Annotated in this window: 115 protein-coding genes, 2 tRNA genes and 1 pseudogene (2 of these 118 only partly in view); 52 read left to right on the top strand and 66 right to left on the bottom strand. The window is 65.3% G+C overall.

Going from position 1 to position 109,283, the window contains the following annotated elements; genetic code table 11:
- Positions 1-721: the 3' portion of an inorganic phosphate transporter gene (locus ACAH01_RS01180; protein ID WP_170092996.1), read on the top strand. Its footprint begins 464 nt before the window's first position; the window shows 721 of its 1,185 coding nt (coding positions 465-1,185); its start codon lies off the left edge, out of view; its stop codon occupies positions 719-721.
- 382 nt (positions 722-1,103) lie between these two features.
- On the opposite strand, the gene ACAH01_RS01175 is transcribed toward ACAH01_RS01180, so the two are convergent.
- On the bottom strand, positions 1,104-2,516 hold the full coding sequence (locus ACAH01_RS01175; RefSeq protein ID WP_170092997.1) for a hemolysin family protein: 1,413 nt from the start codon (positions 2,514-2,516) through the stop codon (positions 1,104-1,106).
- A 118-nt stretch (positions 2,517-2,634) separates the two neighbouring features.
- Here ACAH01_RS01175 and ACAH01_RS01170 point away from each other — a divergent pair, with 118 nt between their 5' ends.
- The 3 genes from ACAH01_RS01170 to ACAH01_RS01160 are packed head-to-tail and all read left to right on the top strand — an operon-like array spanning position 2,635 to position 4,038.
- Positions 2,635-2,898, top strand: coding sequence for a glutathione S-transferase N-terminal domain-containing protein (locus ACAH01_RS01170; RefSeq protein ID WP_015761863.1), 264 nt, complete (start codon positions 2,635-2,637; stop codon positions 2,896-2,898).
- Positions 2,898-3,413, top strand: coding sequence for a redoxin domain-containing protein (locus tag ACAH01_RS01165; protein WP_170092998.1), 516 nt, complete (start codon positions 2,898-2,900; stop codon positions 3,411-3,413). Before ACAH01_RS01170 ends, ACAH01_RS01165 begins: the two co-directional genes overlap by 1 nt.
- Positions 3,414-3,456: 43 nt before the next feature.
- A complete protein-coding gene (locus tag ACAH01_RS01160) occupies positions 3,457-4,038 on the top strand; it encodes an L-threonylcarbamoyladenylate synthase (protein ID WP_170092999.1) in 582 nt (193 codons plus the stop codon).
- Between the two features lie 58 nt (positions 4,039-4,096).
- On the opposite strand, the gene ACAH01_RS01155 is transcribed toward ACAH01_RS01160, so the two are convergent.
- Positions 4,097-4,747 (bottom strand): hypothetical protein, encoded by a 651-nt coding sequence (locus ACAH01_RS01155; RefSeq protein ID WP_372479974.1) that lies wholly within the window; start codon positions 4,745-4,747, stop codon positions 4,097-4,099.
- 57 nt (positions 4,748-4,804) lie between these two features.
- Entirely contained in the window at positions 4,805-5,440 is a 636-nt protein-coding gene (locus ACAH01_RS01150; protein WP_372479081.1) for an IS6 family transposase, read from the bottom strand.
- Between the two features lie 101 nt (positions 5,441-5,541).
- Here ACAH01_RS01150 and ACAH01_RS01145 point away from each other — a divergent pair, with 101 nt between their 5' ends.
- Positions 5,542-6,399 (top strand): polysaccharide deacetylase family protein, encoded by an 858-nt coding sequence (locus ACAH01_RS01145; RefSeq protein WP_372479973.1) that lies wholly within the window; start codon positions 5,542-5,544, stop codon positions 6,397-6,399.
- Here ACAH01_RS01145 and hjc read toward each other — a convergent pair.
- Entirely contained in the window at positions 6,396-6,914 is a 519-nt protein-coding gene (hjc, locus tag ACAH01_RS01140; RefSeq protein WP_153552089.1) for a Holliday junction resolvase Hjc, read from the bottom strand. The genes ACAH01_RS01145 and hjc overlap by 4 nt on opposite strands.
- Positions 6,915-7,028: 114 nt before the next feature.
- Here hjc and ACAH01_RS01135 point away from each other — a divergent pair, with 114 nt between their 5' ends.
- Positions 7,029-7,649: a TetR/AcrR family transcriptional regulator gene (locus ACAH01_RS01135; protein ID WP_372479972.1), complete on the top strand. Its 621-nt coding sequence runs from the start codon at positions 7,029-7,031 to the stop codon at positions 7,647-7,649.
- Between the two features lie 81 nt (positions 7,650-7,730).
- Here the strand turns inward: ACAH01_RS01135 and ACAH01_RS01130 are convergent, their stop codons facing one another.
- Positions 7,731-8,120 (bottom strand): DUF2237 family protein, encoded by a 390-nt coding sequence (locus tag ACAH01_RS01130; protein ID WP_372479971.1) that lies wholly within the window; start codon positions 8,118-8,120, stop codon positions 7,731-7,733.
- Positions 8,117-8,572, bottom strand: a complete 456-nt coding sequence (locus tag ACAH01_RS01125; protein ID WP_372479970.1) for a trans-aconitate 2-methyltransferase — start codon at positions 8,570-8,572, stop codon at positions 8,117-8,119. Before ACAH01_RS01125 ends, ACAH01_RS01130 begins: the two co-directional genes overlap by 4 nt.
- A gap of 87 nt (positions 8,573-8,659) precedes the next feature.
- Between ACAH01_RS01125 and ACAH01_RS01120 the strand changes: the two genes are divergently transcribed.
- Complete coding sequence (locus ACAH01_RS01120) at positions 8,660-8,953, top strand: hypothetical protein (RefSeq protein ID WP_372479969.1); 294 nt, start codon at positions 8,660-8,662, stop codon at positions 8,951-8,953.
- Positions 8,950-9,381 (top strand): DUF123 domain-containing protein, encoded by a 432-nt coding sequence (locus ACAH01_RS01115; protein ID WP_372479968.1) that lies wholly within the window; start codon positions 8,950-8,952, stop codon positions 9,379-9,381. Before ACAH01_RS01120 ends, ACAH01_RS01115 begins: the two co-directional genes overlap by 4 nt.
- Positions 9,382-9,474: 93 nt before the next feature.
- On the opposite strand, the gene ACAH01_RS01110 is transcribed toward ACAH01_RS01115, so the two are convergent.
- The 3 genes from ACAH01_RS01110 to leuS all read right to left on the bottom strand — a co-directional run bounded on the left by ACAH01_RS01110 (position 9,475) and on the right by leuS (position 13,155).
- Positions 9,475-9,927 carry an acyl-CoA thioesterase gene (locus tag ACAH01_RS01110; RefSeq protein WP_170093008.1) on the bottom strand — a complete coding sequence of 151 codons (453 nt, stop codon included), beginning with the start codon at positions 9,925-9,927 and terminating at the stop codon, positions 9,475-9,477.
- Positions 9,928-10,050: 123 nt separating this feature from the next.
- Positions 10,051-10,329, bottom strand: coding sequence for a hypothetical protein (locus ACAH01_RS01105; protein WP_372479967.1), 279 nt, complete (start codon positions 10,327-10,329; stop codon positions 10,051-10,053).
- 66 nt (positions 10,330-10,395) lie between these two features.
- Positions 10,396-13,155: a leucine--tRNA ligase gene (gene leuS / locus ACAH01_RS01100; RefSeq protein ID WP_372479966.1), complete on the bottom strand. Its 2,760-nt coding sequence runs from the start codon at positions 13,153-13,155 to the stop codon at positions 10,396-10,398.
- 203 nt (positions 13,156-13,358) lie between these two features.
- Here leuS and ACAH01_RS01095 point away from each other — a divergent pair, with 203 nt between their 5' ends.
- Positions 13,359-14,414 (top strand): phytoene/squalene synthase family protein, encoded by a 1,056-nt coding sequence (locus tag ACAH01_RS01095; RefSeq protein ID WP_372479965.1) that lies wholly within the window; start codon positions 13,359-13,361, stop codon positions 14,412-14,414.
- A gap of 67 nt (positions 14,415-14,481) precedes the next feature.
- Positions 14,482-15,690 (top strand): anion permease, encoded by a 1,209-nt coding sequence (locus tag ACAH01_RS01090; RefSeq protein WP_372479964.1) that lies wholly within the window; start codon positions 14,482-14,484, stop codon positions 15,688-15,690.
- Positions 15,691-15,896: 206 nt separating this feature from the next.
- On the opposite strand, the gene ACAH01_RS01085 is transcribed toward ACAH01_RS01090, so the two are convergent.
- From ACAH01_RS01085 to ACAH01_RS01075, 3 genes are all read right to left on the bottom strand, one after another.
- The gene (locus ACAH01_RS01085) at positions 15,897-16,325 is read right to left on the bottom strand and encodes a universal stress protein (RefSeq protein WP_372479962.1); all 429 of its coding nucleotides are present in this window, start codon (positions 16,323-16,325) and stop codon (positions 15,897-15,899) included.
- Positions 16,326-16,602: 277 nt separating this feature from the next.
- A tRNA-Gln gene (locus tag ACAH01_RS01080) sits at positions 16,603-16,675 on the bottom strand.
- A 91-nt stretch (positions 16,676-16,766) separates the two neighbouring features.
- Positions 16,767-17,486 carry a hypothetical protein gene (locus ACAH01_RS01075; protein ID WP_208627470.1) on the bottom strand — a complete coding sequence of 240 codons (720 nt, stop codon included), beginning with the start codon at positions 17,484-17,486 and terminating at the stop codon, positions 16,767-16,769.
- Between the two features lie 148 nt (positions 17,487-17,634).
- On the opposite strand from ACAH01_RS01075, the gene ACAH01_RS01070 reads away from it, so the two are divergent.
- The 4 genes from ACAH01_RS01070 (at position 17,635) to ACAH01_RS01055 (ending at position 20,101) form a co-directional block, all read left to right on the top strand.
- Entirely contained in the window at positions 17,635-18,090 is a 456-nt protein-coding gene (locus tag ACAH01_RS01070) for a hypothetical protein (protein WP_372479961.1), read from the top strand.
- 46 nt (positions 18,091-18,136) lie between these two features.
- A complete protein-coding gene (locus ACAH01_RS01065; RefSeq protein ID WP_372479960.1) occupies positions 18,137-18,739 on the top strand; it encodes an IMP cyclohydrolase in 603 nt (200 codons plus the stop codon).
- 93 nt (positions 18,740-18,832) lie between these two features.
- A complete protein-coding gene (locus ACAH01_RS01060; RefSeq protein ID WP_372479959.1) occupies positions 18,833-19,198 on the top strand; it encodes a NifU family protein in 366 nt (121 codons plus the stop codon).
- A 96-nt stretch (positions 19,199-19,294) separates the two neighbouring features.
- Positions 19,295-20,101 carry a hypothetical protein gene (locus ACAH01_RS01055; RefSeq protein ID WP_372479958.1) on the top strand — a complete coding sequence of 269 codons (807 nt, stop codon included), beginning with the start codon at positions 19,295-19,297 and terminating at the stop codon, positions 20,099-20,101.
- An 84-nt stretch (positions 20,102-20,185) separates the two neighbouring features.
- Here ACAH01_RS01055 and prs read toward each other — a convergent pair whose 3' ends face one another.
- Both prs and ACAH01_RS01045 read right to left on the bottom strand, forming a co-directional pair.
- Positions 20,186-21,034: a ribose-phosphate diphosphokinase gene (gene prs / locus ACAH01_RS01050; protein ID WP_372479957.1), complete on the bottom strand. Its 849-nt coding sequence runs from the start codon at positions 21,032-21,034 to the stop codon at positions 20,186-20,188.
- A gap of 63 nt (positions 21,035-21,097) precedes the next feature.
- Positions 21,098-21,904 (bottom strand): hypothetical protein, encoded by an 807-nt coding sequence (locus ACAH01_RS01045; protein ID WP_372479956.1) that lies wholly within the window; start codon positions 21,902-21,904, stop codon positions 21,098-21,100.
- Between the two features lie 191 nt (positions 21,905-22,095).
- Between ACAH01_RS01045 and ACAH01_RS01040 the strand changes: the two genes are divergently transcribed.
- Positions 22,096-23,085, top strand: a complete 990-nt coding sequence (locus ACAH01_RS01040; protein WP_372479955.1) for a DUF4349 domain-containing protein — start codon at positions 22,096-22,098, stop codon at positions 23,083-23,085.
- On the opposite strand, the gene ACAH01_RS01035 is transcribed toward ACAH01_RS01040, so the two are convergent.
- The 4 genes from ACAH01_RS01035 to moaC all read right to left on the bottom strand — a co-directional run bounded on the left by ACAH01_RS01035 (position 23,086) and on the right by moaC (position 26,263).
- Positions 23,086-24,426, bottom strand: a complete 1,341-nt coding sequence (locus ACAH01_RS01035; RefSeq protein WP_372479954.1) for a glutamate-1-semialdehyde 2,1-aminomutase — start codon at positions 24,424-24,426, stop codon at positions 23,086-23,088.
- 71 nt (positions 24,427-24,497) lie between these two features.
- Positions 24,498-25,130, bottom strand: a complete 633-nt coding sequence (locus ACAH01_RS01030; protein WP_170093021.1) for a hypothetical protein — start codon at positions 25,128-25,130, stop codon at positions 24,498-24,500.
- A gap of 66 nt (positions 25,131-25,196) precedes the next feature.
- Entirely contained in the window at positions 25,197-25,793 is a 597-nt protein-coding gene (locus tag ACAH01_RS01025; protein ID WP_372479953.1) for a molybdenum cofactor biosynthesis protein B, read from the bottom strand.
- Positions 25,790-26,263 carry a cyclic pyranopterin monophosphate synthase MoaC gene (gene moaC, locus ACAH01_RS01020; protein WP_170093023.1) on the bottom strand — a complete coding sequence of 158 codons (474 nt, stop codon included), beginning with the start codon at positions 26,261-26,263 and terminating at the stop codon, positions 25,790-25,792. Before moaC ends, ACAH01_RS01025 begins: the two co-directional genes overlap by 4 nt.
- Positions 26,264-26,759: 496 nt before the next feature.
- Between moaC and ACAH01_RS01015 the strand changes: the two genes are divergently transcribed.
- Entirely contained in the window at positions 26,760-27,584 is an 825-nt protein-coding gene (locus ACAH01_RS01015) for a molybdopterin synthase (RefSeq protein ID WP_372479952.1), read from the top strand.
- A 2-nt stretch (positions 27,585-27,586) separates the two neighbouring features.
- On the opposite strand, the gene ACAH01_RS01010 is transcribed toward ACAH01_RS01015, so the two are convergent.
- The 6 genes from ACAH01_RS01010 to hemB form a co-directional block, all read right to left on the bottom strand.
- A complete protein-coding gene (locus ACAH01_RS01010; protein ID WP_153552064.1) occupies positions 27,587-28,222 on the bottom strand; it encodes a chemotaxis protein CheC in 636 nt (211 codons plus the stop codon).
- 127 nt (positions 28,223-28,349) lie between these two features.
- A complete protein-coding gene (locus ACAH01_RS01005) occupies positions 28,350-28,805 on the bottom strand; it encodes an Lrp/AsnC family transcriptional regulator (protein WP_170093025.1) in 456 nt (151 codons plus the stop codon).
- Positions 28,806-28,812: 7 nt separating this feature from the next.
- Complete coding sequence (locus ACAH01_RS01000) at positions 28,813-29,163, bottom strand: P-II family nitrogen regulator (RefSeq protein ID WP_015761898.1); 351 nt, start codon at positions 29,161-29,163, stop codon at positions 28,813-28,815.
- Complete coding sequence (locus tag ACAH01_RS00995) at positions 29,156-30,481, bottom strand: ammonium transporter (protein WP_170093026.1); 1,326 nt, start codon at positions 30,479-30,481, stop codon at positions 29,156-29,158. The genes ACAH01_RS01000 and ACAH01_RS00995 overlap by 8 nt, the downstream gene beginning before the upstream one ends.
- Before the next feature lie 368 nt (positions 30,482-30,849).
- The gene (locus ACAH01_RS00990; RefSeq protein WP_372479951.1) at positions 30,850-32,124 is read right to left on the bottom strand and encodes a DUF6498-containing protein; all 1,275 of its coding nucleotides are present in this window, start codon (positions 32,122-32,124) and stop codon (positions 30,850-30,852) included.
- Positions 32,125-32,247: 123 nt separating this feature from the next.
- Positions 32,248-33,228 carry a porphobilinogen synthase gene (hemB, locus tag ACAH01_RS00985; protein WP_372479950.1) on the bottom strand — a complete coding sequence of 327 codons (981 nt, stop codon included), beginning with the start codon at positions 33,226-33,228 and terminating at the stop codon, positions 32,248-32,250.
- A gap of 113 nt (positions 33,229-33,341) precedes the next feature.
- On the opposite strand from hemB, the gene ACAH01_RS00980 reads away from it, so the two are divergent.
- The 3 genes from ACAH01_RS00980 to ACAH01_RS00970 all read left to right on the top strand — a co-directional run bounded on the left by ACAH01_RS00980 (position 33,342) and on the right by ACAH01_RS00970 (position 34,868).
- Complete coding sequence (locus ACAH01_RS00980; protein WP_372479949.1) at positions 33,342-33,644, top strand: hypothetical protein; 303 nt, start codon at positions 33,342-33,344, stop codon at positions 33,642-33,644.
- A gap of 39 nt (positions 33,645-33,683) precedes the next feature.
- A complete protein-coding gene (locus ACAH01_RS00975; protein ID WP_153552041.1) occupies positions 33,684-34,331 on the top strand; it encodes a DedA family protein in 648 nt (215 codons plus the stop codon).
- A 66-nt stretch (positions 34,332-34,397) separates the two neighbouring features.
- A complete protein-coding gene (locus tag ACAH01_RS00970) occupies positions 34,398-34,868 on the top strand; it encodes an Lrp/AsnC family transcriptional regulator (protein WP_170093031.1) in 471 nt (156 codons plus the stop codon).
- Here the strand turns inward: ACAH01_RS00970 and ACAH01_RS00965 are convergent.
- Positions 34,865-35,881, bottom strand: coding sequence for an amidohydrolase family protein (locus ACAH01_RS00965; protein ID WP_208627487.1), 1,017 nt, complete (start codon positions 35,879-35,881; stop codon positions 34,865-34,867). The genes ACAH01_RS00970 and ACAH01_RS00965 overlap by 4 nt on opposite strands.
- Before the next feature lie 134 nt (positions 35,882-36,015).
- Between ACAH01_RS00965 and ACAH01_RS00960 the strand changes: the two genes are divergently transcribed.
- The 3 genes from ACAH01_RS00960 to ACAH01_RS00950 all read left to right on the top strand — a co-directional run bounded on the left by ACAH01_RS00960 (position 36,016) and on the right by ACAH01_RS00950 (position 40,221).
- Positions 36,016-36,153 carry a hypothetical protein gene (locus tag ACAH01_RS00960; RefSeq protein WP_372479948.1) on the top strand — a complete coding sequence of 46 codons (138 nt, stop codon included), beginning with the start codon at positions 36,016-36,018 and terminating at the stop codon, positions 36,151-36,153.
- A gap of 167 nt (positions 36,154-36,320) precedes the next feature.
- Complete coding sequence (locus ACAH01_RS00955) at positions 36,321-37,808, top strand: proton-conducting transporter membrane subunit (protein WP_372479947.1); 1,488 nt, start codon at positions 36,321-36,323, stop codon at positions 37,806-37,808.
- Entirely contained in the window at positions 37,798-40,221 is a 2,424-nt protein-coding gene (locus ACAH01_RS00950) for a DUF2309 domain-containing protein (RefSeq protein ID WP_372479946.1), read from the top strand. Before ACAH01_RS00955 ends, ACAH01_RS00950 begins: the two co-directional genes overlap by 11 nt.
- 16 nt (positions 40,222-40,237) lie before the next feature.
- On the opposite strand, the gene ACAH01_RS00945 is transcribed toward ACAH01_RS00950, so the two are convergent.
- Both ACAH01_RS00945 and ACAH01_RS00940 read right to left on the bottom strand, forming a co-directional pair.
- Positions 40,238-40,969, bottom strand: a complete 732-nt coding sequence (locus ACAH01_RS00945) for a competence/damage-inducible protein A (protein ID WP_372479945.1) — start codon at positions 40,967-40,969, stop codon at positions 40,238-40,240.
- Between the two features lie 43 nt (positions 40,970-41,012).
- Positions 41,013-43,100, bottom strand: a complete 2,088-nt coding sequence (locus ACAH01_RS00940; RefSeq protein WP_372479944.1) for a heterodisulfide reductase-related iron-sulfur binding cluster — start codon at positions 43,098-43,100, stop codon at positions 41,013-41,015.
- Between the two features lie 158 nt (positions 43,101-43,258).
- Here ACAH01_RS00940 and ACAH01_RS00935 point away from each other — a divergent pair, with 158 nt between their 5' ends.
- Positions 43,259-43,861: a conditioned medium-induced protein 4 gene (locus ACAH01_RS00935; RefSeq protein WP_372479943.1), complete on the top strand. Its 603-nt coding sequence runs from the start codon at positions 43,259-43,261 to the stop codon at positions 43,859-43,861.
- 54 nt (positions 43,862-43,915) lie between these two features.
- Here ACAH01_RS00935 and ACAH01_RS00930 read toward each other — a convergent pair whose 3' ends face one another.
- The 3 genes from ACAH01_RS00930 to ACAH01_RS00920 all read right to left on the bottom strand — a co-directional run bounded on the left by ACAH01_RS00930 (position 43,916) and on the right by ACAH01_RS00920 (position 45,561).
- Complete coding sequence (locus ACAH01_RS00930) at positions 43,916-44,173, bottom strand: HalOD1 output domain-containing protein (protein ID WP_372479942.1); 258 nt, start codon at positions 44,171-44,173, stop codon at positions 43,916-43,918.
- 119 nt (positions 44,174-44,292) lie between these two features.
- The gene (locus ACAH01_RS00925; RefSeq protein WP_372479941.1) at positions 44,293-44,433 is read right to left on the bottom strand and encodes a hypothetical protein; all 141 of its coding nucleotides are present in this window, start codon (positions 44,431-44,433) and stop codon (positions 44,293-44,295) included.
- A gap of 96 nt (positions 44,434-44,529) precedes the next feature.
- Complete coding sequence (locus ACAH01_RS00920) at positions 44,530-45,561, bottom strand: radical SAM protein (RefSeq protein ID WP_170093039.1); 1,032 nt, start codon at positions 45,559-45,561, stop codon at positions 44,530-44,532.
- Between the two features lie 105 nt (positions 45,562-45,666).
- On the opposite strand from ACAH01_RS00920, the gene ACAH01_RS00915 reads away from it, so the two are divergent.
- Entirely contained in the window at positions 45,667-46,986 is a 1,320-nt protein-coding gene (locus tag ACAH01_RS00915) for an MFS transporter (RefSeq protein ID WP_170093040.1), read from the top strand.
- 279 nt (positions 46,987-47,265) lie between these two features.
- Here the strand turns inward: ACAH01_RS00915 and ACAH01_RS00910 are convergent, their stop codons facing one another.
- From ACAH01_RS00910 to ACAH01_RS00875, 8 genes are all read right to left on the bottom strand, one after another.
- On the bottom strand, positions 47,266-47,643 hold the full coding sequence (locus ACAH01_RS00910; protein ID WP_153552028.1) for a Rid family detoxifying hydrolase: 378 nt from the start codon (positions 47,641-47,643) through the stop codon (positions 47,266-47,268).
- Positions 47,644-47,674: 31 nt separating this feature from the next.
- On the bottom strand, positions 47,675-48,523 hold the full coding sequence (locus tag ACAH01_RS00905; RefSeq protein ID WP_153552027.1) for an SDR family NAD(P)-dependent oxidoreductase: 849 nt from the start codon (positions 48,521-48,523) through the stop codon (positions 47,675-47,677).
- Positions 48,524-48,619: 96 nt separating this feature from the next.
- Entirely contained in the window at positions 48,620-49,789 is a 1,170-nt protein-coding gene (locus ACAH01_RS00900; RefSeq protein WP_170093041.1) for a mandelate racemase/muconate lactonizing enzyme family protein, read from the bottom strand.
- Between the two features lie 68 nt (positions 49,790-49,857).
- Positions 49,858-50,700 carry a carbohydrate ABC transporter permease gene (locus tag ACAH01_RS00895; RefSeq protein WP_372479940.1) on the bottom strand — a complete coding sequence of 281 codons (843 nt, stop codon included), beginning with the start codon at positions 50,698-50,700 and terminating at the stop codon, positions 49,858-49,860.
- A complete protein-coding gene (locus ACAH01_RS00890) occupies positions 50,697-51,635 on the bottom strand; it encodes a carbohydrate ABC transporter permease (RefSeq protein ID WP_372479939.1) in 939 nt (312 codons plus the stop codon). Before ACAH01_RS00890 ends, ACAH01_RS00895 begins: the two co-directional genes overlap by 4 nt.
- A 3-nt stretch (positions 51,636-51,638) precedes the next feature.
- Entirely contained in the window at positions 51,639-52,943 is a 1,305-nt protein-coding gene (locus tag ACAH01_RS00885; protein ID WP_372479938.1) for a sugar ABC transporter substrate-binding protein, read from the bottom strand.
- 135 nt (positions 52,944-53,078) lie between these two features.
- Positions 53,079-53,882 (bottom strand): creatininase family protein, encoded by an 804-nt coding sequence (locus tag ACAH01_RS00880; RefSeq protein WP_208627508.1) that lies wholly within the window; start codon positions 53,880-53,882, stop codon positions 53,079-53,081.
- 2 nt (positions 53,883-53,884) lie between these two features.
- Positions 53,885-54,985, bottom strand: coding sequence for an ABC transporter ATP-binding protein (locus tag ACAH01_RS00875; RefSeq protein WP_372479937.1), 1,101 nt, complete (start codon positions 54,983-54,985; stop codon positions 53,885-53,887).
- A gap of 194 nt (positions 54,986-55,179) precedes the next feature.
- On the opposite strand from ACAH01_RS00875, the gene ACAH01_RS00870 reads away from it, so the two are divergent.
- The 4 genes from ACAH01_RS00870 (at position 55,180) to ACAH01_RS00855 (ending at position 58,189) form a co-directional block, all read left to right on the top strand.
- Positions 55,180-55,956, top strand: coding sequence for an IclR family transcriptional regulator (locus ACAH01_RS00870; protein WP_170093046.1), 777 nt, complete (start codon positions 55,180-55,182; stop codon positions 55,954-55,956).
- Positions 55,957-56,594: 638 nt separating this feature from the next.
- On the top strand, positions 56,595-57,662 hold the full coding sequence (locus ACAH01_RS00865) for a DUF373 family protein (protein ID WP_372479935.1): 1,068 nt from the start codon (positions 56,595-56,597) through the stop codon (positions 57,660-57,662).
- A 29-nt stretch (positions 57,663-57,691) separates the two neighbouring features.
- Positions 57,692-57,985: a hypothetical protein gene (locus tag ACAH01_RS00860; protein ID WP_153552019.1), complete on the top strand. Its 294-nt coding sequence runs from the start codon at positions 57,692-57,694 to the stop codon at positions 57,983-57,985.
- 100 nt (positions 57,986-58,085) lie between these two features.
- A tRNA-Arg gene (locus tag ACAH01_RS00855) sits at positions 58,086-58,189 on the top strand.
- Positions 58,190-58,726: 537 nt separating this feature from the next.
- Here ACAH01_RS00855 and ACAH01_RS00850 read toward each other — a convergent pair.
- From ACAH01_RS00850 to ACAH01_RS00840, 3 genes are all read right to left on the bottom strand, one after another.
- Positions 58,727-59,749: a hypothetical protein gene (locus ACAH01_RS00850; protein ID WP_372480817.1), complete on the bottom strand. Its 1,023-nt coding sequence runs from the start codon at positions 59,747-59,749 to the stop codon at positions 58,727-58,729.
- Between the two features lie 194 nt (positions 59,750-59,943).
- Positions 59,944-61,041 carry an aminopeptidase gene (locus ACAH01_RS00845; RefSeq protein WP_372479934.1) on the bottom strand — a complete coding sequence of 366 codons (1,098 nt, stop codon included), beginning with the start codon at positions 61,039-61,041 and terminating at the stop codon, positions 59,944-59,946.
- 38 nt (positions 61,042-61,079) lie between these two features.
- On the bottom strand, positions 61,080-61,205 hold the full coding sequence (locus ACAH01_RS00840; protein ID WP_015761806.1) for a hypothetical protein: 126 nt from the start codon (positions 61,203-61,205) through the stop codon (positions 61,080-61,082).
- A 139-nt stretch (positions 61,206-61,344) separates the two neighbouring features.
- Between ACAH01_RS00840 and ACAH01_RS00835 the strand changes: the two genes are divergently transcribed.
- Entirely contained in the window at positions 61,345-62,019 is a 675-nt protein-coding gene (locus tag ACAH01_RS00835) for an ArsR/SmtB family transcription factor (protein ID WP_372479933.1), read from the top strand.
- 152 nt (positions 62,020-62,171) lie between these two features.
- On the opposite strand, the gene ACAH01_RS00830 is transcribed toward ACAH01_RS00835, so the two are convergent.
- On the bottom strand, positions 62,172-62,675 hold the full coding sequence (locus ACAH01_RS00830) for a metallophosphoesterase (RefSeq protein WP_170093056.1): 504 nt from the start codon (positions 62,673-62,675) through the stop codon (positions 62,172-62,174).
- A gap of 52 nt (positions 62,676-62,727) precedes the next feature.
- Between ACAH01_RS00830 and ACAH01_RS00825 the strand changes: the two genes are divergently transcribed.
- From ACAH01_RS00825 to ACAH01_RS00805, 5 genes are all read left to right on the top strand, one after another.
- The gene (locus ACAH01_RS00825) at positions 62,728-63,699 is read left to right on the top strand and encodes a cation diffusion facilitator family transporter (RefSeq protein WP_372479932.1); all 972 of its coding nucleotides are present in this window, start codon (positions 62,728-62,730) and stop codon (positions 63,697-63,699) included.
- 219 nt (positions 63,700-63,918) lie between these two features.
- The gene (locus tag ACAH01_RS00820; RefSeq protein ID WP_372479931.1) at positions 63,919-64,233 is read left to right on the top strand and encodes a hypothetical protein; all 315 of its coding nucleotides are present in this window, start codon (positions 63,919-63,921) and stop codon (positions 64,231-64,233) included.
- A gap of 149 nt (positions 64,234-64,382) precedes the next feature.
- Positions 64,383-66,581 carry an ATP-dependent DNA helicase gene (locus ACAH01_RS00815; RefSeq protein ID WP_372479930.1) on the top strand — a complete coding sequence of 733 codons (2,199 nt, stop codon included), beginning with the start codon at positions 64,383-64,385 and terminating at the stop codon, positions 66,579-66,581.
- A 524-nt stretch (positions 66,582-67,105) separates the two neighbouring features.
- Positions 67,106-67,906, top strand: a complete 801-nt coding sequence (locus tag ACAH01_RS00810) for a transposase (protein WP_372479929.1) — start codon at positions 67,106-67,108, stop codon at positions 67,904-67,906.
- Between the two features lie 217 nt (positions 67,907-68,123).
- A complete protein-coding gene (locus tag ACAH01_RS00805; RefSeq protein ID WP_372479928.1) occupies positions 68,124-68,783 on the top strand; it encodes a hypothetical protein in 660 nt (219 codons plus the stop codon).
- Between the two features lie 179 nt (positions 68,784-68,962).
- Here the strand turns inward: ACAH01_RS00805 and ACAH01_RS00800 are convergent.
- Positions 68,963-69,597, bottom strand: a pseudogene (locus ACAH01_RS00800) (IS6 family transposase).
- A 196-nt stretch (positions 69,598-69,793) separates the two neighbouring features.
- Here ACAH01_RS00800 and serB point away from each other — a divergent pair.
- Both serB and ACAH01_RS00790 read left to right on the top strand, forming a co-directional pair.
- Positions 69,794-70,426: a phosphoserine phosphatase SerB gene (gene serB, locus ACAH01_RS00795; RefSeq protein WP_372479927.1), complete on the top strand. Its 633-nt coding sequence runs from the start codon at positions 69,794-69,796 to the stop codon at positions 70,424-70,426.
- A gap of 49 nt (positions 70,427-70,475) precedes the next feature.
- Entirely contained in the window at positions 70,476-70,952 is a 477-nt protein-coding gene (locus ACAH01_RS00790; RefSeq protein ID WP_372479926.1) for a hypothetical protein, read from the top strand.
- Between the two features lie 733 nt (positions 70,953-71,685).
- Here the strand turns inward: ACAH01_RS00790 and ACAH01_RS00785 are convergent.
- On the bottom strand, positions 71,686-72,981 hold the full coding sequence (locus tag ACAH01_RS00785) for an O-acetylhomoserine aminocarboxypropyltransferase/cysteine synthase family protein (RefSeq protein ID WP_372479925.1): 1,296 nt from the start codon (positions 72,979-72,981) through the stop codon (positions 71,686-71,688).
- Between the two features lie 306 nt (positions 72,982-73,287).
- On the opposite strand from ACAH01_RS00785, the gene ACAH01_RS00780 reads away from it, so the two are divergent.
- Together ACAH01_RS00780 and ACAH01_RS00775 are read left to right on the top strand one after the other, a co-directional pair.
- Entirely contained in the window at positions 73,288-74,259 is a 972-nt protein-coding gene (locus tag ACAH01_RS00780) for an ATP-binding cassette domain-containing protein (protein ID WP_372479924.1), read from the top strand.
- Between the two features lie 80 nt (positions 74,260-74,339).
- On the top strand, positions 74,340-75,059 hold the full coding sequence (locus ACAH01_RS00775; protein ID WP_372479923.1) for an ABC transporter permease subunit: 720 nt from the start codon (positions 74,340-74,342) through the stop codon (positions 75,057-75,059).
- 55 nt (positions 75,060-75,114) lie between these two features.
- On the opposite strand, the gene ACAH01_RS00770 is transcribed toward ACAH01_RS00775, so the two are convergent.
- Entirely contained in the window at positions 75,115-76,689 is a 1,575-nt protein-coding gene (locus ACAH01_RS00770; RefSeq protein WP_170093068.1) for a DNA-directed DNA polymerase II small subunit, read from the bottom strand.
- Positions 76,690-76,773: 84 nt separating this feature from the next.
- Here ACAH01_RS00770 and ACAH01_RS00765 point away from each other — a divergent pair, with 84 nt between their 5' ends.
- The gene (locus ACAH01_RS00765) at positions 76,774-77,421 is read left to right on the top strand and encodes a S26 family signal peptidase (RefSeq protein ID WP_170093069.1); all 648 of its coding nucleotides are present in this window, start codon (positions 76,774-76,776) and stop codon (positions 77,419-77,421) included.
- A 115-nt stretch (positions 77,422-77,536) separates the two neighbouring features.
- Here ACAH01_RS00765 and ACAH01_RS00760 read toward each other — a convergent pair whose 3' ends face one another.
- Positions 77,537-79,087, bottom strand: coding sequence for a Cdc6/Cdc18 family protein (locus ACAH01_RS00760; protein ID WP_372479922.1), 1,551 nt, complete (start codon positions 79,085-79,087; stop codon positions 77,537-77,539).
- A gap of 1,047 nt (positions 79,088-80,134) precedes the next feature.
- Between ACAH01_RS00760 and ACAH01_RS00755 the strand changes: the two genes are divergently transcribed.
- The 9 genes from ACAH01_RS00755 to ACAH01_RS00715 all read left to right on the top strand — a co-directional run bounded on the left by ACAH01_RS00755 (position 80,135) and on the right by ACAH01_RS00715 (position 85,588).
- Positions 80,135-80,776, top strand: a complete 642-nt coding sequence (locus tag ACAH01_RS00755; RefSeq protein ID WP_015761793.1) for an Era-like GTP-binding protein — start codon at positions 80,135-80,137, stop codon at positions 80,774-80,776.
- A gap of 6 nt (positions 80,777-80,782) precedes the next feature.
- Positions 80,783-81,163, top strand: coding sequence for a DUF2073 domain-containing protein (locus ACAH01_RS00750; protein ID WP_015761792.1), 381 nt, complete (start codon positions 80,783-80,785; stop codon positions 81,161-81,163).
- Complete coding sequence (locus ACAH01_RS00745) at positions 81,163-81,882, top strand: Zn-ribbon containing protein (RefSeq protein WP_372479921.1); 720 nt, start codon at positions 81,163-81,165, stop codon at positions 81,880-81,882. Before ACAH01_RS00750 ends, ACAH01_RS00745 begins: the two co-directional genes overlap by 1 nt.
- A gap of 84 nt (positions 81,883-81,966) precedes the next feature.
- Entirely contained in the window at positions 81,967-82,368 is a 402-nt protein-coding gene (locus ACAH01_RS00740; RefSeq protein WP_372479920.1) for a hypothetical protein, read from the top strand.
- Positions 82,369-82,625: 257 nt separating this feature from the next.
- A complete protein-coding gene (locus tag ACAH01_RS00735; protein WP_372479919.1) occupies positions 82,626-83,618 on the top strand; it encodes a hypothetical protein in 993 nt (330 codons plus the stop codon).
- A 116-nt stretch (positions 83,619-83,734) separates the two neighbouring features.
- Positions 83,735-84,133, top strand: coding sequence for a hypothetical protein (locus ACAH01_RS00730; protein WP_372479918.1), 399 nt, complete (start codon positions 83,735-83,737; stop codon positions 84,131-84,133).
- 16 nt (positions 84,134-84,149) lie between these two features.
- Positions 84,150-84,557 (top strand): hypothetical protein, encoded by a 408-nt coding sequence (locus ACAH01_RS00725; RefSeq protein WP_170093076.1) that lies wholly within the window; start codon positions 84,150-84,152, stop codon positions 84,555-84,557.
- Positions 84,558-84,583: 26 nt separating this feature from the next.
- The gene (locus ACAH01_RS00720) at positions 84,584-84,859 is read left to right on the top strand and encodes a hypothetical protein (RefSeq protein ID WP_372479917.1); all 276 of its coding nucleotides are present in this window, start codon (positions 84,584-84,586) and stop codon (positions 84,857-84,859) included.
- Between the two features lie 312 nt (positions 84,860-85,171).
- Entirely contained in the window at positions 85,172-85,588 is a 417-nt protein-coding gene (locus tag ACAH01_RS00715) for a hypothetical protein (protein ID WP_372479916.1), read from the top strand.
- 97 nt (positions 85,589-85,685) lie between these two features.
- On the opposite strand, the gene mdh is transcribed toward ACAH01_RS00715, so the two are convergent.
- Positions 85,686-86,600 (bottom strand): malate dehydrogenase, encoded by a 915-nt coding sequence (gene mdh, locus ACAH01_RS00710; protein WP_208627532.1) that lies wholly within the window; start codon positions 86,598-86,600, stop codon positions 85,686-85,688.
- Positions 86,601-86,731: 131 nt separating this feature from the next.
- Between mdh and ACAH01_RS00705 the strand changes: the two genes are divergently transcribed.
- Positions 86,732-87,520, top strand: coding sequence for an Sjogren's syndrome/scleroderma autoantigen 1 family protein (locus ACAH01_RS00705; protein WP_372479914.1), 789 nt, complete (start codon positions 86,732-86,734; stop codon positions 87,518-87,520).
- Between the two features lie 48 nt (positions 87,521-87,568).
- On the opposite strand, the gene ACAH01_RS00700 is transcribed toward ACAH01_RS00705, so the two are convergent.
- The 5 genes from ACAH01_RS00700 to ACAH01_RS00680 all read right to left on the bottom strand — a co-directional run bounded on the left by ACAH01_RS00700 (position 87,569) and on the right by ACAH01_RS00680 (position 94,201).
- Entirely contained in the window at positions 87,569-88,051 is a 483-nt protein-coding gene (locus ACAH01_RS00700) for a redoxin domain-containing protein (RefSeq protein WP_372479913.1), read from the bottom strand.
- A gap of 338 nt (positions 88,052-88,389) precedes the next feature.
- Positions 88,390-90,945 carry a DEAD/DEAH box helicase gene (locus ACAH01_RS00695; protein WP_372479912.1) on the bottom strand — a complete coding sequence of 852 codons (2,556 nt, stop codon included), beginning with the start codon at positions 90,943-90,945 and terminating at the stop codon, positions 88,390-88,392.
- A 71-nt stretch (positions 90,946-91,016) separates the two neighbouring features.
- On the bottom strand, positions 91,017-91,589 hold the full coding sequence (locus ACAH01_RS00690; protein WP_372479911.1) for a dolichol kinase: 573 nt from the start codon (positions 91,587-91,589) through the stop codon (positions 91,017-91,019).
- Positions 91,590-93,359: a glycine--tRNA ligase gene (gene glyS, locus ACAH01_RS00685; RefSeq protein ID WP_372479910.1), complete on the bottom strand. Its 1,770-nt coding sequence runs from the start codon at positions 93,357-93,359 to the stop codon at positions 91,590-91,592.
- Positions 93,356-94,201 carry a CBS domain-containing protein gene (locus tag ACAH01_RS00680; protein WP_372479908.1) on the bottom strand — a complete coding sequence of 282 codons (846 nt, stop codon included), beginning with the start codon at positions 94,199-94,201 and terminating at the stop codon, positions 93,356-93,358. The genes glyS and ACAH01_RS00680 overlap by 4 nt, the downstream gene beginning before the upstream one ends.
- 245 nt (positions 94,202-94,446) lie before the next feature.
- On the opposite strand from ACAH01_RS00680, the gene ACAH01_RS00675 reads away from it, so the two are divergent.
- The gene (locus ACAH01_RS00675; protein WP_015761773.1) at positions 94,447-94,614 is read left to right on the top strand and encodes a hypothetical protein; all 168 of its coding nucleotides are present in this window, start codon (positions 94,447-94,449) and stop codon (positions 94,612-94,614) included.
- A 184-nt stretch (positions 94,615-94,798) separates the two neighbouring features.
- Positions 94,799-96,388, top strand: a complete 1,590-nt coding sequence (serA, locus tag ACAH01_RS00670; RefSeq protein ID WP_170093084.1) for a phosphoglycerate dehydrogenase — start codon at positions 94,799-94,801, stop codon at positions 96,386-96,388.
- Here serA and ACAH01_RS00665 read toward each other — a convergent pair.
- From ACAH01_RS00665 to ACAH01_RS00645, 5 genes are all read right to left on the bottom strand, one after another.
- Positions 96,385-96,624, bottom strand: coding sequence for a hypothetical protein (locus ACAH01_RS00665; protein WP_372479907.1), 240 nt, complete (start codon positions 96,622-96,624; stop codon positions 96,385-96,387). The genes serA and ACAH01_RS00665 overlap by 4 nt on opposite strands.
- A gap of 102 nt (positions 96,625-96,726) precedes the next feature.
- Positions 96,727-98,106, bottom strand: a complete 1,380-nt coding sequence (thrC, locus tag ACAH01_RS00660) for a threonine synthase (protein WP_372479906.1) — start codon at positions 98,104-98,106, stop codon at positions 96,727-96,729.
- Positions 98,107-98,336: 230 nt separating this feature from the next.
- On the bottom strand, positions 98,337-98,708 hold the full coding sequence (locus ACAH01_RS00655) for a helix-turn-helix domain-containing protein (protein ID WP_153554850.1): 372 nt from the start codon (positions 98,706-98,708) through the stop codon (positions 98,337-98,339).
- Positions 98,709-98,756: 48 nt separating this feature from the next.
- Positions 98,757-98,993 (bottom strand): hypothetical protein, encoded by a 237-nt coding sequence (locus tag ACAH01_RS00650; protein WP_372479905.1) that lies wholly within the window; start codon positions 98,991-98,993, stop codon positions 98,757-98,759.
- Positions 98,994-99,101: 108 nt separating this feature from the next.
- A complete protein-coding gene (locus ACAH01_RS00645; protein WP_372479904.1) occupies positions 99,102-99,953 on the bottom strand; it encodes a fructosamine kinase family protein in 852 nt (283 codons plus the stop codon).
- A gap of 246 nt (positions 99,954-100,199) precedes the next feature.
- On the opposite strand from ACAH01_RS00645, the gene ACAH01_RS00640 reads away from it, so the two are divergent.
- Entirely contained in the window at positions 100,200-100,376 is a 177-nt protein-coding gene (locus ACAH01_RS00640) for a hypothetical protein (protein ID WP_372479903.1), read from the top strand.
- A 46-nt stretch (positions 100,377-100,422) separates the two neighbouring features.
- On the opposite strand, the gene argF is transcribed toward ACAH01_RS00640, so the two are convergent.
- From argF to ACAH01_RS00595, 9 genes are all read right to left on the bottom strand, one after another.
- Positions 100,423-101,313: an ornithine carbamoyltransferase gene (gene argF, locus ACAH01_RS00635; RefSeq protein WP_153554847.1), complete on the bottom strand. Its 891-nt coding sequence runs from the start codon at positions 101,311-101,313 to the stop codon at positions 100,423-100,425.
- Positions 101,314-101,315: 2 nt separating this feature from the next.
- Positions 101,316-102,371: a [LysW]-lysine hydrolase gene (locus tag ACAH01_RS00630; RefSeq protein WP_372479902.1), complete on the bottom strand. Its 1,056-nt coding sequence runs from the start codon at positions 102,369-102,371 to the stop codon at positions 101,316-101,318.
- Positions 102,372-102,456: 85 nt separating this feature from the next.
- Positions 102,457-103,587 carry an aspartate aminotransferase family protein gene (locus ACAH01_RS00625; protein ID WP_372479901.1) on the bottom strand — a complete coding sequence of 377 codons (1,131 nt, stop codon included), beginning with the start codon at positions 103,585-103,587 and terminating at the stop codon, positions 102,457-102,459.
- Positions 103,584-104,576 (bottom strand): acetylglutamate/acetylaminoadipate kinase, encoded by a 993-nt coding sequence (locus tag ACAH01_RS00620; protein ID WP_372479900.1) that lies wholly within the window; start codon positions 104,574-104,576, stop codon positions 103,584-103,586. The genes ACAH01_RS00625 and ACAH01_RS00620 overlap by 4 nt, the downstream gene beginning before the upstream one ends.
- Positions 104,577-104,592: 16 nt before the next feature.
- Positions 104,593-105,630 (bottom strand): N-acetyl-gamma-glutamyl-phosphate reductase, encoded by a 1,038-nt coding sequence (gene argC, locus ACAH01_RS00615; RefSeq protein WP_372479899.1) that lies wholly within the window; start codon positions 105,628-105,630, stop codon positions 104,593-104,595.
- Positions 105,627-106,511, bottom strand: a complete 885-nt coding sequence (gene lysX / locus ACAH01_RS00610; RefSeq protein WP_170093094.1) for a lysine biosynthesis protein LysX — start codon at positions 106,509-106,511, stop codon at positions 105,627-105,629. The genes argC and lysX overlap by 4 nt, the downstream gene beginning before the upstream one ends.
- 33 nt (positions 106,512-106,544) lie before the next feature.
- Positions 106,545-106,709: a lysine biosynthesis protein LysW gene (gene lysW / locus ACAH01_RS00605; RefSeq protein WP_372479898.1), complete on the bottom strand. Its 165-nt coding sequence runs from the start codon at positions 106,707-106,709 to the stop codon at positions 106,545-106,547.
- 259 nt (positions 106,710-106,968) lie between these two features.
- On the bottom strand, positions 106,969-108,462 hold the full coding sequence (gene argH / locus ACAH01_RS00600; protein ID WP_372479897.1) for an argininosuccinate lyase: 1,494 nt from the start codon (positions 108,460-108,462) through the stop codon (positions 106,969-106,971).
- 3 nt (positions 108,463-108,465) lie between these two features.
- On the bottom strand, positions 108,466-109,283 hold the 3' portion of the coding sequence (locus ACAH01_RS00595) for an argininosuccinate synthase (protein ID WP_170093096.1). The gene runs 457 nt beyond the window's last position; only the last 818 of its 1,275 coding nucleotides appear in the window; its start codon lies beyond the right edge, outside the window; its stop codon occupies positions 108,466-108,468.

Here is a 109,283-nt window from a genome sequence, read left to right as displayed (position 1 = left end):
CCTGACGGCGAAACTGCTGCGCGCAGACCGGATCGCGGAGCGGTTCTCGATCGCCGGGCTCGCGGGCCTGGTCGGCGTGTTACTGGCGAACGTCGAGTTCACGGGGCTCGGACCCGACGGCGGCCCGGGTGCCCTCTCGGTCGCCCTCGCGCGCACCTTCGAGGGCGGAACCGGCGGCCGGGCGCTGGTCTCGCTCGTGCTCGGGCTCCTGATCGCGGCGGCGGTGTGGTACGACATCCACGAACACGGCGAGCGAGCACAGCGGCGGTTCCTGCTGGTGATGGGCGGGCTCGTCGCCTTCTCGGCCGGCGGCAGTCAGGTCGGGCTGGCGATCGGGCCACTACTCCCGCTGCTCGATACGTTCACGGTGCCGATCACGGCCGTGTTGCTCGGCGGCGGGATCGGCCTGCTCGCTGGCTCCTGGACCGGCGCACCACGGATGATCAAGGCGCTCTCGCAGGACTACTCGTCGCTGGGACCACGCCGCTCGATCGCGGCGCTGATCCCCTCGTTTATGATCGCACAGACGGCCGTCTACGTCGGGCTCCCAGTGTCGTTCAACGAGATCATCGTCTTCTCGATCATCGGAAGCGGCGCGGCCGCTGGCGGCGGGTCGGTCAGCGGCGAGAAGATGGGCAAGACGGTGCTGGCGTGGGTCGCCTCGCTGGCGCTGGCGCTCGGGCTCGGCTACGGCGTCTTCACGGCCGTGTCCATCCTGTAGTCGACGACGAAACGGCAGACTCGGCGCTGATCCGCCGACTATCTTGGCACCCGGGTGTGGGGAACGATCGGCGTCGCATCGCGCTCCGTCGCGCCAGCCGAGTCGTCCGAAGCACGGTCAGTGTCGCTCACACCGTCGTCTACCGCTCGCGTTCGCGTGCCGATCGGGACAGTATCGTCGTGCCGATCTGGGGAGTGAACCATCGTAACCGAACGTTCGTGAACCCAGTACATGATACTTCGGCCATACAGCAACATATTCCTTATTTCTACTAGAACAGACCCAAATACGAGCCGCAGGACCGAAGACGTGGCAACTTTTCTGTCGACAGAGTGTGTCGGTGTCGTGTGACCGATCTGGTGAATGGCGACACCGTCGCGTATCACTCGGTCGCCGTTTGTGTGGACGTGTCGCCGTCACTCTCGGCCTCGCCGTCCTCGCCGTCCTCGGGATCGATCCGTAACAGCCGCGCCTTCATGATGCGGGTGTTCTCGACTCGCTCGACGACGATCGCGACGCTGTCGAACTCGATGCGCTCGCCCTCTTCGACGAGGCGGCCCGCGCGGTTGAAGATGAAGCCGGCGATCGTCTCGAACTCCTCGCCCTCGGGCAGTTCGAGGTCCATCGCCTCGTTGACCTCCTCGATGTTGACCTCGCCTTTGACGACGACTTCGCCGTCGCCGACGAACTCGATGGGTTCCTCCTCCTCGCCTTCGAGGATCTCGCCGACGATCTCTTCGGTGAGGTCTTCCATCGTCACCAGTCCCTCGGTGGTCCCGAACTCGTCGATGACGATGACCATGTGGAGTCGTTCGCGGCGCATCTCCGTCAGGAGGTCGTCGACGTTCTTGGACTCGGGGACGTGCAGCGTCGGTTCGATGAGGTCCGCGAGCTCGGTCTCGGCGTCGCTGTAGTCGCGGTCCCGAACCAGATCTCGCAGGTGTGCGATGCCGATGACGTTGTCGAGACTCCCCTCGTACACCGGCACGCGGGCGTGGCCGCTCTGGACACACTGCTGGATCGCCTCCTCGACGGTGGCGTCCTTCGAGATGGCTTCCATGTCCAGTCGCGGCGTCATCACTTCCTTGGCGATCGTGTTGTTGAACCGTAGCGTCCGCTGGAGCATCTCGCGTTCCTCCTCGTCGAGGACACCCTCGCGCTCGCCGGTCTCGATGATGTCCTGGATCTCCTCGCGGGTGACGTAGGACGTCTCGATGGCCGAGCGGCCGCCAGTGACCTTGTTGACGATCCGGGTGAGGTAGTCGAACAGGACGATCAGGGGCAAGAGGACACGCTCGGAGAACTTCAGTGGCTTGGCGATCCGCAGCGCCCACGACTCCGTGTTCTCGACGGCGTAGCTCTTGGGCGCGCTCTCGCCGAACAGCAGGACGATCGCGGTGATCCCGAACGTCGAGAGCGCGACCGCGAGTCCCTGCTGGCCGCTCCCGAGGACGTAGGTCAACAGCCCCGTCGCGATCGAGGACATCGCGATGTTGACGAGGTTGTTCCCCACCAGAATCGTCACCAGCAGCCGGTGTGGATCCTCTTTGAGGCCTTTGAGCGTCTTCGAGCCGGGGACGGCGTCCTCGACGAGGGCCTCGACGCGGTGGCTCGGTAGCGAGAACATGGCGATCTCCGACGAGGAGAAGAACGCCGAGAGCCCGATCAAGAGGAGAATGATCCCCGCACCGATCCCGAGAAACACGTTCTCGGGCAGCTGGACGGGACCGTAGATGTCGACCTGTAGTGGCAAGGCTACCAGTGAATCGACTCCGACAGGGGGGTCAAGAGCCATCAACGTCTGAGTTTGCAGAGGGTGTGAATTAAACGTTGCCATGGGGCACCCGTCTAACGCGACACGGAACGGACACACCCGACAGAATTACCGGTCGCTCGCTCCTACGGGGAGGTGTATGAGCGACACCGCCATCACACTCTACCGGCTCCAGGCCTGCCCGTTCTGTGAGCGGGTCGTCCGTCGGCTCCAGGAGTACGGCCTCGACTACGAATCCCGGTTCGTCGAACCGCTCCACTCGGAGCGCGACGCGGTCAAGCGCCTGTGTGGGAAGCGAACCGTTCCGGCGATCGTCGACGAGCAGACGGGCGTGACGATGGCAGAGAGTGCGAACATCGTCGACTACCTCGACCGAACCTACGGCGAGGGAGGGGACGACTGATGGAGCTCGATTTCGACGTGGTCGATCTCGGTCCCGCAGACCACCCCGAGGTCGGCGAGCGAGCGCCGGATTTCACCCGCCCGCTGGTCACCGACGAGTACTGGGCCGATGTGGCGCTGTCAGAGCTGGTCGCCGAGGACGACGACCCGACGGTGCTGGTCTTTCACTCCATGGACGGGGCCTTCCCGGCGACGTACGCCTGGAACGAGATCCGCGACCGCGAGTGGCACACCGACGCCACCGTCGTCGGCCTGTCGATCTCGACGCCGTACGCCCACAAGCGCCTGCTCGACGAGCGGGATCTGGGCGAGGCGTATCGGCTCTACTCCGACCCTGCCAACGGCGTCGCCGAGGCGTACGGCATCGTCAACGATCTCGACGGGATGAGCGGCGTGGCCGAGCCCCGGCCGGCCGTGTTCGTCCTCGATAGCGACCGGACGATCGAGTACGCCTGGGTCGCCACGGAGTGGCCCGACTTCCCGGACTACGACGCCGTCGAGGCGGTCATCCGATAGCGGTTCCAGCACGCTTTTTCGCGGCCCGGCCCACGCTCGGGTAATGAGTGATCTCGACCGCGCGGCCGACGCGATCGGCGACGGCGAGCTGGTGATCTACCCCACCGAGACAGTGTACGGACTGGCCGGCGACGCGCTCGACCCCGACGCCGTCCAGCGCGTGTTCGACGTGAAGGGGCGAGACCGTTCGAAACCGGTCTCGCTCGCGGTGCCAAGCGTCGACGCGGCGACCGACTACACCGAACCCAGCGAGCGCGAGCTGGCGTTCATGCGAGCCTTCCTCCCCGGCCCGGTGACGGTACTGGCCCAACGGCGGTCGTCGGTGCCTGACGTGCTGACCGCCGGGCGTGACCGCGTGGGCATTCGCGTGCCCGACCACGAGCTGGCGCTGGCGCTGCTGGAGCGAGTCGCGCCGATCACGTCGACCAGCGCCAACGTCAGCGGGGAGCCGAGCGCCCGGACCGTCGAGGAGATCGGGGAGTCCGTCAGGGCGGACGCGGCAGTGGTCCTCGACGGCGGTCGGACGCCCGGCACGGAGTCGACGGTGGTCGACGTGGCCGCCGACGAGATCGTCCGGGAGGGGGCAGACTGCGAGGCGATCCGGGCGTGGCTGGCCGATCATTAAGTGCCACGCCGTCGTCGCTTTCCGCTCGACCGTCGTCGCGTCTGCCGACGCCCGACTCCTACGAGAGCATGCTCGCCAGCGAGCGGGTCGTCGTGCCACACGTCTCGCGGTACTCGCAGGGGGCACACTTCGCGTCGCTGTCGACACGTGAGGGCGGGCCGTCGATCGTCTCCGCCGTCCTGACGGCCTTCCGGTAGGCCGCTTTCCGCCTGACCGTCAGGTCGATCTCGCGGACGACGCCGTAGGCCGGATACTCGGCGACGGCCCGTTCGACCGTCGTCTCGTGCTCCCAGGCGAGGGCCTTGGCCGCGGCCACGAGCCGGACGGTCTGGGGCTCCCAGACCCCCTCGTCGGGCGGCTCACCGGCGAAGACCAGCGACGGGACGAGCGGCGCTTCGAGCACCTTGTGGGCGATCCCACGACAGTCTCGGCCGGTCAGGAGAGCGTCCCGTCGCGGCGGATCGACGAGTCCGTCCCAGTAGTCGAGCCGCCGCGCGAGCCGCCCGAGCCGCTCGCGGTAGGTGCCGGGCGAGACCTCGATGGGGGCGGCGAGCAGCGCCGCGTCGACCGACCGGAGTGTGTCGTAGTCGAAGGCCAGCTGTCGCACGTCCTCGACGCCGTCGGGGATCGTCGGCTCGCCGTCGCGCCGTCGGTAGTAGAGCTTTCGCGGACAGTACGCCGCCGTCGCCAGGTCACGGAAGGTGTGCACGGACGCCCCTGGCCCCGTCACGGGTCATAAACGTGTGGCGCTCTCGCTCGGTGGTGTTTAGTTTGGAGCATTGTGCCAGCTGGCGAAGGCTTGGAGCCAATTTTCGGCTGTCTCCGGTTCGACGTGACTGAAGCAGTTCGAAAACGACGAGGTTCGGCGCTTCAGTTCGCGGAAAATCCGTTCGACAGCATTCCGATTTCCGTGGCGAGATATTTGAAATCGCAGTCCTGCTCGTTGTAGCGCAGTTTGGAGGTGTTGAGCGCCATCAACGAGAAATTCGGCAGTTTCGACATCATGTTTCTGCCGAAGTTCGCGCAGGAAGATTTCGGTGAGGGAAGTCGTGGTAGTCGAAAAGAGACGAACGTGAAGCAGATCGTTTGTGGCGGGATCTGCGGCGGCGTACAGCCAAAATTGCTCGTCGTTGATCCGAATCACTGTTTCATCCACCGCAACTTGATTCGGAGATCGGCCAGAGTCTGGCTGTAGATCGGCTTTCTGAACCCAATCGTGGATCGCCTTCCGACTGCGTTGGACACCCAGTGCTTCGAGCAAATCGACGGTATTCGACAGCGAGAGTCCCGCAAGATGGGACTGAATACCCAGCGCCATCGCCGGTTCGGGTGTCCGCTCACGCTCCATAAAATCCAAATCAATCCACTCTCTACTCCCACTGAGGCGGGTGATTTCTGGCATAGAGCACCAAGAAGTTCTCCCGCCTCACTTTTCACGCTTAACTAAACACGACCTCTCGCTCGCGAGCAACACTTATCCCCGGCAGTTCGAAACGAAAGGGCATGCCCGACGGCCAGCTCGTTCTCGTCTTCGACGACGGCTACGCGACGGACTACGAACAGCTCTTGCCCGTGTTGCGCGCTCACGACGCGCCCGCGGCGGTGGCGGTCGTGCCCGAGTGGCTGGGCGACGACGACCACCTCACCACCGAACAGCTCGCCGCGCTGGCCGAGGCCGGCTGTGAGATCTGCTCGCACGGGAGCCGTCACCGCTACCTGCAGGCCCACCACCTCGCGGCCGACGTGACCAGCGGCGACGAACGGCTCACCGTCGCCGCCGGGCACGTGTTCCCCGGCGAGGAACACGGCGTTCTCGCGGGCGATCGCTACGAGCTGACCGACGGCGACCGGACGACGACGGTGACGCTGGGGGAGTCACTCGCCGTCGGCGAGGCGGCGGTCACCCTCGGCGTCGAGGGCGAGATCGACGCCGCGTTCGACGGGGACGAGGCGGTGGTGCGCCCGACCGAAGCGACGCTCAGAGACGAGATCGTCGGCGTTCGCTCGGCGTTCGACCAGCTGGGGTACGATCCCGACGGCTTCGTGTTCCCCTACGACGCGGCCGACCCGCGAGCGTGGGCGCTGGCCGCCGAGACCTACGACGTGGTCCCCAACGCCGCCGTGCGGTCACTGCCGAACCGGCCGGGCACCCCGCCGACGAGCTACCAGCGGTACTACCTCGAACGGAGTCACCTCCGGCGGGCCGAGATCGAGACGTACCTCGACAGCGTCGCGGCTCGGGGCGGGCTGGGCATCCTGGCGGGCCACACCGCCTGGGAGACGGTCCCGCCCGAGCGGGTCGCGTTCGTCATCGAGGCCGCACGCGAACGCGGGATCGAGTTGACGACGTTCTCCAGTTAAAGCATCTCCGCCGCGTCTTCGACGCTTAGATCGCCCCGGTCGAGTGCCGCCAGAACGTCCAGCGTCGCCTGATCCGGGCCGTCGTCGTCGCCGATCTCGGCCAGCGTGACCTTCTCGCTGTGGCCCACGAACTCGTCGAAGTCGGTGCCCTCGGCCAGCGCCGTCTCCTTCTTGACGCGGTAGTTCCCGCCGTCGGTGACGTAGAGGTCGCCGGGGTGGAAGAAAAACCAGTCCTCGCGGTCGAATCGCACGCCGATCCGTGGCTTCGCGCCGAAGTTCCGGGCGAAAAAGAGCAGCGCCTCGACCTCCTCGCCGTCGAGGTAGATCGGGTCACCCGCGCTCGACTTCGCCTCGACGGCGTAGAACTGCTCGCCGTCGCCGGCCAGCACGTCCGGCAGTTCCCGTTCGGTCGCCGAGCCACTGGCCGGCGCGCGCATCACCGCGAAACCAGCCTCGTCCAAGGCGTTGACGAGTTCGCGCTCGCGGCGGTCCCCTTTGGCGTTCGAGCCTACCATTACTCGGTCGGTCGGTCTCGACGTATTTAAGCGCACGCCGACGGAGCAGCGGTTAATTTCACGCGACTTCGGGAGCGACAGTTTCTTGCCCCCTGACTGGATAGTCAGTCAACAATGACCACCGACGACGACATCATGGAGGCCACGTTTGCGGCTCTCTGCAAGCACGGCTATGCGGATCTGACGATGCAGTCGATCGCCGACGAGTTCGAGAAGAGCAAGTCACTGCTGCACTACCACTACGACTCGAAGGAGGACCTGATCGTCTCGTTCATGGAGCACCTGCTGGAGAACTTCCTGCAGGAGTTCGACGAGGACAGCGAGGCCGACCCGATGGAACAGCTGTTGCGGATGACCGAGATCGTCGTCGAGGGAGACGACAGCGAGGGGCCCGACGACGTACACATGGCGCTGCTGGGGCTGCGCGCACAGGCCCCCTACGACGAGGCGCTGCGTGCCCAGCAGGTCCACAACGACCGACACATCCGCGATCTGATCGCCGACATCGTCCGGGAGGGCATCGAGCAGGGCCAGTTCCGCGACGACGTGAACCCCGAGCGGTTCGCCGCGGTGTTCCGGTCGGCCATCGAGGGAGCCCAGTCCCACGACGTGATCCTCGGCGAGGACGCGCCGACCGAGATCGCACTCGCGGGCATCGAAGAGTACCTCCTCGAACGGCTCCTGGTCGAGGGCGAGAGCCTCGTCGACGACGAGATGGCCGCGAGTGACGACTGAGGCTGCCGTCTGCGACTCTTTTCTCGCCGATAGGACTCTGTGTCACAGTCGGACGGCGGTGCGACGGGGCCACCACAGCGCTCACCGATCGTACGCGTGGGCTTCCAGCGTCTCCAGGTCGACAGTGTCCAGGACGGCCTCGTTAGTCGCGTCGAGGACCACCGGCGGCACCGTCGTCTCGGGCAGTTGCTCGCGGCGCGTCGCCTGGAGGGCTTCGACCCACCGGCCCAGACAGAGACACCAGCGGTCGCCCGGCTCCAGCCCGGGGAAGTTCAGTTGCGGGCGCGGCGTCACGAGGTCGTTGCCCTGCCGTTTGCTGAACTGGAGGAACTCGTCGGTCATCACCGCACACAGTTCGTGGCGGCCGCGGTCCTGTGAGTGCTCGCCACAGCAGCCGTCTCGCTCGAAGCCAGTCTCCGGGTCGGTGCTGCACGGTTCGAGTGGCTCGCCCAGCACGTTCGTCTCGGTCATACCGACAGATGGGCGAGCGACGGGTTAGGTCTGGCGAGAGGCGGACTCGTCTCGCACCGCGACGAACCGGAGCCGCCGGGAGCGAGCGCCGCGGCGACGCGTTCGGCGACGGCGTCCTGGTCGTCGACCCAGTGCAGCGCCGCGTTGGAGAACACTGCGTCGAACGCCTCGTCTGCCTGGAAGGCCGTCGCGTCGACGCAGTCGAACCGCAGATCGGGGTGGGCCGCGCGTGCCTCCGCGATCATCTCGCTCGACGCGTCGATCCCCAGTGTATCGCCCTCGCTGCCGACCGCGTCGGCGACGGTCGCCGTGAGGTGGCCGGTCCCACAGCCCAGATCGAGGATGCGCTCGCCGGGTCGCGGGTCGAGCAGGTCGACGACGCTGTCGCCGTAGTCGGTCACGAAGCCGGCCGCGTCGTCGTATCGCGGCCCATCCCACTCGTTGTCTGTCATGGATCCGATTCGATCGTCCCCGTACAAAAGGTGTCGGTGCGGGCCAGAAGCAGAACGCATACGGGGCCAGGCGGCCACCGTTCGGACATGAGCGAGTTTGCCGACGACGTGCAGGCAGTGTTCGAAGCGGCAGGGGCAGACGAAGCGACCGCGGCGACCGCCGCCGAGAAGCTCGCGGCCTTCCGCAAGGACTACGACGAGGAACTGACCGCCGACGCCGTCGAGCAGCAGTTCGCCGACGCGCCCGACGAGGCGTTCGTCCACGCCTACGACTGGCTGGTGGGCCACCTCGCGGCGGAGAACGACGACTGCACCGACTCCCGGGAGTACCGCCTCGAAGGGTTCGACAGCTTCGCGGCGGACCCAGCGATCGGCGCGTGACCGGCGGGCAAGAGACCGACGCGGGCGGCACCTACACCCTCCTGATCGACCGGACCGAGGGCGGCCCCCTCGAAGTGGGGGCGCTCGGGTCGCTGTCGTTCCCGTCGGGGTGGTACGCCTACACCGGGAGCGCACTGGGCAGCGGCGGCTTCAGCCGCGTCGACCGTCACGAACGCGTCGCGGCGGGCGAACACGACGTGCGTCACTGGCACGTCGACTACCTGCTGGGCGCGCCCGGGACCCAGCTCGATCACGTCGTCCGCTCGGCGGGCGTCGACATCGAGTGTGCGGTCGCCGACGCCGTCGCCGGCAGCCGCGTCCCCGAGTTCGGGAGTTCCGACTGCGACTGTGAGTCGCACCTCGCCTTCCACCCCGACCGGGCGGCGCTTCTGGACTCAGTCGATCGAGCACACCGGGCGAACCGGTAGCGCGGGGACCGGTCATGCTGCCGGCTGTCCGTCCGTAACGAACGTTGCGACCCCGTGGTCGCGAATGTCTCGAAACAGTGACAGCCGGCAGTATCAGGAACCGTTCCCGTCGGTCTCGGCGTCGGCGAGCGCCGCGTCCCGCAGTTCGCGTTCGGCGTCGGTCTCGGCCGTGAGTTCGGGGACACCGGTCGGCTCGCCGTCGTCGAGCGCGACGAAGACGAAGTGACCTTCGGTCGTGACCTCCGTCTCGCCGGTCGTCGGATTCTCGCGTTCGGCTCGCACGCGGACGCGGACGCTCGTCCGCCCGGAGTCGTAGACGTACGCCTCCGTGAGCGCGGTGTCGCCGACGGGGATCGGGCGACGGAAGTTCAGCCCGTCCATCCTGGCGGTCACGCAGGGGTGGCCGGCAAAGCGCATCGCCGACATCGCGCCGATCTCGTCGAGCCACTTCATCACGATCCCACCGTGGGCGGTGTCGTAGTTGTTGGCGTGGTTGGGCTGGACGCGGTAGCGGTTCGTCAGATGGGTCGAAGCCAGCGTCGGCATGCGAGGCGCTTCGAGAGAAGCGGGGAAAAAGGCGCGGCTGTCCTCGGGCTGTCGGCTGTGTATTGACCGACAGTTCCGCCGCCCGTAGCGGCGAAGCACTCCGAGAGGTGACGGCCGGCAGTGTCAGACCGCGACGCGCTCGACGCCGGGCTCGATCTCCTCGGTCTCGTAGTCGGCCTCGGCCTCGCTCCGGCGCTGGCGGAGCCAGCGGACCGCCAGCCCGACCGTCGCGACAGCGGCGACGAGCCCGAGGAGCCGCAGCCAGAGATTGCCGCCCGTGTCCGCCGTCGCCGAGTCGGCGGCCGGTTCGTCCGGCTCGCTCGCGGGTCCGGCGTCGGTCGGCTCGTCTCCCAGGGGGTCCGCGACGTTGATCTCGAACAGCGTGACGTTGTCGAAGGCCATACGAGAACCGTGGGGTGCCAGCGTCTTATAGCTACACCAACAGGACCGAGACCCACTGTGGACCGATCACGTGATGTGGATCGCGGGCTTGTTCGGCCGGGCTCTGTGGGCCTGCTCGCCGTCGGGGTCGGCCCGCCTGACGACCACGTCCGCGTCGAACTCCTCGGCGAACAGCCACGACGCCTGTTCCAGCACCGTCAGCTCCCGGTCTGGAGCCAGCACCGGCTCGAACCCGCCAGAACGGTCGGCCAGCTCGGCCGCGTAGTCGGCCGCCGCCTCGGTACCGGGCACGGCGTCGGCGTCCATGATACGACCGACGACTGCCCCGTCTGCCGGCTGTCCCGCGGGTGTACTGCCGTCCCGAGAGCTGGGACCACCCTCGCTCGCGGTCGACTCTGGCTCCTGGCTCACCGCGCGAGCGATCTCGTAGGCGCGATAGCTCCAGTCGGGCGCGACGACGAGTTCGATCTCGTCGGGATCGGTGATCTCGACCACGTCGGTGATCTCGCGCACGTCCGCGAGCGTCGTCCGGACGAGTTCGCGCTCGGTGCGATAGTCGGGACTGTCGTGCAGCGGCGTGGGCCAGTCGGCACCGGCGATCAGCCCCTCGCCGTCCAGCGCGGACCACAGCTCCTCTGCCAGATAGGGAGCGAGCGGCGCGAGCAGTTTCGCCAGCACGCGCAGCCCCCGGCTGTACGCGAAGCGGTACGGCGTCTCGTACTCGCGATAGCGTCGCAGCAACTGGGCGAACTGCTGGAGTTCGGTGACGACCCGGTGGAAGCGAAAGCGGTCGTACTCGTCGGTGACGGCGGCGATCGTTCGGTCGATCTCCCGTTCGAGGTAGGCGTCGTGCGGTCTGCTCTCGGTCCGACCGCCGGCACCGTCGGTGAACGACAGCACCATCCGGTACACGTCCTGCTGGAACTCGTAGGCGTTGCTCACGTCCGTCGCCGTCCACTCGAAGTCCTGGCCGGGGTGTGCCGCCGAGAGGACGAACAGCCGCGTCGTCTCTGCGCCGTACTCGTGGGGGGCTACGTCGTTGCCCTTCGACTTGGACATCTTCTCGCCGCCGTGCAACACCGTCCCCTGGTTGACCAGCCGGTCGACGGGTTCGCGCCGATCGAGCAGGCCCAGATCCGCCAGCGCGCGGGTGAAAAAGCGAATGTACAGCAGGTGGAGCACCGCGTGCTCGTCGCCGCCGACGTACACGTCGACCGGGAGCCAGTCGTCGGCAACCTCGTTCTCGAAGGGGGCCGTCGAGAGGTCGGGGTTCAGGTACCGCAGGAAGTACCAGGAGGAGTCGACGAAGGTGTCCATGGTGTCGGTCTCGCGTTGGGCGGGGCCGCCACAGTCGGGACAGGTCGTCTGGACGAACTCGTCGCTCGCGGCCAGTGGGTTCCCCGTGGTCTGGACGAACTCGGGGAGTTCGACGGGGAGGTCTTCGTCGGGCACCGGCACCGCGCCACAGTCCTCGCAGTGGACCATCGGGATCGGCGTCCCCCAGTAGCGCTGCCGAGAGATGAGCCAGTCCCGGAGCCGGTAGGTCGTCGCCGCCGTCACGGCGTCGTGATCGAGCAATCGCTCGCGGGCGGCCGCACTCGCCAGCCCCTCGTAGGCCCCGTCGGCGACGATCATCCCCTCGTCGGTGTACGGGAGGTCGTCGCCGTTGCGCGCTCCGCGTTCGGCGTCGTTGGGCGCGACGACTCGCTCGACCGGGAGGTCGTGTGCCGTGGCGAAGGCGTGGTCGCGCTCGTTGTGGGCCGGCACGCCCATCACCGCACCCGTCCCCACGTCAGAGAGGACGTAGCTGGCGACGTAGACGGGAATCTCCTCGCCGGTGACCGGGTTCGTCGCGGTGAGCCCGGTGTCGACGCCGGCCGTTCCCTCGGCCCGGCCGTCTGCGGCCCGGTCGTGGAAGTCGGCGACCGCATCGCTCGCTCCCGAGGACGCGTGCTGGGCGAGTTCGCGGGCGACCTCGTGGCCCGGCGCGAGCGCCAGATACGTCGCTCCGAAGACGGTGTCGGGCCGGGTCGTGAACACGTCGATCGGCTCGCCGTCGATCTCGAAGGTGATCTCGGCACCCTCGCGGCGGCCGATCCAGTTGCGCTGGATCTCGCGGACGCTGTCGGGCCACCCGTCGAGGTCGTCCAGGCCGTCCGCGAGTTCGTCCGCGTAGTCGGTGATCGTGAAGAACCACTGGTCGAGTTCGCGTGTCTCGACCGCGGTGCCACAGCGCCAGCAGACCCCCTCGCCGTCGGCGTGTCCCGGCGTGTCGTCGCGCACGTCGGCCGGACCGTCGCCCTCGTCGACCTGTGCGTCGGCCAGGACGGTCTCGCAGTCCGGGCACCAGTTGACCGCTGCGCCGGTGTACTCGACGAGGTCGTTCTCGTAGAAGCGGGTAAAGAGCCACTGGTTCCACCGGTAGTACTCCGGATCGCAGGTGGTGATCTCGCGAGACCAGTCGTAGCCAAACCCCATCCGTTCGAGTTCGTCGCGCATCTGCTCGATGCACGTTCGCGTCCACGACTCCGGGTCGGTGTCGCGCTCGTAGGCGGCGTTCTCCGCCGGGAGCCCGAAGGCGTCCCACCCCATCGGGTGGAGCACGTCCGCACCGTTCATCCGCCGGTAGCGGGCGACGGCGTCGGTGATCGCGTAGTTGCGGATGTGGCCCATGTGCAGCGAGCCCGACGTGTAGGGGAACATCCCCAGCACGTAGGTCCCCTCGCCGCGGTCGATCGCCGCGTCGTCGAGTTCGTACACGCCCTCGCGGTCCCAGACGTGTTGCCAGTACTCCTGGACGCGGGCGTGGTTGTAGCGGTTCGCCATCCTTGCCCGGAAGGTGGGAGGGTGGCACCATCACTGTTCTGCCAGCGAGGGCGTGACATCGAGGGGTGGGAATCGACGAGGGGTAATCCAGACCATCTTTCGTGATGAATAAGACAGCACAACGCCGTCGGTGACGGCGAACGCGAGGTTGGCTCCATCTGTTGGGCGGCCTTTTTTGTACACCGAGCCGGAGTATACTCACAATGACCGGAGTGCCGCAGCAGGCGACGCTGGCTGACGATCGGACCTGGGCGTTCGAGGCCGTCCAGTCGGTCTCCCGGACGTTCGCGCTGAGTGTCGAGTTGCTGGACGAGCCGATGACGGAGTGGGTCTGTACCGGCTATCTCCTCTGCCGGACCGCGGACACGATCGAGGACGAACCGACGATTCCGATGCAGCGCCGCGCCGAGCTCTTAGAGACCTTCGACGCGATGCTGGCCGAAGACGACGAGACGACCGTCGAGGACTTTCTGGCGGCCGTCGAGCCGGAGACGCCGGCCGACGGAGGCGACGACTGGGCCGTCCTCGGCCAGACCGACCGCATCGTCCGCCTCTGGCGGTCGTTTCCCGACCCGGTCCAGGACGGGATGCGCTCGATCACCCGCGAGATGGCAACCGGGATGGCGGACATCCTGCGCCGCCACGAAGACAGCAGCGGCCTCCGTCTGGAGACGCTGGACGAACTCGAAGAGTACTGCTGGTACGTCGCCGGCACCGTCGGCCAGCTGTTCATGAACCTCCAGGCCGCCCGAGCCGATCCCGACGACCCCACGCCAGACCCCGAAGACGCCCGCGCGTTCGCACTCCTGCTCCAGCTGGTCAACATCGCCAAGGACGTCCGCGCCGACTGGGACGAGGAGAACAACGTCTACCTCCCCGGCGAGTGGCTCGCCGAGGAAGAACTCGACCACGAGGCCGTCGCCGAGCCCGAGCACTCGACCGCGGTCGCCCGCGTCGTCGGCCGCGTCGTCGATCAGGCCGCCGACTACGCACACGGTGCCCAGCGGTACCTCTCGACGGTCCCGGAAGGAGACAACGGCGGCCTCCTGGAGGCGACGGCGCTGCCCTACCTGCTGGCACTCGGAACGATCCGCGAACTCCGCGAACGGACCGTCGACGCCGTCGAACAGCCCGACGCGGTCAAGCTCGAACGCGAGGAGGTCGAGGCGCTGTTCGCCGAGGCCGAGGACGGCTTCACCCGCGACCAGGTCCGCGATCTCGCAGCCACGGTGCGAGCCGGCCCGTACCACGAGCAGTAGCGAGCGACGATCCCGGCGCGAACGCTTTTGAGAGTGCCCGTCGAACGGCCGGCATGGACCGGAATCGATGACCGGGATCGCGTTCTGGTCGCTGGTCGGACTCGCCTCGCTGACGAGCCTCGTGACCGCGTGGGCTCTCGGTGCGAACAGCAACTCGCCGCCGTTCGCGCCCGCGATCGGTGCGAACGCCATCTCGACGATGCGAGCGGCCTTCCTCATCGGCATCCTCGCCGCCCTCGGAGCGTTGACACAGGGTGGCGCGATCTCAGAGACCGTCGGTTCGGGGCTCATCGACGGCGTCGAGATCTCCTCGCTTGCGGCGACGGCGGGGCTACTCACTGCGAGTGCGTTCATGGCCTTCGGCGTCTACTCGGGCTATCCCGTCCCCGCCGCCTTCGCGACGACCGGCGCGATGGTCGGCGTCGGCCTCTCGCTTGAGGGTGACCCCGCGATGGCCACCTACCGACGGATCGGGACGTTCTGGCTCCTCGTACCGCCCGTCTCGGGCGGCCTGGCGTATCTCACGGCGACGATCCTGCGCCGTGACGACATCCCCGAGACGGTCGGGGTCCCGCTGCTCGCGGCCATCGTCGGCGGGATCGTCGCGAACGTCCAGCTCAGTATCGTCCCGACACCGCCCGGCGTCCAGCAGGGTTCCGTCGCCGGATTTCTGGCGCGACAGGTGCCCACGCCGATCGTCGGCGGTCTCGATCTCGGCGTCGTCGCGTTCACGCTGGTGGTGGCGGCGGCGAGCTTCCAGTGGATCCGCCGCCGCACCCAGGCCTCGGTCGACCGCGGGATCAAGACCTTCCTCGTCGTGCTTGGCAGCGTCGTCGCCTTCTCCAGTGGCGGCAGTCAGGTCGGACTGGCGACCGGGCCACTGGAGAACCTCTACGGCGTCGAACTCGGACTGCCGGGGATCCTCCTGCTGGGACTCGGAGCCGCCGGTATCCTCGGCGGGGCGTGGATGGGCGCGCCGCGGCTGCTACAGGCGACTTCGCGCGAGTACGCCCAGCTCGGTGTCCGCCGGTCGATCGCCGCGCTCGTCCCCGGTTTCATCATCGCACAGGCCGCCATCGCACTCGGCATTCCGATTTCCTTCAACAACATCATCATCTCCGGCGTGATCGGCGGGGGGTTGGCCGGCGGCTCGGCGGGCGTTTCCAGGCGAAAGATCGGCGTCACGCTGGCGTTCTGGGTGATCACGCTCGTCACGAGCATCGCCATCGGTTTCGGCCTCTATCGACTGCTCTCGACGGTGCTCGGGATCAGGTGAGGGAGTCCGCAGAGATGCGACCGACGGTATCAAGCCGAAGACAGTGAAAGGCCGAGCGTCGTTCGATCCGTCCCGGGCGACGTAAGCACCAGGCCGAAGGCCAGGGCGCGAAGCGAGCCCCAGACGGTCGAACGATGCGAGGGCTTTCGATGATTCGCCTCTGTGTCTGAAGAAGCGTTACAGACTCACAAAGAGCCGACACCAGATCACCGAACGACAGTCACCGTCACCGGCGCTTCTCGAACGACCGCCGTGGCGACCGTCCCGAGTAGGCGCTGGGTCAGGTCGCTGGCGTCGCCGCCGTGACCGCCCATCACGACCTGGTCCACGTCGTGCTCGTCGGCGTAGTCGACGATGGTCTCGGCGGGGTCGCCCTCCTCAACGACGGTTTCGATGGGCTGGTCGTACTCGGTCGCGCGCTGCTGGGCTTCGTCAATTACCTCGTCGGCGTACTCGCGGGCCTCGGCCTCGCGGTCGTCTCGCTCGATGACGCCGCTCTCGCTCATCGACGCGTCGATCGGTGTCACCACGTTCAGGACCGTGATCGGACAGTCGAAGACGGAAAGCGCGTGGGCCAGCGCCGCCTCCGAGAGGGGCGACCCGTCGAGTGGCACGAGGACGTGCGAAGGATCCATACGCACAGCGTCGTCGGCCGGTGTCAAAGAGATGGGTGCTCGAAGCGACCAAGAGCCCGAAGCGGTGGCCGTGCTCACTGGCGCTGCGCGCGACTGACAGGGTTCGAATCCACTCCGTCGACGATTGCACGGCTCGCGAGTGTGCTCGCCGCAGGAATAGTCCATCCTGGATATCGAACCGGAATCAGACGTGCTCACCGGCGCTGCGCGCGACTGACAGGGTTCGAATCCACTCCATCGACGATTGCGCGGCTCGCGAATGTGCTCGCCGCAGGAATAGTCCATCCTGGATTCGAACCAGGGTCGAAGCCCCCAGAAGGCTTCAGGATTGGCCACTACCCCAATGGACTGTGTACCCCATCGTATCCGGCAGTCGCATATCAGTGTTACGGACGAGACGGCTCTGTGTGATCGTCTGCCATCCGATCGCGAGGGGTGCGACTACAGCGACACCGTTTCCAGTGACTCCGAGATTTCGCGGACGTGGTCGTTGAACGCCTCGACGAACCCCGGTACGTCGTCGGCGTGGGCTCGCAGGTCGCGAGCGTCAGGCGGCTGGTACTGCGAGAGGAGGTAGACGCCGCCCTCGCCGCCGACCCGGAGGTAGTCCGCCCGGCCTTCCTCCCAGTTGAGTTCCCAGCGCGAGCCGTCGATCCGGGTCGTGAAGGTGCCGTAGCTGTCGCCGCTGTAGCGGTAGAGCTGTTGAGCCATGGCGTCGGCGACCTCCCGGAGCTCCGAGAGGATCGCCTGGCGTGTGGCGACCACGTCGTCGACGGTGGCGACCTCGGGGAACTCGGTCGTCACGTCGTCGAGGACGCCGTCGAGCGATCGAACGTGCTCGTTGAACGCCGCGACGAACGCGTCGTAGTCCGACAGCGCCGTCGCCAGCGCGCCCGGAGCGGGCGGTTGCTGGGTCGAGACGACGTAGATCTCGCGACCACCTCGTTCGTAGCGGAGATACTGCACGTCGCCGGCCTCGTATTTCAGGGTCCAGGAGGCGGCGTCGGTCTCGAAGGTCGCCTGTCCGTAGTCGCCGCCCTGGAGGCGTGCGAGTTCGCGGGCGATCTCACTCGCGTGGTCGGTGACAGCGGCGACGATCTCGTCCCGTCGTGTCGCGGCCGCGTCGGTCCCGACCACGTCGGCGTCCAGCCCCTCGATCATCGTCCACAGCGAGGGGTTCGAACGGCATAACGGCGGTGACTCCCGGCGGGCACGAAAGACGAGCGTACCGCCGTGGCGGAGCGAATACGCCCGGGTTATCGCGTGAACGATCGAGCCGTATAGGGGTGGCCACGGTCTGGTGACAGCCATGGCATCGGAGAGACCCAACCCGAGCGCCGCCCGCACCCGGACGCCGACCGTCTCGCCGACCTGGCTTCGCGGGCTGGCAGCCGGGCTGATCGGCGGTCTCGGCGCGGGCGTGTTTCTGACACTCACCGCGCCGACCGTGCTCTCCGAGACGTTCTCCGCGCTGCTCTGGGCCAGCGGGACGGCCGTGGGCTGGCTCGTGCTCGGAGCTGCCAGCGCCGCGGCCGGCATCCTCTTTAGCACGGCGGCCGGGCGACAGGCCCTCTCGACGACGGTCGTCCTCGGGATCGGATACAGCGTCGCGCTGTGGCTCGTCGCCGCGGTGGCGCTCCCGGCCTGGCTCGGAGCGGTCGGAGCCATGGCCCCGCCGTTCCCGTGGCTCGATCCGACGCTGCTGGCCGGACTGGCCCTCTACGGTATCGTCCTCGGAGTCGGCCACTGGCTGTTCGGCCGGTGACGGGCAAAACCGACACCTCCTTACTTCGACCGCCGAACTGACGCGTATGTACGTTGGACGGTTCGTCGTCGTCGGCCCGCAGGTCGGCGCGTACCGCGTCTCGTCGCGATCGTTCCCGAACAGGAGAGCACTCGACCGTGACGGCACGATCACGGTCGGCCCCACGGAGGACGCCCCCGAGACCGACAACCCCTACATCTCGTACAACGCCGTACGAGAGACGGACCGGGGCGTCGTCGTCGGCAACGGCTCTCACGTCGATCCGATCGCGGAGAAGCTGGCACTTGGCTACCCCGCGCGGGACGCCGTCGCCGAGTCGCTGCTGGCGCTTGACTTCGAGAAAGACGACTACGACACCCCGCGCATCGCCGGCATCGTCGGCGTCGATCCCGACGACCCCACGACGCGGGCCGAGGGCCACGGCGGCGTCATCGGGACGGTCCGCCGGGACGCGCTGGTGGTCGAAGAGGTCACCGAGCCGACGCTGGTCGCGACCTACGAGAAGGACAGCCCGGAGGCGTTCGACCTGGCAGCGACCGACCCGGCGGGCATCGCCCGCGAGCTGTACGACCACGAGTTCGAACACGCCGTCTGTGCGGCCGGCGTCGCGGTCGACGACGGCGTCGAGACCGCGATCTACAACGGCTAGGGCGCTCCAGTCCGCTTTTGTACGGCTCTCGACCCGAGCCCGAACGGGTCAGTCCAAAGGTCTAAGCAGGCGGGGCACCCACGTGTAGACACTATGAGCACGGAGACCGAAAGCGGCGACGACCTCGAGGAGCGCATCACGAACTTCCTGCGCCGGAACTTCCCGCAGATCCAGATGCACGGCGGCTCGGCGGCGATCCAGAACATCGACCGCGAGGAAGGCACTGTCACGATCCAGCTCGGCGGTGCCTGTTCGGGCTGTGGGATCTCGCCGATGACGATCCAGGCGATCAAGACCCGCATGACCAAGGAGATCCCCGAGATCGACACGGTCCACGCCAACACGGGCGCGGAAGGCAGTGAGGGCATGGCCGGCGGAGCCAGCCCGTCGATGCCCGGCGACTCGCGGGGCGGCGAGATCGGCGGCGACGACGACGAAGGCCCCGAAGCGCCGTTCTAAGCTCCAACCTTCTCCGTTTTTTCTCGTCGGTGAGCGGCGGCTCCGCGTCGTGGAGTCGGGCCGTGGGATTATGCACCTCGCTGCCGAACAGTGGGTATGCGTCTGGGGCTGCTCGCGGTCGTCGCCGTCGCGCTCCTTGCCGGCTGTGGGGGGCTGGTCGGCACGTCGACGGAGACGACGGTGACGCCGGCACCGGTCCCCGAACCGCCCGCCACCGAGTCGACCGGCAGCGCGATCGCACCGGGAGTTGGGGGTGCGCGGATCGTCGACGCCGACCGGCTCGCCCGAGCCCACAGGGCGGCGATCCGGGAGCGCTCGTACGTCTGGCAGGAACACCAGCGCGCGAGTCCCGTCGGGACGAACGAATCCGAGCGCGTCGACACGCGGCTGTGGGTCGAGCACGAACGCCGCTATCGGTACGAGCTGGCGACCTCGTGGCGGCCCGTCAACACCTCGGGGTACACCGAGGGCGAGACGCGTTACCGTCGGGACGTGAGTCGCGCCGGCTTCACCTACTCGACGGCGTCGGCGACGAACGCCACGGCACGCTACGGCCACCAGCCCGAAGTGGCGATCAGCCGCTATCTCGCGATCGAGTCGGCCACCGTCGCGGCGACCACGGTCGACGGGAAGCGGTACTACCGGATCACGGGCTCGGCCGACACGTTGCCCGTGACCGGTGAGATCAGCAACTACAGCGTCGAGGCGCTGGTGGCTCCCTCGGGGTTCGTCCGCTCGCTGTCGGTCAGCTACGAGGACGTGATCGGTAGCAACCGCGAGCGGATCGACTATCGCTACCGATACAGCGCCGTCGGCGAGACGACGGTCCAGCCCCCGGAGTGGGTCCGGGCGCGCTGGCCGGAGAGCGTGACGACGGCGACAGCGACGCCGACGACCGGTTGAGACTGCCGGCTGTTCGAGTAGCGAAGAGATACGGGGGTAGTCACGACCGCGTGAGCGCCAGCAGTCGAAGCGGTGTGACGAGAGCTACAGGTACTCGGCGACGGCGCTCGCGGCGCTGACATCGCTGACGGCCCGTTCGATCGTGTCGGTGCCATAGACCCGTTCGACGCCGGCACTCGCCAGCTTCGTCTGAGCGTTGGCCGCCAGCATGGGGTGGACACAGGAGACGAAGACCCGGCCGGCACCCCGGTCGTTCAACACGCCGACGGCCTCGCTCATCGTCGAGCCGGTGGCGATGATGTCGTCGGCAACGACCACGTCCCGGTCGGCGACCGCGGCGTCGCTGGGCGAGACGTCGACCGCGCCGGTGTCGTAGTCCCGATCCTTCTGGAAGTAGTCGACGGTTCCGCGCCCGTAGGCGTCTCGGACGGTCGTCGCGATGTCGACGGCTCCCTCGTCGGGCGAGAGAAAGAGCGGCTCGTCGAGGTCAGCGGGCAGCGGGTCGGCCAGGACGCCGGCAGCGTCGACCGGTTCGGCGGGCACGTCGAAGAACTCACAGACGGTGTCCTCGTGCGGGTTGACCGTCAGCACGCGGTCGGTGCCCGACGAGATGGCGCGCGCCATCGCACGCGAGGAGACGGGTTCGCCGGTCCGGAACGCCTCGTCCTGGCGGGCGTATCCCATGTACGGCAGGACGGTGAGGACCTCGTCGGCACCGGCTTCGCGGGCGGCGTCTTGCAGCTGGAGCAGTTCGACGTGTGCGTGATCGGAGACCGTCGAGGCGACGACGACCGCCCGGTCGATCTCGTCGGGGACGCGCACGACAGACTCGCCGTCTGCGAAGTCCTCGTACTCGACGCGCCCGAGTGACTCGCCGCTCGCGTCGGCCAGCGCCGCCGCGAACGCCTGCGATTCCGAACCGGGGATGATCATGTTCGCCCATCTACCGGCCGCGCTAAACCCCTTTTCGGTTCCCAGAGAGGCCGGTCCGGCGAGCTACGGCACGGCGACGCCGGTGACGCCGGCCAGCCCGAGCGCACGCGAGCGCCACTCCGGTGCGCCGTCTTTCGCGGTCACCGGGTCGATCGCGACGGTGCCGTCGTCGGTGACGGTCACCGTCGCAGCGGCGTAGGCGACGTCGACGATCCCGGACACGGTCGGGTCGACGGCCGTCCACTCGCCGCTGGCGCGTGCGAAGAAGTCGCCGTCGACGACTGCGTGTGCGCGGTCGCCGTCGCGCTCGGCCGAGACGACGGTCGCGTCGCCGGCCAGCTCGGTCGTCCAGCCGTCGGCGAGGCGGTCGACGCCGTCGGCGGTCCCGGCGTAGGGGCCAGCGGCGGCCACGTCTCGGACGGCGTCCCCGCCCAGCGCGACGAGGTCGTCGCCGTCGATCCGGAAGCAGCCGTCCGTGGCCGCCACGAGGTCGCCGTCGACGGCGTGAACCTCCTCGACAGCGCCCAGTGTCACCCACTCGTCCCCGTCGAGTCGGGCGACCGTCCCGTCCTCGCTGGCGGCGACGACGCGCTCGCCGACGCCGACCGCCGTCGCCGGGCCGAACTCCGTGCTCTCGAACCCCTCGTCGCTGCCGACCAGCACGTCCTCCGCGGTCGCGACCGCGAGACGGCCCCGATCGGCGGCGATGTCGCGGGCCGTACACTGGTGTTCGAGCCCGAACCGGCCGATCTGGTCGTCCGAGAGCGCCACCGTCGCCACGCCCATCTCGCAGGCGACGTAGGCGTGGGTCTCCTCGCGGCGCTCCTCGTAGATCCGCTTCTCGTCGAGGGCGATGTCGTCGTCGCTCATGAGCGGGGGTTGGTCGGGTCGGCTGGAAAGGCTACCGCCTCACCGATTCGGGACCGGCGGTGTGACGGACGGGCCTCGGACTCTCGAAGCGCGCGGGCGTCGGTCGCGGGGAGACGCCGCGACGTGACTCAAAGCGGCCTTTCACCGTTCAGGGCCTTGATGCGATCGTCCGTCGTACGATCTGACGGACCATGCCAACGATACCCGTGACCAGACGACAGATCGCGCTGCTGGCCGTCGTCGTCCTCGTCGCCGTCGCCGGCTGTTCGGGTGCCCAAAACACCGCCGACGGCGGCGGCTCCGAGCTGGGGATGCAGTCGGCCGACGACGCCAGCGGCGGTGGCGGCGGTGGCGGCGTCGGCAGCTACTACGACGCCGACGGCGATCGCGTGATCGTCCGCGAGTCCCGGATGGACCTGCGGGTCGACAACTTCACGCGGGCGTTTCGCTCGACGCGCGAGATCGCCGCGGCCCACGGCGGCTACGTCGGCGACCGCTCGCAGAACTCCCGTGGCGACTGGGACGAGGGCCAGATCACGGTCCGGGTGCCCCCCGAGAACTTCTCCGAGGCCCGTGACGACCTCGCGGCGCTTGGCCACGTCGAGGACGAGTCGGTCTCGGTCCAGGACTTCACCGACCAGTACAACGACCGCGCGGCCCGCATCGATGATCTCCAGCAGGAAGAGCAGGCTCTCGAAAGCCTGCTGACCCGGGCCAACGACAGCGAGGAGGCCAGCGAGATCAGAACCGACCTCCGAGACGTGCACGACGAACTGCGAACCCTCCGCCAGCAACAGGCCTCGCTCGAGCGCCAGGAGGCCATGTCGACGATCCGGATCGACGCCCACGAGCCGGTGGGCGAGCAGCCACCCGAGAACTACCGGTCCTCGTTTGGCTTCGACGACGCGTTCATGGAGGCGTTCTACGGCGGCCTGACGGCGGTGAAGTACGTCGTCGTCTTCTTCGGCTACGCGATCCCGATCGGGCTCTCGCTGTTGCCCCTGGCGGCCTTCGGCCTCGTGCTCGTCGGCGGCGTCCGTCGGACTCGGCGGTTCGTCTCGGGAGCGATGAGCGCCGAGCCAGAGCGTCCAGACGACTCGCCAGCAGTCGTCGAGACGAGCGCTGACGAGAGCGGGACGACCGACGACGGCGAGCCCGGCAGCGGAGAGAGCGAGGAGTAGCTACAGAGCTTCCTTGTACGCTTCCAGCGCTTCGTCGATGTCCGCCTCCGTGTGGGCGTCACAGACGAACTGCGATTCGAACTGGTTGGCCGTGAGGAAGACGCCCCGCTCTTTCATCGCCGGCCAGAACAGGCGCTGCCAGCGCTCGGTCTCGGCGCGCTTGATGTCCGCCCCGGTCTTCGGGCAGGTGTCGAAGCGCTCACAGTCGGGATCCTGCCTACAGCCGGCGTCACAGGGGCCGCCGGCCTGCGTGCCGTCGGCATCGCGGGTGAACACTACCTTGAACATCGAGTCGGTGCCGACGACGGTGTACTCGGGTGCCTGATCGGCGAGGATGTCCGTCAAGCCGGCGCGCAGCCGTTCGCCCAGGCCGTTCACGTGGTCGTACACGTCGTTCTCGGCGGCGTAGCGTAGCGTCTCCAGGCCCGCGGCCATCGTCACGGGGTGACCCGAGAAGGTGCCCGACTGGAACACGTCGCCGGCAGGCGTGAACTGCTCGACGATCTCCGAGCGGCCGCCGATCGCGCCGACCGGGAACCCGCCCCCGACGATCTTGCCGAAGGTCGTCAGGTCGGGCGTGACGCCGAACTTCCCCTGGGCACACTGGAGGCCGCCGACCCGGAAGCCGGTGATGACCTCGTCGAAGATCAGCAGCGAGCCGTGGTCGTCACACAGCTCGCGCAGCGTCTCGTGGTAGCCCTCGACCGGGTGGACGATCCCGTAGTTGCCCAGGATCGGCTCGGTCAGGACCGCGGCGATGTCGTCGCCGTGCTCGGCGAACAGTTCCCGTGCGGCCTCGGCGTCGTTGAAGGGCAGCGTCAGGGTGTGCTCGGCGAACTCCGGGGGGATGCCGGGACTGGAGGGGGCCGTGTGGTCGCCCTCGCCCTCGACCAGCGTCGACTCCTGTGCGCCGTGGTAGCCGCCCTGCATGACGACGATCTTGTCCCGGCCGGTGTAGGCTCGCGCGAGCCGGACCGCCGACACCGTCGCCTCGGTGCCGCTGTTGACGAAGCGCGTCATCTCGACGCTGGGGACGTGTCGGCGGACGAACTCCGCCAGTTCGACCTCGACCTCCGTGGGCGCGCCGTACATCGGTCCCTCGGCGGCACGTTGCTGGACGGCCGACTGGACCGGCTCGGGCAGGTCGTGACCCAGCAAGAGCGGGCCGTAGCCCAGCACGAAGTCGAGATAGCGGTTCCCGTCGGCGTCGATCACGTGGCCGCCGTCCCCGCGCTCGACGAAGAACGGGTAGGGCTGGGTCGCCCGCACGGAGGAGTTGACGCCGCCCGGCATCACCGACAGCGCCCGATCGTACAGCGCTCGCGACTGCTCGTGGTTCATGGCCGGGGCTTTGGACCGGGCCAGAAAGATACTGTCGGTCAGATGCTGTCGAGTGTGAGTGGTCGAACAGTTTACGGCGGCGAGACGCCGCCGGAGCGGAACCGGATCTGCTGGTCGTCGGTAACGCTCAACACGACCGAGAGAACGATCGGTCGATCTTCGGTCTCCAGATAAATCTGGTCCTCGAACCGATACTGACCCGATGGCAGGCACGTCCCGGAGACGCCCCGAGTGTACACCTCGTACGTTTCAGTTACGGGCTCGTCCGAGCCGAGCGGGACCGCATCGAGAGATGACTGGACGACCGGCACAGCCGTGTCTGGCACGCGCCAGCACTCGCCTTCTCGGACCGGATCGGCGCTGAGTTCAGCGCCCCGCCCAGCCGGTTCGATCGCAATCGCGTCGGCCCATTCGAGCTGGGCAGAACTGTTGTCCGTAAACAGGAGTGTCGGACCCATGTGGACCGTGACAGCGCTGTCGCCTCGATTGGCAAGCGAGAGTGAGATTCGTGCAGGATGGTCGGTCGTCGATTGAGTCTCGACCGCCCCGGTCAACGACAGCGAGGAGAGCGACGGTGTCTCCGCTGCGGTCGTCGTCGGAGATTCCGACGTGTTCGACGCGTCGGGACGACCGAGACAACCAGAGACACCAATCAGGGCGCTCCCGGCGAGTGAGTGGAGCAGGCGACGGCGTTCGACGTTCACAGACTCGTTTCGACGCACAGCTGCTAAATATTTTTGCCGGTCAATTGCATCGAGCGTGGACGAAACTCATCGCCGTGCCAGCCCGACGACGTGGCCGACCTCGGGCAACAGGACCGACTCGACGCCCAGTGCGATCGCGTCGGGGCTCCCGGGGAAGGCGTAGACCGCGGTCTCGCCGACGATCCCGGCCGTCGCGCGGGTCAGCATGGCGGCGGTTCCGACCTGCTCGTGGCTCAGCCGCCGGAAGTACTCGCCGACGCCGGGGATCTCGGGGTCCAACAGCGGGCGGATCGCCTCGATGGTCACGTCGTCGGGCGTCAACCCCGTCCCGCCGGTGGTGACGATCACGTCGACGGTCTCTCCGTCGGCACGCTCGCCCGCCAGCGTCTCGACGCGCTCGCGGATGGCCGCCTCGTCGTCCGCGACCACGTCGGTGACGGCGACGCGGTGGCCGGCGTCCTCGATCGCCCTGCTCGCGACCGGGCCGCTCTCGTCCTCGTCGCTCGACCGAGAGGAAGAGATCGTCAGCACCGCGACGTCGAGGGTCTCGTCGGTACCGTGGTGATGGTGGTCGTGGTCGTCGGCGTCGTGGTCGTCGGCGTCGTGATCGTGGTGGCGGTGCTCGCCGTGGCCGCCCGCAGCGTGGTCGCGGTGATCGCTCACGACTCCGCCCCCTTGACTTTCGCTTCCACGCGCACGTCCGAGATGCGCGTGTCTGGATACTGCCCGTCGTCGTCCTTCTCGGCCGACTTCACCATGTCCCAGACCGTCAACAGTGCGCGGGTGACGCCGTTGAGCGCCTCCATCTCGACGCCGGTCTGGCCGGTCGATGACACCTCGACGCTGCTCTCGACGCCGTCCTCGCGGACCTCGAAGTCGACGGTGACGCCGTCGATCGACAGCGGGTGACACATCGGGATGTCGTCCCAGGTGCGCTTGACGGCCTGGATCGCGGCGACGCGGGCCGTCGCCAGCACGTTGCCCTTCACGACCGCGCCGGTCTCGATCGACGCGGCCGTCGACGGTTCGAGGTCGATCCGGCCGCTCGCGACCGCCCGGCGGTCGACGACGGCCTTGTCGCCGACGTCGACCATCTGTGCCGCGTCGTCTTCGACGTGACTGAACTCGTCCATACCGCCCGCAACGCCCGGCCCGTACAAACCGCTTTGTGCTTCTGGGGCCCTGGTATGCAGGTGAGCTTGGACGCTTGCAGTGCGGAGACCGAAAGCCCTCGGCCCGCTAGCCGGATCTGTGCCGGATATTCTCCCTGCGGTCGAATAGTGCCGTCGCAGATCCGGCTACCGTGCCTCGCCCTTTCATCCACCAGGACGTAGCTCGTGTCACTGTCCACGTGCCTGGCGGATGAAAGGGCGAGCGTCGTTCCGGGAACCCGGACCCAACAAGCACGCGAACACAGTGAGCGCGCGCAGTTCGGGTCCTGGGACTGGAACGGCGCGAGGGCTTTCAGTGGTCGTCCGATCCAGCAATCGCACTGGCTCCGCCTGCTAGCGAGCGGGCCGGAGGCTTTCCGTGGTCGGTGGTCGTTCACGGGGTCACGTCTGCTAGCGATCGATCCCGAGCGGTGAGAGACTGGGCAACGTATAGGTAGCTCGGGCAGTCAGTTCCGGTATGCACGTTCTGGGAGTCGCCGGCCCGTCGGACGTGGGGAAGACGACCCTCGTCGAGCGGGTCTGCGAGCGGTTGGCCGAGCGGGGCCGCGTCGCGACGATCAAGCACTGCACGCACGCCCCCGACGTGGACACCGAGGGCAAGGACACCGCCCGCCACCGGGCGGCCGGCGCGGCGGTGAGCTACGGTCTCGCCGACGACGCGTGGTTCGCGACGGGCGAGGACCGGGGGCTCGACGAGACGCTCGACGAACTCGCGCGGTCGTACGACTACGCCGTCGTCGAGGGGTACTCCGGGACGCGGATTCCGACGGTGGCGCTTGGCGGGCGCGACCACGCCGGGCGACGGCTCGCGGCGGGCGAGACCGCGAGCGACGTGGACGTGGCGGCGCTGGTCGAGGCGCTCCACGACTGCGAGCCCTACGAGACGCTTGGCTCGCTCGTGGCACGGGTCAAAGCGGCGAACGACAGCGACCGTGCCGGCGCGATCGCGACGTTTACCGGACGAGTCCGCGAGCGCGACGACCCCGACGACACGCCGACGGAGTACCTGGAGTTCGAGAAGTACGAGGGCGTCGCCGACGAGAAGTTAGCGACCATCCGCGACGACCTCTGTGCGCGCGATGGCGTCTTCGAGGTCGCGCTGTACCACCGCACGGGCGTCGTCGAAGCCGGCGAGGACATCGTCTTCGTCGTCGTTCTTGCGGGCCACCGCCGCGAGGCGTTCCGAGCGGTGGAGGACGGGATCGACCGGCTCAAAGACGAGGTCCCGCTGTTCAAGAAAGAGGTCACCGTCGAAGACGCCGTCTGGGCGCACGAGCGGTAATACTACAGCAGATCGCTGGCCGTGGTATCTTCTGCCACGTCGGTGTCGAGGTCGATGTCCTGGATCATCGCTACGAGGTCTTCGAGCTGGGGGAAAGTGTACACCGTCATGTCGATGTCCGCCCCCTCGGCGACGATGTGTGAGTCGACGACGAAGACGAGGTCGGAGTCGGGCCACCCACCCATCGAGTCGATGATCGTCGCCGTGTCGTCGACCAGCAGGGTCGGCGTCGTCATGTCGATGGTCGCGTCGAGGACGTTCGCCCACCCGTCGATGAAGCCGCTGGTCATGATGTTGCCGATCTCCTGGAGCGCCGACTCCTCCATCTGGGAGAACCCCTCGTCGGCCCCCTGGATACCACCCATCATCTGTCCCGCCAGGCGCTTGCCGTGGTCGGGATCGAGGACGAACAGCACGTAGCCGCCGGGAGCCTCGGTCAACTCGACGTAGATGCCGATCCGCTCGTCGTTTCCGAGGTGGGTCTTGACGTCGCCGATGTCGAGAAAGTTGATCTGAGACGTCCGCACCGAGGCGTCGACACCGGTCAGTTGCGAGAGGTGATCGGCGACGGTGCCCGATCCCTCCTTGGCCATCTTGTTGAAGAGGTCGAGTTTCCGCACGTCGACTTGCAGGCTCATACGCTCGAATCGGGAGCCACTCGCTTAATCGCACCGCCGGGATTTCAGCGTCTGATACTCGGAGGCGGCCGTCGTCGCGATGACGACTCGCCCGTCGACCGGCGCGAACTCGACTCGCCGACCGACGTTACTCGCTCTCGACGCGGAACTGCCCGTACTCCGTGACCGTGTTGAGCACGACCGACGTTTCGACGGCGGTGATGTCGTCGTCGGTCATCAGTTCCTTGATCTGTGCGTTCATCGCCGCGGTGTCCGTGAACTTCCCGATCGCGACCACGTCGTGGCTCCCAGTCACCTCGTAGACGCCGATCATCTGCTCGGCGTCGCCGAGTCGCTCCGGGACGCCGGGCAGTCCGTCGCCGTCGATCGTCAGCTGGAAGACGGCCGTCACGTCGTAGCCAAGCGACTCGTAGTCGATGCGGGGCTCGTACCCCTCGATGACGCCGCGGGTTTCGAGCTGGTCGATCCGTTGGGAGACGGTCGGTTCCGCGATCCCGGTCGCCCCGGAGATGTCGCGGGAGCTGGCACGGCCGTCCTCCAAGAGGGCGTTGACGATCCGACGCTCGGTGTCGTCGACGTTCATCGAGCGATCAGACGGCGTCCGGTCCGCGTTCACCCGTCCGGACCTGCACTGCATCCTCCACGTCGATCACGAAGATCTTCCCGTCGCCGGGCTCGCCGGTGTGTGCCCCCTCCTGGATCGCATCGACCACGTCGTCGGCCGGGATGTCGGCGACGACACACTCGATTTTGACTTTCTGGTGGAGGTCGACGACGTACTCCTCGCCGCGCCACTGGCCTTTCTTGGCGGGCTGTGAACCGCGGCCGGAGACGTTCGTCACCGTCAGCGACGGTGCGCCGACCTCCGCCAGCGACTCCTTGACGTCGCCGAGCTTGTCCGGCCGCACCATCGCGACGACCATCTTGATCTCGTCAGTCATCGTTGGTCACCTCCGTGAAGTTCGTCGTCCCACCGTCGGCGACGACGCCCTCGCCGCTGCCGAACTCGGGGTAGGTCTCGACGCCGTGCTCCGAGACGTCCAGGCCTTCCTGTTCGTGCTCGGGCGTAACGCGTGCCTGTCCGACCGCCTTGAGAGCGCCCCAGATGAGGCCGGTCGCGGCGACCGTCCAGACCGTGATGATCGCGACGCCGATCAGCTGCGTGACGAAGCCGTCGATCATGAAGCCGACGTTGGCACCGCCGGCCCAGGCGTCGACCGCGACGAAGGAGTACAGCAGGGTCCCGAGGACGCCTGCGCTCCCGTGGACCGGGAAGACTGCACACACGTCGTCGATCTGGAGGCGTTTCTCGACGAACTCGAAGACGATCGGCAGCTGTGCACCGGCGAGCCCGCCGACCAGGAAGGCACCCCACCAGGTCGTCGTGTTGGGGATCGCGGTGATGCCGACCAGACCGGCGAGGAGACCGTTGGCGACGTACAGCGTATCGACTTTGCTGGTCTTGACCCAGGAGATCAGACCGGCACCGATGGCCCCGCTGGCCATGGCGATCGTCGTCGTCATCGCGACACGCCCGACGTACGAGAAGTCACCGAGCGCGATTGCGCCCTCTTCGATGCTGAAGACGGTGGCGGCGGTGCCGACGTTGAAGCCGTACCAGCCGAAAGCGAGGATCAGCGTCCCCAGCACGGCGAAGGTCATCGAGTGGCCGGGGATGACGTTGGCGCTGCCGTCCTCGTTGTACCGTCCCATGCGCGGCCCCAGCACGTAGGCCGCCGTCAGACCGGCGATACCGCCCATGCCGTGGACGACCATGCCGCCAGCGAAGTCGGCGAAGCCAAGGCCCGCGAGGAGCCCGCCGTCGTACCACGACATCCCGCTGACCACCGGGTAGATCACTGCGGCGATGAGGACCGTGTACGTGATGTACGCGCGGAGCTTCGCGCGACCGGCGACGGCCCCGGAGACGATCGTCGCCGCCGTCATCGCAAAGACGGCCCCGAACAGCCACGTCACCCAGCCCGACGAGCTACCGTTCATCTGCCAGGAGAGTCCGGCACCGCCGACCAGTCCCTCGACGGTCGCCCCGACGAGGAAGAACAGTGCGACGCCGACACTCCAGGTCAGGAGGTTCTTCGTCAGCTGGTTCGCGACGTTCTTCGAGCGCACCTGGCCCGCCTCCAGCATGGCGAAGCCCGCGTGCATGAAGAAGATCAGGAACGTTACCACCAGTACCCACAGGAGGTTGACTCCCTCGACAATCGTTTCTGGGCTCGACTGTAGTAGTTCGTACGTCATTGTTTTGGATCGTGTTTGAATTGCGTCTGAATGTCCATCTTTACCTCCGTATCGCCCGTCATCGTCAACTTGCTCACGGAAGTGGTCTTGCCGTAGCCCTACATAAGGATTTGCTTTACAATAACAGAGATAGGAGGGTGTTGCGTAGACGACCGTCCAGATTAAGGTATGATATTATCGATATAAGGTTGTATTCCGTCCAGAAAACCGCCGCCTGTTCGCCCGGATTTCGAACGTTCGTCAACCGGGAGAACGGCCGATTCCGGTGCTTCGGGGGTATTTCGCTCGCGCGCACCCGCCGCCAGCAGTGTCGCCGCGCCGGTCCCGGACAGTCGTGACGTGGGCGCGTCGGCGCTGCTCGTCCGGGCTCACGACTGGGGTCGATCGGGCTCGCGGTCGAAGACCGACAGAATCGGCGTCGTCGCGGGGAGATGCGGGAGCAGGTACTCGTCGTCGGACAACTCGACGACGACCGTCTCGGTGCCGAGCAGCCGATCGAGAAGCGTCCGTTCGATCCGAACGGCCGTCTCGTCCCAGGGTTCGACGCGCCACAGCGAGACGCCGAACAGCCGGTCGTACGCGACGAGGGCACGCTCGTCCTGGGCGGCGCGGTACTCGACTGCGCCGTATCGCAGCAGGTGGTCGATAGAGACGAGTGTCAGTGGAACCGCAACGGCCAGCGCGACCAGGAGTCCCACGACGAGCCAGGCGCTGCCGAAGGCAAACAGCGCCGCGACGGCCAGCAGAAAGACACCGAGAAACGCGACCCCCGGGTGCTGTGGGAGACGTAGCGCGCCCCCGAGGACGCGACCCGCGAGCGTCGGTCGAACCCGGTCGGCCGCGTCGGCGGGCACACCCGCGACCGACTGGGGTTCCGACGGGGGCTGAGACCACCCGTACGTCTCGTCGTACGAGACGAAGTAGACGGCGAGTCGGTCGCTGTACACGCTCAGGAAATCAGAGGCGAACTTCAGACCGATAATCGCGAGCAGCAGCGCCGGACCGACGGCAGTGGGGTCGAGCGACCCCAGCGTCGTGTCGGGTCCAGCGGTGACGAGACCGACCATCGTGAGCGTGAATATACCGGCAAAGAACACGGTGAAGATGCGAAAGACGACACCGCTGATGGCGGTCTGGGAGTTGTGGTTCCGGTACTCGCCACGCAGGAAGTAGGTCCGTATCGTCGACACACCGGTCGTACAGAGGATCGCGAGCGTGGCCAGGGTCACGCTGGCGATCGTGTCGTCGTCGAGCGCCGACGTGCCCAGTGGGCCGACGAGGAAGGCACCGGCGAACAGCCAGACCCCGGCGACGACCAGCACCGCGATCGGGAGGGTCAGCAGCGTCACGACGTGGATCTGGAGGTCGGTCCACGGAACGTCGAGCGTCGGCCGGCGCTGTGCCACCGCTCCGATCAACAGCCCGTCGGTGTCGATCTCGGGCGGGCGGGCGGCAAACAGCGCACGCACGAACGCCCACACCGCGTCGACGGCGAGTTCGAACCAGTAGAGCACGAGGAGGGCGGCGACGTTCCACTCGAAGGCGACGACGCCGACGACCGGCACGGCGTTGGTGAGGGTAATCTCTGCGAGTTCGAGCCGACGGCTGTCCGTCGACGGGACGATCCGGCGGAGGGCGACCATCTACGCGTCGGTAGCGACGCTCGGTAAATGAATGGCCCGGTAGCCCGCCGTCCGATCTGGACCCACGGCCGTGTCACGGAAAGGGAGAGCTGGCGAGTGCGGCGACCACACCGCCCGGCGACCTCAGAGCTGCTGGGCGATGTCCTCGGCGAAGTAGGTGAGGATGAGGTCCGCGCCGGCCCGCTTGATCGAGAGCAGCGACTCGTGGGCGACCGCGTCGAGGTCGAGCCACCCCTTCTCGCTGGCGGCGTGCAACATCGCGTACTCGCCGCTGACGTTGTAGGCGGCGACGGGGTGGTCGTAGGACTCGCGGATCTCCCGGACCACGTCGAGGTAGGGCAGCGCGGGCTTGACCATCAGCACGTCCGCGCCCTGCTCGACGTCGAGGGCGACCTCCCGCATGGCCTCGCGGCCGTTCGCGGGGTCCATCTGGTAGTGTCGCCGGTCGCCGAAGGCGGGTGCGCCGTCGGCGGCGTCGCGGAAGGGACCGTAGAACGCCGACTCGTACTTGGCCGCGTAGCTCATGATCGGCACGTCCGAGAAGCCGTCGTCGTCGAGCGCCTCGCGGATCGCCCCGACCATCCCGTCGGTCATGCTGGAAGGCGCGACCATGTCTGCTCCCGCGCGAGCGTGCGAGACCGCCGTCTTCGAGAGCAGTTCCAGGGTCGGGTCGTTGCGGACCGTCAGCGTCGGGTCGTCGGCCGCGCCCGCCTCGACGATCCCGCAGTGGCCGTGACTGGTGTACTCACAGAGACACACGTCAGTGATGACGTAGGCGTCGGTCTCGTCGGTGATCGACCGGACCGCGCGCTGGACGACGCCGTCGGTCGCCCAGGCTCGCGAGCCGCGTTCGTCCTTTGTCTCGGGAACGCCGAAGACGATCACCGCCTCGACGCCGGTCGCCAGCACCTCCTCGACGCGGTCGACGGCCGCCTCGACGGGAACGCGTTCGTGACCCGGCATCGTCTCGATGGGCACCCGCTCGTCGGTGGTGGCGTCGACGAAGATCGGCGCGATCAGGTCCGCTGGCGAGAGAGCGGTCTCGCTGACCAGCCCGCGGACGCCGTCGGTCCGGAGCCGGCGAGGTCGGCGTGTCGGTTGCATACGAGGGTCTCGGTGGCTCGGCCCAATGAAGTCACCGCTCCGAGTGGCCCGGCGGCGCTGGTCTGTCGATCCCGGGGCGAACGTTTTCGGTCGCGTCGCCCGAACGGCGAACTATGACCGCTGGCACCGTGACCGTCGCGGGCAGCGCGCTCCTGGTGGTTGCCCTCGGCGTCCTGATCAGGTTCGGTCGCGTGACGACTCTCATCGCGGGCGTCGGCCCCGACGACAGCCCAGAGCCGTCGGTGGTCGACGCCGTCGGCACGTACACGATCCTCGTCGGTCTCGGGACGGGCGCGATGGCCGTCCTGACCCACACCGGCGGCGCGACCGATCGGCTCTGGGCCGCCTACACCGCCGTGATCGTCGCGAGTGTCGTCGCACTGATCGTCTGGGTGAACCGCACGGACGACGGGTAACAGAAAGCATTTGCACCGCAGGATCGTTGCCCCTGTCGAATGGCCTCTCTGGCGTTCCCCGCACGCTCGCGGCTCCGGACGTGGGCCGAGGAGTACGGCCTGCTCGCGATCGCGCTCTCGTTCGTCGTCCTGGCGGGAGCCGGTGTGGCGCTGTTCGTCGTCGGCGACGAGCAACTGGCCCGCGAGCTGATCCAGCGGTACGGGCTCGCGGCGCTGCTCGTGATCTTCGTCCTCGAAGGCGCGATGCTGCTGTACTTCGCCCCCAGCGAGGTGCTCGTCCCCGCCGCCATCGGCGCGCTGGCGACGACCGACGCGGGCTACGACTGGGGTGTGATCGTCGCCATCTTCGTGGTGGCCGTCGTCGGGGCGACGGCGGGCCAGACGGCCCTGTTCGTGCTCGCTCAGCGGGGCGGCCGCGAGTGGCTCCTGCAGAAGCCGTGGTTCCGCGTCAGCGAGTCGAAGCTCGACCGCTTCGACGGCTGGTTCGATCGCTGGGGGCACGCCGCCGTCCCCGTCAGCAACGCGCTCCTGTTCACCCGCGGTATGTTGACGGTGCCGGCGGGCGTCGCCGAGATGCGCGTTCGGCGGTTCGCCGCGCTGTCGGCCGCCGGGACGCTGGTCTTCGAGACGTGGCTCGCGGTCTCGTTTTACTACCTCAACGAGGCCGGCTTCCTGTGGTTCCTGTGATAGACCGGGCGACGACGAACTGGTCGGCTAACAAAGGTAAAGTGTCTCTGCGCTGGAGGTACGGGTATGAGCAACACGGACCTCGACGACGTGGACAGGGCGATCCTGTACGCGCTGCAGGAAGACGCCCGCGACATGTCGTCGGGGGACATCGCAGAACGAACCGGCACCTCGGACAGCACGGTCCGCAAGCGCATCCAGCGCCTCGAAGGCGACGAGATCATCAAAGGGTACAGCGCCGAGGTGGACTACCAGGAGTCGGGCTATCCGCTCCGCATGCTGCTTTTCTGTACCGCGTCGATCCCGGAGCGGGGCGAGATCGTCCCGGAGATCCTGTCGATCGACGGCGTCGTCTCCGTCCAGGAGCTGGTCACCGGCGAGGAGAACCTCCTCGTGACGGTCGTCGGCGAGTCCGACAGCGACATCACGCCGGTCGCACAGGAACTGCTCGACATGGGCGTGACGGTCGCCGACGAGGTGCTCGTTCGGAGCCACGAGACGACGCCCTTCGGCGAGTTCGACCCGGAAGACAGTTAACAGATCACGCGCTCGACGTCCAGCGCGGTCGCGCGCCGGACGACGCTCTCGACGGGGTGGCGTGAGCCGGCCAGATTGTCCGAGTCGCCGTCGAGGACGGTCAGGGCCGCCCGCTTGCCGGGCGCGACGACGCCACAGTCGAGGCCCGCGATCTCGGCCCCGGCCGTCGTCGCCATCCGCAGTACCTCGCGGGCGCTCACGTCGAACTGCCGGACCGTGTACGCCATCTCCCGGAACATCGACGGCGGATTCAGCATGACGTTGTCCGTCCCGAGCGCGACGGTCGTGTGATCGAGCAGGTCTCGAATCGGCGGCCGGCCGACGCCGAGGACCGTGTTGGCGCGCGGACACACCGCCACCGGAACGGACTGCTCGGCGACGCGTTCGAGGTGCTCCCCTGCGGCGTGGACCATGTGGACGAGCAGGTCCGGCTCCAGATCGAGCGCGGGGTGGATGTCCGTCTGATCCGGTTCTCCGGCGTGAATGGCGAAGGGGACGCCCCGGTCGGCCGCTGCATCGCGCTGTGGCCCGAAGTCGTCGTCGTTGGCACCGCTGGCTCCGAAGCCGTCGGCCACGTCGAGGACCGACGCGTCCCCGCTCCCGAAGACGAACGGATCGATCGACAGCGGCTCGGCGGCCTCACGGAGCGTCCGCGCGCCCTCGATGCCGAACTCCCGGAAGTCCAGCGTCGAGACGGTCCCGGTCCGCTGCATGAATCGAAGCGTCCGGCGCATCGCGGTGACGAGCTCGGTCCGGTCGGCTTCGGCCAGTCGACGGTGTTTCAGGCTGTCGGGCGGTGCGACCGCCGCTTCGAGCGAGAGTCCGACGGCGGCGTCTTTCGCGACCGCGTCCCCGAGGTGGGTGTGCGCGTTGACGAACGCCGGCAGGATGATGTCCGTCGACGCGGTGTCGGTCTCTTCGATCGCCTCGATCCGGCCGTCTTCGACGACGACACGGCCGGTAACGGGTTCGAACGACTCACCGACGAGAACGGTTCCCTCTAACGCAGGCATACCCGTGGTGATGGACAGAGAACGATATGGTTTTCTATACGCGATATTCGAACGATCCGGTAGCGTTATGGGCCGGCGTGGGCAAGCCGACGGCAACGCGGCGGAAAACGAGAGCGGTCTCCGCGACGGTGACAGTGTGTGAGCAAACCGTCGGTACCGTGCTCGAAGCGCTCGAAGAACGGCGATTTGGGGCCGGGTCGAGCGAGGGATCTGGCGGGCGGCTGGCCCTCGTCGTCTCGTGTTCGATGGCCCGCACGGTGGCGTTCGGGTGACTCTCAGAGGGGGAGACCATCACGTTCTATAATCCACTTCTTCCAGAACGATCTGGTAGTATAGATAGTTTTAATAGACAGTCTGTTCGTACATCTGGGTGAAGATGACCGATCGCTGTGATCGCGTGTGCCACGCGGGGGGTGATCGGTCGGAGACGGACCAAACGATGACCGGACAAACGCAGACGACGACCGTAGGACAGCTACCGACGCCAGACGGCGAGGACTCGCGCGTCGCGGCGACACTGACGCGACTCGTGTGGGTCCTCTGTGTCGCGAGTATCGGCGTGTTGGCGCTTCGGCTCCGGGGCGGCGGACCCTGGGAACTCGACGGTCTCGTCGCGGTCGACGGCCTGACCGCCGTGATGTGGGTGACGGTCACCTTCGTCAGCGGGATCGTCCACAGCTACTCGCGCCGCTACATGGCCGGCAACCGGACGATCGATCGCTTCTTCGGGCGCGTGTTCGCGTTCACGCTGATCGTGATGGTCCTGGTTGCCGCCGACGCCCTCGCGCTGTTCGTGGCCGCGTGGCTGGCGATGGGGCTGGTGATGGCCGACCTGATCGGCCACGTCGACGGGTGGCCACAGGCACGGGCCGCCGCCGCGCTCTCGCGCCGGTACTTCCTGGCCAGCACCGCCGCGCTCGCGGTCGCGCTCGGAACGCTGTGGTGGCACACCGGCGCGACGACGGTCTCCGGCGTCGCGTCGGCGCTGGGCGAGGCCTCCGGGACGGTCGTGCTGTTTGTGGCGACCGCGCTCGTGCTGGCGGCGATGATCCAGTCCGCGCTCGTCCCGTTCCACACCTGGCTCGTCTCGTCGATGACCGCACCGACGCCAGCCTCTGCACTGATGCACGCCGGCTTCGTCAACGCCGGTGGCGTCCTGCTGGTTCGCTTCGCGCCGGTGGTCACCGTCGACAGCGCGTTCATGCTGGCCGTCGCCGTCGTCGGTGCGACCAGCGCGCTGTCGGGAAAGCTCCTGAAGACCGTCCGCACGGACGTGAAAGGGAAGCTCGGCTGTTCGACGGTCGGCCAGATGGGGTTCATGATCATGCAGGCCGGCCTCGGGTTCTTCGGGGCCGCCGTCACGCACCTCATCCTGCACGGGTTCTACAAGGGCTACCAGTTCCTGAGCTCGGGGAGTCAGGTGGCCCACGAGAGCCCGAAGTCGACGACGGCGACCAGTTCGGCGGGACCCCTCGGCGCGGTCGTGGTCGCCGCCACCGCACTGGCCGGCGGCGTCCTGTTCGCCGCGCTCACCGGGAAAGGGACGAAGCTGGACAGCGGGCTGGTGCTCACGCTGCTGGTCGTGCTGACGGTGCTTCACGCCGCGCGCGATCTCGTCACGCGGTCGGCGCTGCCCACATCGGTCCGGTACGGGGCCGTCCCGCTGGTGGCGTTGCCGGCGATCGGGATCTACGCCGCCGTCTACGGGACGATCGAGGGACTGCTCGGCGGACTGCCGGGGGTCGGAGCGACCGCGGAGCTGACGGTGGCCCACGGACTCATCGCCGCCGCGTTCGTCGCCACGTACCTCGCGATCGAGCGCGGTGCCTACAAGCACAGCCAGCGCCTCTACGTGGTGCTTTTGAACGCCACACAGCCACCGTCCGAGACGCAACTGACCGCGACGGAGGAGTACAATGAGTACTGACGACGCGATCCACGAGAGTATCGAGACGGCAGCACAGACGGTCGGCTCCCGCTGGCCGTTGCACTCGTTCGTGACGGCCAACCCCCTCTCTGGCTTCGAGGACCAGCCCTTCCACGAGGCCGTCGCGGCCGCAGCAGACACGCTGGGGAGCGACGGCTACCCCGACGCCGACGTGTTCCGCCGCGCCTGGGAGGACGGACGGATCGACCCCGACGTTCTCCGTGATACGTTGCGCGAACACGGGTACGAGAGCGAGCCCGAGGCGACGCTCGACCGCATGGCAACGGCGGAGCGGGCCGAGGCGACCGAGACGGCGACCGCAACCGACCGGGTCGACGCGGTGCTGACCAAGTGGCTGTCGGCGTTCCTCGATCAGGGACAGGCCAAGTGGCCGATGCCGGAACGCGAGGACGGCTTCTACGACGCGTTCCGCGCCGTCGCTCGCCACGACGGGGAAATCCCAGACGCCGAAGCGATCGCCGAGCTTCCGGACCGTCCGCTGGACGCCATCCGAGAGCAGCTCGTGAACGATCCCGTCGGAGAGTGGCCGGAGATCTTCGAGTTCCACCTGGCCGCGCTGCCGGGCTGGACCGGCCTGCTCAAGCAGCGGGCCGACGACGGGGACGCCTGGCAGTCCGCGTACCCGATCACGCTGGCCGGCTACCTGGCGGTTCGCCTGACGCTGGTCGACCTATTCGACGCCCCGCGCACGCCCGAAGAGGCAGACGGAGACGACGCCACGGCCGACGGAGCCGTCCCGCTCCCCGAGGTCTGGCTGACCGCCTGGGAAGCGACCTACCGCTCGGCGCTCGTCGCGGAGCTCACCGACGCCAGCGAGTCGGTCGCAGCGACCGACGAGGGGGACAGACCGGACGCACAGCTCGTCTTCTGTATCGACACGCGCTCGGAGATCATCCGCCGCCACGTCGAGGCCGCTGGCGACTACGAGACCCACGGCTACGCCGGCTTCTTCGGCGTCCCGATGCGCTACGAGGGCCACGACGCAGCGGTGGCCGTCGACGCCTGCCCGCCGATCCTCGACCCACAGCACCGCATCGCGGATCACCCCACGGACGGCGAGGGGTCGCGCCACGCCGAACACGACCGCTGGACGGCGATGCGCGAAGCCGCCGAGAGCGTGATCGGGCGGCTCCGCTCCAACGCCGCGACGGCGTTCAGCTACGTCGAGAGCACCGGCGCGGGGTACGGGGCCGCACTCGCGGCCCGGACGCTGGTCCCTGGACGCGTCCACGACCTGGTCGACGCCGTCGACGATCGCACGCCCGACGACCACGCTGTCTGGGAGCCGGCCGTCGATCACGATCCGGACCACGCCCACGAACTCCCGGCGGGGCTGACAGTCGAGGAGAAGACCGAGTACGCCGCGACGGCCTTCGAGTTGATGGGGTGGGAGCAGTTCGCCCGTCTCGTCGTGTTCACCGGCCACGCGAGCCAGACGGCGAACAACCCCTTCGACGCCAGCCTCGACTGCGGTGCCTGCGCCGGCAATCCCGGCGGCCCCAGCGCCCGCGTCCTCGCCGCTCTCTGCAACGACGAGGCCGTCAGGGAACGCCTGCGTGACCGCGGCATCGACGTGCCCGAAGACACCTACTTCCTGGCGGGCGAGCACAACACGACCACCGACGAGATCGAGCTGTACGCGGACGCCGTCCCCGAGACACACGCCGAGGACGTACGACAGCTCCGTGCGGACCTCGAAACCGCGCGGGCCGGCGCGGCCGCCGAGCGCGCCGACGACATGGGCGCGGACGGCGACGCGGGCCGTGAGACGCACCGCCGCGCGGCCGACTGGGCAGAGACGCGCCCGGAGTGGGGTCTGGCGGGCAACGCTGGCTTCGTCGTCGGCCCGCGGGAACTCACCGACGGGCTCGATCTGGACGCCCGCGCGTTCCTCCACTCCTACGACTGGACGACCGACGACGAGGGCGACGCGCTCGAAGGCATTCTGACCGGGCCGATGGTCGTCACCCAGTGGATCAACGCCCAGTACTACTTCTCGACGGTCGACAACGCCGTCTTCGGCAGCGGCTCGAAGGTGACCCACAACCCCGTCGGCAACGTCGGCGTCTACCAGGGCAACGGCGGCGACCTGCTGACCGGCCTCCCGCTGCAATCGCTGATGGCTGCCGACGACGAACCGTACCACCAGCCGCTCCGCCTCTCGACGGTCGTCCACGCGCCCGTCGAACGCGTCACCGACGTGCTGGCCGACAACCCGTCGGTGACGGAGCTACTGGACAACGACTGGCTCCACCTCACCGTCGTCGACCCCGAGCAAGAGCACCGCGCGTTCCACTACACCGAGGACCTGGAGTGGACGCCAGTCGACGAGCAGGCACCGACGACCCCGGAACAGACAGCCACGGCGACGCCCTCGACGGCCGACGACTGATCTCCCGTCCGAGCAGCTACTCGGGGCTGTCGACTCGCTCGGCGACCCACTCGGCGGCGGCCTCGACCGCCTCCGGGTCGGTCCCCGACACCTTCACCCGCCCGTCCGCGTCCCCGTGTGCCGGATAGCTGCCGACCGCCACGTCGAACTGCTCGCGAACGCCCGCGAGCACGTCCTTCAGCGCGCCCTCGGGCGTGGCCGTCGGGACGGACTCGGCAACCGCGTCGCCGCCGAAGTCGTCGGCGACGCTGTCGAACATCGCTTGCAACTCCTCGGGGAAGCCGGGGAAGACGTAGACGTTCTCGACCACGCAGCCGGGGTTGAAGCTGGCCGCCGTCTGGAGCGGGCGGGCGTCTGCGGGAAGCGCGGCCGTCTCCGCGAAGTCCAGATCGAAGTCGTGTTCCTCGTAGCGTTCTGGGTTCTGCTCGCGGTACTGACGAGCCTTCTCCTCGACGCGCTCGCGCACGTCGGGCTGGACGGTCATCTCGCGGTCGAAGGCGTCGGCGACCGCTTCGAGAGTCACGTCGTCGGGCGTGTCGCCCAGGCCGCCCGTGACGATCACGGCGTCGAAGGTGTCGGCCCACTCTCTGACGTGGCGAGCGATCAGCGCCCGGTCGTCGGGGATCGTAAGCATCCGCGTGACCGTGACCCCGCGCTCGGTCAGCTGGCGGGCCAGCCACCCGGCGTTCGTGTTCTCCGTGTCCCCCGAGAGGATCTCGTCGCCGACGGTGATGAGCGCGACCTGCATCGGCCCGTCGTTAGACCCTCGGGGAGGTAAGTGTTGGCGACGGTTACGCCGCGCTCTCGACGGCGATGGCTTCGGCCAGCAACTCGGTGACGCCGACGATCTCGATGTCGTCCTCGTAGTCGCCGGTCTTGCGGCCGTCCTCGTACATCGTCATGCACATCGGGCAGGCGACGACGAAGCGGTCCACCGCCGCGCCGGCTTCGGTGTCCTCCAGGGCCTCGCGCAGGCGCTCCTCGCTGGGTTTCTCCTCCTCTTCGAGGTCCATCCAGAGGCCGCCACCGCCCCCGCCACAGCAGAAGGAGTCGTCGCGGTTGCGGGGCATCTCCGCGCGGTCGACGCCCGTCGCGTCGATCAGCTCCCGCGGGGCCTCGAACTCGCCGTTGTACCGCCCGAGGTGGCAGGGGTCGTGGTAGGTGACGGTGTCTGTGAGCGTCGCGGGCACGGCCAGTCGCCCGGTCTCGACGAGGTCGGCGACGACCTGCGTGTAGTGGGCCACGTCCGCGCCGTCCCACTCGCAGGCCTCGAACTCGGGGTACTCGTGTTTGAACGTGTTGAACGAGTGGGGGTCCGTACAGACGATCCGGTCGAACTCGCAGTCCTGGATGGCCGCGGCGTTGTCCTCGACGAGCATCTCGTAGAGCCCCTCCTCGCCGACGCGGCGCACGTCGTTGCCGTCGGTCTGCTCGTCCTCGTAGAGGATGCCGTAGGAGACATCGGCCGCCTCGAAGACCCGAGCGAGGGCCGTCGCGATCTCCTGGTTGCGGTCGTCGTAGCTGGGGTAGTCCCCGACGTACCAGAGGTAGTCGACGGGCTCGTCGCGGGCGTCGGGCACGTCGAACTCGAGGTCGTCGGTCCAGTCGGGCCGCTTGCGCTCGGGTTCGCCGAAGGTGTTGCCCTGCTGGAAGACGTTCATCATCGCGTCCTGGACGTGTTCGTCCATCTGACCCGACTCCGTCAGCCGGCGGTTCATCTCGGTGAAGTGGGTGAGGTGTTCGATCTCGACCGGGCAGGCGTCCATGCAGGCCATACAGGCCATACAGGACTCCATCGTCGCGCTGTCGATGACTGACGTGCCTCCATCAGCGATAATGTCGACGGCCTCGCCGCCGGCATCGCGGTCCTCGCGGTACTGTTTCAGGTCGAGGATCACGTCGCGGGGATCGAGCGGGCGGCCCGACTCCTTGGCCGGACACGCCGACGAGCAGCGGCCACACTTCGTGCAGGCGTCCTGGTCGAGCAGCTGTTTCCAGGAGAAGTCGTCGATCTCGCTGGGGCCGATCTCCTCGGGGCTGGCGTCGGCGGGGACGCCGGGGAGTCGCTTGCCGGCCTTCTCGTCGCGAGTGACGACGTTGGCGAACGACGACAGCATGTGGAAGGGCTTGGCGTAGGGGACCCAGGCGACGAACGCGAGCGCCAGCAGCGAGTGGCTCCACCAGATCACGGGGTAGGCAGCGGTCGCCATCTCGGGGGTGACACCGGCGGCGGCGAGCCACTCCTTGCCCGCCCAGCCGACGAAACTCCACGTCTCGAAGCTCACGTCACGGACCGCGCTCGTCCCGAGGATGCGGACGGCCTCGGTGACATACCCGCCGACGCCGAGCAAGAAGAGGACGCCGAGGAAGTAGTCGTCTTCCCGGGAGGTGTGGCGGCCGTGGAGTCGGTCCGTCCGGCGGCCGTACCGCCGCCACATCGCGACGCCGACGCCGACGACGAACAACAGCCCCATCGCGTCCATCACGAAGGAGTACGAGAGATAGAAGTCGCCGACGAAAAAGGACTCGCCGGTCAGGGGCCGGTAGAGGTCCATGTCGATGCCCAGGATGGTCGTCCCGATCAGCAGCGTCAGAAAGCCCCAGAAGACGAACGTGTGCATCACGCCCGCGACGAGGTCGCGGTCGAACTGCTTGGCGTTTGTCAGCGCGAGGCGCGCGCCCGAGAGGATCCGCGAGGGGAGCGCGTCCAGACGCGGGAACGGCTCGTCGCTCCCGCGCGTGTAGCGAGTGATACGCTCGTACACGCCGAAGGCGAACACGAGCAACGCCAGCGCCGCGAGGTAGTAGAACACCGCCTTTCCGACCGGTCCGATCTGCCAGAAGGTCGGTCTGGTGGTGGTCTGGAGTGGAACTGTCATGTGCTACCACGAACCGGGAGCCGCTTAAATTTTGCTCCGAACCCGCGCCGTCTTGCGGGAATGATACAACTGTTTTGAGTTGTCTGCCTCGTCGGCGATCGCAGTCTTGCCACGTCGTCGACAAGTATAAACGGTAGAAGGCACAGACGTACGGTCCGATGGACGAGAAAACCGAGGAACTCCGTGACATCTTCGTCGACGTAGCGGGCGAGGACACCGTCACCGAGCGCCAGGAGGACGGCCACGGCTCGCTACTCTCCGACGAGGGGGGCGTCGAAGAGCGCCTGCTGACAGTGATCGACCGCCTGCGCGAGCGCTTCGAGGTGGACACGCCGCTGTCGGACGAGGCACTCGTCACGGTCGTCCGTCGCTACTACGAGGGCGACGACGACGCGGCCATCGCCGACGCCGTCGACGCCGACACCGACGTGGTCACCCGTGCCCGGATCGACCTCCACCTGCTCCGCGACGAGGACACCGACGCACCGTTCGACCTGGCGCGACTGCGCGAGGCCGACACCGGCGAGACCGTCCGCGAGGCGTTCGATCTCACGGAAGCCGAACTGGCACGCTACCGGCGCGTCGTCGCCGCCCAGACCCGCGCCCGGCAAGTCAGCGGCCGCTTCCAGAGCGAGTACGAAGACGTGCTCCACGACGCCGGGATCGGGACGGTGTTGACCGACGGCGTCCGTGACGACGGGCTGAAAGAAGCGACCGAAGACATCGGCTCGCTGGAGGAAGACGCCGACGTGGACTTCTAATACTACCGGCTGTGACGATCTTCGCCGGTCGCGAGCGGCGTGTCGACAGCCGAATCAGCCGTGAGCGATCACGTCGACCGTCTGATCGGTACGAACCGTCACGTCGTGGCCGGCGTAGGCGAACGTGAGCACGCCGAGCGTCTGGCGACCGCTGAACAGCGCGTCCAGCGCGTCCGGGTCGACGGCTTCGTACAGCGGTGGGAGTTCCATCACCGGCTGTCCAGTGTGTGAACTGACCGCGCGGACGATCGCGGTGCTTGGCTCCCACTCGTCGTCGATTTCGACACCGTTCCTACGTTCGGTCGCTGCCATGTTTCGCAGATATTCACGCTAATTAATAAAAGTTCGTCAGACAGTTCAGCGGATTGTACGAACAGGACGGCGTCCGGACACCGCGACAGAAGTGTCAGTCTGAAAGCTGATCGGCAGTATCAGTCGCCCGCTGCGGACTGACCGCTGTCGGCGTCGGTCCCCGACGACAGCGGCGTCCGTTCGACGACGGTGCCGTCGTAGGTCGGGTGTTGCCGCGAGTACCTTTTTCCGCCTCGGATTTCCTCGTTCGCTTCGCTCACTGCGGCGAACCGCTCGGCGCAAAAATCTACGCTAAAAAGGCTGCAGCCTCGTTACACTCGGCTGCAAGGAACCGGCGACTCCGTCGCCGGACAGACTCAGTCTCCAGCCGCCGACTGCCCGCTTCCCGACTGCCCCGACGACAGCGGCGTCCGTTCGACGACGGTGCCGTCGTAGGTCGGGTGCTGTTCGACGATCTCGCCGTTGGGCACGTCGCCGTCCTCGACCATCTCCTCGAGGAGCCACCAGGCGAGTTCGACGTGCTCCGATTTCACGGCGTAGAACTCCTCGGGCACGCCCAGTTCCTGCAGGCGGTCCTCGCCGACCCAGGTCTTGCCGTAGACGAGCGTGCCGTCGTCGGTGATCTCGTCGAACTCGCGGCCGATGTTGCGGGCCATGCGCTTCATCCGAGAGCGGTGCTGGGCGGCGTCTTTGAACACGGAGGTACAGAAGTAGACCTTCTCGTGGTCGCCCATCGTCTCCAGGATCTCGTGGCTGCCTTCGACGGCGCTCATGTGGCCTTCCTTGCGCTCGAAGCCCTCCTCTTGCATCCGCCGGAAGTTCCCGTCGGACATCTCGAACTCGTTGATGTTGCAGAACTCCGCCGCACCCTCGTCGAGAAAGTCGAGGAACTCCGTTTCGGCGCGGATGCCTGGGATCTCGAAAGCCGGCGTGAGCCCCTCCTCGCGTGCGATGTAGAGGATCTCCTCCCACTCGGTGCCATGCAAGTCGCCCCACTGTTCGAGGGGCGGGTGAAAGCGGATCTCGTCGAGGCCGGCCTCGCTGAGGCGGCGCATGTTCTCGCGCCCGCCCGTGATCCCCGTATAGAGGTGCGTGTGGTGGTCCTCGCCGAACTCGTCTTTCAGAAGTTCGAGGTAGTGACACGTTCGGTCCAGCGCCTCCTGGGGCTCGCCACCCGTAATGGAGGTCCCCAGCGCGTCCATCAGTTTCGCCTCGGCGATCACGTCCTCGTCGGACTCGACGGGGCGCTCGTTTGCGTACACCTGGTCGACGTTCTTCCGGTTCTCGCCCAGCGGACAGTAGAAGCAATCGCGCTGGTCACAGTAGCCATAGACGAACATGACCATCTTCCCGCCCTCGGCACACTGTTCACAGCCCTTGGAGATCATTCAGTGCCCGGTCTTGTTCGTCCAGCGGCAAAAAGCGTCCGAAACGCGATCCCAGCGCCTCGGTCTCGTACCCACTCGTAAGTACCGGCCGTCCGTACGGAGCGTATGGCCACTCGCTCGCGGCGTGGGCTCGCGATCGTCTTCGCCGTCGTCTTTCTCGACCTGCTGGGGTTCGGGATCATCATCCCGATCCTGCCCTACTACACGCGAACGTTCCCCGGCGGCACGGAGTTCGTCATCGGACTGCTGGCGGCCTCGTACTCGCTCATGCAGTTCGTCTTCGCCCCACTGCTGGGCTCGCTCTCGGACCGGATCGGCCGCCGCCCCGTCATCGTGGTGTCGCTCGGCGGGTCGGTGATCGCCTGGACCGTCTTCGGACTGGCCGACGCGCTGTGGCTGTTGTTCGTCTCACGTATGCTCGCAGGTGCGATGGGCGGGAACCTCTCGACGGCACAGGCCTACGTCGCCGACGTGACCCCACGGGAGGACCGCGCGAAGTCACTGGGCCTGCTCGGAGCCGCGTTCGGACTGGGCTTTATCTTCGGGCCGGGGATCGGGGCCGTGTTGAGTTTCGACGCCGTCGTCGCTGCCGTCGACAGCCTCGTCCCGATCGTGGCCATCACCCGCTTCTCGCTGCCGAGTTTCGCCGCCGCCGCGGCGAGTCTCTGTGGCGTCGTCGTCACGGTGTTGTTCCTGCCGGAGTCGCTGCCGGCCCCCGCCCGCGGCGACGAGACCACACGGCGGCCGTCCCAGATCGCACAGTTGCTGACGGCCGTACAGACGACCGGGTTGCGAGAACTGCTCGCCGCGTTCTTCCTCGTCTCTTTTGCCTTCTCCGGGGTACAGATCATGTTCATCCCGTTCGTGGCCGACGTGTACGGCTACACCGCGAGTCAGAGCGCGCTCTTGCTCACGTACATCGGAGTGCTGTCGGTCGTCGTCCAGGGCGTGTTGATCGGGCGGTTGACGGCGCGATACGCCGCGGTGTCGCTGACAGTCGGTGGGACCGCGGTACTCGCAGTGGGCGTCGGGCTCTTGCCGTTCACGAACTGGCTGGGAGCCGGCGTCTTCGATCTGACCGGCGTCGCACCGTTTCTCACCGGGGAGCTGCTGGCACTGCTGGCGGTGCTGACGCTGCTGCCCCTTGGCAACGGCGTGTTGTCGGTGACGCTGACGACGATCGTCTCCCAGCGGGCCTCCGCCGCGACCCAGGGGAGCGCGTTCGGGCTGACACAGGGAGCCGGCAGCCTCGCGCGGACGGTCGGGCCGATCGTGATGGGCGGACTCTACACCGTGGTGGGCTACTGGTCGCCGTTCGTCGTCGGCGCAGTCTTGCTCGTCCCCGTCGGAGTGTTGGTCCTCCGTCTCGGGAACGCTCCAGAGCCGCCCGAGCCGCGGCCGGTCGATCCGGGACACGTCCGCTGAGACCGCCGGCTGTTACCGCTGTCTGACAGAGCCACGGTCGAAAACGCAGCACAGTACCGTTCGATAGATAGATATCTGGGCATATACCCCAGATATGTCCAGACATCGACTTATTTGTAGCCGTAATTTGGTAGTTTGATGACAGAATTATTGTTTACACGTAGAAGAGATTACTTCCAAATGCAGAAGGGCAGATACGACAACATCGAGAGAATGTTCAGGTTCCTCTACCGCGAGTGTCGCAGAGAACGGTCGAGTGTGGCGGCGTCGCGGGCCGCGTTACTCGCTACGAGCGACGAGTTCGATCTCGACGCCGATGTCGATTGGGAGGCGGGACACTTCCATGGCCGCGCGGGCCGGGTACGGCTCGGACATGTACTCGGCGTACACTTCGTTGACCGCGTCGTAGTTGTCCATGTTGGTGACGTAGACGTTCGTCTTCAGCACGTCGTCGAGCGACGCGTCGGCGGCCTCCAGGATCGTCTCCAGATTTTCGAGGGTCTGTGCGGTCTGCTCTTTGATGTCCTCGGAGACGACCTCGCCGCTCTCGGGATCGACCGGCCCCTGGCCGGAGACGTAGATGCGGTCGCCGTCCTGCATCGCCTGGGAGAACGGTCCGATCGCGCTCGGTGCGTCGTCCGTATGGATTTCTCGCATACCAGAAGCCAGTCACAACGCGACATTGAATCTATCGATCTCGTCCGGTCGGGGGCTCGTCGGCCTGGTATATCTCGTTCTCGAAGGACATCGGCAGGCCGCTCGTGAGCCCGCCGTCGACGACGATGTTCTCGCCGGTGATGAAGCCGGACCGCTCCGAGGCCAGGAAGAGCGCGGTGTCGGCGACCTCGTCGGGACGACCGAACCGACCCAGCGGGTACTGGTCGAGCCAGCGATCTCGGGCGCTCGTCTCCGCGGCCCGCTCGTCGGTGTTTTCCATCTCCTTCTCGCGGCTCTCGGTCTCGATCGTGCCCGCCGAGAGGACGTTCGAACGGACGCCGTACTGGCCGTAGTGGGTCGCGATGTTGCGCGAGAGCGCCAACAGTCCGCTCTTGGCCTCGGAGTAGCCCGAGAGCCCGATGCCGAACAGCCCGTTGACCGAGCCGACGTGGACCATCGAGCCGCCGCCGGCCGCAGTCATCGCCGGCAGCGCCTCCCGAGCCAGCAGATAGGGGCCCTTCAGGTTGAGTTCGAGCATCCACTCGAAGGTCTCCTCGTCACAGCGGTGGAGCAGATCAGCCGACTCGGCGGCACCCCCGGCGTTGTTGACGAGCACGCGCAGATCGCCGAACTCCTCGATCGCGACGTCAACGAGATCCCGCACCGCGTCAGGGTCGGTAACGTCACACTCGACGGGGACGACCCGACCGTCGTGGTCTGCCGTGAGCTGTTCGGCGACCGGAGCCACGTCTTCGTAGGATCGCGAGCAGATCGCGACGTCGCCGCCGGCCTCGGCGAAGGTCGCGGCGATCTGTCGCCCGATGCCTCGTGACGCGCCGGTCACTATCGCTGGTCGGTCCGCGAGGGACAACTCGATCATATCGATCCGATACACGGTCGCGGGTCCCAAGAAGGTTCCCCCCGGCGGCGGGCCCCGACGGGAGCAGAGCGAACGACGATCTGTCGACGACGACAGCTATCGGACGCGGTACTCCTCGACGGTGTCGAGATCGACGTCGATCCCGAGGCCGGGGTCGTCCGGCACGGTCATCCGGCCCTCCTCGACGGTGAAGGGGTCCGCGATGACGTCGTCTTCCCAGCCGTAGTAGGTCGTGTCCGGCGGGAGGGAGAATCCGGGGATCCCGTGGACCGCGTGCAAGATCGCGGCCGTCCGGATCCCGAGGTCGAACGCGCAGTGGTGCGTGTAGGGGACACCGGCGTCCTCGACGATGGCCGCCTGCTGGCGCAGTCCCGCGATGCCGCCCGCCGGAGTCAGATCGAGGACCGCCACGTCCATCGCGCCGGCCTCGACGAGCGAGCGGAGGTTGTTGGGGATGTACGTGTCCTCGTTGGGAGCGATCGGCTGGCGCAGGCGCTGGCGCAGCGCCGCCAGCGAGTCGTGGGCGTTGACGCGGATGGGCTGTTCCATGTACTGCAGGAAGATGCCGGACTCTTCGAGTGCGGCCCCGACGCGGACCGCCTGATCGAGCGACCAGCCCTGATTGGGGTCGAGACGGAACTCCAGTTGCCCGTCGACCTCGTCGTGCATCGCCTGGATGCGGGCCACGTCCTGTTGCCAGTCACGGCCGGCCTTGGTCTTGAGGACGGAGAAGCCGGCGTCGAGGGCCTCCTGAGCCTTCACGCGGGACTCTTCGGGCGAGAGGATACCCAGACAGAAGGCGAACTCGACGGCGCGGTCGTCGGCGGCGTCGGCACCACCAGCGGCGGCGTTCATCGCGGTCGTCTGGTACGGTGCGGTCGCCCCGCCGAGCAGTTCGAAGACCGGCTTGTCGAGTGCCTTGCCGGCGATGTCCCAGCAGGCCGTCTCGACGGCGGCGAAGAACAGTTCGATGTTGGTGTACTCGATGAACACCTGTCGGCGGAGCCGTTCGACCTCGAACGGCGACTGGCCTTCGATCAGCGGACCGATTCCGTCTTCGATGATCGACTCCGTGGCCGCCGGTGAGAGGAAGGTCCGCATCTCGCCCCAGCCGGCGATGCCCTCGTCGGTGTCCACGCGGACGAGGACACGTTCCATCGATTCGACGCGGCCGTGGTTGGTCACGTACGGACCGATCCCGAGACGTTCCTCGAGGTCCACCAGCGGTACGTCGACAGTCGTCGCTGTCACGTCGGTGATCTCCATGCTCACGTGTGCCAGCGGAGCCACAATGAACGTATCGGCTCTGGCCGAGGAGAGAAAGGGTGGGGACGTTACTCCTTGACCGCGCCCGCAGTCATGCCCGCGACGATGTACTCCTCGAGGAAGGCAAACAGGACCAACAGCGGCAGGATGCCGATCACGGAGACCGTCAGCATCATCCGCCAGTCGGTCTGGAGTGCCCCGACCATCGAGAACACCCCGCGTGGGATGTTGTACTTCCCCGCGTCGGTGAGGAAGGTGAGCACGAACAGCAGTCGGTTCCACGCGTAGAGGAACGTGTAGGTGATGCTCGCGACCAGCGCGGGCTTGGTCAGCGGGAGCACGATCTTGGTGAGGATCTGTCGCTGGCTGGCCCCGTCGATCCGGGCCGACTCCTCCAGTGACTCCGGTATCGTCTGGAAGTACCCGTACAGCATCCAGACGTTGAACGGCAGCGTGAACGCGGCCGCCGGGATGATCACCGCGAGGTACGTGTTGTAGATCCCGAACTGGGTGATGACGTCGAACAGGCCGACGATCAGCACCACCGGCGCGAACATCTGCACGACGAGGACCGCCAGCAGGAACGATCGCTTGCCGACGAAGTCGTTGCGCGCACAGGAGTACGCCGCCGGGATCGCCAGCAACAGCGTCAGCGCGACGGTCCCCAGCGAGATGAGGAAGCTGTTACCGACCCACAGCAACACGTCGGTCTGGCCCCAGACGGCCAGATACGACTGGAAAGACGGGTCCGCGGGGAACAGCGTCGCCGGACTGGAGAAGATCTCCGACTCCTGTTTGAGCGTACTGGAGAACATCGCGTAGAAGGGGAACATCATGATCCCCAGCAGCGCGATCAACACGCCGTAGAGGCGGACTTTGCGGAGCTGGCTGCGCTCCTGGCCGGCCATCATAGTTCGTCACCTCCGCTGGTGTAGATCCGCAGGTAGATCACGGCAAACACCAGCAGGAACAGGAACCCGACGACGCTGTAGGCCGCGCCACGGCCGAGGTTCCCGTTTTGCAGCCCGACCTGGTAGATCCAGATCACGAGCGTGGACGTGGTGTTGATCGGCCCGCCGCCGGTCATCGTCCAGATAGTGTCGAAGCTGACGAACGTCCAGATCGTCGACAGCAGCGTCGCGATCAGGATGACGCTCTTGAGCTGTGGGATCGTGATGTAGCGGAACTGCTCCCACTTCTCCGCGCCGTCGATGGCTGCGGCTTCGTACAGTTCCTCGGGGATCGACTGGAGCCCCGCGAGGAAGATGATCGCCATGAACGGCGTCCCGATCCAGATGTCGGCCACGACGACGCCGAGCCAGGCGATCTCCGGGTTCCCGAGGATACCGATCCCCTGATCGATCACGCCCAGCTTGATCAGGATCGCGTTGAGGTAGCCGTACTGGGGGTGCTCGATCCAGCGGAAGACGACCGCCGAGATCGCGTAGGGAATCCCCCACGGGATGAGAAACGCCGTCCGGAAGAACTTCCGGCCCTTGATGTCACCCTTGAGGTGAATCGCGATCAGCAGGCCCAGCAGCGCCTTGCCGGCGACGCCGACCAGCACCCAGCGGCCGGTCTGCCAGAGCAACTGATAGAAGATGTCGCTCTGGAAGATCTCCACGTAGTGCTGGAAGCCGACGTACGTCTCGATCGTCGAGTCGGCCGGTGACTCGTAAAAAGACAGCCGGAACGTCTCCAGGATCGGCCACCCGACGACGCTCAGCAGGAAGATCGCGGCCGGCGCGATCAGGAGATACGCCTGTCTGTGTTTCCACAGGTACTGCAGTCCCCGTTCGAAACGGGAGTCGGCCGGCGACTCCGTGTACTCTTCTGCGACGCCCATCTGTTATTGCATCATCTCTTCGAGGTCCGCCTGTGCGTCGTCCAGGGCCTGCTGGGGGGACTTCTGGTCGCCCAGCGCTTCCTGGATCGCCTGGACCATGCGGTTGTTGAACTCGTTGAAGTTCGAGAGCTTCGGCCGAGCACGAGCGTACTGACCGGCCTCGATGAACGGTGCCCAGTTCTCCGAGTCCTGGAAGTAGTCACGCTCGCCGACCGCCTCGACCGTCGGCATGAACCCCTTGCTGCTCGCGTACTCGAAGTGGCGGTCCTCGTCGAAGTAGAACCGCAGCAGATCTCGGGCGAGGTCCTCGACTTCCGTCTGGGCGAAGATCGAGATGCCGTCGATGGTGTTCAGGCTGTAGCGGCCAGCGGGCCCCTCGGGCACCTGTGCGATGCCGTAGTCGAAGTCGGCGTCGCTGTCGTCGATGTTGATTCCCGTATAGACGTGAGCAATGACCATGCCCAGCGAGCCCGACTCGAACAGCTGGCGGATGTCCTGGCGCGTCGAGGACAGCGGCGAGGACTGGGTGACGCCGTGTTCGAGGTGCAGGTCCGAGTAGAAGCTCAGCGCCTCGACGCCCTCGTCGGAGTTGACGACCGGCTGGCCCTCGTCGTCGATCAGGTCCGCGCCGTGAGACCAGTGGTAGTGGTAGTACTGCGAGCCGGTCTCGATGGCGTCGGCACCGGCCAGTCCCAGTGCGGGGGTGTCGGTCTCCTCGGTGATCGTCTGGGCCGCCGAGAGCATGTCGTCCCAGGTGTCGAGCTGGGGGTCCTCCGGGTCGAGGCCCGCCGCCTCGAACACGTCCTTGTTGTAGTAGAAGCACTTGTTCGAGGCAGCCCACGGAGCGGCGTAGTACTCGCCCTGGTACGTACAGCCGTCTGCCATGCCCTGGTAGAACTGGTCGCCGAACTCGCCTTCCATCATGTCGGTGATGGGGACGAGCGCTTCCTTGCCGACGAGCTGGGGGATCCAGCGGGCCGGCCAGCGAGCCACGTCGGGTGCCTCGCCGCCGTCGACGCGGTTGTTGACCGTCTGCTGAGCGTTGTCCCAGGTGACGCTCGTGAAGTCCATCGTGACGCCGTACTCCTCTTCGAAGGCCGCGTTGTTCTTCTCGAAGAACTCGGCGATGTTGTCGCCGACCCCCATCGTCAGGAACTGGATGGTCTGCTGGTCGCCGCCGTCTCCGCCGTCGCTTCCACCGTCGCCGCCGTCTCCGCCGTCGCTTCCACCGTCGCCGCCGTCACCGCCGCCGTCGCCCATACAGCCGGAGATGGCGATGAGGCCGCCGGCACCGATGGCTTCGAGCATTCGTCGTCGGTCGATACGTCCGTCGGAAAGTGAGTCTGGTTGTTCGCTCGGCATCTGACAGCATTGTTCACTCGATAGTATATAAATCCGCCGATTTATCAGGGTCGATTATTAAAAACAACGGCCAACAATCGGTCACGCGTTGTGTTCGTGGATCGCGACCAGCAAGGCGGCGAGTTCGCTCGTGACGGCGTCGTAGATTCGAGCCCCCTTCTCGGCGCTGGCGAGTTCCGGCGCGCCGATGGCACCCGACTCGGAGTACTCGTCGAAGGACCGATACACCGAGACTGGACCGCCATCCAGGAGGTCGCCGCCGCTCCACTCGTAGTGTTCGTCCCAGAGAGTGCCCTCGCGCTTCGCGGCGTCGGCGACGAGGTCGGGCCGCAAGTGGAGCATCAACGAAGTCTCGTACTCGCCGCCGTGGGCCATCCCGCCGTCCTCGCTGTCTCGCAGCGCTCCCACCTCGTCGGTGGCCAGCGTGAAGTACGTCGTCCCGAGGACCTCGGCGTCGGTCTCGGTGCCGACGGTGCTGACGACGGCGTCGACGAGCGCCGCGTTGCCGCCGTGGCCGTTGACGAAACAGACGGCGTCGAAGCCGTTCTGGATGCCAGTCAGCGCTACGTCTTCGAGCACCGCACGGAGGTGGTCGAGTTCAAGCGACAGCGTCCCACCGAACGAGAGGTGGTGGGGCGAAAAGCCCGTCCAGACCGTCGGGGTCACGAGGACGGGGACGTCGTCGCCCGTCTGTTCGGTGCCACCGTGGACGACCGCGTCGACGAGGATGGTGTCCGTCGCGACCGGGAGGTGGTGGCCGTGCTGTTCGATGCTCCCCACCGGGACGACGAGGACCGAGCCGTCGCTGTCGGCGACCTCGCGAATCTCGGCGTACGGCTTGCCGGCCCACTCGCTGTCGGTCGCGCCGATTGAATCGTAGAGCATGATCAGGCTGTCGGGATCGCTTCGGGTTCGTCGTCGATCGGGACGCGATCGCCCGTCTCGTCGAAGAAGTGGATGTCCTCGATGTCGAAGCCCAGCGCAACCGTCTCACCGGGATCGGGGTGGTACTCGCTGTCGACGCGAGCGATGATCTCGCCGTCGCCCTCGGGCGGGTGCAGATAGAGGAAGTTGTCCGAGCCCATCGGCTCGACGACGTCGACGACGGCTTCGAGGTGGCCCTCGTCGGTGCCGACAGTCAGATCCTCGGGGCGGACGCCGAGGGTGTAGGCACCGTCGTCGAGAGACACCCCGAGCGTCGTCTCGAACCCGTTGCCCGAGAGGTGGACGCCGTCGCCGCTTTCGGTCACGTCGACCTCGAAGAAGTTCATGCTCGGCGAGCCGATGAACCCCGCGACGAACTTGTTGTTCGGGCGGTCGTAACACACCTCCGGCTCGGCGATTTGCTGAAGTTCGCCGTCGTTGAGGATGGCGATGCGGTCGCCCATCGTCATCGCTTCGGTCTGGTCGTGGGTGACGTAGATCGTCGTCACGCCCAGTTCCTCCTGGATGCGCTGGAGTTCGGTGCGCATCTGGGTCCGCAGCTTGGCGTCGAGGTTCGAGAGCGGCTCGTCCATCAGGAACACGTCGGGGTCTCGGACGATGGAGCGTCCCAGCGCCACGCGCTGTTGCTGGCCGCCAGAGAGCTGCTTGGGGAGCTGATCGAGCAGCTCCGGAATTTCGAGGAGATCGGCGGCGTCGGTCACCCGCTCGTCGATCTCGGCGTCCTCGTACTCATCGGAGAGACGCAGCCCGAAGGACATGTTTTCCCGAACGCTCATGTGGGGATACAGCGCGTAGTTCTGGAACACCATCGCGATGTTGCGGTCCTGTGGCCGGACGTCGTTGACGACCTGGTTGCCGATCTCGATCTCGCCCGCGGTGATCGTTTCGAGCCCCGCGATCATCCGGAGCGTCGTGGACTTCCCACAGCCGGACGGACCGACCATCACGAGGAATTCCCCGTCCCGGACGGTGAAATCGATCTCCTTGACTGCCAGAAGATCGTCGTACACCTTTGTGACATCAGAGAGACGTACCTTGCTCATGGCGACGTACACCACCCTGCGTTACTATGGTTAAAAAATCTATCGGCGATCTAGAGAGCGGCCGCAAGCGTGCCACCACACGATGAAGCCACGGTAAAACAGCGGAGAGCGCCGTCTACCGTCGCGTGAGAACAACCCACAAAGTACATTTGACAATGACAAACTTTACAACCGGTGAAGTGGTACAGAGTAACATGACGAACGACCGGACGCCACGACGAATCCAGTCGGTGGAACTGGCGTTCGACATCCTCGAAGTGTTACGCGATTCGGGAGGCGCGACGGTGACGGAAGTCGCCGACCGGATCGGTCGCTCACCGGGCACGACCCACACCTACCTCGCGACGATGGCAGACCGGGGATACATCCAAAGCAGGGACGGAGAGTACCACGTCGGACTGTTCGCAGTGCCACTCGGTGAGTACGTCAGAAGCCAGTCCCGGCTCTACCGGGTCGGCAAGTCGGAGGTCGACGAATTGGCGCAGGAGACCGGTGAGGCCAGCCACCTCGTGGTCGAGAGCCACGGCCGCGAAATCCCGCTGTACGAGCGGTTCGGTTCAGATGCCGTCGGGGAGACGCTGTACGAAGAAAACAAGGGCCACCCCCGCAGGAACCTCCACTGCTCTGCCGCCGGCAAAGCGATCCTGGCCCACACACCGCCAGAGCGGCGCGACGAGATTCTCACGAACTACGAGTTCGCCGAGCGGACGCCACAGACGACGACCGACGAGGCGTCACTGCGCGAAGAGTTCGAAGCCGTCCGACAGCAGGGATTCGCACAGAACGACGAAGAGCAGATGTCGGGGTTGCGCGCCGTCGGTGCGCCGATCCGATACGAGGGTCAGATTCGCGGAGCGATCAGTCTCTCGGCACCGACGAGCAGGCTGCAGGGCCAACAGTTCGAGGCCGAGATTCCGGAGCGCGTCGTGCAGGCCGCAAACGTCGTCGAGATTAACCTCCAGTCCGCATGAGTGACCGCTATCCACCAATGGTAAACGGCCGTGTTGACAATGAAATATAATTAACAGTAGTACCGTCGTTAGATGAATTATTTATCGTCGTATTCATTTCGGAGAGCGATATCGACCTATATTTGGTGTGAAATAAACACGGCACTTTTTTGACGATGTCAAAGGAGAGGCCACGGAACGACGACACCATCTTGCGTTGGCGAGCAAACAGCCACATGCCGCCACAGTGCCCTGAGAGCGGTCCTGGTTCCGCCGAGGGGTCAGTTCAGCGTTACACTGTCGGCCCAGCCACGCCTGCCACTATACCGCCGGAATCGTGTTCATAATTTACGCATCTCTAATCGGATTGGCCCTATTTTGCATTTTGCTCCCATATCTTCAGTTATGGCCCCAGGTTCTGGTTTTTCATCAGCCGATAGTCGTTCTTTCGCTACAAGCCTGGTCGCTCTTTCGTGTGATAGCCACACCAGCCACTGTTTGGCGCTTGTACCGACGAAACCGACACCCATGCTTGCAGAATCAGCCTCGCAACAGAGTCCGGGACAGTGTATGCGTCCGTCACCGGAGACGATAACGGCGGGGTGACTGTCGACGGCCGACAAAAGTGATTATACGGATCCCCCTCGTACTCCCGCTCGATGCTGCTGATACTGTGTGTCGACCTCGACGACGACCTCGGCCGCAAGACGGATTGTGAGACGCCCGTCGTCGGCCGCGACGCCGTCGAGTCGGCCGCAGTCGAACTGGCGACTGCCGACCCCGAAGACTCCGACGTGAACGTGCTGTTCGAGGGCGTCCACCTCTACGACTCCATCGACGACGAGGCCGTCGAGGTGGCAGCCGTCACCGGCGTCGACGGGAGCGACGTGGCAGCCAACCGCGCCGTCGGCGAGGAGGTCGACACGGTACTCGCATCGCTGACCGCCAGCGAAGACGTGCGCGCACTGCTCGTGACCGACGGTGCCCAGGACGAGTCGGTAGTGCCCGTGATCCGCTCGCGAATCCACATCGACGGCGTCCACCGCGTGGTCGTCCGCCAGGCACAGGACCTCGAATCGATGTACTACACGATCAAGCAGGTGCTCGACGACCCGGAGACCCGCGGGACGATCCTCGTGCCGCTGGGCATCTTGCTCTTGATCTATCCGCTGGCGATCCTCGCGAACTTCCTCGAACTGCCGGGATCGGCCATCGGGATCATCTCCGGTCTGCTTGGCCTGTACGTCCTCGCGCGCGGTCTCGGTGCCGAGGAGACGCTGGATCGGACCGTCGACCGCATCCGCTCGGGACTGTACACCGGGCGCGTGACGGTGATCACCTACGTCGTCGCGGCGGCACTGATGATCATCGGCGGCGTCAGAGGCGTCCAGACCATCGAGTCGATGGCCATCGAATCGGTCGCCGAAGCCATCGCCGGCCTCGTCTTCGGCTCCGTCCGGTGGTTCGCCGCCGCCGGCATCACCAGTAGCTTCGGCCGCGTCACCGACAAGTACCTCTCGGACAGCTTCGAGTGGCGCTACCTCAACGCCCCCTTCTACGTGCTGTCGATCGCGGCCGTCCTCTACGGCGTCAGCGCCTACTTCCTCGGCAAGGCCACGATCGAGGAACTGGCCGTGGCACTGACCGCCGGCACGCTGCTCGGCCTGGGCAGCACGCTCGCGTTCGCCATCGCCGAGACCCGCTGGCAAGGAGCCGATCCGGTGTAGTCAAGCGCCTGGCGTGCCAGGCTGCCGGCATGTACGTCTCCAGAGCCGTCCGGTCGATCCGGGACGACCCCATCGACGGGGAATCCGTCGGGCTGGTCCTCGAACCCGACGACGAGACCGATCCCGACGCCGTCGCCGCGGCCGCCCGGGCCGCCGACGCGACCGTCGAGCGCCGCCTCCAGTTCGGCGAACTCGAAGTGCGCGTCCCACACCAGCAGGTCGACGACGTCTGTGCCATCGACGGACTGGCCGCCGTCGAGACCACCAACGCGATCGGGATCCACCCCGACGAAGCCGAAGAAGACATCGACCAAGAGGGGTGAGACGCCCGACCGCCCGTCGCTGGGCACCGCCCCGGACGACGCGACGACCGCCAGTCCGAGTCGTACCGCTTTTGACCGCCCGGGGAGTACGCGGCGACGAGGGCACGTAGCTCAGTCCGGATAGAGCGTCGGACTTCTAACGCCGTCACGCCCGTGACGGTGGAAGCGATCCGACGGTCGTGGGTTCGAATCCCACCGTGCCCGTCGACCTTTTTCTGCGTCGGGTGCGCTCCGCGCACCACTCCTTGAAAAACGTCGATGAAAAAGACTCTCCGAGTCGCGCCTGCGGCGCGCTCGGAGCGAACCGCCTCGCTTCGCTCGGCGGATACTCACACTACGTCGGGATTCGAGAACTGGAGACGACAGAATTGTGCCGACCATCGTGTGAAGGAATAGTGCCGTATTACTCGAAGCGTGGTCAACCGAAACAATTCTGATCAACAAGAGTTCGACACTCGGACGAGCCGGCGCGAAGTAGCCTTTCACCCATCCATATCCGATGTCCCTGAACGAATGGCTACGTTGCCCCGCTGGGTGTGATGCGACGATCGAGGTGGTCACCCTTCCCGGCAGTCGGATCGGACGCCGGGAGACGGACATCGCCGTCTCCCGAGCACGACCTCACTCCGTTCGGTCGAACTCCAGTGTGTGGCGTGTGGTCGCGAAATCGAAGAACCAGTCGAACAGGTCGAAGAGAACTATCGGACCCTACAGCGCTGAGCCATTCTGCTGTCCGCCGATCTATCGGTCGAGGTGCTGGTCGAGCGTCGTAAACTCCAGCTCGTCGGGAGCATACTGGTACTGCTTCAGGTCTTCGTCGTCACAGTGCTGGGAAAGGTTCGCCGGAGAAACGTCCTCTCCGATGGGTCCCTCGAAAACGACACTCACTTCATCGTCGTCGACGCTCACCACGACCGCGTAGTTTGGATCATCGTGGGAAGACTTGACGACGTAATCCCCGACGGTGAACGGACGCTCGGCGAAGGCCAGGTTCTCGTGCTTGTACGTGTAGAGGCTGATGTCCTGATCGTCGCAGTACGACGACAGCAGCGCCGGGTCGATATCCCGCCAGTCTCCCGGTCCCTCGTCGAGCGAGCTGGGGAAGGCGACTCGGACACCTTCGCCGTCGAGTTCCTGCCCGTACAGCTCGATTTGCGTCTCCGGCGGCAGTACCTCGACGACGACCCCGACCGACGAGTCTTCGTCCGCTCGCTTTTCGACGCGATCGCCCGGCTGGAATGGGTTCTCCTGCGTCTGGTTCATGTTCGCCGTGTTCGGCCCGAGGTCCTGGAGGTCGTTCATCGGGCGAGCAGCGAGGTGTTCGAGCTTCGCTGGCGAATCACCGGAGAACCGCCGTTCCGTCTCGACTTTCGATTTGAGGGTGTCGACGTGCTCCCACCCCAGCATGATCAAACTATCCTCGTTGTCCCGGTGCCAGACCATTACGATAATGTCGTCGTCTGCGTCGTTTTCGATCAGGTTCTCCGGGTGGAAGGCCGACACGTCGCGGGAGGTCTTCACGTCAATCTCGTATCCAAACACCTCGAAATCGTGGCCTGCGAAGCTCTCGGGATTACATCGCCTGAGCGCGTCTTCGTTCATCCACTCCCACATTTCCGCCGGGAGGAACTCTCGACAGAACTGCTCGAACGCGATCTCCCCCAGGTTCCCGATTCGCTTCGCGTCGATATCTTCGGCGTCCTGAATCACCGCTTGGTGATTGGCCCGACTGCTGTCGATTTCATCAGGGCTGAACTCGTACACGCTATTTCCAGTTCGTCGTAACAATATGAGTGTTTGTATTCCAGAAACAATATTCGAACCAGAACACATCTCGGAGTGCGATCTCTCCAACGAAAGCTGGTAATGGTTCAGGTGCCGTTGGCGTCTCGATCTCTAAAGTCCAAACGGATCGTATCTCCGGCTTCGCTGGACCAGCCGTGCAGGGTTTCGGTTAGTTACTGCGCGATCTCGCTGTCCTCGAAGACGAACGTCCCATCTTCCTGGACGCGCTCACCGTCCACCTCGATGTACGAGTCTTCCGACATATCCACGATCATGTCGACGTGGACGGCGCTCTGGTTCTGTTCGTTGTCTTCGCCGACGGTGTCGTCGTAGGCGCGGCCGACGGCCATGTGTACGGTATCGCCCATCTTCTCGTCGAACAGCATGTTGTAGGTGAACTGGTCGATGTCGCGGTTCATCCCGATACCGAGTTCGCCCAGTCGGCGTGCGCCCTCGTCGGTGTCGAGGACCTCGGTCAGCACGCTCTCGTTTTTCGACGCGCTGTGGTCGACGACGCGGCCGTCCTCGAATTCGAGGAAGGCGTCCGTCACTTCCCGGCCCTGGTGGTACAGGGGCTTGTCGAACAGGACTTCGCCCTCGACGCTGTCGGCGACGGGGGCGGTAAAGACCTCGCCGCCGGGGAGGTTTCGCTCGCCGTAGTCGTTGATCGTCGGGTTGCCGGCGACGCTCATCGTCACGTCGGTGGTGTCGCCCGAGACGATCCGGACCTCGTCGGCGGGGTCGAGGATCTCGACCATCTGGGACTGGTGTTCGCGGACGGCGTCCCAGTCTTTGTTGACTGCGTCCCAGACGAAGTTCTCGTAGCCCGCCGTGCTGAGCTGGGCCAGCTGGGCGTTGGTCTGGGCGGGGTACTGGGTGAGACACCAGCGCTTCGAGAGGCGTTCGTCGAGCAGCGGTTGCTGGGCCTGCTGGTAGGCGGCGGTCGTCTCGGGGTCGACGTCGCTGGTCTCGGTGGCGTTGCCGCCGCCGCGGATGGCGATGTACACGTCCATCTCGTCGTACAGCGCCTGGACGTGTGCCGGCGTCTCGAAGTCGCCGTCGTGGTTGCGGAGGTACGCGCGTCGGAAGCGGGCACCGAGGCGGTCCTGGACGGTGAGTGGGTTCGCGCCGCGGTCGGCGATCACCTCGTGGAGCGCCGTCACGAGGTCCGCCGCGTCGGGGTGGGCGTCGATGACGACGTCGTCACCGGCCTGCAGCTCGACGGAGTGGTCTGCGACGATCTCTGCGTGTTCGCGGACACGTGGGTCCATGTCGACAGCCACCGAGTGCGTGAACTAACAACTTTCGTCTACTTGCGCTGGCTCTCTTTGATCCCCTCTTTGAACCCCGTCACCGTTCGACGAACCATCAGGTAGAGGAAAAAGACCAACAGGAGCAGGACCGCCAGTATCGCGTACACTTCCCAACCGGGCATGGCCGGCCGTTGTAGCCGGCCGACCAAAGTCGTTTCGGCACGTCCGGAAATCGGGCCGCTCGACCGGTTTTCGCGTCTGTAAAATAGCTCTTTGATGTATGGTAAAGACTCATACGGTCGTAGTACGTACCCAGAATGCATGTCACTGCTCCCCTCGAAAGACCCCGCAGTCACCGACGCGGACCCTCGGGTGATCTCGGTCGACAGTGATGACGCCGACGACGTGCTCTCGGCGTTGTCGGCGGCGACCGCCCGGAAGTTGCTCGCGGAGCTACACCAGGAGCCGGCCCCGCCTGGCGAACTCGCCGACCGCGTCGACACCTCCCTCCAGAACGCCCAGTACCACCTGGAGAAGCTCGAAACGGCCGGTGCAGTGGAGGTCGCCGACACGGCCTACTCCGAGAAGGGACGAGAGATGGACGTGTACGCGCCCGCAGACCAGCCGCTGGTCATCTGTGCGGGCGACGAACAGGAGACCTCGGGACTGCGCAGCGCCGTGACGAGTCTGCTCGGCGGGGTCGCCGTCGTGGGGGTCCTCAGCCTGTTCGTCCAGGAGCTGCTGGGTCGATCGCTGCTGGGAAGCGGTGTCCAGGAGGGGAGTGCCGGCACGGGACAGCCGGGGAGCAGCTATCTGCCGTCTGGTTCTGCCGGGAGCGTGACAGAGAGCGCGGGACAGGTCGCAGCCGACGGCGGCACCGTCGCACAGAGTGGTGCGCAGGCGGCTGTAAACGCCGTTCCACCCGGGGCAGCGTTTTTCGCGGGCGGCTGTGTCGTCCTCGCCGCAGTGTTCGCAGTCTGGTACGTTGATCGGTAAAACGATCGCTTGACCCACCTGCGTGGATCTGTCAAACGGCTCTTTGTCTTACCGTCGTCTCTTTTTACCCCTGGTGTGTACTAACGTGTGCGTCGACCCATCGGACGGACCACGACCAGACTGGCACACGATTCCGTCGACGCTGGCCCCCGTCACTGGCACACCTCCGTTATCACTGTTCCGTCGGGCTCGTACAACGTCGCTCGCAACGCTCCACCAGTGTCCACGAGTTCGGCGTGTGCGGGCCGATACCGGCGGGGATCGGCGTAGCTTCCCGGATTGACGAGCAGCCATTCAGACGTATCCGACAGTTCTGGCCGGTGTGAGTGGCCGACCACTACCACGTCGGCAGCCTCCTGCCGAGCGAGCAGCGACAGCGCAGTCGCCGAGTGTTCGTGCCCGTGGACGACGACGAAGCGAAGCCCGTGCCACTCGACGGTCGCGGTACTGGGGAGTCGGTCCCGAAGCGCTGGCTCCTCGTTGTTGCCCGCGACGGCGACCAGTTCGGTCGCCTGGGCTGTGATGGCGTCGTACACCGCTTCGGTCGTGAAATCGCCCGCGTGGATTACGGTGTCGGCCTCGCGGACGGCCGTAAGCGTCCGGCCGCCGAGTCGGTGGTCGTCGGTGCCGTGCGTGTCCGAGATGATCGCGAGCATACCGCAGTTCCGTTCCAGAAACACTTAGTTGGGGCCAGATGAGTCCCAAGCAATGGCTGGAAGCAAGTCGGTCGTCCTTGCCGCGTTGATCGCGAACGGTGCGATCGCGATTCTGAAATTCTTCGGGTTCCTCCTGACTGGGAGCGCGGCGATGCTGTCGGAAACGTACCACAGTATCTCCGATACCGGGAACCAGGTGTTTCTACTGATCGGGATCCGCTTTAGCGAGCGCAGTCGGGATCGACAGCACCCGTTCGGCTACGGCAAGTCACAGTTCTTCTACAGCTTCCTCGTCTCGGTGTTGCTCTTCGGGATCGCCGGCTGGGAGAGTGCAAAGCACGGCTGGAAGCAGCTCACCGGCGGCAGCCACGGTGGTGGCGGCCACGCCAGTGAGGCAGTCGACCTGCTCTTTTTCACCTACACGCCGCCGGCGTGGCTCGAACCGGTCTGGGTCAACTACACGGTTCTGATCGGGGCATTCGTCTTCGAGACGTGGGCGCTGTACAAAGCCCGTGCGGAGATGCAGCGCCAGATGCAGGCCAACGACTGGACGAGTTACAGAGAAGCGTTCCGCAAGACCAGTGACGTGACGACGCTGACGGCCCTGACCGAAGACACCATCGCACTGGCTGGCATCGTCATCGCACTGGTCGGGATCACGCTCGAACAGGCGACCGGCAACGCCGTGTTCGATCAGATTTCCGCACTCCTGATCGGGATCATGCTGATGGGCTTCGCGCTGGCGCTGGCCTGGGAGAACAAGCGGCTCCTGCTGGGCGAGAGCCTCCAGCCCGACGAGGAAGCGGCGTTGCGCTCGGTCATCACCGACCACGCAAGCGTCGAAGAGATCAGGGACTTCCGGACCGTCTACTTCGGTCCCCGGAACGTGCTGCTGACCGCTGACGTGGCGTTCGAGGACGGCCTATCGACCGACGAGATCCACGAGCATATCACCACGCTACAGGAAGATCTCAGAGCGGTCGACGAGGGGATCCAGCGGATCTACATCGAACCGGAGAGTTGATACTACCGGCTGTAAATCTGTGAATGATTTCGCCACCCCGGGGTGGCGGAGATATTCACGAAGTGACAGCCGGCAGTATGAGATAAGAGTGTACTGTTTGGAGGCGCGGCTTCATGCCTCGGTGAGAAGGCCTCGAAAGTGGATTGCTCGGTCGCTTATCTGAACAGCGCTTTGTCTATTGCCGCAGGATTAATGTACGTGAGTTTTCATATAAACCATATGGATATTCGAAAAATAGAACCGCTAGACGTGATTGGAGCAGGAATAGCTGCAGTCGTCTTTGGATACCTTCTAATCATAGAGGGGAGCCTCATACCGGGCTTCGTACTTGCAGCCTGGATCCTCTCAATGTCGGTTTCGCTTCGGAGCAGTAACTACGAGCATACTGTTGTTTTGTTGGTACTCGGCTCACTCATTACCGGTGCAATGATCAGTGGACAGTTCACCTACCTGCTCCTTTCCGTTGTTGTTGCGGGATTTGGCTATACTCTGTGGACAATCAAACGATCATCCAGAGACACTGCTGCATTGTAGCGACTAGCGAAGATGGACGAGCGGTAAATACTTTCAATCACCAACTGCTGATCTGTCACGGCCTTCGCCAGCGAGCACACTGCGTCAAACGAAGCACGATCCGTTACTAGGGCCGAACCCTTTTGCCCAATAGCGGCCAAGAGTGTGTCGTGGCGACGACCGACGACGACTACCTGCGATTTTTCCCCTACGACGAGCCCTACGACCACCAGCACGAGGCGATGGGCGGCATCTACGACGCGCTGACCGACGGTCGTGACGTGCTCTTCGAGGGGGCCTGCGGGACCGGCAAGACGCTGGCCTCGCTCGTGCCGGCACTGGAGTACGCCCGGCAGGCAGACAAGACCGTCGTCATCACGACCAACGTCCACCAGCAGATGCGTCAGTTCGTCGCAGACGCCCGCGCGATCACCGCCCAGGAGTCGATCCGCGCGGTCGTCTTCCGGGGCAAGGGGTCGATGTGTCACATCGACGTCGACTACGAGGAGTGTCAGGCGCTGCGGGACACCACACGAGACCTGGTCGACAAAGAACAGGAGCGAGCCGAGCTGGAACGCCAGGAGAGCGAGCTACTCGACCAGGCTACTGCCGACGGCGACGCTCTGGGCGACGACAGTCAGGAGAACGCGCTGGAGGCCCGCAACGCCGTCATGGACGAGCTCCAGGCGGTCGAGGACGAACTCGAAGAGCTACAGACCGACGCGACGATCTGCGATCACTACTACCGGAACCTCACCGTCGACACGACCGAGTTCTACGCCTGGCTGTACGAGGACGTTCGCACGCCCGACGACGTGTACGAGTACGCCCACGACCGCGGGCTCTGTGGCTACGAACTGCTCAAGGAGGGCATCGAAGGCGTCGATCTGGTCGTCTGTAACTACCACCACCTGCTCGATCCGATGATCCGCGAGCAGTTCTTTCGGTGGCTCGGTCGGGACCCGGAAGACGTGGTCGCCGTCTTCGACGAGGCCCACAACGTCGAGAACGCCGCCCGCGACCACGCTCGTCGGACCCTCACCGAGACGACCGTCGAGAGCGCGATCGACGAACTGGCCGAGAGCGACGATAGCCGGAGCGAGAACGCCCACAACGTGCTCTCGACGTTCCTGCGGGCGCTGCGGACGACCTACGACGACGCCTTCGGCTTCGGCGAGCGCGAGCAGGTCGAGGACCACTGGTACGACCTCTCGATCGCCAACGACGACCGTCGGGACGACCTCACGCTGGCCTTCCTCCAGGAGTACAGCGGTCCGGGGTTCCACGAGGAACTGGATCAGGCGCTCGATCTTGGGCGCGAACTCGACCAGCAGTACGAGGAGGCGTTCAAGCAGGGCGACCTCGATACGCGCAAGGAGTGCCAGACCCTGCAGGCGGCCCAGTTCCTCTCGGCGTGGCTCGAAGAGAGCGACGACCTCGGACAGTACCCCGTGGTGAGTGTCCGACGCCGGGAAGAGAGCGGCGACATCTACGGCCGGGCAGAGCTGTACACCTGCATCCCCTCGAACGTGACCGGGGACCTCTTCTCGGATCTGCACGCGTCGGTGCTGATGAGCGCGACGTTGCGACCCTTCGACGTGACCCAGGACGTGCTCGGGCTGACCGACCCGGAGACGATGGCTTACGGCGAGCAGTTCCCCGAGGAGCGCCGACGGACCTACGCCGTCGACGGCCCCGCGCTGTTCGCCAGCGAGCGCGACGACCCCGCGACCCAGGACGCCGTCGCGGGCGTGCTGGAAGACGCCGCCCAGATGACGCCCGGGAACACGCTGGCCTTCTTCCCGAGCTACGCCGAGGCCGAACGGTACCACGAGCGAGTCGACGTCGACGGGCAGCAGTACCTCGACGAACCGGGGACACAGGCACGAGACCTCCGGGAGTCGTTCGTCGACCGCGACGACGCGCTGCTCTGTACCTCGCTGTGGGGAACGCTGGGCGAGGGCGTGAGCTACGACGGCGACGACGCCCGCACCGTCGTCGTGGTCGGCGTCCCCTACCCCCACCTCGACGACCGGATGGACGCCGTCCAGAACGCCTACGCGACGAGCTTCGGCGGCGACGAGGAGGCCGGGTGGCGCTACGCCGTCGAGATCCCGACGATCCGCAAGACCCGACAGGCGCTTGGCCGCGTCGTTCGCTCGCCCGACGACTTCGGCGTCCGAATCTTGCTCGATCGACGCTACACGGAGGCCGCCGAGATGGAGATGCACGACTACGCGGTGCGGGGGACCTTCCCGCCCGAGGAACGGGCCGAGATGATCGACATCGACCCCGAGAAGCTCAAGTTCGCGATGCTGAACTTCTACCAGGACGTGGACGGGTACGACGGCCCGCCGCCGACGCCGTAGGCACGGACGCGAGTGAGATGAGTGTCCGGCTTCTGTGCCCACGTTGTTCGAGGGGTCCCGCGAGCGGGTCACGCTACATTTCAGACGGAGTATGAATACAGTTCCAGACTGCGCCATGATAGCGATCGGTACCCAACCGGTCAGAATTGCCACCAGCTCAGTTCGACAGCCACGGGGCATGGTATTTCCCAGCAAGCTGCTCTGTTGAATCCGCAGACAGCGATAGGATAGCGTCGCTCTGAAGATGGAAGCGAAGCGGAAAGAGTGAATGTACCAATGCCACTCTTCCGCTTCGAGGGAGTCATAGAACGATTACCACACCAAAGAGCAGGGTGAATGCTGAGATGGTATGGCCTCAGCAACCCTGCAAGATGATCCTTCGGTAGAGACGTTCTTCAATGTCGCGGAGACCGAGACGCTAGCGCTGTTTGAGCATCTCTCCTTCGAGTTTCTCGAAGAGTTCGACGTGTTCGCCCCGGCGCAGACGGGGCGAACACGAGAGCACGAGCCACCAGAGATGATGCGTGACTTCCTCCACTGCTACTACAAGGACATCTACGGTATCCGCCCTGTTAGCACGAGAGCTCCACAATACGGTTGTCTGGCTTGGCTGTGGCTTCGATCGACCGCCGTCGAGAGACGCAGTCGATCGATTCCTCACTGACCTCGAACACGTCGTCGACAATATCTTTGATCACCTCGTCGAGCAGGCCGCTCGCCGCGGCCTGCTCGACTTGATCTACTGCATCGATTCGACCGATGTGAGAGCGATGCCCGCCGATCAAGATGCGTCGAAATGCTACGAACCAACCGACCAAGAGTACTACTACGGCTACGGCTGTACGATCGTCTCGACCGGGCAAAAGATCCCGATTGCGGCAGAGTTCACAGACAGTAAGCAAGCACCAGAAGAGACGGCGATGCGCCTCACACGTGACGCGCTTGCCGTCGCCAAGCCGATCTGGATGGTCGGTGATAGCGCCTACGACACGCTCGACTGGCACGACCACCTGCTGGCCGCAGGGGTCGTGCCAGTCGCCCCGTACAACGCGCGAAAGACATCGAGTACAGGGTCGAAGACCGTATTGAAGAACACAGCGAGGACTCAGCTGAAGCAATCGACGCTAGACAAGACGTATAATCGCCGGATAGGAGTCGAACGAACCAACGAATCAATCAAGGGCTGCGACCTCGGGCAAACGCACGCCCGAGGCCGCGTCCACGCACGAGCGCAAGTGTTTCTTGAGCTGTGCCTTCGCCTCGTCGTCGCAATCACCAACTACGAACGCGGAGACAATCCGGGAAGTACCGTGATCACCGTATGAGAACTCTTCTATGATACCTTCAATACACTCAAAATGACAGCAGTACATTCGTTGTGAAATATATAACTCCATTTAACCTTATTTTTCAATCACTGTTGGAAGAATAGACAGGAAATGCTTGCTAAGAGCGATTTCCGTGAACAACTTTAAGAAGAAATTATGATCTGAGATCAAATTCAAAAAGTATAAATACATCCATATTATTAAATAAATTGCAATGCGAGAAGACCCAGAGTCAAGTGAACTGACCAGACGAAAGACTCTCCGAATGCTTGCTGCCAGCGGAATCGGGCTAGGATTCGCTAGTAGTAATGCAGCAGCGAAAGGAGATCGAACAACAAAGGATGGTAGAAGAAGGAAAGGTGATAACCCGACGGTAGCCGAAGGTACCTCTGGCTTTGTGACGAGCAATAGGGAAACCCCCGATTGGTTCACAATCAAAGATGATGGCAAATACAATCTTCAGGAAGTAAAAAGAACATCCGACCAGGAGATCAGTACTCAGGGTCATGATGGCTGTCCAAATGATAGTATTGTAGTATCGTTTGATAAGGCAATAAAGGGATTTCCAGGGGGAGTTATCAATGTTAAAATACATCACTGTGCGGGTGACCAATGTGATTGGGGGGTTGAACTTACACTACTGGAGCAGTCCGCAGATTTCGGAACTACCGACGACTGTAATGGTAGGTTAGAAACAACTCACACTATTCAAGCAGTTACAATTGATGGTTACGTAGAGGCACATACCCCCTGGAACACACCGGTTGGAGTGATACATTCTTGGACCATCAATTTAGATGCTAGATGGTACAACCCTATAGATGGTTGGCAAGAGGGCTCGGTGGAAGCTAAAGTTGATAATCCTGTCGTGTAGCCCTGGACGGCTCTATCAAATCTGTAGAGGAAAGTGGAATAGGTCATCAGAATAACCGTGTTGAAACGGGAGAGTACTGTTGTGCCGAAACTACTCTTCCTCTTCGTGAAACAGGAGTCCTTGATTGCCCCTATGTGAGGGTGTCATAAAACGGTTACCACACCAAAGAGCGGTAGTGTTTAGTTAGCAGCATTGTGCCATCGAGCGAAGCTTTGCAACCAATTTTCGGCGGTTTCCGGTTCGACGTGCTGAAGCAGTTCGAAAACGACGAGGTTCGACGCTTCAGCTCTCGGAAGATCCGTTTGATAGCGTTCCGATTTCCGTGACGAGATATCTGAAATCGCAGTCCGGCTCGTTGGAGTGCAGCCTGAAGATGGGTTGCACCGTCGACGAGAAATTCGGCTGTTTCAACGTCGTGTTTTTGTTGCAATTCGCCGAGGAAGATTTCGGTGAGAGCGGTCGTGGTCGTTGAAAACAGCCGGACGTGAAGCAGATCGTTTGTTGCCGGATCGCCAGCGGCGTACAGCCAGAATTGCTGGTCGTTGATCCGAATCACCGTCTCATCCACCGCAACCAGATTCGGAGATCGTCCAAAATCTGGCTGTAGATCGGCTTTTTGTACCCAATCGTGGATTGCTTTCCGACTGCGTTGGACACCCAGGGTTTCGAGCAGATCGACGGAATTCGACAACGAGAGTCCCGCAAGGTGGGACTGAATACCCAGCGCCATCGCTGGCTCGGGTGTCCGTTCGCGCTCCACAAAATCCAAATTAATCCACTCTTTACTACCACTGAGCCGGCTGATTTCTGGCATAGGAACCAAGAAATCCGTCCGCCTCACTTTTCACGCTTAACTAAACACGACCGCAGTTCGGGGCGGAGCCGTGGCGGTGTCGGCGATAGACTGCCGAAGTGTACTCGAACCCGAGTGACTGCACCGGAAACGAAGATGGTGGACCCGCGATCCCGAATCGCACCCTTTGAAACCCCTCGCACAGAACAACGGAGCAATGCTAGTCGCCTTCGACTTCGACGGCACACTCTCCGATTCGGAGATGACGGTCCTGCTTGGCAACCAGAACGACACGGCCGAGGACATGGCCGAGATCACCGAGCGGGCGATGAACGACGAGATCGAGTACGCCGAGAGCCTCTACCAGCGGTGTGCGCTGCTGGAGGGACTCAGCGAGCGACAGGCCGACGACGCCTTCGGGCAGGTGCAACTCCGTCCGGGCGCGGCCGACGTGATCGAGGCCCTGCGGGAGGCCGGCGTCTACGTCTGCATCCTCACGGGCGGATTCGAGCGCGGCGTCGAAGCTGCACTCGAAGCCGAGGGGGTCGAGGTCGACGCCATCGTCGCCAACCGCCTGCCGATCGTCGACGGCGAACTCACCGGCGCGGTCGAGGGGCCACTCATCGAGGGGACCAAGGACGACGCCCTAGACATCGTGACGACCATCGTCGGCGAGGATCGGGCCGACACCGTCGCCGTCGGCGACGGAGCAAACGACCTCCCGATGCTGGAAGTCGCCGGCCTCGCCGTCGGCTTCGACCCGAAGCCGGCCGTCGCGCCGTCCTGCGATACGATCGTCGAGACGATGGACGAACTGGCCGATCTACTGGAAGGCGAGGACGTGCTGTAAGGCCTCGTTTGGTATCGGTTCAAAGGCGCTGGCGGCCCCGAGGAGAGATATGACGACCATTTCGTCGGTGTCGCTGGGTGTCCCGCTGTTGATCGCGTTCGGTGTCGTCGCCGGGATCGTCGCCACCCGCGTCATGGACGTGGTGATGGCGCGCCTGCCGGAGGGCGAGACGCCGCCCCTCGTCGCGTCCGGGGTCCTGACCGAGCGAGACCCCGACGCCGCGCCGAAACGGCTCGCCGCCGTGGTCCACCACGTCGCGGGCTGGCTCACCGGCCCGCTCTACGTGACGCTCCTGTTGCTCGCCGGGAGCGTTCTCGGGGACGGCGTGGTGACCTACCTCCTGACGGCGGCGGTCACGCTGGGCCTGATGGTCGGCTTCTTCGCGCTGGTCGTCCTGCCTCGTCCCGGACTGGCCCGCCAGCGCGTGCGGACGATCACCCGCGACTGGGCCGTCTCGGCGGCGGTGTACCTGCTCGTACTGGTCCCGCTGGTGGCGGGCGCGGCGAGCGTGCTGGGCGGGCTCTAGATGGTTGATTAGACGATTGATTCAGCTTCACGAAACGAACACTCCTGACTGATGACCATCCGGAAAATTGTTCTGGAAGCCGGCCAACGCATACTGCAGCGTGACTTATTCAACATCCATCGTAGCGTGATTCCGTTTCTAAATAATCCAAAGCCACCTCAACAGAGCTTGATTCGATGCGCACCACAATAAATAAACATCCCGTCTAGTATTTTATAATATGGCAGCAACAATAGGCATCCCACCGATAGCAATCTTCATGATGATAGTGATTATCGTAATAGTTTGGATTTTTATATATTTAATCAGTGAATGAGGATTTACGAGCTTGAATTCACAGAAGAATTTTGTAGAGATGGTGTGGAGATAACGGAGGGTTCTATAAGTAATGCCGAGCAAAATGCATATGCAAGAAACATCTCTGGAATGGTCTCATATAGCCCTAGTTCTGCTGACGGGGATCTGGATATCAGCGGAGGGAATCATGAATACTTAGAGGCCAGGTACCAAGATCAATTCGACACAGAACCGGTATTTGGTGTTCCGTTAGCTAACTCAAACCCATGGGTAGAGACTAGTTATTATGCTGGACAAGGGGGTCCTTGCATTCGGTCTAATTTAGGAGATCGGGGAATCTGTTAAGTATAGAAGGCTATCAGAAATTATCGTTATATAATATTATTTAAGTTCTTATAGAGGGTGTTTTTAGGTTCGGCCCACAAGCTTCTAATGTCTATGGAGTCGCCTGCTCGATGGCCTGATCGAGGTCCGCGATGATGTCCTCAGCGGATTCGAGGCCGACGGAGAGGCGAACGAGGTCGTTGGTGACGCCCGCAGCCTGCTTTTCCTCGTCGGTGAGTTGCTGGTGGGTCGTCGACGCGGGGTGGATGATCAGCGTCTTCGCGTCGCCGACGTTGGCCAGCAGCGAGGCGATCTCCGTCGACTCGACCGTGCCGCGTGCGGCGTCGTAGCCACCTTCCAGCCCGAAGGTGATCATGCCGCCGTAGCCGCCATCGAGGTACTCGCTGGCGTTGTCGTGGGTCTCGTGATCGTCGAGTCCGGGGTAGGTGACCCACGAGACTTCCGGGTGGTCCTGGAGGTGTTCGGCGACGGCCATCGCGTTCTCGCAGTGGCGTTCCATCCGAACCGGGAGGGTTTCGAGGCCCTGGATGGTGTTCCAGGCGTCGAAGGGGGACTGCTGGTTGCCCATGTCCCGGAGCCCGCGAGCGATGGCGGCGTAGGTGAGCCCCGCCGGGCCGAACGTCTCGTCGAAGTTGATCCCGTGGTAGGCGGGGTTGTCCTGGGCGATCTCGGGATACTTCTCGGCGTGCTCGCTCCACGGGAAGCTCCCGCCGTCGACGAGGACGCCGCCGACGGTGGTGCCGTGGCCGTGGATCCACTTCGTCGTGGAGTTCCAGACGATGTCGGCCCCGTGCTCGATCGGGTTCGAGAGGTACGGCGTCGCGAAGGTGTTGTCGACGAACAGCGGGACGCCGTTGTCGTGAGCGATCTCGGCCAGTCGCTCGAAGTCCGGGGTCACGAGCGCGGGGTTGCCGATGGTCTCGCAGTGGACGTAGGCCGTGTCCTCGTCGATGGCCTCCTCGTAGGCCTCGTAGTCAAGCGTGTCGACGAAGCGGGCCTCGACGCCGTTGCGCGGTGCGGTGTGAGTGAAGTAGGTGTACGTGCCGCCGTACAGCGAGGACGCCGTGACGATGTTGTCACCGGCGTCGGCAAGCAGGAACGTCGCGAGGTTCAGCGCTGCCATCCCCGAGGAGGTCGCGACCGCACCGACCCCGCCTTCGAGTGCAGCGATGCGTTCCTGCAACATGCCCGTGGTCGGGTTCATCAGCCGCGAGTAGATGTGGCCGGGCTTTTCGAGGGCGAACTGGGCCGCCGCGTCCTCGGCGTCGTCGAAGACGTAGCTGGTCGTCTGGTAGATCGGGGGTGCGCGAGCGTTCGCGTGAGATTCTGGCGTCTCCTGTCCCACGTGCAGTGCGTCGGTCTCGAATCCGCGGTCGTCGTCGCTCATACCTACTCGTCTTTGTTTCGGGGGGATTGTATAACCACTCCCAGCCGTGTGTATTCGCCGAGATGCGCGACGGTCGGCAACACTATCCGCATATCGTGCGGTCGACAACGAGCTTCACCGCTGAACGTCGACACCTCGACATCGTTCGAGAGAGGGACGAGTCGTCGCCCGACTGGAGTCTGATTCGGAGACAATGGAGGGGAAAACCGTCGAACGGGTACGACTCGACGGGCATCACGGGGAGAGTTTCCGACCCAGAAGCTCTGCTGACTATTTTATGCTGGTACCGTGGGACGGTGCTCACGTATGCCCGCAATCGAGGTCTCCGCATTGACGAAACGCTTCGGTGAGGTTCGAGCCGTCGAGGACCTCTCCTTCACTGTCGAAGAAGGAGAGGTCTTTGGCTTTCTCGGCCCGAACGGTGCCGGCAAGTCGACGGCGATCAACGTCCTCCTTGGCTACATGTCCCCGACGAGTGGAGGAGCGAAAGTCCTCGGCCACGACGTGGTCGAGGCGTCTCGCGCTATCCGAGAACGGACCGGCGTGCTTCCGGAGAACGTCTCCGTCTACGACCGTCTGACTGGTCGCGAGCACGTCGAGTCCGCTATACGCATGAAAGGCGTCGACGACGACCCACAAGCGCTGCTAGAGCGGGTCGGAATCGCCGACGCCGCCGACCGACGGGCTGGAGGGTACTCCACGGGGATGGCCCAGCGACTGGCGCTGGCGACCGCCCTCGTCGGGGAGCCTGACCTCCTGGTACTCGACGAGCCACAGAGCGGGCTCGACCCGACCGGAATGCAAGACGTGCGCGAGATCGTCCGCGAGGAAGTCCGGAACGACACGACGGTGTTTTTCTCCTCACACATCCTCCCGGAAGTCGAGGCCGTCTCAGACCGCGTCGGGATGATGCGGCGCGGAGAGATGGCCGCCGTCGACACCGTCGGCAGCCTTCGCGACCGACTGAGTGCCGGAACGGTGCTGACGGCGACGATGGCCGATCCACTTCCCGATACACGAACGATTGACGCCATCGACGGCGTCAGAGCCGTCTCGACCGACGGGGCCACCGTCACAGTCACCTGCCGGACGGACCGCTCGAAAGTCGATGTCATCAACGCCCTCGAACGCGTGGGACGGATTACCGACTTCACGATCGAGGAGACGTCACTCGAAGAGCTGTTCAATATCGTCACCGGTGAGCAGACGGAGGAAACTGCGGATGCGACCGACGAGACAGTCCAGCCCGCCACAGCTGACGGGGGTGTGGCTCGATGAACCTCTCGCGCGTGCGTGCAGTCGCCGCACAAGACTTTCTCGACGTTCGCCGAGCCCGGCTCGTACAGGGCGTCGCGTCGATGTACGTGCTGTTCGTGACCGCTGTGTTCGCGGGGCTCACACTCACGTCAGAGCCCAGTGTCCCCACCGGAATCGAGATAGCGCGGGCGATCGCAATCCTGTTTGTGCCACTGGTTGCCCTGATCGCGGGCTACCTCGCCGTCGCCGGTGAGCGAGAATCCGGCACGATCCGCTTCCTGCTTGGTTATCCCGTCACCCGGAGTGAGGTCGTCGTCGGGAAGATTCTCTCGCGGATGGGGATCGTCCTCCTCTCGATACTTGTCGGGTTCGTCCTCGCAACTGTCGCGGTGCTTGTCGAGTATCCGGAGCCGAACCTCGGGATGCTGTGGGGCTTTGCCGCACTGACTTGCCTGTTCGCGCTGTCCTACGTCGGTGTCGCCATCGGTATCTCGGCGGCCACCGCTACGCGGTCACGGGCGATGACCGCCGTCATCTCGGTGTATTTCGTCTTCACCGTTATGTGGAACGCAGTTCCGCCGCTCGTCCAGTTCGTCGCCAACTACCTCTTTGACGTGACGCTCGACGGGACACTGTGGATGCTGTTTTCCAGTCTCGCACCACCCCGGGCGTTCGGCCTCTCACTGTCGGCACTACCGGGTGACGCCGTCCAGGCCCCGCCAGTACTCGGCTGGGAGACGGGTGTCATTTTGCTGGTGCTGTGGGCCGTTGGCCCTATTCTGCTCGGCTACTGGTGGTTCTCCCGGAGCGACGTAGAATAGCTGTGGCCGTCGCGTACTCGCGACCGTCGTTACGAGCGATCTGCGCGGTGAGTCGTTAGACGAACTTCCGCACCGTCATATCGAGCGTGTCCAGGTCCAGAATCGGCGCGAACCCGGCGTCTGGGTCGATGTTGACGCTCTTCTGGAAGTCTGTCTGTGCCTGCCAGCACCCGGAGTTGATCGCCAGCACGTTGTGGTACTTCCCCCACCCGAGCTTGTGGACGTGGCCGGTGTGGAACACGTCGGGGACCTCCTCCATGACGAGGTAGTCCCGGTCTTCCGGTGCGAGGCGAGTGTGGCCGCCGTACTGGGGGGCGACGTGGCGCTTCTTCAGGAGCTGGTACATCGCCTTGTGGGGTTCGTCGTAGCTGGCCTTCTCGTCGGGCAACTCCGCGATCACTTCGTCCAGCGAGACGCCGTGGTACATCAGGACCGTGACGCCCTCGACCGTGACGAGCGAGGGGTTCGAGTGGACCTGCGCGTCGTGGGCGGTCATGATCGATCGCAGTTCCTCGTCGAAAGCCGGCTGGGGCTCGGCGAGGCGGACGGCGTCGTGGTTGCCGGGGATCATCCGGATCTCGATGTCGCCGGGGATCTCCTTGAGGTACTCGCTGAAGCGTTCGTACTGCTCGTAGATGTCGACCACGTCCAGTTCCTCGTCCTGGTCGGGGTAGACGCCGACGCCCTCGACCATGTCGCCGGCCAGCAGCAGGTACTCGACCTTGGCGGCTTCTTCGGTGTGGAGCCAGTCGGCAAAGCGGTGCCAGGCGTCGGCCATGAACTCCTGGCTGCCGACGTGGACGTCCGAGATCAGCGCCGCCTGAACCGGCCGGTCGGCCGTCGAGGGATCGTGAGTCCGTGGGATGTCGGGGAAGTGCAGCGAGTCGACGAAGAGGATTCCTCCGTCGTCGGCCAGCGTCCCGTCGACGGCGATCACCTCGTCGTACAGCAGTTCCTGCACGAGGTCGGCGATGGCGCGGTCTTTCATCACCAGACACGGGAACGTGCCGTTGGTGTCTTCGAGTTCGATCAGCCAGTGACCGCTGGCCGTCGAGCGGATGTCCGAGACCATCCCGACGATGGCCGCCTCCTCGCCGCCACTCATCCGTTCGAGCGCGTTCGTCGGACGGTGGTTCACGCGCCCGCGCAGTTGCTTCGAGAGCTTCTCGTAGCGGTCCCGGAAGACGGAGACGAAATCCGAGTACTCGCCGGTCCCGGTCGACTGACCGGTCATGTCGTTGTGGACCTCGATCGATCGCTGGTCGGGATCGGACGAGCGGACCGTCGAAGACCCCTCCGTTTCGACTGGAGTCGACCCGCCGGAATCAGACGACGAGGTGGGGTCTGTTCCAGTCGAAACGGAGGGGTCCGTATCTGGCGAGTTCGTCGTGTCGGCCCTGCCCGTCTCGTTCCCGGATCGGCCACCGTCAGCGTCGTGCTCGCTCTCCAGGGCCGTTCGAACGTGATCGGCCGAGAGAACGAGCGTGTCCTCGGGAATCGTTTCCAGTGCACGGTCGAGCGCCACGTCCGGATCGGCGGCGTCGGCAAGTAGCGTCACCGCCTCGCGTTCGGCGTTGTAGCCACGGCTGGCGAGTTCGCTCACGAGTCGGGCCGGCGTCTCCAGGGGCACACAGACAGCTAGGCACCAGTCGAGAAAAGGCTAGCGAACTCCGAGACAGAAGGTTGATACGTCGTTTCCACGCACTCTACGACGATGAGCGAGCCACGCGGTCCGAACCCGCCCGAAGACGACCAACCGAGCGGGCTCGTCTACCTGTTCGATCTCGTCAGCAGTGCCGGCGCAGTCGTCGCGGTCGGCCTGTTGCTGTTCGCGATCAGCGGCGTGTGGCCGCCGCTGGTCGCGATCGAGTCCGGTAGCATGGAACCACACATCGACACCGGCGACCTCGTCTTCGTCATGGACGAAGACCGCTTCGCCGGTGAGGGAGCCTACGCCGATACCGGCGTCGTGCCCGCGAACCGCGGCGCTGACACCGGCTACACCTCGTTCCAGAACGACGGCGACGTGATCGTCTTCCAGCCCGACGGCGACGGAGCGACCACACCAGTGATCCACCGAGCGATGTTCTGGGTCAACGAGAGCGAGAACTGGTACGACAAGGCAGATCCCGCCTACATCAACGCCGACAGCTGTGAGGAACTGCGCAACTGCCCGGCTGACTCGGCCGGCTTCGTGACGAAAGGCGACAACAACAGCGGCTACGACCAGGTCAACGGGCTGCCCAGCTGTGGCCCCGGTGCCTGCGATCCGGTCCGAAAGTCCTGGGTCGTCGGGACCGCCGAGACGAGAGTGCCACTCCTGGGTAACATCCGGCTCCAGCTCCAGCGAGCGCTGGCCTGATCGTCGGCGGACGGGCGAGTCGGCGGCGTTCTCGCGTCTGTGGCGAGAGGAGTGAACGAGCGTGTCGAGCGGGGCGATACCCCTTCGTTTCGGGTCGAGCGAGCCTGCCGATCGGTCAGTTGTCGAACCGGGCCTGGACGAACGGTTGCACGTCCTCGATGTCGCCCAGCCGGGAATCGGACAGCAACACGGCCTCGGTCTCGTCGATGGGGACCGAGAGGCTGATCTCTTTGGTCCGGCCGTAGCGCCCTTTCGAAACGACGACGGCGTTGACGATCCCGAGCATGTCGAGCTCGCTGATGAGATCGGTGACCCGTCGCTGGGTCAACACGTCGGCGTCGATCTCCTCGCAGAGACGCTTGTAGATGTTGTACACCTCGCCGGTGTTGATGTTGTGGACGCCGTTTTTCTCCAGGAGGATGATCGCGAAGAGGACGATCTTGCTCTGGGTCGGCAGCGTCCGCACCACCTCGACGACCCGGTCGAGTTCGATCTTCTCCTGGGCCTGTCGGACGTGGTCTTCCTCGACGCAGTCGGTCTGGTCCCGTTCCGCGAGTTCGCCGGCCGTCCGGAGCAAGTCCAGCGCCCGCCGAGCGTCGCCGTGTTCCTGGGCCGCGAAGGCGGCACAGAGCGGAATCACGTCGTCGGTCAGTGCGTCGGCTTTGAACGCCACGTCGGAGCGGTGATCGAGGATATCCCGGAGCTGCGTGGCGTCGTAGGGCGGGAAGACGATCTCTTCCTCGCCAAGGCTGGACTTGACGCGTGGATCGAGGAAGTCGGTGAACTTCAGGTCGTTCGAGATGCCCATGATCGACACCCGCGAGCGTTCGAGCTCGGAGTTCATCCGGGAGAGGTTGTACAGCGTGTCGTCGCCCGACTTCTCGACGAGCTTGTCGATCTCGTCGAGCATGATGACGACGACGCGTTCGTGGTAGTCGACGGCGTCGAAAAACGAGCTGTACACCCGATCGGTCGGCCACCCGGTCATCGGCACTTCCTCGAACTCCGCGCGATCGGATTCGAGTCGTTCGACTTCGGCGTCGATCTCGTCGACGGTCGCGAAGTCGGTCTCGGCGAGTGGGTCCCCGTCCGGGTTCGAGGTCACGCGTTCGCGGAGCGTCTCGAGTTCCTCGATGCGATCGCCGATGTACGTCCGGTTCTGCTCGATGAACTTGTTCGCGAGCTGTGCGAGGACGCGGTACTGCGTGTCGGTCACCTCGCAGTTGATGTACTCGACCATACAGGGGACCTCGTACTTCTGTGAGGTCGTCTCCAACTCCTCGCTGACGAACTTGGCGCTTGCAGTCTTTCCGGTCCCCGTCTTCCCGTAGATGAGGATGTTCGAGGGCGTGTCTCCACGGAGAGCGGAGACGAGGATCGTCGCGATGTTGTTGATCTGTTCCTCCCGGTGTGGGAGCTTGTGTGGCGTGTACGAGGGACGGAGCACTTCCTTGTTCTCGAAGATCGGCTCGCCGCTGAGGAGGTCGTCGAAGAGACCACGGGATGCCTCGTCGGTGGCCTCGTCCTCGCCCGTGTCGATGTCGTCAAGCACCACGTCGTCGAGATCCGTCCCGAAGTTGTCCCGGTCGGGCTGGTCGTCGTCAGTCTCCTCGGAGGACTCTCGATTCGGCGTGTTCGGGTCGGCGTCGTTTCCTGTCTCGTCCATAGTCGTGGTGACAACCCCCTCGTTTCAGGTGGAAAGACCGGTGCGCAGTGTGGAATCGCGACCGAGACCGCTCGGAAAGACGTTGTACGCGGATTTCGCCGAGCGGCGCGAGTCCAGTTGAACCACAAGAACCCGTGGGTGACTCGATATTAAACATTTCGGTCGGAACGGATACTCGCGTCAATCCAGCTCTCCGTCGTCTCTCCGATTCGTGTCTCTGCCGGTACTGACCGTGGCTTCACCGTACCTTCGTACCGTACCCTCCTGATGTTGATGGCTGTCCCGTTCCGAGGGATTTTCGTCCGAGGCGGCGACGTTCGTGACGAATTCACACTCGACAGTGAGCGGAGTGTCGTCAGTGAGAACAGTCGGTTGGTGAGGGGGGCCGGACCAGAAACGGGCGGGGGTCTGTGCTGTCAGGTGTGTTCGAGAGTCTGCGTGAGAGAGTCTCCCGCAAGGAACGAACGGCTTCAAGTGGAATTTCGGGAGTGAGTACGGGAACCCCCCCACCCCTTCGTTTCGGGTGGAACGCGTTGAAGAGGGTGGTGGGGGGTACGGCGGTCTGTCGAAGACTCACTAGATGAGGGAAGACTTATGTGCGATACGAGTAAACCAAAGCCGCACTAGAAACAGAGAGCAGTTATCAGTCGTATCTAGTATTCTAGACGGTGTTATACACGTTCTCGCGTCTCTCTAGTCGCGTTCCAGACGAAACCTCCCGCGCGAACCACTCGTGTCTTTCCCGCGCGAGTCCCGTCTCTCCCGCTCGTCCCCACGGGGGTCGTGGTGTTCCACTCGAAACGAAGGGGTGGGGGTGTTGTGTCGCTCTCTCGAATTGGTACCATTCGACACATCCACGCCAGCACTGACCCTACTCCTCACGTCTCAGCTGTTCCGTCCCCGTCGCGTTTTCTCGACAGGTTTCTTCGCTGTATCTTTCGACGTACTATCAATTCGGGTATGGTTGTCTGACGTAGCCTTAAGTGAATTCGACTTTCTACTACGCTCAAGCCCCCGAATACGGACGTTCGGGCGGGAGGAACGAGGATGGGACTGCTCACAGATCTCAAAGACAGTATTTCACGCGCGGCATCGACGCTGTTCTCGGAAGAGAACCCCAAGCGTATCGGTATCTACGGCCCGCCGAACGCTGGGAAGACGACCCTGGCCAACCGAATCGCCCGTGACTGGACCGGTGACGCCGTCGGCCCGGAGAGTCACATTCCACACGAAACGAGGCGCGCGCGCCGGAAAGAGGACATCGAGATCGAGCGCAACGGCGCGACGGTCAACATCGACATCGTCGACACGCCGGGCGTGACGACGAAAGTCGACTACGAGGAGTTCCTCGATCACGACATGGAGAAAGACGACGCCGTGCGCCGCTCACGCGAGGCGACCGAGGGGGTCGCGGAGGCGATGCACTGGCTCCGCGAGGACGTCGACGGCGTCATCTACGTGCTCGACTCCTCGACGGATCCGTTCACGCAGGTCAACACCATGCTGATCGGGATCATCGAGAGTCAGGACCTGCCGGTCCTGATTCTGGCGAACAAGACGGACCTCGAAGAGTCGTCGGTCCAGCGGATCCGCAACGCGTTCCCACAACACGAGACGATTCCGCTGTCGGCTCTGGAAGGAGACAACATGGACGAAGTGTACGACAAGATCGCGGAGTACTTCGGGTGATCGTGGATGGCTGAAGCAAAACCACAGGACGGCGTGCAGATCGACCTGATCAGCGGCGAACAGATGGACGGACTGACCTCCATGGAGAAGATCAGGAACATCCTCGACGGCGTCCGCGACGGCAAGATCGTCGTTCTCGAAGAGGGGCTGTCCCCCGACGAGGAATCGCGGCTGATCGAAGTGACGATGACCGAAATCAGCCCCGACGAGTTCAACGGCATCGAGATCGAGACCTACCCGCGCTCGGAGACGTCCGACACGAGCTTCCTCGACCGACTCATGGGCACCCAGTCGACGAAGAAACTCACCGTGATCGGGCCGGCCAACCAGATCGAGACGCTTCACAAGGACGAAAACGTCATCAGTGCCCTCGTCACTCGGAAATAATGCCACACCAGTGTACGAACTGCGACCGCACGTTCGACGACGGCTCCAAGGAGATGCTGTCGGGCTGTCCGAACTGTGGGGGCAACAAGTTCCAGTTCAAACCCGCCGGTGAGGAGTCAGTCGACACCGCGGCGGAACCGCCCGATCCACCGGAACCGTCCGGCGGATCGTCGGTGGCACAGACCGTCGGCAAGACTGCCGCGACGGTCAAAGACCTGATGGGCAGCGCCACCTCCGAGCCAGAAGCACAGTCGACTCCCAGCGGGAGGACCGACGCGGACCGGTTCGACGATCCCGACACCACTGCCCGGCCCGCTCCCGAGGACACCGCCCAGGCCAGCGCCAGAACCGATGTCGTCTCCGTCGACGAACTCCCATCCGAACCCTCCGGCGACGGTGACCACCACTTCCAGCCCGTCCAGACGGACGAAGGGTCGTCCGTTGCTCCGGAGACGGCGGACGGTACCGACTCGGCTTCGACCGATCGTGTCTCGGCCGACGACAGCGAGACCGAGCAGGCAGCCGACGCCCGTGCTGATCGTCCGGGACTCGAAGAACTGCGCGAGGAACTCAACGATCAGTTCGAGAGCATCAAAGTGCTCGAACCCGGCCAGTACGAACTCAACCTGATGGAGCTGTACGACCGCGAGGAGTACATCGTCGCGTTGCAGGAAGACGGCCGCTACAGCATCCAGGTCCCCGAGAACTTCCGGGACTAGCCTCCACGCGAGCGCGGCGACGACGGACTTTCGGATACACGTACTTTCAAATGTTTTAAAACCACTCAATTAGTTGAATGTTTTGTGAAAGGGTGGGTGAACAAATACACCCTCCCGAGCGCCGTACTGGGCATCGTCAACGTCGCCGTTCTCCTCTTGGCACACTGGAACATCGACTCGCAGATGTTCTCGGACGGCGGAATAGTACTCGTCCTCACGGCACCGATCGTTTTTCTCGGCCCGTTTCTTCTGGGGGCAGTCCCCGGATATCTGCTGGTCCGCTATCGAATCGTGTCACCGCTACCGATCAGCGGGTTCCTGACGTGGTTCGCGTTCGTCGACCGCGGAAGCATGGAGCCGTTCATCGCACTGTACTCGAACCCCATCGTCCACGCGTACATCCTCGGCGCGCTCGTCGTCGTCGGCTTCGGTGAATTCCTCGTCCGCGACGTGGCTCCGTACGTCTCTCACGACCCGCTCCTGTAGGACGAACCGGCCGTGCGACGGCGGTGTGTCGTCGTGCTCCAACCCGGCCAGTACGAACTCTCCCTGATAGAGCTGTACGGCCGCGAGGAATACAGAAACGCCTTTCGGATACTCGTTTCCGTATCTCTACACCTCGTTCCAGACGTTCTCTGAGCTGTGCTAGGACACCCTGTATTATTGATTAAATAACCTTACTAAAAATCAAATAGAAACAAAACTTTTTTTTTGAGATACTATTGAAGAACAACCTGCCTACAATGACGAAACGAAGAAAATTCCTCAAAGGAATTGCCTCCACATCGCTATTCGGTGCGGTACAGGGTGTAACTGCTGAAAGCTCGTCAGACAACACAGTGCAACCGCTTGGCACTGGCGGAGCAGGTAACGACGAAAAATTACCTGTCTATGCCGACGGGAGACTTGTCTCTCACTATCGGCCTGACACGAGTCACGAAGATCGATACATTCTGGAACGGAAATTCGAGAGCGCGGATCTCGCAGAGCGCTACGGAGATCCGATCTTCAGGTACAAGGATCAGATCCTCCCGAAGGAGCGTGTTCCCGAGGCAGTACAAGAGCGACGGAAAACGACCTACACATTCCAGACCAAGAAGATAATCGGAACTGAGGTGGAAAACCGGAACGCAGAGGAACACATCAGACAGCAACAGAGTGGAGAGTTTGAGCTGCAGGATCAGGCTGACATTGATGGAAACGTCCCGCTGTACCATTACGATCCCGACGCTGATAACGAGGCACAAAGCCGTAGCTCCCCGCTAAGTCTCGCGTGGGAAGCACAGGATTCGGAAAACATCAAACAGAACATGGAAAATGATGATATCGGCAGTGCCTGGCAGCCTCATGCACTTACAAGACTTGATGAGGCACGTGTTGACAAGGTAGTTAACCTCCCAAACGGTGGAACGAAAGAAACTGACGCACACGTAATGAAGTGGATTGCTGATCCCATCTGTGCTATTCACACGAAACAGTGGCACATCAGACTTTACGATGTGCCCACGGACGGTATTACCGCTGTCGGACAACCCCACCGAGATCCCTGTGACCATGGTAAACTAAGTGATAACGAAAACATCGACTGGAAGATAGCCGAAGCGAGAGATCAGGTAGCTGATTTCTGGTCGGATGTGTCTGGAATCTCGGTTGAAAGTGTCAGTGTCGGCAACACTGAAACATCCACAGAATTCGAATCTCATGATGGCGAGTGGACCTACTTTGACGATGATTAAATAAATATAATATTCATCATAATATCAATCATCAAAAACACTCATGATCTGAGCCATACACCCTGACAATTCATACCCGAAATTAATACACAAACAAAATCCACAGTTCCAGACGGATGGCAAAAATAAAACTGAAAGTAAATACACAACGTATTGTAGCTGCGGCGGTGGGCATCGCCAATGTCATTATTCTCCTCCTGGCTCGGTGGGCAATCGATCCACTCGAGTACGCTGATCTGAGCCTGTTTACGCCGATTGTGAGGCTTGGACACTTCACGTTAGGTGCCGTTCCTGCATATCTGCTGGTTCGCTATCGGATTGTGTCACCGCTGGTGATCAGTGGGTTTCTGACTTGGGCCGCGTACGTCGATCGTGGGAGTATGGAGCCATTTATCGGTCTGTACTCCATTCCGATCCTCCACGGCTACGTTCTCGCTGTACTCGGCGTCTTCGGTTTGGGTGAGTTCCTCGTCCGTGATAATCTCTCGTTCCTCTCCAACGACCCATTAGTGTAGAGTGAACAATTCGACCATGAGACAGAGAATACGTATCGATCGGTACGCCGTCCTGAGCGCCGTACTGGGCATCGCAAACGTCGCCGTTCTCCTCTTTGCCAGATGGGAGATCGATCCCCTGGAGTACTCAGACGGAGGAATGTTACTCATTCTCACGACTCCGCTGGTGTTGCTCGGACACTTCCTGTTGGGCGCTTTTCCCGCGTACCTGCTTGTCCGCTACCGAGTCCTCTCCCCGCTGGTGATCAGTGGTTTCCTGTCTTGGGCTGCGTTCGTCGACCGTGGGAGCATGGAACCGTTTATCGGCTTGTACTTCAGTCCGGTTCTACATCTATTCGTCCTCGCCACACTGGCAGTCGTCGGCTTCGGTGAGTTCCTCGTCCGCGACGTGGCTCCGTACGTCTCTCACGATCCGCTCCTGTAGGACGAACCGGCCGTGCGACGGGGGGTGTGTCGTCGCCCTTCGAAGAGGCCGCCGCCGACGCACGTCACAGGGGACCGTCGCGGGTCACCGCGCCGACGGTTTCCCAGTTCTCGACGACCGGCACAATCATTATGTATTCCGACAGAGTTGTACCCGCTGAGACCATGCTCCAGCCTGATCGCTCACACCTCGAGGAGTGGGCGTCACTCCTCGGCGAGGACGTTTCGGAAGAACTGCTCGATGACGAATCGGGCACGTGGCTCCCGTCGGAGTCGAAGTACCGCGGTGATCACGCGGAGTGATCTTCACTGCCGTTCAGGACGGCCCTCGTCTCGCTGGCGACGACCACGAACGACGACTGCTTCCGAGTGGTGTTTTCTTACCGGAGGCTGTTCGTAGGGACGAATATTTTCGACGCAACGTACAGCCATGGCTCCGATAGCGACTGACTCGTACCGATAGTGAGAGCGTCGGCGTCGTTGCACTGGCGTTTTCCGTGTGGTTCCGCTCCCTGCTGGTCGGTGCCAACATTCGAACGGACGACCAACACTGCCAGCCTCGATTCTTCACGTCTAGAGATATATTTTTGTCCTACGGGGTGAAATACACCAGCCGTGACCATCTCTCTCTCCAGGCTGGATTCCAGTCAGACGAGATCGGCGCTCCGTTTCGGTCTCCCGTACGGGATCGTCGGGGGCATCGTGATGACGGCCCAGGCGATACGAGACCCGGTTGCGGCGTTCGTTGCATCACCACTCGGAATGAGTGTACTGTCTCTGCTACATATCATCTTCCTCATCGAAATTGCGACTCTCGTCGGCTATCTGTGGACGAAGTATTCTCTCGTGGCACCTGTCGTCGTCATCGCGCTTCTCTCGTTCAGCATCGTCCAACCCGACCGGCTGTCTCTCGGCGTCTCGTACGTGCGGAATCTATTCAGTCTGTTGTACGCACTCGGATTGATGACCGCTCTCGGTGTCGCCGAATACGTCGTCCGGTCTGTGACGGGGTCACCGATGGCTGGCCAGTGACCTATCACCACCGCGTTCGATCACTCGGCCGACGGCGACGACTCGGCGACTGTTCACAGAACGGGATACCGACCGCCGAGACGACCGGGCGACGCCGCTATCCGATCTTGTCGTACTGCTCGGCCAGTTTCTCGCTCGCCTCGTCCATCAGTTCCCGCTCGTAGTCGTCCAGGTCCCACTCGACGACCTCCTCGACGCCGTCGGAGCCGAGCTTGACCGGGACGCCGAAAGCGGTGCCCTCGTGGCCGAACTCGCCGTCGAGGACCACCGAACCGGGGAGTACTTCGCCCGTGTCGCGCAGGACGGCCTCGACCATGTGGCCGACGCCCGTCGCCGGCCCCCACTCGGTCGCGCCTTTGCGCTCGATGACGTCCATGGCGCTCTCCTGGAGCTCGTTCAGGATCTCCTCTTTCTCGTCGTCGGAAAAGTCCGGGTCCTCGCCGTCGATGCGGACCTTCGAGAAGACCGGTACCTGTGCGTCGCCGTGTTCGCCCAGAATCGTCGCCTCGACGTTCTGGACCTCCGTGTCGAAGCGTTCGGCAAGCACGTAGCGAAAGCGTGCGGAGTCGAGCCGACCGCCGAAGCCGATCACCGTCTCGCGGGCGCGATCGCCCGTCTCGTAGAGGTGACGGTTGAGCAGGTCCACCGGGTTCGAGGTGGTGATCGTCACGAAGTCGTCGTTGTGCTCGGCCAGCGACGAGCCGATGTCGTCCATGATCGGCGCGTTGTCCCCGGCGAGATCGATCCGGGTCTGGCCGGGCTGGCGTGGAATCCCCGCCGTGATGACGACCACGTCGGAGCCGGCGGTGTCCTCGTAGGTGCCCTGTCGAATCGTCGTGTTCGAGTCGTAGGCGACCCCGTGGTTGGTGTCGGCGGCCTGTCCGATCGTCACGTCTTCCTGGTCCGGGATGTCGACGTAGACGAGTTCGTCTGCGATGTCGCGCAACGCGATGTTGTACCCTGCTGCAGCACCGACCGTTCCGGCTGCGCCGACCACGCTTACCTTTGTCATGACACCTAGTACCACCGGATGGCTGGACGAAAAGCGTGTCGGACACGCGTCGACCATTCATCGCCGTGGTCGACCGATCGCGTCGAGTGGCTCCCACAAGCCCTTTTCTCCTCGGTGGCCTCCCTACGGGTATGAGCGACTTCGACAAAGAGGCCGAACGGGAGAAACTCCGCGAGAAGTACGGCGACGCACAGTCCGATCGCGAGGCCACCGAGCAGATGAGCGACCTCCTGCTGAAAGGCGCGACGATGACCAACGCCCACTGCAACAACTGCGGCGACCCCATCTTCCGGTACGACGGACAGGAGTTCTGTCCCACCTGCCAGCAGCCGGTCGACCGCGGCGACGACGCGGGTGACGACACCGGCGACAACATCGAGGTGACGACGCCCAGCGACGACGCGACAGTCCAGTTCGGCGACGCCGACGACCAGCAGCCAGCGTCCGAAGCCGACAGCCAGCAGCCAGCCGCTGGCAGCGCCGGCCAACAGTCGGGAGCGTCGGAAGCGGGCAGCCAGCAGCCACCACGTACGTCCGAAGCCGACAGCCGGCAACCAACTGGCGGCCGACCGTCGAGCGCCGGGGCTGACGAGAACCAGCGCGACGCCCCGGTCGACGGTCGACACGACGCCACCGCGCCGGCATCTGAACAGTCCGCAGACCCGCGGCGCGCACCGTCGGTCGATCCGGCCGCGACGAGCACGCAGCCGGCTGGTCGCTCCGGCGGAGCCGCCGACGAGCCTCGTGGGGCGGCTCCCGACTCGGTCGACGAGCAACTGCAGAACGCACGTGGGCTCCTCGTCCAGACCGTCGAACAGTACGCCCAGCGCGCCCGCGACGCCGACAGCCCGCGACAGGCACGCGAGTACCTCGAAGCCGCTCGCGAGGCGGCCGAGACCCTCGACGCGACCCGGTACTGATTACCGGATTCACACGTCGACGACGCCGTCGGGGTATCGTACGGATCCTTAGTCCGTATCAGTGACGGCGTAGGTGTCTGCTCGCGGCCCGGCCCGCTGTCTGGTCTCTCCCCGGTCGTGGGACTCGATCTCGCTCAGTAGCGCCTCGACCTCCGGGAACGACTGTCGACCGTCGCTGCCGACGGTCTCGATCAGTCTGAGTTCGTCGCCGTCGGTACGGAACAGCGCACCGCCGGGGAGCGACTGGAGATAGCGAACGTAGGGCTCGAACGTTCCGAACGACGGCGAACTCGACGCTGTTTCGTCGTCGCTCGACTCGCCGGGATCGGCCAGCACCGAAAACGGCAACTCGTAGCGTCGCTGCCACACCGCCCCCCGCTCGACGGTGTCGGGCAACACCGCCACGACGGCCGTCGACCGGGACGCGAAGGCTCCGTACTCGTCCCGGAGTGACTGGACGATCTCGCGACTCAGTGGACAGTAGTGACTTCGCAACAGGACGACGAGGACCCGCTCGTGTTCGCGTGCCAACGTCTCGGAACGACACTCCTCTCCGCCGACGCTCGCATCGGGTAGTGTAAACGCGATCGATTCGTCTCGTCCGACGCGACGCTTGTTCACGCTCTCGTGACCCCCGCGTCCAACTCCAGACCAGACGACAATAAGCCTAACTTACGTATAGCTCAGCCGAAACGTCTCGGTGATCCGACCCCCCGTTCGTCGTACTACTCGCAAATGAACGCGCACGCCGGGCGAATCACTGCTCGCTCGCAGTGATCCGCTACTCGCAAATGAACGCACTCGCCGGGCGAATCACTGCTCGCTCACGATGATTCGCTATCCGCCGACGGAGCGGCAGATCGTGCGAATCATCCCTCGAACTCGCTCCCCACTACGTCCCGGAACCGCTGGGCCGTGACGTCGCCGACGCCGTCGACTTCTTTGAGAGTGTCTTCGTCGGCGGTCATGACGGCCTCGACGCTCCCGAAGTGTTCCAGCATCGCCCGCGCAGTCACTGGCCCCACTTCCGCCACCGAGGCGACGACGTACTCCTGTTGCTCGCCCAGCGTCTTGGCCTGTTTCTCGCCGTGGACGCTGACCTCGCGGTCGGACTCTTCTTGCTCGCGGCGAGCGACGGTCTCCAGCAGGTCTGCGGTCTCGTCCTCGTCGCTCGTCCGGAGGACACTCGCCCCGAAGTCGACGGCCAGCGAGGCCAGTGCCCCCTGGATCGCCTTGTGGTGGACGTTGCGCTCCCCGTAGAGGTCGCCGCCTTCGACGACGACGACTGGCCGGGCGTAGTGACGGGTGGCGTCGCCGACCTGTTCGAACATCGAGCGGTCGCCGCCGGTCAGCGTGTCGAGGAAGTCCTCGACGGTCTTGCGCTCGACGACGACCCGATCCGAGAGCACGTAGTCCCCGACCGCCAGCGTCTCCAGTTCCGTCTGGACGCCCTCGCGTGTCGAGAGGTCGCGTGCGATCGTCGAGTCGAGTTCACGCTGGTCGGCGACGATCGCGACGGTCTCGTCGCCGTCGGCGTGTGGCTCCGGCGTCGACCCCTTCGTTTCGTCTGGAACGTCGACTGTTTCATCTTCGTCCTCTCCGGTCGCGCCGTCGTCGGCGAAGGCGTCGAGACCGGCCTGTCCGTCACCGTCGGCGGTCTGGCCGTCGGCTTCGGATCGCTCGCCCGTGGCCGACGTTTCCGAGGGCTGGCGCTGAGCGTCGGACGGACCGGCGCTGTTTCCACTCGAAGCGGTGCCGTCGTCCCCGTCGACACCGTCCCTTCCGGGTTCTCCACCCCGCTGGTCGGCTGTCTGCCCGTCGTCGTACTCGTCGACACCGGTCTGCTCACCCCCCAGTTTCGACTCTAGCTGACCGGCGACGCTCTTCAGTGTGCGGAGTTCGTCCTCCATGCGCTGCTCGTCCTGCCGGGACTTCCAGAAGTACGCCTCGTCGCGGGTGTCCTCGGCCAGCAGGACGACGACGCGGCCCTCGGTCTGGCGGCCGGTCCGTCCTTTGCGCTGGATGGACCTGATCGCCGTCGGCACGGGCTCGTAGAACAGCACCAGATCGACCTCCGGCACGTCCAGGCCCTCCTCGGCGACGCTGGTCGAGACCAACACCTCGAACTCCCCGGCGCGGAACCGGTCGAGGGTCTCCTGTTGCTGGGTCTGGGTCATCCCTTCGCTGCCCTCGGTGTCGCTCTGGCCGACGAACTTCTCGGTCTCGAAGTGATCCGAGAGGAAGTCCGTCAGCGTTTCGGCGGTGTCTCGGGACTCGGTGAAGACGATGACGCGCTCGCCGTTCTCGATGCCCAGCGTCTCGGCCAGCAGCATTCGGGTTCGGCGGAACTTCGGGTGGAGGTCGGTGAAGTTCTCGGCTTTCCGCATGGCCTCCATCACCGTCGGGTCCGAGACGAGTCGCTGGTCGGCTTTCGAGGCTCCAGACGAGCGGGCGGCCTCCTTCTGGCGCTCGAAGTACCGACGCAGCGCCTCGACGCTCTGGGTTTCGGCGTAGGTGACGGCCGTGCGGAGCTTTCGGACCTCGGCCAGCAGGCTCATCCCGCTGTAGCCCTCGCTCTGGTCGTTGTCCATCAGCTCGGAGAGTTTCCCCTGGATCTTCTGGATCTCGCGCTCGGAGACGTCTGGCTGGGTGGTCGAGGTGACGCCCAGCTCTTTGAGCTGTGCGAGCCGGTCGCTGACGACCTCGTTGATCGCGTCCCGGATCTCCAGGACGGTCTCGGGCAGCTCGATGCGCTTCCACTCGAGTTCCGTGTCGTGGGTGTGTTCGGCCACGTCGGCGTCGTCCTCGGTCATCACTGCCACCTCCCGCAGGCCGAGGTTCTCACACACCGTCAGAATCTCCTCCTCGTCGCCGCCCGGCGAGGCCGACATCGCCGTCACCAGCGGATCCGATGCGTCCTCGTGGTAGCGCTCGGCGATGTAGTTGTAGGCGTAGTCCCCGGTCGCGCGGTGACACTCGTCGAAGGTGCAGTGGGTGACGTTCGCCAGCGAGATCCGGTTGCCGACGAGGTCGTTCTCGACGACCTGCGGGGTCGCGATGACGACGCGAGCGTCCGCCCAGAGGTCCGATCGCTTGGCTGGCCGGACCTCGCCGGTGAACACGACGATCTCGTCGTCGGGCACCTGGAGGGCCTCCCGGTAGAACTCGGCGTGTTGCTGGACCAGCGGCTTCGTCGGCGCGAGCAAGAGGGATTTCCACTGCGCGTCCTGTATCCGTTTGGCGGTCACGAGCAAGGAGACCGTCGTCTTGCCCAGGCCGGTCGGGAGACAGACCAGCGTGTGATCGTCGAGGGCCTGGTCGGCCAGTTCCCGCTGGTAGCGTCGCTGTTCGAGTAGTCCCGGCGTCACCAGCGGGTGGTCGACGTGGCCGTCGGTGCTCCCCGCGTCGGCGTCGGACTGGGCCATCTGTCCGGGTTTTGGCCGGGAATCTGTTTAAGCGTTCGCGTACCGCGGTGAAAGTGAATCGCCGCCGATCCCTACAGCGAGAGCGTCACCACGAGTTCGATCCCGGCGACCATCGCCACGGCGGCCGCGGGCGGGATGGTGAGGTTGTCGTCGAGGACGTACCCCGCGACGACTGGCTTGAGACCGTCGGCGGCCGTCGCGGCCAGGCCGCCAAGCACCGCGGGCACCCAGTGGACGAAAAACGAGGCGATCCCGGTACAGACGCCGAACATCGCCAGCAGGACGTAGGTCTCTTTGGTCAGGCTCCCCGAGCCCAGCAGTCCGCTGATGGGATCTCCGATCGTCAGCATCAAGATTGCGGGGATCGCGACGTGTTCGGGTGCGAGCAGGCCGACGGCGGCGGCGCTGACGAGATAGAGCGCGTAGCCGGCGAGGTTGTCCTGCTCGTACTCGCGAGTGAGTCGGTCGTAGATGGCCCAGTCGAGGCCGACCACCAGGCGGATCACCTCCAGTGCGAGCGCGACTGCCGCGCCCACCACCAGCAGGTACTGGACGGTCCGCCAGTCCGTCAGTCCCAGCAGGTGCAGTGCCGGCAGCCCGGTCCCGCTCGCGTGGACGAGCCGTCTGGCGATCTCGTCGGCCATCTACAGGTCGTCGAAGGTGCGCTCGCCGTCCCGGAGCGCCGTCAGCGTCTCGGGGAGATCGGCGACCGGAACGCGTTTCTGTGCCGTCGTGTCTCGCTCGCGGACCGTGACGGTGTCTGGCGCTGCCGACTCGCCCTCGTCGTCGCGGGACTCACCGAGCGTCGCGTAGTCGACGGTGACACAGAACGGCGTGCCGACCTCGTCCTGGCGGCGGTAGCGTCGGCCGATCGCGCCCGAATCGTCGTAGGTCACGGCCAGGCCCGCCCCGCGCAGTTCGTCGACGACCTCGCGGGCGTACTCGCCCATGCCGTCTCGGTCCATCAGCGGGAAGACGCCGACGGTCGTCGGCGCGACCGCCGCCGGCAAGGCCAGGTAAGAGCGGTGCTCGCCGTCGACCTCGTCCTCGCGGTAGGAGTGATCCAGCGCCGTGTACAGCGCCCGGTCGATGCCCAGCGAGGGCTCGACGACGTGGGGCGTGATGTGCTCGCCCGACTCGGTGACTTCCTCGACGCCGAAGTTTGTCTTCTCGACGGGGACCGCGTGTGACTCGCCGTCGACCTCGACGACGACCTCAGATCCGTCGAAGGCGTCGGGATCGCGCTCGGCGAGTGCTTCGAGGGCGTCGGCGACCGCGCCGGCCGAGCCGCCAAACTCCGGCCCGAGGTAGCTCATGTCCGGGTCGACCGTCGCTCGCTCGACGGTGATCGGCTCGTCGTACTGCTTGAAGACCGTGAACTCCTCGTCGGAGTAGCTGTCGTGTTTCGAGAGGTCGTAGTCCGAGCGGTAGGCGAACCCGCCCAGCTCGATCCAGTCGCCGTCGACCTCCGCTTCGGCGTCCCAGCAGTCCGCGGCGTAGTGGGCCCGCTCGCCCGAGAGGTGCTGGCGGAAGCGAAAGCGGTCCATGTCGACGCCGATCGACTCGTACCACTGCTTGGCGACGCCGAGGTAGTAGGCGATCCATGGCTTTCCGACGACGCCCTCGTCGACGACCTCGCGGATCGTGGCCTCGTAGGGCTGGCCCTCGTCGGCCTCCTGATCGGCGGCGGGGTAGAAGGGGGCGGTCACGTCCGCGACTGCTTCGAGTGCCGGCTCGTCTTCCTCTGGATCGACGAACAGTTCGAGTTCGGCCTGGGTGAACTCCCGGACGCGCAGCAGGGACTTGCGCGGGCTGATCTCGTTGCGGTAGGCGCGCCCGATCTGTGTGACGCCGAAGGGGAGCTGGTTGCGGGCGTACTCTGCCAGCTGTGGGAACTCGATGAAGATGCCCTGGGCGGTCTCGGGGCGCAGATAGCCCGGATCGGCGGAGCCGGGGCCGATGTTCGTCTCGAACATGAGGTTGAAGTCCTCGATGGCCTGGCCGGCCAGTCCGGTGCCACAGGTCGGACAGACGAGTTCGTACTCGGCGATCAGCTCCTCGACCTCGGCGACCGGGATCGACTCGGCCTCCTCGATGTCGGTGTTGTCCTCGACGATGTGGTCGGCCCGGTGACTCTCGCCACAGTCCGGACACTCCACGAGCATGTCGTCGAAACCGTCGAGGTGGCCCGAGGCCTCGAAGACGGGCTCTGGCATCACGGTCGGAGCGTCGACCTCCATGTTGCCTTCCTGGATCGTAAAGCGGTCGCGCCAGGTGTCCTCGATGTTCTGCTTGAGTGCGGCCCCGGAGGGACCGAAGGTGTAGAATCCCGAGACGCCGCCGTACGCGCCGGCCGACTGCAGGAAAAAGCCCCTGCGCTTGGCCAACTCGACGAGGTCGCCGCCGTCGCTCATAGGCCCTCCAGCAGATCCATGTCGCGGACGATGCCCACGAGGTCGTCGCCCGAGACCAGCGGGATCTGCTCGATCTCCGCGTCGATCATCAGCTGTGCGGCGTCTTTGGCCGTCTCGCGCTTGCTGACCGTCAGCACGTCTGCGGTCATGAACTCTCGAACGGGCTCGTGTGGGATCTCGACGTTGCGGGTGGGCATGTAGCGGCTCCCGACGGCCTTGACGCTCTCCCACTTCCAGTCGTCGTCGTCACTGGCCATGTTCTCGCCCGTCTCGGCCTCGCCTTCGACCACGCGGGCCACGTCGATGATGTCGACTTCGGTGAGCATGCCACACATCTCTCCCTCGTCGCCCAGCACGACGCCGTAGGGGACCTTCGCGTAGTCGAGTTCGCGTTCGGCGACCGTCAGCGGCGTCCCGGCGTAGACGCAGTTCACGTCTCGGCGGGCCAGCTCGTCGACGTTCCTCGCGCCGTCGACGTCGCCGGTGGCGATGGCGCGGATCACGTCCGTGACGGTGATGATCCCTTCGAGGCGACCGTCGACGACGGGGATGCGGCGGGCTCGCTCTTCGACCATCAGAGCCGCGACCGCCTGGATACTGGTGTCGGCGGTGACGGTGGGAACCTCTTCGGTCAGGAGCGCGAGCTGGTCCTCGTCGGGCTGGTTGATGAGGGCGTCACGGGAGACGATTCCACGGAACGTCTCGCCGTCGTCGGTCTGCTTGATGACCGGTACGGAGGAGAAAGAGCGTTCCTGGAGGTACTCGAGCACGTCGTCACGAGTGCCCGGAATCTCGACGGTGACGACGTCCGAGCGCGGCGTCATGGCGTCTGCGACGTTCATACTATCCCTTGTCCCGTCCCACGTACTAAGTCCTGCCCTTCGGCTTCTCCCGGACGCGGGTCCCACCGACCGCTGGCGCGCACACGCAGAGAGTCCATAATGCGACCACTCACTACGACCGTCGGCCCCTCCCAGGTCTAGAAGCGGACACTATCTCCGCTTTTGTTGTTCGCTTACTAACCATATTCCCGGCTTCGTCCGTCGGTTTCGGCACGTTTATATGTGGTTGTTACATATTATCATGCATGGAGCCGGACACGGTCGCCAAAGCGGAGGTGGCAGCGGACGCAGAAGTCATGGGTTCCGTCGAACACGGCCAGACGGACACGTACATCATCGCGGACGTAACGACCGACGACGCCTACCTCACGCTCGACCTCGAAGACGCCGCCTCGCTGCCTGCCTGGCGGTAGACGACGACGCAGTTCGCGGTGCCGACGGTTTTTCTCTCGCTTCGCTCACCAGTCCCTCTTTTCTTGTGAGTGGTCCGCGAGCGTAGCGAGCGAATTCGAGGGAGAGACGGTGGTGTGTCTATTGTGTCATCCGCGTCGCAGTGAGAAAACAAACGTTATCCCCGACGGCGCGAATCGAGAGGGTATGAAGGTACTCGTGACAGACCCCATCGCAGATGCGGGTCTCGAACGGCTCCGCGAGGCGGGTCACGAAGTCGAGACGGCCTACGACGTCGAGGGCGACGCGCTGCTCGACGCCGTCGCCGACGCCAACGCACTGATCGTCCGATCCGGCACCGAAGTGACCGACGAGGTGCTGTCGGCGGCACCGGATCTGGTCATCGTCGGCCGGGCCGGTATCGGCGTCGACAACATCGACATCGACGCCGCGACCGAACACGGCGTCATCGTCGCCAACGCCCCGGAAGGCAACGTCCGGGCGGCGGCCGAACACTCCGTGGCGATGGCCTTCGCGACGGCGCGTTCGATCCCACAGGCCCACGAACGGCTCACCGGCGGCGAGTGGGCGAAAGGCGACTACCTCGGCACCGAGGTCAACCACAAGACGCTGGGCGTCGTCGGCTTCGGCCGCGTCGGCCAGGAGGTCGCCAAGCGCCTGGGCAGTCTCGGGATGGACATCGTCACCTTCGATCCCTACATCAGCCAGGAGCGAGCCGACCAGTTCGGCGCGGAACTTGTCGACAACCTCGACGAGTGTCTCGCCGCCGCCGACTTCCTCACGGTCCACACGCCGCTGACCCCCGAGACCGAGAACATGATCGGCGAGGAAGAGCTCGCACAACTGGAAGACGGCTACGTCGTCAACTGCGCCCGCGGCGGGATCATCGACGAGCCGGCACTCGCCGAGGCCGTCGAGGACGGCATCCTCAAGGGGGCCGCCGTCGACGTGTTCGCCGAGGAGCCGCTGCCGGCCGACAGTCCGCTGCTGGACGTCGAAGACATCATCGTCACGCCTCACCTCGGGGCCTCCACCGAGGCCGCACAGGAGAACGTCGCCACCTCGACGGCCGATCAGATCGTCGCCGCGTTCAACGACGAGCCGGTGATCAACGCGCTGAACGCGCCGTCGATCGACGAGAGCATCTTCCCGCAGATCCGCCCCTACATCGAGCTGGCCGACACGGCCGGCAAGATCGCCGTCCAGCTGTTCGACGGACAGATGGGCAGCGTCGAAGTCACCTACGCCGGTGACATCGCGGACCAGGACGTCGAACTGGTCACCGCGAGCGCGCTGAAAGGCGTGTTCGCACCGTCGGAGCTCCAGGTCAACGCGGTCAACGCCCCCCAGATCGCGGAGAATCGCGGTATCGACGTGACCGAGTCCAAGACCCGCCAGTCCGAGGACTTCCAGAGCCTCGTGACGGTGACCGTCGGCGACGGCGAGGACAGCGTCAGCGTCTGTGGGACCCAGTTTGCCGGCGAAGACCCCCGCATCGTCCGGATCGACGACCACCGCGTCGACGCCGTCCCCCACGGTCACATGCTCGTCGCTCGCAACCGCGACGAACCGGGGACGATCGGCTTCATCGGGACCGTGCTGGGCGAGGCCGACATCAACATCGCCGGGATGTTCAACGGCCGCGAAGTCATCGGCGGCGAAGCCCTGTCGGTGTACAACCTCGACGAACCGCCGACGAGCGACGTGCTCGACCGACTCAACGGCGACGACCGGATCATCGAGACCAAGTACATCTCGCTGGACAACGGCGACTAGAACAGCCCGTCGAGCAGCCCCGCCTCCGATTCGATCGCCGCCTCTTTCTCGCGTAGCAGTCGCTCGTACTGTTCGACGATCTGTCGACGCTGTCTCCGTTCGTGTGCGAGTTCCCGCTCCAGCTGGTCGATGCGGTCACGGAGAGCCTGTCGTTCGATCGCGTAGCGAACCATCTTGCTCCGGGGTCGCTCGACCGTGACCGGAGAGCCACCGCCGGGAGTCGGATCCGATGCCATGGCTGTGTGTATCACACCCACACCGAAAAAGCCCCGTCGGACGAGCGTCAGCCACCGCGTGCTCCGGTGGTCAGTGTCTGATGCGCACCGCCTGCTGGCCGGTCACTCCTCCGATCGGAGCTTGCGGTAGAGATACGCGACGCCGAGCCCACCGGCGACCAGCGCCGGGACCAGCGGCGAGTCGGCGGCTTTCGACACCTGCTGTCGAACCGTCTGTGCGACCGAGGACCCCTCGTCGATGTGTTCGAGGATCGCGTCGGTGTCGTTGGGCACCGGCTCGGGGTCGGCCCCTGCCTCGGCGGCGGCGTCGGGGTCTTTCAGCAGGTGGCCGGTCGTCAGGCAGACGACCTGCTCGTCGCTGCCGATCTCGCCCTGGGCTCGGAGCTTCCGGAGGCCGGCGACGCTGGCCGCGGAGGCCGGCTCGACGCCGACGCCCTCGCCGGCCAGCGAGCGCTGGGCGTCGGTGATCTCCTCGTCGCTGACTGCGACGGCGGTCCCGCCGGTCTCGCGGATGCCCGGCAGCGCCTTGGGCGCGTTGACGGGATTGCCGATGCGGATGGCCGTCGCGATGGTCTCGACCTCGTCCCAGCGTCGCACTTCGTCGTTGCCTTCTTCGATGGCCTCGACCATCGGCGCGGACCCTTCGGCCTGGACGCCGGTGATCTTCGGCACGTCCGACTCCTCGATCGCGCCGGCCTCGACGAGTTCGCGGAAGCACTTGTACAGCGCCGCGGTGTTGCCCGCGTTACCGACTGGCAGCACGATCCGGTCGGGGTAGTCGTCGTAGTCGGCGGCAAACTGCTCCATGATCTCCAGCCCGATGGTCTTCTGGCCCTCCAGGCGGAAGGGGTTCAGCGAGTTCAGGAGGTACGCCTCGCCACGGCCCGCGAGCTCCTGGACGATGTCCAGACAGCTGTCGAAGTTGCCGTCGACTTCGAGGATCCGTGCGCCGTGGAGCGAGGCCTGTGCGACCTTCCCGGCGGCGACCTTCCCGGCCGGCAGGAGGACGAGCGTCTCCAGGTCCGCGCGAGCGCCGTAGGCCGCGAGCGCCGCGGAGGTGTTGCCCGTCGAGGCACAGGCGAGTCGGTCGACGCCGACCTCCTGTGCGACGCGGACGCCGACGGTCATCCCGCGGTCCTTGAACGACCCCGTGGGGTTCATCCCCTCGTGTTTGATCCGCAGGGCGTCGACACCGACCTCGTCTTCCAGGCGAGGCACTCGGTGCAGCGGCGTGTGACCCTCGGGGAGGGTGACGCCCACGTCGAAGGGGAGCGCCGCGCTGTAGCGCCAGACGCCCTCGCCGTCGAAGTCGTCGAACGTCGGCAGGTCCTCGTAGCGAACTTCCAGCAGTCCGTCACACTCGTCGCAGGTGTATCGGACCGCTGCGAACGGCGCGAACGTCTCCCCACACTCGATGCACGTCAGCCAGACGCCGTCGTCGGCGACCCCCGGCGTCTCGTCGGTCAACTGTAGATCGGCCATTGTCGGGGGCGAAGTCCCCTATCGGCAAAAGTGGGGCGGTTGTCGGTTCGCCGTTCGGAGAGCTCCGCCGCTCGCGTGTCGCTTGCGCTCCCGCTCGCGTTGCCGAGGGCCGTCGCTCGCTTCGCTCGCAGGATCGATACTCATGCCCCGCCGCTCGCGTGTCGCTTGCGCTCCCGCTCGCGTTGTCGAGGGCCGTCGCTCGCTTCGCTCGCGACGCCCCTCGCTACTCGCTAGAACTCCTCGATCCGATCGTGGACGTAGTCGGCCCACTCCTCCAGAGTCTCGTGCATCAGCTCGGCGGCCTCCTCGCGGGGTGTGGGCGTGTACTGGTAGACGTGGCCGCCGCTGTCCAGCAGTCGGCGGCGACGGGAGGCCAGCCCCTTCTCGCGCAGCGTCGACAGCGAGCGGTTCACGTTCGATCGGTCCCGGTCGAGCTGGTCGGCCAGCTCCTCGACGGTGCTCTCGGGGTAGTCGAGCAGCGTCTCGTAGGTGCGGACCTCGTGGGCCTGGATGCCGAAGACGCAGGCCATCACCTCGTCGAGGGACGGTTCGTCGTCGAGGAGCAGTTCTCTGAACCGGTTGGGCGAGGGGTCGGCGGCCATACCCGACGTTGCCGGCCATCGCGGATAAATTGCCGCGTTACCTACAACTCACTGGCTCGCGTAGCCCTGGTTCTCCAGACAGGTCCGCATCGCCTCGCGGCTCTCGTGGCGGTGGAGTCGCGTGGGCGTGTCACAGTAGAACGTCGAGCCGTCGTAGCGCAGCGTCACCTCGTGTTCCGAGCCCAGAAACTCCGTGCAGACGACGACGCGTTCACCGGCTTCCAGCCGGTCGAGCAGTTCCTCGACGGCCAGCTCGCCGGCCGAGACGGTCCGTGGCTCGCTCATCGTCGAGTCCTTCTCCCGGCACCGTCTTGATACTGCCGGCTGTCCGTCTGTAAAGAATGTCGAGGGCTCGTGGTCGTAAATATCCCGCAACAGTGACAGCCGGCAGTATCAGTAGCCGAGGCGGCCCAGCGTCTCTGCGAGTTCCGCGCGGTACTGGCCGCCGAACAGGTGGACGTGGACGAGCAACGGATACAGTCGGTAGACGAACCGGCGGCGGTCGAAGAAGCCGGCCAGCTCGACGCCGCGTTCGCACCGGTAGCGCTCGAAGAAGGCGTCGCGGAACGTCTCCGTCCAGTCGACGTAGGCTAGCTCGATCTCCGGGTGGCCGTAGTAACAGGCGGGATCGAGAAACGCCGTCACTCGCTGGCCGTCGGTCAGGAGGTTCGTCCGCCACGCGTCGCCGTGCAACAGCGCGGGGGCCTCGGGCTCGGTCAGCAGCGACTCGAAGTCGGCACACGCCCGCTCGACGCGGGTCGCGAGTTCGTCCGACAGCGTTCCCGCCCGACTGGCCCGGTCACAGATCGACCGCACTCGCTGGTCGCGATAGAAGGGCACCCAGCGCTCGGTCCACGGGTTCGGCTGCGGGACCGGCCCGGTGAGCGTGTCGAACGGGAAGCCAAAGGCCCGCCCCTCGACGCGGTGCAGATCGGCCAGTTGCCTCGCCGCGTCGCGTTCGACTGCCGGCGTGATCGTCGACTCGCCCTCGACGTACTCGATGCAGAGCAGGTCGGCGTCGCTGTGGTACACCTCGGGCACCGGCAGGTCGGACTCCGCGCCCAGAGACGACAGCATCCGCCCTTCCGTCGAGAGGTCGTGCTCGCCGGTCTTCGCGACCGTGACACGTCCGTCGGCGAGTTCGACGCGAAACACGTCCCCGACCATCCCGCCGTCCAGGCGCTCGATCGTCTCAACGGACCCGCCGAGTGCCGCTTCGACCGCCGCCGTGGGTGCCGAGGTCATCGTCGACCGTAGCCCTGGCGCGACGGAAAACGTTGCTGTTGCTCGCCGCCGGTGACGAAAGGGTACCGTTTCGGGTGGAGACCTCCGGACGGGACGCCACCTGCTTGCCGATCCGACGGGTCGGCCACGGCGACCCGATGCCAAACATACTCACGGGGACCACAAAGGGCACCGTTTCGACTGGAGACCGCTGGACTGCGATCGACTGTACACAACGCTGTTCGGCTCTCCGGTCCTCTGGTCGGCATGGACAACATCGTCGGCGCTGCACTGCTGATCGAGGTGTTCGGTGGGTTCCTGTTTCTGGCCAGTGACGGCGACATCGCGTCCGTCTGGTTCGCGATCCTGTTCTTCGGGCTCGTTGCCGGGCTCTACGGTGTCGTTTCCAGCCGTCTCCGACAGCTCGAAGCCGACCGACGCTGACGATCGACGTGTCGAGTGGGGGCGAGACTCGCCCCGTTCGTCGCCGTCAGTCCTGTTCGGCCAGCCACGCCAGCAGCCCGTTTTGAGCGTGCAGGCGGTTCTCGGCCTGGTCCCAGACGATGGCGTTGTCGCTCTCGATGGCGGCGTCGGTGACCTCCTCGCCGCGGTGGGCGGGCAGGCAGTGCATCAGGCTCCGGTCGCCAAGCACGTCGGGCGTGATCTGGAAGCCCTCGAAGGCCCGGAGCTTCTCGTCGCGTTCGTCCTCCTGGCCCATGCTGACCCACACGTCGGTGTAGACCACGTCGGCGTCGGCCATCGCGGCCTCGGGGTCGGTGGTCGTCGCGGGCACGCTCCCGAGCTCGGCGGCGCGGTCCAGCACGCTCTCGTCGACGCCGTACCCCTCGGGGGTCGCGACCGTCAGGTCGAGATCCGTCATCGCCGCACCCAGCACGAACGACTGACAGACGTTGTTGCCGTCGCCGACCCACGCCACGGCGGCGTCCTCGAAGCTGCCGAACCGCTCGCGGATCGTCAGCAGGTCCGCGAGCGTCTGGCAGGGGTGGGCGTCGTCGGTCAGCCCGTTGACGACGGGGACGCTGGCGTACTCGGCCAGCTCCTCTACGTCGCCGTGGTCGAACATCCGGGCCATCAGGAAGTCGACGTACCGCGAGACGGCGCGTGCGGTGTCTTTGATCGGCTCGCCGTGGCCCAGCTGGATGTCCTCGGGGCCGAGGAAGATCGCGTGGCCACCGAGGTCGGTCATCCCGGTCTCGAAGGAGATCCGGGTTCGCGTCGAGGGCTTCTCGAAGAGCATCCCGAGGGTGTGCCCGTCCAGGAGGTCGGGCGCGCCGTCGGCTTTGATCTCGGCCGCGCGGTCGAGCACGGTCGTCAGTTCGTCGGTCGTCAGGTCGTCGACGTCGAGCAGGTGCGTGGGCATTGTTACAGGAGACGTTCGGTCACGTCTTCGAGGACGGTGACGGAGCGGTCGTACTCCGCTAGCTGGATGTGTTCGTTCGGCGCGTGATCCAGGTCCGAGTCGCCGGGGCCGTAGGTGACCATCGGGCAGTCCCAGGACTGTGCGAAGACGTTCATGTCGCTGGTCCCGGTCTTGCGCAACAGGGTGGGCTCGCCGCCGGCCGACCGGATCGCGGTTCGGAACGCCCGAGCGACCGGGGTCCGGGGGCTCTGCATCACCGGTTCGACCTTGTCGTCCCAGTGGACGGTGCCGTTGACCAGGTGGCCGTCGGCGATCTCGCGGATCTCGTCGGTCGTGTACTCCGGGGGAACCCGAAGCTGTACGTCCATCGTCGTCTCGACGGAGAGCCCGTCCTCGGAGATCCCGCCGTCGATGTCGACGGGTTTGCAGGTGACCCGTTCGAAGACGGGCTCCCACTCGTCTTTCTCGAACTCGCCTTCGACGGCGGCCCACCAGTCCAGCGCGTCCTGGATCGCGTTGTTGTCCGGCCGCGAGGAGTGGCCCGACTCGCTGGTGGCGACGTACGTGCCGGCCAGCAGACCGCGATAGCCGAGCGTGATCCCCTCCCAGCCGGAGGGTTCGCCGTTGACGACGGCGTCGGGCGTCCCCTCGCGGTCCTCGATCACGTAGCGGCTGCCACGCGAATCCACTTCTTCGCCGACGACGCCGAGGAAGCTCGCGCCGGTGCGGACGGCGACGACCGCCATCGCACAGAGCGGTCCCTTGGCGTCGACGGAGCCACGGCCCCACAGCTCGAGCTCGCCGTCGTCGTTCTCCTCGATCCGGACCGGGATGTCGCCCGGCACCGTGTCGATGTGGGAGGTCAGCAACACGCCGTCGTCGGCCGGCGCGCGGACGTTGCCGATCTCGTCGATCCAGGCCTCGCGGCCGTGGGCCTCGAAGAACTCGACCAGTCGCTTCGCGGCCTGCTCTTCTTCGGGCGTGACCGAGGGGATGCGGACGATCGCTTCGAGCAGGTCGCGGGCCTCCTCGTCGGGGGTCTGGACGGTCTGGCTCATGCGCCCACCCCCAGTGAGCGCACTCCCCTGCCGCTCGCGGGCGGTCTCGCCCGCTCGCCGTTCCGAGGTGCGTGGCGTCTCGCGCTCATTCCAGGATCACCGATTCCAGCGCGTCGACGACGTGGTCGGCGTCCTCCTCGGAGAGAGTCAGCGGCGGGAGCAGCCGCACCACCGTTCGGCCGGCCGGCAGCGCCAGCACGCCCTCGCTCATCGCCAGTTGCTTGAGGTGTCCCATCGCGCCGCGGCCGACCTCGATGCCGATCATCAGGCCCTCGCCGCGGATGTCGCGGACCTCGTCGCCCAGCGTGGCCGCCAGTTCGGTCTGGAGGTAGTCCCCGACCGTGGCGGCGTTGCTCGGCACGTCCTCCTCGACGATCGTCGAGACGGTCGCGTCGGCCGCCGCCGAGATGACCGGCCCGCCCGAGAACGTCGAGGCGTGTGAGCCGTACTCGTCGGCGATCCACTCGCGACACAGCGTCGCACCGATTGGGTAGCCGTTGCCCAGCCCCTTCGCCGCGGTGATCATGTCCGGGACGACGCCGGACTCCTGGGCGGCCCACAGCGATCCGGTCCGTCCCATCCCGGTCTGGACCTCGTCGAAGATCAGTGCCGCGCCCGCGTCTTCGGTCGCCTCGCGGGTCGCTTCGAGGAACTCGGTCGAGGCGGGGTTGATGCCTCCCTCTCCCTGGATGGGTTCGACGATGACGCCCGCCGTCTCTTCGTCGACGGCTTCCCGCATGGCCTCGGGGTCGTCGTAGGGAACGAACTCCACGTCGCCGGCAAGGGGCTCGTAGGGCTTCTTGTACTTGCTCTTCCAGGTCGTCGCCAGCGACCCCATCGTCCGGCCGTGAAAGCCCTGCATCGTCGCGACGAGCTTCGACTCGCCCGTCGCGGCCCGAGCGAACTTCAGGGCCGCCTCGTTGGCCTCGGTGCCGGAGTTACAGAGCCACACCTTGTCGATCGGATCGGGTGCGGTGTCGGCCAGCGTCTCGTAGAGGCGAGTCCGCGCAGCGTTGGGGTAGGACGCCTGCACGTAGGTGAGCTTGTCTATCTGGCTCTTTGCGGCCTGGTCGACCGCCGGGTGGCGATGACCAAGCGGGACGCAGGCATACGAGGCCCCCATGTCGAGGTACTCGTTGCCCGCGTCATCTGAGAGCCACACGCCGTCTCCTTCTTCGATCTGTATCGGTTTCTCGTTGAAGACGAATCCGCTCATAGCTCTTCGATGGCCTCCTGAAACATGTGTGTGCCGCCTCCACTGACGGCGTCTGTGACCGGTGTGTCGGCGTTGGCGTCGGCGACGACCACCTCGGGTGCGCCACCGTCCAGGGCCTCCTCGGCGGCCATGATCTTGCGGCTCATGAACCCCTCCGCGGCCGCTTCGAGGGCCTGCCACTCCTCGCCGGTCTCGACGGTCTCGATCAGCGTCTCGGGGTCGTCGGGGTCCTCGTAGACGCCCGCCACGTCGGTCAGCAAGACGAGTCGCGCGTCCAGCGCGGCGGCGATCGCCGCGGCCGTGCGGTCGGCGTCCGTGTTGACGGGGACGATCCGCTCTCGTGGCTCCTCGTCGTCACCGCTCGAGTTTTCCGAGGCGCTTCGCGCCTCGCTACCGGCCATCGGCGGCGCAGCGACGGGCACGTAGCCGCCGTCCAGCAACGAATCGAGCAGGTCCGTGTTGACGTCCTTGATCGTCCCGCTGTGGTCGCCTCGCTTGATCTTCTTCTTCCCGTCTTCGACGACGCGGACGGCGGACTTGCGCGGCCCGTACAGGAGCTTCCCGTCGACGCCGTTCAGTCCGACCGCGTCGACGCCTTGACTCTGGAGGCCGGCGACCAGCTGGGTGTTGAGGTGACCGAAGACCATCTCGAACACCTCCATGGTCTCCGCGTCGGTAAAGCGGCCGACGACGCCACTGGGCGTCTCGACGTACTCGGGCTCGATGCCCAGTCGTTCGAGGGTGTCGTCGACGGCCGTCGAGCCGCCGTGGACCAGCACCACGTCTTCTCGCGGGCCGTGCCCGCTCGAATTGTCCGAGGCGCTCTCCGCCTCGCTATCGCCGTCCTCGTTGTCTCGAGGGTCGCTTTGCTCCCCGCTCGACTGTTCAGAGGGCTCGCTCTGCTCGCCCTCTACAAGCGTTGCAACGTCCGAGAGGGCACCCGCGGGATCGACCGCGCGAGCGCCACCGACTTTGATAACTGTTGTCATGAAAACCACTCCGAAATCAGGGTGCGCCGACGGGGTGGAACCCGGTCAGTTCGAGGCCGGCGGTCTCTTCGAGACCCAGCGCGACGTTGGCGGCGTGGACCGCCTGGCCGGCCGACCCTTTCATCATGTTGTCGATCGCCGAGAACACGACGAGTCGCTCGTTCGCGGGGTCTATCTCGAAGCCGACCTCGGCGAAGTTCGTCCCGGCGACGGCCTTGGGCTCGGGATAGCGGTAGACGCCCCCGCCGCCCGCGGCCATCCGGACGAACGGCTCGTCTTCGTAGGACTCGCGGTAGGCACTCCAGAGATCGCCCTTCGAGACCGGCCCGTCCGGGAAGACGTGGCAGGTCGCGCTCGCGCCGCGGGTCATCTCCACCGCGTGGACGGTAAAGGACACGTCGACGCCGAGGAACTGCTGGATCTCGGCCTCGTGGCGGTGGCCCGTGGGCGCGTACGGCCGGACGACCCCCGAGCGCTCGGGGTGACTGGAGGCCTCGCCGCCGCCAGCGCCCCCCTCCGAGGAGCCGACCTTCACGTCGACGACGATCTGCTCGTCGCCAGACAGGATGTCGGCCTCGAACAGCGGGAGCAGCCCCATGATCGTCGCCGTGGCGTTACAGCCACCGGAGGCGATCAGATCCGCGCCCGCGAGGTTCTCGCGGTTCAGCTCGGGCAGTGCGTACTCCGATTCGGCGAGCAGTTCCGGACGCGCGTGGCCGTCGTACCACTCGTCGTACTGGTCTGCCGAGTCGAGCCGGAAGTCCGCCGAGAGGTCGACGACGGTGTCGGCGGCGTCCTGGAAGGCGTCGATCTGCTCCATCGAGACGCCGTGGGGCGTCGCCGCGAACAGCACGTCGACGGATTCCAGCTCCGACGGGCTGGAAAACCGCAGGTCCTTGTGTCGGAGGTTCGGGTGGGCGTGGCCCACCGTCTTGTTCTCCTTCGATCGGCTCGTGGCCTGAACAGTTCGAAACTCGGGGTGGCCGTCCAGCAGGCGAAGCAGTTCCCCGCCGGTAAAGCCCGAGCCGCCGACGACGCTCGCGGAGTAGGTCATGCGCTCACCTCCTGTTGGGCCTTCGCTTCGAGCCAGTCGACGACCTGTGCGGGCACGTCCACGTCGCTCACTTCGTCGAGCGCCTTGAACTCGACGGTGTGGTTGACCTCGTGGACGGTGTAATCGTCGGGTTCCCCAGTGTCGTCGTCTACTCCCACTTCCATCAGGTCGATCCCGAGCAGACCGCCGCCGACTGCGTCGCTGGCCTGCTCGACGAGTGCCAGCGCGCGGTCGTCGAGTTCGAAGGTGTCGGTCTCCGCGCCTTTTGCGGCGTTCGTGAGCCAGTGGTCCGAGGAGCGGACCATCGCGGCGACGGGCTCGCCGTCGGTCGCCAGCACGCGGATGTCCCGTCCCGGCTTGTCGACGAACTCCTGGACGTAGAACACCTTGTGCTCGTAGTGGCCCAGCGTCTCCTTGTGTTCGAGGATGGCCTCGGCGGCCGAGCGCGAGTCGATCTTGGCCATCAGGCGACCCCACGAGCCCACGACGGGCTTGAGGACACAGGGGTAGCCAAACTCCTCGATAGACTCCATCGCGGCGTCTTTGGTGAAGGCCACGTCCGTGTTCGGCGTCGGCACGTCGGCGTCGACCAGGGCGAGGCTGTTCTTGACTTTGTCCGAACAGATCTCCGCGGTCCCCGGCGTGTTGACCACCGGCACGTCGTAGGCTTCGACGAACTTGGTGGCGTACACGGACCGGCTCGTCGCCAGACACCGATCGACGACGACGTCGACGCCGTCGAAGGCGGCCGGCGGCTCGCTCATGTTGAACCGCTGTTTCCGGACGTCGATCTTTGTGACCTCGTGGTCACGATCGCGAAGCTCCTCCAGCAGGAGCTTCTCGTCCCGACGAATCCGCGAGTAGAGTATTCCTACATTCATTGTTGTATCATCGCGCTCGGCCGCCCGCCGTCGTTACTCGCCCCAGTCTTCTTCGAGCTCGGGGGCCGAGTCGAGCTCGACGGGATCGACCGAGAGCACTTCGAGCTCGGCACCACAGGTCGCACAGTCGACGATCTCTCCAGCTTCGAGGTTGTCGTGCAGCGAGACTTCCGCCCCGCATTCGACGCATTCTGCCATTGTATCTCTCACTCGCGCCCCATTGCACTTAAACTCTTCGAACCTATCAGAATTAATTAGGTATCCATACTCGACTCTAAGGGCGCGATGGTCCGAAAAACCGGGACTGTACTGATATCTGTATCAGTTTTGTGGTAGTATTTCCCCTCGCGGGGATCGTCGGTCGATCGGCCGCCGATCACGCTCCGGGCTCCCCGTCTGTGACCCACGTCGCCACGCCGCGGTGACGACGCCACTCTGACGGCGACGGCCGGTCGTATCAGACATAGCGATCGACCTCCGCGGCCAGCTGTTCGGCGGCCGATTCGACACGTTCCCGACGTGTCGTGAGCGCGTTCCGGTCCGCCGCCAGTGTCTCCTCGGCCGCCGACAACTGGGCACTGACGGCTTCGGGTGCAGGGCCACCAGCGGAGTCACGCATCGCGACGCTCTCGGCCGGCTCCAGGGCCGCCTCTACGTCCTCGCGGTCGACGTAGGCCGACAGTGACTCGCCGAGTAGGTCCTGGGCGATCGCGTCGATGGTCTCGTAGTCGGGCGCGTCGCCGCCCTCGATATCGCCCGCCGCCTCGGCCACCAGCTCGTGGGCGGTCCGGAAGGGCAGGCCCGCCATCGCCAACAGGTCCGCGACGCCGGTCGCCGTCGAGAAGCCGTCGCCGGCCGCGGCCGCCAGCGTCTCGGCGGGCCAGTCGGCGGTCGCGACCGCGCCGGTCGCGACGGCGACGCTCTCGGTGACGCTGTCGACCGCGTCCCAGGCGTGGCGACCCGCGCGCTGGAGGTCGCGGTTGTACGCGCGGGGCTGGCCCTTCAGGTTCGTCAACAGGCCGTTCAGCCCGGCGGTCGCGTCGCCGGTGCGACCCCGCACGAGCTCCAGCGTGTCGGGATTTTTCTTCTGTGGCATGATCGAGGAGGTCGACGAGTAGTCGTCGGCCAGCTCGACGTGGCCCTTGCTCGCCATGACGATCACGTCCTCGGCCAGCCCCGACAGCGTCGTCGCGAGCGCCGCGACCGCGCTCGTCGTCTCCACGAGGAAATCGCGCGTCGCAGAGGCGTCCATCGAGTTTGCCAGCACCGAGTCGAAGCCCAGCAGCGTCGCGGTGCGCTCGCGGTCGACGTCGAAGGGCGTCCCGGCGAACGCGGCCGCCCCGAGCGGGTTCTGGTTGACCCGATCGTAGGCGTCCAGCAGGCGCGCGGTGTCGCGTTGCAGGGCCTGCTCGTAGGAGGCGATCCAGTGGGCGACCGTCGTCGGCTGTGCCGGCTGGAGGTGCGTGTAGCCGGGCATCACCGTCTCGGTGTGATCTCCCGCCACCGCCAGCAGTCGCTCGCGGGCCTCGACGACCGTCTCGATCAGCGTGAGCAGGTCTGCTCGCAGGCGATAGCGGATACAGGCCGCCACCTCGTCGTTGCGCGAGCGAGCGGTGTGCATCTTCCCGCCCTCGGCTCCCACGCGGTCGATGACCGCCGACTCGATGGCTTCGTGGACGTCTTCGCCCTCGGGGAGCGCCCCGTGGCCGGCCGCCTCCACGTCTGCGAGCGCCGACAGGATCTCGCCGACGGTGTCGTCGTCGACGACGTCCTGCTCTGCGAGCATCACGACGTGAGCGCGGTCGACCGCCAGGTCCGCCGCGAAGATGCGCTCGTCGTCGTCGAGCGAGGAGAGGAACGAGCGGGCGGGGCCACCCGAGAAGCGGTCCCGGCGGACGACGCTCTCGTCGGCGGCCTCGCCCGCGCCGTCGTCGTGCTCTCCGTCGCTCATCGTCTATTCCTCGCTCTCGCCGTTCGCGCTGTCTGTGGCTTCACTGCCACCGTCGGCGACGGCTTCGCCCTTCTTCGCGTCGGCGAGGATCTTGTTGGCCAGGCGCGACTGGAACCCGTGGTACTTCGCGACGCCGGTCGCGTCCGCCTGGGTGATGCCGCCGGTCACGTCCTCCTCGTCGAACGACGCCGCGGACTCGCTGTAGACGGCGTACTTCGACTCGCGCGAGACCGGGCGGCAGTGGCCGCCTTCCAGCTTGACGGTGACGGTGCCGGTGACGCGCTCGTTCGTGTCGTCGACGAACGCTTCGAGCGCGCTCACGAGCGGGGCGTCGACGAGCCCCTCGTAGGCCTTCTGGGACCACTCCTGGTCGACCTGGGCCTTGAACGCACGCTCTTCCTGCGTGAGGACCAGCCCTTCGAGGGCCTCGTGGGCGGTCAGCAGCACCGTCGCGGCGGGGTGCTCGTAGTTCTCGCGGACCTTCAGCCCGAGCATGCGGTCTTCCATCATGTCGGTGCGACCGATCCCGTGGGCTCCGGCCTGGGCATTGAGCTGTTCGATCAGTTCGACCTTGCCGAGGTCGTCGCCGTCGACGGCGACGGCCTCGCCCTCCTCGAACGTGATCTCGACCAGTTCTGCGTCCTTGCCCGAGGGATTCTCGGTCCACTTGTAGATGTCGTCCTCCGGGATCGTGCTGGGGTCTTCGAGCTCGGAGCCCTCGATCGAGCGGCTCCAGAGGTTCGTGTCGATGGAGTAGCGGCCGCCGTCGCCGCCCTCGACTGGCAGGCCCTTCTCCTGGGCGTACTCGTTCTCCCACTCGC

The organism is Halomicrobium sp. HM KBTZ05, from assembly GCF_041530035.1.
In the GTDB taxonomy this organism is placed as follows: domain Archaea; phylum Halobacteriota; class Halobacteria; order Halobacteriales; family Haloarculaceae; genus Halomicrobium.
Note: the sequence above shows the minus strand (reverse complement) of the source record. Positions and strands in the feature narration are given on the sequence as shown.

What these genes read in the sequence shown, in the direction of transcription:
- ACAH01_RS00725 (WP_170093076.1), top strand. Translation starts at nt 84,150, where the DNA reads ATGAGACAGAGAATACGTATCGATCGGTACGCCGTCCTGAGCGCCGTA.
- ACAH01_RS00965 (WP_208627487.1), bottom strand. Translation starts at nt 35,881, where the DNA reads ATGCCTGCGTTAGAGGGAACCGTTCTCGTCGGTGAGTCGTTCGAACCC.
- ACAH01_RS00775 (WP_372479923.1), top strand. Translation starts at nt 74,340, where the DNA reads ATGTACGTGCTGTTCGTGACCGCTGTGTTCGCGGGGCTCACACTCACG.
- prs (WP_372479957.1), bottom strand. Translation starts at nt 21,034, where the DNA reads ATGATCATCCCCGGTTCGGAATCGCAGGCGTTCGCGGCGGCGCTGGCC.
- ACAH01_RS00675 (WP_015761773.1), top strand. Translation starts at nt 94,447, where the DNA reads ATGGAGCCGGACACGGTCGCCAAAGCGGAGGTGGCAGCGGACGCAGAA.
- ACAH01_RS01055 (WP_372479958.1), top strand. Translation starts at nt 19,295, where the DNA reads ATGCGTCTGGGGCTGCTCGCGGTCGTCGCCGTCGCGCTCCTTGCCGGC.
- ACAH01_RS00860 (WP_153552019.1), top strand. Translation starts at nt 57,692, where the DNA reads ATGTACGTCTCCAGAGCCGTCCGGTCGATCCGGGACGACCCCATCGAC.
- mdh (WP_208627532.1), bottom strand. Translation starts at nt 86,600, where the DNA reads ATGACAAAGGTAAGCGTGGTCGGCGCAGCCGGAACGGTCGGTGCTGCA.
- ACAH01_RS00640 (WP_372479903.1), top strand. Translation starts at nt 100,200, where the DNA reads ATGGACAACATCGTCGGCGCTGCACTGCTGATCGAGGTGTTCGGTGGG.
- ACAH01_RS00945 (WP_372479945.1), bottom strand. Translation starts at nt 40,969, where the DNA reads ATGCAGGTCGCGCTCATCACCGTCGGCGACGAGATCCTCTCGGGGGAC.
- leuS (WP_372479966.1), bottom strand. Translation starts at nt 13,155, where the DNA reads ATGGCGAACCGCTACAACCACGCCCGCGTCCAGGAGTACTGGCAACAC.
- ACAH01_RS00940 (WP_372479944.1), bottom strand. Translation starts at nt 43,100, where the DNA reads ATGACAGTTCCACTCCAGACCACCACCAGACCGACCTTCTGGCAGATC.
- lysX (WP_170093094.1), bottom strand. Translation starts at nt 106,511, where the DNA reads ATGAATGTAGGAATACTCTACTCGCGGATTCGTCGGGACGAGAAGCTC.
- ACAH01_RS00825 (WP_372479932.1), top strand. Translation starts at nt 62,728, where the DNA reads ATGGCTGGAAGCAAGTCGGTCGTCCTTGCCGCGTTGATCGCGAACGGT.
- argC (WP_372479899.1), bottom strand. Translation starts at nt 105,630, where the DNA reads ATGACCTACTCCGCGAGCGTCGTCGGCGGCTCGGGCTTTACCGGCGGG.
- ACAH01_RS00790 (WP_372479926.1), top strand. Translation starts at nt 70,476, where the DNA reads ATGACGACCATTTCGTCGGTGTCGCTGGGTGTCCCGCTGTTGATCGCG.
- ACAH01_RS01170 (WP_015761863.1), top strand. Translation starts at nt 2,635, where the DNA reads ATGAGCGACACCGCCATCACACTCTACCGGCTCCAGGCCTGCCCGTTC.
- serA (WP_170093084.1), top strand. Translation starts at nt 94,799, where the DNA reads ATGAAGGTACTCGTGACAGACCCCATCGCAGATGCGGGTCTCGAACGG.
- ACAH01_RS00785 (WP_372479925.1), bottom strand. Translation starts at nt 72,981, where the DNA reads ATGAGCGACGACGACCGCGGATTCGAGACCGACGCACTGCACGTGGGA.
- ACAH01_RS00730 (WP_372479918.1), top strand. Translation starts at nt 83,735, where the DNA reads ATGGCAAAAATAAAACTGAAAGTAAATACACAACGTATTGTAGCTGCG.
- ACAH01_RS00820 (WP_372479931.1), top strand. Translation starts at nt 63,919, where the DNA reads ATGGATATTCGAAAAATAGAACCGCTAGACGTGATTGGAGCAGGAATA.
- ACAH01_RS00900 (WP_170093041.1), bottom strand. Translation starts at nt 49,789, where the DNA reads ATGGAGATCACCGACGTGACAGCGACGACTGTCGACGTACCGCTGGTG.
- ACAH01_RS00845 (WP_372479934.1), bottom strand. Translation starts at nt 61,041, where the DNA reads ATGGACCCACGTGTCCGCGAACACGCAGAGATCGTCGCAGACCACTCC.
- ACAH01_RS00975 (WP_153552041.1), top strand. Translation starts at nt 33,684, where the DNA reads ATGGCCTCTCTGGCGTTCCCCGCACGCTCGCGGCTCCGGACGTGGGCC.
- ACAH01_RS00995 (WP_170093026.1), bottom strand. Translation starts at nt 30,481, where the DNA reads ATGACGTACGAACTACTACAGTCGAGCCCAGAAACGATTGTCGAGGGA.
- ACAH01_RS00745 (WP_372479921.1), top strand. Translation starts at nt 81,163, where the DNA reads ATGCCACACCAGTGTACGAACTGCGACCGCACGTTCGACGACGGCTCC.
- ACAH01_RS00805 (WP_372479928.1), top strand. Translation starts at nt 68,124, where the DNA reads ATGCGAGAAGACCCAGAGTCAAGTGAACTGACCAGACGAAAGACTCTC.
- ACAH01_RS00915 (WP_170093040.1), top strand. Translation starts at nt 45,667, where the DNA reads ATGGCCACTCGCTCGCGGCGTGGGCTCGCGATCGTCTTCGCCGTCGTC.
- ACAH01_RS01045 (WP_372479956.1), bottom strand. Translation starts at nt 21,904, where the DNA reads ATGAGCGACGACGACATCGCCCTCGACGAGAAGCGGATCTACGAGGAG.
- ACAH01_RS00970 (WP_170093031.1), top strand. Translation starts at nt 34,398, where the DNA reads ATGAGCAACACGGACCTCGACGACGTGGACAGGGCGATCCTGTACGCG.
- ACAH01_RS01175 (WP_170092997.1), bottom strand. Translation starts at nt 2,516, where the DNA reads ATGGCTCTTGACCCCCCTGTCGGAGTCGATTCACTGGTAGCCTTGCCA.
- ACAH01_RS01090 (WP_372479964.1), top strand. Translation starts at nt 14,482, where the DNA reads ATGACCGGGATCGCGTTCTGGTCGCTGGTCGGACTCGCCTCGCTGACG.
- ACAH01_RS01065 (WP_372479960.1), top strand. Translation starts at nt 18,137, where the DNA reads ATGTACGTTGGACGGTTCGTCGTCGTCGGCCCGCAGGTCGGCGCGTAC.
- ACAH01_RS00765 (WP_170093069.1), top strand. Translation starts at nt 76,774, where the DNA reads ATGAGCGAGCCACGCGGTCCGAACCCGCCCGAAGACGACCAACCGAGC.
- ACAH01_RS00895 (WP_372479940.1), bottom strand. Translation starts at nt 50,700, where the DNA reads ATGATGGCCGGCCAGGAGCGCAGCCAGCTCCGCAAAGTCCGCCTCTAC.
- ACAH01_RS01110 (WP_170093008.1), bottom strand. Translation starts at nt 9,927, where the DNA reads ATGCCGACGCTGGCTTCGACCCATCTGACGAACCGCTACCGCGTCCAG.
- ACAH01_RS00645 (WP_372479904.1), bottom strand. Translation starts at nt 99,953, where the DNA reads ATGACCTCGGCACCCACGGCGGCGGTCGAAGCGGCACTCGGCGGGTCC.
- ACAH01_RS01105 (WP_372479967.1), bottom strand. Translation starts at nt 10,329, where the DNA reads ATGGCCTTCGACAACGTCACGCTGTTCGAGATCAACGTCGCGGACCCC.
- ACAH01_RS01135 (WP_372479972.1), top strand. Translation starts at nt 7,029, where the DNA reads ATGACCACCGACGACGACATCATGGAGGCCACGTTTGCGGCTCTCTGC.
- ACAH01_RS01095 (WP_372479965.1), top strand. Translation starts at nt 13,359, where the DNA reads ATGACCGGAGTGCCGCAGCAGGCGACGCTGGCTGACGATCGGACCTGG.
- ACAH01_RS01120 (WP_372479969.1), top strand. Translation starts at nt 8,660, where the DNA reads ATGAGCGAGTTTGCCGACGACGTGCAGGCAGTGTTCGAAGCGGCAGGG.
- ACAH01_RS01000 (WP_015761898.1), bottom strand. Translation starts at nt 29,163, where the DNA reads ATGACTGACGAGATCAAGATGGTCGTCGCGATGGTGCGGCCGGACAAG.
- ACAH01_RS00935 (WP_372479943.1), top strand. Translation starts at nt 43,259, where the DNA reads ATGGACGAGAAAACCGAGGAACTCCGTGACATCTTCGTCGACGTAGCG.
- thrC (WP_372479906.1), bottom strand. Translation starts at nt 98,106, where the DNA reads ATGGCCGATCTACAGTTGACCGACGAGACGCCGGGGGTCGCCGACGAC.
- ACAH01_RS01070 (WP_372479961.1), top strand. Translation starts at nt 17,635, where the DNA reads ATGGCATCGGAGAGACCCAACCCGAGCGCCGCCCGCACCCGGACGCCG.
- ACAH01_RS00920 (WP_170093039.1), bottom strand. Translation starts at nt 45,561, where the DNA reads ATGATCTCCAAGGGCTGTGAACAGTGTGCCGAGGGCGGGAAGATGGTC.
- ACAH01_RS00930 (WP_372479942.1), bottom strand. Translation starts at nt 44,173, where the DNA reads ATGGCAGCGACCGAACGTAGGAACGGTGTCGAAATCGACGACGAGTGG.
- ACAH01_RS01075 (WP_208627470.1), bottom strand. Translation starts at nt 17,486, where the DNA reads ATGATCGAGGGGCTGGACGCCGACGTGGTCGGGACCGACGCGGCCGCG.
- ACAH01_RS00650 (WP_372479905.1), bottom strand. Translation starts at nt 98,993, where the DNA reads ATGAGCGAGCCACGGACCGTCTCGGCCGGCGAGCTGGCCGTCGAGGAA.
- ACAH01_RS00980 (WP_372479949.1), top strand. Translation starts at nt 33,342, where the DNA reads ATGACCGCTGGCACCGTGACCGTCGCGGGCAGCGCGCTCCTGGTGGTT.
- ACAH01_RS00905 (WP_153552027.1), bottom strand. Translation starts at nt 48,523, where the DNA reads ATGATCGAGTTGTCCCTCGCGGACCGACCAGCGATAGTGACCGGCGCG.
- ACAH01_RS00690 (WP_372479911.1), bottom strand. Translation starts at nt 91,589, where the DNA reads ATGGCCGACGAGATCGCCAGACGGCTCGTCCACGCGAGCGGGACCGGG.
- ACAH01_RS00665 (WP_372479907.1), bottom strand. Translation starts at nt 96,624, where the DNA reads ATGGCATCGGATCCGACTCCCGGCGGTGGCTCTCCGGTCACGGTCGAG.
- ACAH01_RS00840 (WP_015761806.1), bottom strand. Translation starts at nt 61,205, where the DNA reads ATGCCCGGTTGGGAAGTGTACGCGATACTGGCGGTCCTGCTCCTGTTG.
- glyS (WP_372479910.1), bottom strand. Translation starts at nt 93,359, where the DNA reads ATGAGCGACGGCGGCGACCTCGTCGAGTTGGCCAAGCGCAGGGGCTTT.
- ACAH01_RS00880 (WP_208627508.1), bottom strand. Translation starts at nt 53,882, where the DNA reads ATGCTCTACGATTCAATCGGCGCGACCGACAGCGAGTGGGCCGGCAAG.
- ACAH01_RS01165 (WP_170092998.1), top strand. Translation starts at nt 2,898, where the DNA reads ATGGAGCTCGATTTCGACGTGGTCGATCTCGGTCCCGCAGACCACCCC.
- ACAH01_RS00705 (WP_372479914.1), top strand. Translation starts at nt 86,732, where the DNA reads ATGAGCGACTTCGACAAAGAGGCCGAACGGGAGAAACTCCGCGAGAAG.
- ACAH01_RS00865 (WP_372479935.1), top strand. Translation starts at nt 56,595, where the DNA reads ATGCTGCTGATACTGTGTGTCGACCTCGACGACGACCTCGGCCGCAAG.
- ACAH01_RS00910 (WP_153552028.1), bottom strand. Translation starts at nt 47,643, where the DNA reads ATGCGAGAAATCCATACGGACGACGCACCGAGCGCGATCGGACCGTTC.
- lysW (WP_372479898.1), bottom strand. Translation starts at nt 106,709, where the DNA reads ATGGCAGAATGCGTCGAATGCGGGGCGGAAGTCTCGCTGCACGACAAC.
- ACAH01_RS00950 (WP_372479946.1), top strand. Translation starts at nt 37,798, where the DNA reads ATGAGTACTGACGACGCGATCCACGAGAGTATCGAGACGGCAGCACAG.
- ACAH01_RS01035 (WP_372479954.1), bottom strand. Translation starts at nt 24,426, where the DNA reads ATGAACCACGAGCAGTCGCGAGCGCTGTACGATCGGGCGCTGTCGGTG.
- ACAH01_RS01005 (WP_170093025.1), bottom strand. Translation starts at nt 28,805, where the DNA reads ATGAACGTCGACGACACCGAGCGTCGGATCGTCAACGCCCTCTTGGAG.
- argH (WP_372479897.1), bottom strand. Translation starts at nt 108,462, where the DNA reads ATGAGCGACGGAGAGCACGACGACGGCGCGGGCGAGGCCGCCGACGAG.
- moaC (WP_170093023.1), bottom strand. Translation starts at nt 26,263, where the DNA reads ATGGACGAGTTCAGTCACGTCGAAGACGACGCGGCACAGATGGTCGAC.
- ACAH01_RS00955 (WP_372479947.1), top strand. Translation starts at nt 36,321, where the DNA reads ATGACCGGACAAACGCAGACGACGACCGTAGGACAGCTACCGACGCCA.
- ACAH01_RS01125 (WP_372479970.1), bottom strand. Translation starts at nt 8,572, where the DNA reads ATGACAGACAACGAGTGGGATGGGCCGCGATACGACGACGCGGCCGGC.
- ACAH01_RS00990 (WP_372479951.1), bottom strand. Translation starts at nt 32,124, where the DNA reads ATGGTCGCCCTCCGCCGGATCGTCCCGTCGACGGACAGCCGTCGGCTC.
- ACAH01_RS00625 (WP_372479901.1), bottom strand. Translation starts at nt 103,587, where the DNA reads ATGAGCGGATTCGTCTTCAACGAGAAACCGATACAGATCGAAGAAGGA.
- ACAH01_RS00655 (WP_153554850.1), bottom strand. Translation starts at nt 98,708, where the DNA reads ATGGCCGCCGACCCCTCGCCCAACCGGTTCAGAGAACTGCTCCTCGAC.
- ACAH01_RS00755 (WP_015761793.1), top strand. Translation starts at nt 80,135, where the DNA reads ATGGGACTGCTCACAGATCTCAAAGACAGTATTTCACGCGCGGCATCG.
- ACAH01_RS00750 (WP_015761792.1), top strand. Translation starts at nt 80,783, where the DNA reads ATGGCTGAAGCAAAACCACAGGACGGCGTGCAGATCGACCTGATCAGC.
- ACAH01_RS01085 (WP_372479962.1), bottom strand. Translation starts at nt 16,325, where the DNA reads ATGGATCCTTCGCACGTCCTCGTGCCACTCGACGGGTCGCCCCTCTCG.
- ACAH01_RS00830 (WP_170093056.1), bottom strand. Translation starts at nt 62,675, where the DNA reads ATGCTCGCGATCATCTCGGACACGCACGGCACCGACGACCACCGACTC.
- hemB (WP_372479950.1), bottom strand. Translation starts at nt 33,228, where the DNA reads ATGCAACCGACACGCCGACCTCGCCGGCTCCGGACCGACGGCGTCCGC.
- ACAH01_RS00760 (WP_372479922.1), bottom strand. Translation starts at nt 79,087, where the DNA reads ATGGACGAGACAGGAAACGACGCCGACCCGAACACGCCGAATCGAGAG.
- ACAH01_RS01130 (WP_372479971.1), bottom strand. Translation starts at nt 8,120, where the DNA reads ATGACCGAGACGAACGTGCTGGGCGAGCCACTCGAACCGTGCAGCACC.
- serB (WP_372479927.1), top strand. Translation starts at nt 69,794, where the DNA reads ATGCTAGTCGCCTTCGACTTCGACGGCACACTCTCCGATTCGGAGATG.
- ACAH01_RS01040 (WP_372479955.1), top strand. Translation starts at nt 22,096, where the DNA reads ATGCCAACGATACCCGTGACCAGACGACAGATCGCGCTGCTGGCCGTC.
- ACAH01_RS00780 (WP_372479924.1), top strand. Translation starts at nt 73,288, where the DNA reads ATGCCCGCAATCGAGGTCTCCGCATTGACGAAACGCTTCGGTGAGGTT.
- ACAH01_RS00680 (WP_372479908.1), bottom strand. Translation starts at nt 94,201, where the DNA reads ATGAACGTCGCAGACGCCATGACGCCGCGCTCGGACGTCGTCACCGTC.
- ACAH01_RS01060 (WP_372479959.1), top strand. Translation starts at nt 18,833, where the DNA reads ATGAGCACGGAGACCGAAAGCGGCGACGACCTCGAGGAGCGCATCACG.
- ACAH01_RS00835 (WP_372479933.1), top strand. Translation starts at nt 61,345, where the DNA reads ATGTCACTGCTCCCCTCGAAAGACCCCGCAGTCACCGACGCGGACCCT.
- ACAH01_RS00870 (WP_170093046.1), top strand. Translation starts at nt 55,180, where the DNA reads ATGACGAACGACCGGACGCCACGACGAATCCAGTCGGTGGAACTGGCG.
- ACAH01_RS00620 (WP_372479900.1), bottom strand. Translation starts at nt 104,576, where the DNA reads ATGACAACAGTTATCAAAGTCGGTGGCGCTCGCGCGGTCGATCCCGCG.
- ACAH01_RS01160 (WP_170092999.1), top strand. Translation starts at nt 3,457, where the DNA reads ATGAGTGATCTCGACCGCGCGGCCGACGCGATCGGCGACGGCGAGCTG.
- ACAH01_RS00735 (WP_372479919.1), top strand. Translation starts at nt 82,626, where the DNA reads ATGACGAAACGAAGAAAATTCCTCAAAGGAATTGCCTCCACATCGCTA.
- ACAH01_RS00890 (WP_372479939.1), bottom strand. Translation starts at nt 51,635, where the DNA reads ATGGGCGTCGCAGAAGAGTACACGGAGTCGCCGGCCGACTCCCGTTTC.
- ACAH01_RS00695 (WP_372479912.1), bottom strand. Translation starts at nt 90,945, where the DNA reads ATGGCCCAGTCCGACGCCGACGCGGGGAGCACCGACGGCCACGTCGAC.
- ACAH01_RS00885 (WP_372479938.1), bottom strand. Translation starts at nt 52,943, where the DNA reads ATGCTCGAAGCCATCGGTGCCGGCGGCCTCATCGCCATCTCCGGCTGT.
- ACAH01_RS01150 (WP_372479081.1), bottom strand. Translation starts at nt 5,440, where the DNA reads ATGCCAGAAATCACCCGCCTCAGTGGGAGTAGAGAGTGGATTGATTTG.
- ACAH01_RS01010 (WP_153552064.1), bottom strand. Translation starts at nt 28,222, where the DNA reads ATGAGCCTGCAAGTCGACGTGCGGAAACTCGACCTCTTCAACAAGATG.
- hjc (WP_153552089.1), bottom strand. Translation starts at nt 6,914, where the DNA reads ATGGTAGGCTCGAACGCCAAAGGGGACCGCCGCGAGCGCGAACTCGTC.
- argF (WP_153554847.1), bottom strand. Translation starts at nt 101,313, where the DNA reads ATGCCCACGCACCTGCTCGACGTCGACGACCTGACGACCGACGAACTG.
- ACAH01_RS00630 (WP_372479902.1), bottom strand. Translation starts at nt 102,371, where the DNA reads ATGAGCCAGACCGTCCAGACCCCCGACGAGGAGGCCCGCGACCTGCTC.
- ACAH01_RS01145 (WP_372479973.1), top strand. Translation starts at nt 5,542, where the DNA reads ATGCCCGACGGCCAGCTCGTTCTCGTCTTCGACGACGGCTACGCGACG.
- ACAH01_RS01015 (WP_372479952.1), top strand. Translation starts at nt 26,760, where the DNA reads ATGCACGTTCTGGGAGTCGCCGGCCCGTCGGACGTGGGGAAGACGACC.
- ACAH01_RS00875 (WP_372479937.1), bottom strand. Translation starts at nt 54,985, where the DNA reads ATGAGCAAGGTACGTCTCTCTGATGTCACAAAGGTGTACGACGATCTT.